The organism is Capnocytophaga granulosa ATCC 51502 (assembly GCF_000411115.1).
GTDB lineage: Bacteria > Bacteroidota > Bacteroidia > Flavobacteriales > Flavobacteriaceae > Capnocytophaga > Capnocytophaga granulosa.
Window position 1 is genome coordinate 1 of sequence record NZ_KE150255.1, and the last position, 115,343, is coordinate 115,343.

General features: G+C 43.2%; 107 protein-coding genes, 2 tRNA genes and 1 pseudogene (1 of these 110 running past the window's edge). 48 read left to right on the top strand and 62 right to left on the bottom strand.

Annotation, left to right across the window (positions count from 1 at the left end; translation table 11 throughout):
• The 6 genes from HMPREF9331_RS07515 to HMPREF9331_RS07540 form a co-directional block, all read right to left on the bottom strand.
• A partial coding sequence (locus HMPREF9331_RS07515) for a hypothetical protein (RefSeq protein WP_016420390.1) occupies positions 1 to 4,179 on the bottom strand: 4,179 nt, incomplete at its 3' end.
• Positions 4,180 to 4,504: 325 nt separating this feature from the next.
• Entirely contained in the window at positions 4,505 to 4,810 is a 306-nt protein-coding gene (locus HMPREF9331_RS07520; protein WP_016420391.1) for a DUF3467 domain-containing protein, read from the bottom strand.
• A gap of 4 nt (positions 4,811 to 4,814) precedes the next feature.
• Positions 4,815 to 9,098: a DNA-directed RNA polymerase subunit beta' gene (rpoC, locus tag HMPREF9331_RS07525; RefSeq protein WP_016420392.1), complete on the bottom strand. Its 4,284-nt coding sequence runs from the start codon at positions 9,096 to 9,098 to the stop codon at positions 4,815 to 4,817.
• A 263-nt stretch (positions 9,099 to 9,361) separates the two neighbouring features.
• A complete protein-coding gene (locus tag HMPREF9331_RS07530; RefSeq protein WP_016420393.1) occupies positions 9,362 to 9,685 on the bottom strand; it encodes a barstar family protein in 324 nt (107 codons plus the stop codon).
• A gap of 58 nt (positions 9,686 to 9,743) precedes the next feature.
• The gene (locus tag HMPREF9331_RS07535) at positions 9,744 to 11,372 is read right to left on the bottom strand and encodes an acyl-CoA carboxylase subunit beta (protein ID WP_009641103.1); all 1,629 of its coding nucleotides are present in this window, start codon (positions 11,370 to 11,372) and stop codon (positions 9,744 to 9,746) included.
• A gap of 144 nt (positions 11,373 to 11,516) precedes the next feature.
• Complete coding sequence (locus tag HMPREF9331_RS07540) at positions 11,517 to 11,990, bottom strand: DUF2271 domain-containing protein (protein ID WP_016420394.1); 474 nt, start codon at positions 11,988 to 11,990, stop codon at positions 11,517 to 11,519.
• A 119-nt stretch (positions 11,991 to 12,109) separates the two neighbouring features.
• Here HMPREF9331_RS07540 and HMPREF9331_RS07545 point away from each other — a divergent pair, with 119 nt between their 5' ends.
• From HMPREF9331_RS07545 to HMPREF9331_RS07565, 5 genes are all read left to right on the top strand, one after another.
• Positions 12,110 to 12,343 (top strand): hypothetical protein, encoded by a 234-nt coding sequence (locus HMPREF9331_RS07545; RefSeq protein WP_016420395.1) that lies wholly within the window; start codon positions 12,110 to 12,112, stop codon positions 12,341 to 12,343.
• Positions 12,344 to 12,386: 43 nt separating this feature from the next.
• Positions 12,387 to 12,713, top strand: coding sequence for a PIN domain-containing protein (locus tag HMPREF9331_RS07550; RefSeq protein WP_234945868.1), 327 nt, complete (start codon positions 12,387 to 12,389; stop codon positions 12,711 to 12,713).
• Positions 12,714 to 12,971: 258 nt separating this feature from the next.
• Positions 12,972 to 13,607 (top strand): peroxiredoxin, encoded by a 636-nt coding sequence (locus HMPREF9331_RS07555; RefSeq protein WP_009641169.1) that lies wholly within the window; start codon positions 12,972 to 12,974, stop codon positions 13,605 to 13,607.
• Between the two features lie 59 nt (positions 13,608 to 13,666).
• Positions 13,667 to 13,981, top strand: coding sequence for a thioredoxin family protein (locus HMPREF9331_RS07560; RefSeq protein WP_009641125.1), 315 nt, complete (start codon positions 13,667 to 13,669; stop codon positions 13,979 to 13,981).
• Positions 13,962 to 14,219 carry a DUF6952 family protein gene (locus HMPREF9331_RS07565; protein WP_016420397.1) on the top strand — a complete coding sequence of 86 codons (258 nt, stop codon included), beginning with the start codon at positions 13,962 to 13,964 and terminating at the stop codon, positions 14,217 to 14,219. Before HMPREF9331_RS07560 ends, HMPREF9331_RS07565 begins: the two co-directional genes overlap by 20 nt.
• A 151-nt stretch (positions 14,220 to 14,370) precedes the next feature.
• Here HMPREF9331_RS07565 and folP read toward each other — a convergent pair whose 3' ends face one another.
• A complete protein-coding gene (gene folP, locus HMPREF9331_RS07570; protein ID WP_016420398.1) occupies positions 14,371 to 15,198 on the bottom strand; it encodes a dihydropteroate synthase in 828 nt (275 codons plus the stop codon).
• Entirely contained in the window at positions 15,195 to 16,310 is a 1,116-nt protein-coding gene (locus HMPREF9331_RS07575) for a CapA family protein (protein ID WP_016420399.1), read from the bottom strand. Before HMPREF9331_RS07575 ends, folP begins: the two co-directional genes overlap by 4 nt.
• A 122-nt stretch (positions 16,311 to 16,432) precedes the next feature.
• Here HMPREF9331_RS07575 and HMPREF9331_RS07580 point away from each other — a divergent pair, with 122 nt between their 5' ends.
• The 7 genes from HMPREF9331_RS07580 (at position 16,433) to HMPREF9331_RS07610 (ending at position 22,340) form a co-directional block, all read left to right on the top strand.
• Positions 16,433 to 18,172: a peptide MFS transporter gene (locus HMPREF9331_RS07580; RefSeq protein ID WP_009641096.1), complete on the top strand. Its 1,740-nt coding sequence runs from the start codon at positions 16,433 to 16,435 to the stop codon at positions 18,170 to 18,172.
• Between the two features lie 108 nt (positions 18,173 to 18,280).
• On the top strand, positions 18,281 to 19,033 hold the full coding sequence (gene tpiA, locus HMPREF9331_RS07585; RefSeq protein WP_016420400.1) for a triose-phosphate isomerase: 753 nt from the start codon (positions 18,281 to 18,283) through the stop codon (positions 19,031 to 19,033).
• 188 nt (positions 19,034 to 19,221) lie between these two features.
• On the top strand, positions 19,222 to 20,151 hold the full coding sequence (locus HMPREF9331_RS07590) for a transcription antitermination protein NusB (protein WP_016420401.1): 930 nt from the start codon (positions 19,222 to 19,224) through the stop codon (positions 20,149 to 20,151).
• 110 nt (positions 20,152 to 20,261) lie between these two features.
• The gene (locus HMPREF9331_RS07595) at positions 20,262 to 20,702 is read left to right on the top strand and encodes a DUF1573 domain-containing protein (RefSeq protein WP_009641145.1); all 441 of its coding nucleotides are present in this window, start codon (positions 20,262 to 20,264) and stop codon (positions 20,700 to 20,702) included.
• 9 nt (positions 20,703 to 20,711) lie between these two features.
• Entirely contained in the window at positions 20,712 to 21,011 is a 300-nt protein-coding gene (gene yajC / locus HMPREF9331_RS07600; protein ID WP_009641139.1) for a preprotein translocase subunit YajC, read from the top strand.
• A 69-nt stretch (positions 21,012 to 21,080) separates the two neighbouring features.
• Complete coding sequence (locus tag HMPREF9331_RS07605; protein ID WP_016420402.1) at positions 21,081 to 21,683, top strand: 7-carboxy-7-deazaguanine synthase QueE; 603 nt, start codon at positions 21,081 to 21,083, stop codon at positions 21,681 to 21,683.
• Positions 21,684 to 21,686: 3 nt separating this feature from the next.
• Positions 21,687 to 22,340 (top strand): spermidine synthase, encoded by a 654-nt coding sequence (locus tag HMPREF9331_RS07610; protein ID WP_016420403.1) that lies wholly within the window; start codon positions 21,687 to 21,689, stop codon positions 22,338 to 22,340.
• Here the strand turns inward: HMPREF9331_RS07610 and HMPREF9331_RS13125 are convergent.
• Positions 22,340 to 22,492 (bottom strand): annotated as a pseudogene (locus HMPREF9331_RS13125) (DUF4280 domain-containing protein); the annotation flags it as partial. The gene HMPREF9331_RS07610 and the pseudogene HMPREF9331_RS13125 overlap by 1 nt on opposite strands.
• Positions 22,493 to 22,794: 302 nt before the next feature.
• Entirely contained in the window at positions 22,795 to 23,496 is a 702-nt protein-coding gene (locus tag HMPREF9331_RS07615) for a hypothetical protein (protein ID WP_016420405.1), read from the bottom strand.
• Between the two features lie 123 nt (positions 23,497 to 23,619).
• On the opposite strand from HMPREF9331_RS07615, the gene ggt reads away from it, so the two are divergent.
• Both ggt and HMPREF9331_RS07625 read left to right on the top strand, forming a co-directional pair.
• A complete protein-coding gene (gene ggt, locus HMPREF9331_RS07620; RefSeq protein WP_016420406.1) occupies positions 23,620 to 25,332 on the top strand; it encodes a gamma-glutamyltransferase in 1,713 nt (570 codons plus the stop codon).
• Positions 25,333 to 25,733: 401 nt separating this feature from the next.
• A complete protein-coding gene (locus HMPREF9331_RS07625; RefSeq protein ID WP_016420407.1) occupies positions 25,734 to 28,679 on the top strand; it encodes a TonB-dependent receptor in 2,946 nt (981 codons plus the stop codon).
• 206 nt (positions 28,680 to 28,885) lie between these two features.
• Here the strand turns inward: HMPREF9331_RS07625 and HMPREF9331_RS07630 are convergent, their stop codons facing one another.
• The gene (locus tag HMPREF9331_RS07630; RefSeq protein ID WP_016420408.1) at positions 28,886 to 29,620 is read right to left on the bottom strand and encodes a hypothetical protein; all 735 of its coding nucleotides are present in this window, start codon (positions 29,618 to 29,620) and stop codon (positions 28,886 to 28,888) included.
• A 151-nt stretch (positions 29,621 to 29,771) separates the two neighbouring features.
• Here HMPREF9331_RS07630 and HMPREF9331_RS13130 point away from each other — a divergent pair, with 151 nt between their 5' ends.
• From HMPREF9331_RS13130 to HMPREF9331_RS07635, 3 genes are all read left to right on the top strand, one after another.
• The gene (locus HMPREF9331_RS13130) at positions 29,772 to 29,921 is read left to right on the top strand and encodes a hypothetical protein (RefSeq protein ID WP_009641099.1); all 150 of its coding nucleotides are present in this window, start codon (positions 29,772 to 29,774) and stop codon (positions 29,919 to 29,921) included.
• A gap of 70 nt (positions 29,922 to 29,991) precedes the next feature.
• A complete protein-coding gene (locus HMPREF9331_RS13430) occupies positions 29,992 to 30,123 on the top strand; it encodes a hypothetical protein (RefSeq protein ID WP_016420409.1) in 132 nt (43 codons plus the stop codon).
• Positions 30,124 to 30,259: 136 nt separating this feature from the next.
• Positions 30,260 to 31,075 carry a carboxypeptidase-like regulatory domain-containing protein gene (locus tag HMPREF9331_RS07635; RefSeq protein WP_016420410.1) on the top strand — a complete coding sequence of 272 codons (816 nt, stop codon included), beginning with the start codon at positions 30,260 to 30,262 and terminating at the stop codon, positions 31,073 to 31,075.
• 61 nt (positions 31,076 to 31,136) lie between these two features.
• On the opposite strand, the gene recA is transcribed toward HMPREF9331_RS07635, so the two are convergent.
• Both recA and HMPREF9331_RS07645 read right to left on the bottom strand, forming a co-directional pair.
• Positions 31,137 to 32,297: a recombinase RecA gene (gene recA, locus HMPREF9331_RS07640; RefSeq protein ID WP_016420411.1), complete on the bottom strand. Its 1,161-nt coding sequence runs from the start codon at positions 32,295 to 32,297 to the stop codon at positions 31,137 to 31,139.
• Between the two features lie 101 nt (positions 32,298 to 32,398).
• Entirely contained in the window at positions 32,399 to 32,911 is a 513-nt protein-coding gene (locus HMPREF9331_RS07645) for an inorganic diphosphatase (protein ID WP_009641157.1), read from the bottom strand.
• 127 nt (positions 32,912 to 33,038) lie between these two features.
• Here HMPREF9331_RS07645 and HMPREF9331_RS07650 point away from each other — a divergent pair, with 127 nt between their 5' ends.
• On the top strand, positions 33,039 to 33,992 hold the full coding sequence (locus HMPREF9331_RS07650; protein WP_016420412.1) for a DUF438 domain-containing protein: 954 nt from the start codon (positions 33,039 to 33,041) through the stop codon (positions 33,990 to 33,992).
• 64 nt (positions 33,993 to 34,056) lie between these two features.
• Positions 34,057 to 34,995 carry a polyprenyl synthetase family protein gene (locus tag HMPREF9331_RS07655; protein ID WP_050999696.1) on the top strand — a complete coding sequence of 313 codons (939 nt, stop codon included), beginning with the start codon at positions 34,057 to 34,059 and terminating at the stop codon, positions 34,993 to 34,995.
• Between the two features lie 67 nt (positions 34,996 to 35,062).
• On the opposite strand, the gene HMPREF9331_RS07660 is transcribed toward HMPREF9331_RS07655, so the two are convergent.
• Entirely contained in the window at positions 35,063 to 35,659 is a 597-nt protein-coding gene (locus tag HMPREF9331_RS07660) for a 50S ribosomal protein L25/general stress protein Ctc (RefSeq protein WP_016420413.1), read from the bottom strand.
• 22 nt (positions 35,660 to 35,681) lie between these two features.
• Entirely contained in the window at positions 35,682 to 36,623 is a 942-nt protein-coding gene (locus HMPREF9331_RS07665) for a ribose-phosphate pyrophosphokinase (RefSeq protein WP_016420414.1), read from the bottom strand.
• Positions 36,624 to 36,792: 169 nt separating this feature from the next.
• Between HMPREF9331_RS07665 and HMPREF9331_RS07670 the strand changes: the two genes are divergently transcribed.
• From HMPREF9331_RS07670 to HMPREF9331_RS07680, 3 genes are all read left to right on the top strand, one after another.
• Positions 36,793 to 36,872, top strand: a tRNA-Leu gene (locus tag HMPREF9331_RS07670).
• A 73-nt stretch (positions 36,873 to 36,945) separates the two neighbouring features.
• Positions 36,946 to 38,223 (top strand): sodium/glutamate symporter, encoded by a 1,278-nt coding sequence (gene gltS, locus HMPREF9331_RS07675; protein ID WP_016420415.1) that lies wholly within the window; start codon positions 36,946 to 36,948, stop codon positions 38,221 to 38,223.
• Positions 38,224 to 38,354: 131 nt separating this feature from the next.
• Entirely contained in the window at positions 38,355 to 38,924 is a 570-nt protein-coding gene (locus HMPREF9331_RS07680) for a Maf family nucleotide pyrophosphatase (RefSeq protein ID WP_016420416.1), read from the top strand.
• 46 nt (positions 38,925 to 38,970) lie between these two features.
• Here HMPREF9331_RS07680 and HMPREF9331_RS07685 read toward each other — a convergent pair whose 3' ends face one another.
• The 6 genes from HMPREF9331_RS07685 to HMPREF9331_RS07710 form a co-directional block, all read right to left on the bottom strand.
• Positions 38,971 to 39,312: a DUF2149 domain-containing protein gene (locus tag HMPREF9331_RS07685; protein WP_009641108.1), complete on the bottom strand. Its 342-nt coding sequence runs from the start codon at positions 39,310 to 39,312 to the stop codon at positions 38,971 to 38,973.
• Positions 39,309 to 39,911, bottom strand: coding sequence for a MotA/TolQ/ExbB proton channel family protein (locus HMPREF9331_RS07690; protein WP_016420417.1), 603 nt, complete (start codon positions 39,909 to 39,911; stop codon positions 39,309 to 39,311). Before HMPREF9331_RS07690 ends, HMPREF9331_RS07685 begins: the two co-directional genes overlap by 4 nt.
• Positions 39,912 to 40,053: 142 nt before the next feature.
• Positions 40,054 to 41,400, bottom strand: coding sequence for a DUF4302 domain-containing protein (locus HMPREF9331_RS07695; RefSeq protein WP_016420418.1), 1,347 nt, complete (start codon positions 41,398 to 41,400; stop codon positions 40,054 to 40,056).
• 18 nt (positions 41,401 to 41,418) lie between these two features.
• Entirely contained in the window at positions 41,419 to 42,285 is an 867-nt protein-coding gene (locus HMPREF9331_RS07700) for a substrate import-associated zinc metallohydrolase lipoprotein (RefSeq protein WP_016420419.1), read from the bottom strand.
• Positions 42,286 to 42,305: 20 nt separating this feature from the next.
• Positions 42,306 to 43,847, bottom strand: coding sequence for a RagB/SusD family nutrient uptake outer membrane protein (locus HMPREF9331_RS07705; protein ID WP_009641161.1), 1,542 nt, complete (start codon positions 43,845 to 43,847; stop codon positions 42,306 to 42,308).
• Positions 43,848 to 43,861: 14 nt separating this feature from the next.
• Positions 43,862 to 47,230, bottom strand: a complete 3,369-nt coding sequence (locus tag HMPREF9331_RS07710) for a SusC/RagA family TonB-linked outer membrane protein (protein WP_016420420.1) — start codon at positions 47,228 to 47,230, stop codon at positions 43,862 to 43,864.
• 498 nt (positions 47,231 to 47,728) lie between these two features.
• Between HMPREF9331_RS07710 and HMPREF9331_RS07715 the strand changes: the two genes are divergently transcribed.
• Together HMPREF9331_RS07715 and HMPREF9331_RS07720 are read left to right on the top strand one after the other, a co-directional pair.
• Positions 47,729 to 48,466 (top strand): MlaE family ABC transporter permease, encoded by a 738-nt coding sequence (locus HMPREF9331_RS07715; protein WP_016420421.1) that lies wholly within the window; start codon positions 47,729 to 47,731, stop codon positions 48,464 to 48,466.
• Position 48,467: 1 nt separating this feature from the next.
• Positions 48,468 to 49,232: an ABC transporter ATP-binding protein gene (locus tag HMPREF9331_RS07720; protein WP_016420422.1), complete on the top strand. Its 765-nt coding sequence runs from the start codon at positions 48,468 to 48,470 to the stop codon at positions 49,230 to 49,232.
• An 88-nt stretch (positions 49,233 to 49,320) separates the two neighbouring features.
• Here the strand turns inward: HMPREF9331_RS07720 and HMPREF9331_RS07725 are convergent, their stop codons facing one another.
• The 9 genes from HMPREF9331_RS07725 to HMPREF9331_RS07765 form a co-directional block, all read right to left on the bottom strand.
• Positions 49,321 to 49,689 (bottom strand): glycine cleavage system protein H, encoded by a 369-nt coding sequence (locus HMPREF9331_RS07725; RefSeq protein ID WP_016420423.1) that lies wholly within the window; start codon positions 49,687 to 49,689, stop codon positions 49,321 to 49,323.
• A gap of 72 nt (positions 49,690 to 49,761) precedes the next feature.
• Positions 49,762 to 50,175: a hypothetical protein gene (locus tag HMPREF9331_RS07730; RefSeq protein WP_016420424.1), complete on the bottom strand. Its 414-nt coding sequence runs from the start codon at positions 50,173 to 50,175 to the stop codon at positions 49,762 to 49,764.
• Between the two features lie 15 nt (positions 50,176 to 50,190).
• The gene (locus HMPREF9331_RS07735; RefSeq protein ID WP_016420425.1) at positions 50,191 to 50,652 is read right to left on the bottom strand and encodes a hypothetical protein; all 462 of its coding nucleotides are present in this window, start codon (positions 50,650 to 50,652) and stop codon (positions 50,191 to 50,193) included.
• Between the two features lie 21 nt (positions 50,653 to 50,673).
• The gene (locus HMPREF9331_RS07740) at positions 50,674 to 51,690 is read right to left on the bottom strand and encodes a hypothetical protein (RefSeq protein WP_234945869.1); all 1,017 of its coding nucleotides are present in this window, start codon (positions 51,688 to 51,690) and stop codon (positions 50,674 to 50,676) included.
• A 99-nt stretch (positions 51,691 to 51,789) separates the two neighbouring features.
• A complete protein-coding gene (gene dld / locus HMPREF9331_RS07745) occupies positions 51,790 to 53,481 on the bottom strand; it encodes a D-lactate dehydrogenase (RefSeq protein ID WP_016420427.1) in 1,692 nt (563 codons plus the stop codon).
• A gap of 109 nt (positions 53,482 to 53,590) precedes the next feature.
• The gene (locus tag HMPREF9331_RS07750) at positions 53,591 to 55,552 is read right to left on the bottom strand and encodes a protein-disulfide reductase DsbD family protein (protein ID WP_016420428.1); all 1,962 of its coding nucleotides are present in this window, start codon (positions 55,550 to 55,552) and stop codon (positions 53,591 to 53,593) included.
• A 9-nt stretch (positions 55,553 to 55,561) separates the two neighbouring features.
• Positions 55,562 to 56,254, bottom strand: a complete 693-nt coding sequence (gene porT, locus HMPREF9331_RS07755) for a type IX secretion/gliding motility protein PorT/SprT (protein WP_016420429.1) — start codon at positions 56,252 to 56,254, stop codon at positions 55,562 to 55,564.
• Between the two features lie 6 nt (positions 56,255 to 56,260).
• Positions 56,261 to 56,995: a bifunctional demethylmenaquinone methyltransferase/2-methoxy-6-polyprenyl-1,4-benzoquinol methylase UbiE gene (gene ubiE, locus HMPREF9331_RS07760; RefSeq protein WP_016420430.1), complete on the bottom strand. Its 735-nt coding sequence runs from the start codon at positions 56,993 to 56,995 to the stop codon at positions 56,261 to 56,263.
• 143 nt (positions 56,996 to 57,138) lie between these two features.
• Positions 57,139 to 58,482, bottom strand: a complete 1,344-nt coding sequence (locus tag HMPREF9331_RS07765) for a DUF5723 family protein (RefSeq protein WP_016420431.1) — start codon at positions 58,480 to 58,482, stop codon at positions 57,139 to 57,141.
• Between the two features lie 207 nt (positions 58,483 to 58,689).
• On the opposite strand from HMPREF9331_RS07765, the gene HMPREF9331_RS07770 reads away from it, so the two are divergent.
• From HMPREF9331_RS07770 to HMPREF9331_RS07815, 10 genes are all read left to right on the top strand, one after another.
• Positions 58,690 to 59,283: an NAD(P)H-dependent oxidoreductase gene (locus HMPREF9331_RS07770; RefSeq protein WP_016420432.1), complete on the top strand. Its 594-nt coding sequence runs from the start codon at positions 58,690 to 58,692 to the stop codon at positions 59,281 to 59,283.
• Between the two features lie 93 nt (positions 59,284 to 59,376).
• Positions 59,377 to 61,269 carry an ABC-F family ATP-binding cassette domain-containing protein gene (locus tag HMPREF9331_RS07775; RefSeq protein WP_016420433.1) on the top strand — a complete coding sequence of 631 codons (1,893 nt, stop codon included), beginning with the start codon at positions 59,377 to 59,379 and terminating at the stop codon, positions 61,267 to 61,269.
• Positions 61,266 to 62,351: a DNA polymerase III subunit gamma/tau gene (dnaX, locus tag HMPREF9331_RS07780; protein ID WP_009641133.1), complete on the top strand. Its 1,086-nt coding sequence runs from the start codon at positions 61,266 to 61,268 to the stop codon at positions 62,349 to 62,351. The genes HMPREF9331_RS07775 and dnaX overlap by 4 nt, the downstream gene beginning before the upstream one ends.
• 173 nt (positions 62,352 to 62,524) lie before the next feature.
• Positions 62,525 to 62,929 carry a hypothetical protein gene (locus HMPREF9331_RS07785; RefSeq protein WP_009641131.1) on the top strand — a complete coding sequence of 135 codons (405 nt, stop codon included), beginning with the start codon at positions 62,525 to 62,527 and terminating at the stop codon, positions 62,927 to 62,929.
• Positions 62,930 to 63,143: 214 nt separating this feature from the next.
• A complete protein-coding gene (locus HMPREF9331_RS07790) occupies positions 63,144 to 63,725 on the top strand; it encodes a hypothetical protein (RefSeq protein ID WP_016420434.1) in 582 nt (193 codons plus the stop codon).
• 68 nt (positions 63,726 to 63,793) lie between these two features.
• A complete protein-coding gene (locus HMPREF9331_RS07795; RefSeq protein WP_009641106.1) occupies positions 63,794 to 64,753 on the top strand; it encodes a ribonucleotide-diphosphate reductase subunit beta in 960 nt (319 codons plus the stop codon).
• A gap of 78 nt (positions 64,754 to 64,831) precedes the next feature.
• Positions 64,832 to 65,092, top strand: a complete 261-nt coding sequence (locus tag HMPREF9331_RS07800) for a hypothetical protein (protein WP_009641155.1) — start codon at positions 64,832 to 64,834, stop codon at positions 65,090 to 65,092.
• A 154-nt stretch (positions 65,093 to 65,246) separates the two neighbouring features.
• Positions 65,247 to 65,858, top strand: coding sequence for a 50S ribosomal protein L21 (gene rplU / locus HMPREF9331_RS07805; RefSeq protein ID WP_009641097.1), 612 nt, complete (start codon positions 65,247 to 65,249; stop codon positions 65,856 to 65,858).
• Between the two features lie 43 nt (positions 65,859 to 65,901).
• Positions 65,902 to 66,165: a 50S ribosomal protein L27 gene (gene rpmA, locus HMPREF9331_RS07810; RefSeq protein ID WP_009641095.1), complete on the top strand. Its 264-nt coding sequence runs from the start codon at positions 65,902 to 65,904 to the stop codon at positions 66,163 to 66,165.
• 113 nt (positions 66,166 to 66,278) lie between these two features.
• A complete protein-coding gene (locus tag HMPREF9331_RS07815) occupies positions 66,279 to 68,462 on the top strand; it encodes a S9 family peptidase (protein ID WP_016420435.1) in 2,184 nt (727 codons plus the stop codon).
• Positions 68,463 to 68,767: 305 nt separating this feature from the next.
• Here the strand turns inward: HMPREF9331_RS07815 and HMPREF9331_RS07820 are convergent, their stop codons facing one another.
• Both HMPREF9331_RS07820 and HMPREF9331_RS07825 read right to left on the bottom strand, forming a co-directional pair.
• Positions 68,768 to 70,036 (bottom strand): O-acetylhomoserine aminocarboxypropyltransferase/cysteine synthase family protein, encoded by a 1,269-nt coding sequence (locus HMPREF9331_RS07820; protein ID WP_016420436.1) that lies wholly within the window; start codon positions 70,034 to 70,036, stop codon positions 68,768 to 68,770.
• 204 nt (positions 70,037 to 70,240) lie between these two features.
• Complete coding sequence (locus HMPREF9331_RS07825; RefSeq protein WP_016420437.1) at positions 70,241 to 72,523, bottom strand: TonB-dependent receptor; 2,283 nt, start codon at positions 72,521 to 72,523, stop codon at positions 70,241 to 70,243.
• A gap of 505 nt (positions 72,524 to 73,028) precedes the next feature.
• Here HMPREF9331_RS07825 and HMPREF9331_RS07830 point away from each other — a divergent pair.
• The 5 genes from HMPREF9331_RS07830 to HMPREF9331_RS07855 all read left to right on the top strand — a co-directional run bounded on the left by HMPREF9331_RS07830 (position 73,029) and on the right by HMPREF9331_RS07855 (position 76,320).
• On the top strand, positions 73,029 to 74,117 hold the full coding sequence (locus HMPREF9331_RS07830; RefSeq protein ID WP_016420438.1) for a YARHG domain-containing protein: 1,089 nt from the start codon (positions 73,029 to 73,031) through the stop codon (positions 74,115 to 74,117).
• Positions 74,118 to 74,122: 5 nt separating this feature from the next.
• Positions 74,123 to 74,347, top strand: coding sequence for a hypothetical protein (locus tag HMPREF9331_RS07835; protein WP_016420439.1), 225 nt, complete (start codon positions 74,123 to 74,125; stop codon positions 74,345 to 74,347).
• A gap of 168 nt (positions 74,348 to 74,515) precedes the next feature.
• Entirely contained in the window at positions 74,516 to 74,743 is a 228-nt protein-coding gene (locus HMPREF9331_RS07840; protein ID WP_009641153.1) for an Imm74 family immunity protein, read from the top strand.
• Positions 74,744 to 74,996: 253 nt separating this feature from the next.
• The gene (locus HMPREF9331_RS07850) at positions 74,997 to 75,323 is read left to right on the top strand and encodes a DMT family transporter (RefSeq protein WP_016420440.1); all 327 of its coding nucleotides are present in this window, start codon (positions 74,997 to 74,999) and stop codon (positions 75,321 to 75,323) included.
• 142 nt (positions 75,324 to 75,465) lie between these two features.
• The gene (locus HMPREF9331_RS07855) at positions 75,466 to 76,320 is read left to right on the top strand and encodes a DUF2911 domain-containing protein (RefSeq protein WP_016420441.1); all 855 of its coding nucleotides are present in this window, start codon (positions 75,466 to 75,468) and stop codon (positions 76,318 to 76,320) included.
• Positions 76,321 to 76,390: 70 nt separating this feature from the next.
• Here the strand turns inward: HMPREF9331_RS07855 and HMPREF9331_RS07860 are convergent, their stop codons facing one another.
• From HMPREF9331_RS07860 to HMPREF9331_RS07950, 20 genes are all read right to left on the bottom strand, one after another.
• Complete coding sequence (locus HMPREF9331_RS07860) at positions 76,391 to 76,792, bottom strand: DUF4279 domain-containing protein (RefSeq protein WP_016420442.1); 402 nt, start codon at positions 76,790 to 76,792, stop codon at positions 76,391 to 76,393.
• A 7-nt stretch (positions 76,793 to 76,799) separates the two neighbouring features.
• Positions 76,800 to 77,603, bottom strand: coding sequence for a hypothetical protein (locus tag HMPREF9331_RS07865; protein WP_016420443.1), 804 nt, complete (start codon positions 77,601 to 77,603; stop codon positions 76,800 to 76,802).
• Between the two features lie 29 nt (positions 77,604 to 77,632).
• The gene (locus HMPREF9331_RS07870; protein WP_009641121.1) at positions 77,633 to 78,607 is read right to left on the bottom strand and encodes a hypothetical protein; all 975 of its coding nucleotides are present in this window, start codon (positions 78,605 to 78,607) and stop codon (positions 77,633 to 77,635) included.
• A gap of 287 nt (positions 78,608 to 78,894) precedes the next feature.
• Positions 78,895 to 79,803 carry an IS256 family transposase, variant Zn-binding type gene (locus HMPREF9331_RS07875; RefSeq protein ID WP_428829138.1) on the bottom strand — a complete coding sequence of 303 codons (909 nt, stop codon included), beginning with the start codon at positions 79,801 to 79,803 and terminating at the stop codon, positions 78,895 to 78,897.
• Positions 79,804 to 79,959: 156 nt separating this feature from the next.
• On the bottom strand, positions 79,960 to 82,131 hold the full coding sequence (feoB, locus tag HMPREF9331_RS07880; protein WP_009642048.1) for a ferrous iron transport protein B: 2,172 nt from the start codon (positions 82,129 to 82,131) through the stop codon (positions 79,960 to 79,962).
• A complete protein-coding gene (locus HMPREF9331_RS07885; RefSeq protein WP_009642050.1) occupies positions 82,128 to 82,367 on the bottom strand; it encodes a FeoA family protein in 240 nt (79 codons plus the stop codon). Before HMPREF9331_RS07885 ends, feoB begins: the two co-directional genes overlap by 4 nt.
• Before the next feature lie 119 nt (positions 82,368 to 82,486).
• Entirely contained in the window at positions 82,487 to 83,527 is a 1,041-nt protein-coding gene (locus tag HMPREF9331_RS07890; protein WP_016420444.1) for an IS630 family transposase, read from the bottom strand.
• An 83-nt stretch (positions 83,528 to 83,610) separates the two neighbouring features.
• Positions 83,611 to 83,862, bottom strand: coding sequence for a hypothetical protein (locus HMPREF9331_RS07895; RefSeq protein WP_016420445.1), 252 nt, complete (start codon positions 83,860 to 83,862; stop codon positions 83,611 to 83,613).
• Positions 83,863 to 84,121: 259 nt separating this feature from the next.
• Positions 84,122 to 84,520 (bottom strand): hypothetical protein, encoded by a 399-nt coding sequence (locus HMPREF9331_RS07900; RefSeq protein WP_016420446.1) that lies wholly within the window; start codon positions 84,518 to 84,520, stop codon positions 84,122 to 84,124.
• Positions 84,498 to 84,986, bottom strand: coding sequence for an Imm9 family immunity protein (imm9, locus tag HMPREF9331_RS07905; protein WP_016420447.1), 489 nt, complete (start codon positions 84,984 to 84,986; stop codon positions 84,498 to 84,500). The genes HMPREF9331_RS07900 and imm9 overlap by 23 nt, the downstream gene beginning before the upstream one ends.
• 332 nt (positions 84,987 to 85,318) lie before the next feature.
• Entirely contained in the window at positions 85,319 to 85,798 is a 480-nt protein-coding gene (locus HMPREF9331_RS07910; RefSeq protein WP_016420448.1) for a DUF6756 family protein, read from the bottom strand.
• 356 nt (positions 85,799 to 86,154) lie between these two features.
• The gene (locus tag HMPREF9331_RS07915; protein WP_016420449.1) at positions 86,155 to 88,728 is read right to left on the bottom strand and encodes a DNA gyrase/topoisomerase IV subunit A; all 2,574 of its coding nucleotides are present in this window, start codon (positions 88,726 to 88,728) and stop codon (positions 86,155 to 86,157) included.
• Positions 88,729 to 88,820: 92 nt separating this feature from the next.
• Positions 88,821 to 91,439: a BamA/OMP85 family outer membrane protein gene (locus HMPREF9331_RS07920; protein ID WP_009642041.1), complete on the bottom strand. Its 2,619-nt coding sequence runs from the start codon at positions 91,437 to 91,439 to the stop codon at positions 88,821 to 88,823.
• A 1-nt stretch (position 91,440) separates the two neighbouring features.
• Positions 91,441 to 92,166 carry an undecaprenyl pyrophosphate synthase gene (uppS, locus tag HMPREF9331_RS07925; RefSeq protein ID WP_016420451.1) on the bottom strand — a complete coding sequence of 242 codons (726 nt, stop codon included), beginning with the start codon at positions 92,164 to 92,166 and terminating at the stop codon, positions 91,441 to 91,443.
• Between the two features lie 73 nt (positions 92,167 to 92,239).
• Entirely contained in the window at positions 92,240 to 92,950 is a 711-nt protein-coding gene (porG, locus tag HMPREF9331_RS07930) for a type IX secretion system protein PorG (RefSeq protein ID WP_009642045.1), read from the bottom strand.
• A 420-nt stretch (positions 92,951 to 93,370) separates the two neighbouring features.
• Positions 93,371 to 93,706, bottom strand: a complete 336-nt coding sequence (locus tag HMPREF9331_RS07935; RefSeq protein ID WP_009642037.1) for a phage holin family protein — start codon at positions 93,704 to 93,706, stop codon at positions 93,371 to 93,373.
• A gap of 6 nt (positions 93,707 to 93,712) precedes the next feature.
• Positions 93,713 to 94,483 (bottom strand): alpha/beta fold hydrolase, encoded by a 771-nt coding sequence (locus HMPREF9331_RS07940; protein ID WP_009642043.1) that lies wholly within the window; start codon positions 94,481 to 94,483, stop codon positions 93,713 to 93,715.
• Between the two features lie 6 nt (positions 94,484 to 94,489).
• Positions 94,490 to 95,203: a pyridoxine 5'-phosphate synthase gene (locus HMPREF9331_RS07945; RefSeq protein WP_009642054.1), complete on the bottom strand. Its 714-nt coding sequence runs from the start codon at positions 95,201 to 95,203 to the stop codon at positions 94,490 to 94,492.
• Between the two features lie 36 nt (positions 95,204 to 95,239).
• Entirely contained in the window at positions 95,240 to 95,362 is a 123-nt protein-coding gene (locus HMPREF9331_RS12810; protein ID WP_009642058.1) for a FeoB-associated Cys-rich membrane protein, read from the bottom strand.
• Positions 95,363 to 95,588: 226 nt separating this feature from the next.
• Positions 95,589 to 95,948, bottom strand: coding sequence for a helix-turn-helix transcriptional regulator (locus HMPREF9331_RS07950; RefSeq protein WP_016420452.1), 360 nt, complete (start codon positions 95,946 to 95,948; stop codon positions 95,589 to 95,591).
• Positions 95,949 to 96,082: 134 nt separating this feature from the next.
• Here HMPREF9331_RS07950 and HMPREF9331_RS12955 point away from each other — a divergent pair, with 134 nt between their 5' ends.
• Positions 96,083 to 96,220: a hypothetical protein gene (locus HMPREF9331_RS12955; protein WP_016420453.1), complete on the top strand. Its 138-nt coding sequence runs from the start codon at positions 96,083 to 96,085 to the stop codon at positions 96,218 to 96,220.
• Positions 96,221 to 96,410: 190 nt separating this feature from the next.
• Here the strand turns inward: HMPREF9331_RS12955 and HMPREF9331_RS07955 are convergent, their stop codons facing one another.
• A complete protein-coding gene (locus HMPREF9331_RS07955; RefSeq protein ID WP_016420454.1) occupies positions 96,411 to 96,629 on the bottom strand; it encodes a hypothetical protein in 219 nt (72 codons plus the stop codon).
• Positions 96,630 to 96,956: 327 nt separating this feature from the next.
• Here HMPREF9331_RS07955 and clpB point away from each other — a divergent pair, with 327 nt between their 5' ends.
• Both clpB and HMPREF9331_RS07965 read left to right on the top strand, forming a co-directional pair.
• Positions 96,957 to 99,542: an ATP-dependent chaperone ClpB gene (gene clpB, locus HMPREF9331_RS07960; protein WP_016420455.1), complete on the top strand. Its 2,586-nt coding sequence runs from the start codon at positions 96,957 to 96,959 to the stop codon at positions 99,540 to 99,542.
• Positions 99,543 to 99,688: 146 nt separating this feature from the next.
• Positions 99,689 to 100,426, top strand: a complete 738-nt coding sequence (locus HMPREF9331_RS07965) for a Bax inhibitor-1/YccA family protein (RefSeq protein WP_016420456.1) — start codon at positions 99,689 to 99,691, stop codon at positions 100,424 to 100,426.
• 76 nt (positions 100,427 to 100,502) lie between these two features.
• Here HMPREF9331_RS07965 and HMPREF9331_RS07970 read toward each other — a convergent pair whose 3' ends face one another.
• From HMPREF9331_RS07970 to HMPREF9331_RS07990, 5 genes are all read right to left on the bottom strand, one after another.
• Entirely contained in the window at positions 100,503 to 101,060 is a 558-nt protein-coding gene (locus HMPREF9331_RS07970) for an outer membrane beta-barrel protein (protein WP_016420457.1), read from the bottom strand.
• A 106-nt stretch (positions 101,061 to 101,166) separates the two neighbouring features.
• Positions 101,167 to 101,240 (bottom strand) — tRNA-Ile (locus tag HMPREF9331_RS07975).
• Positions 101,241 to 101,348: 108 nt separating this feature from the next.
• On the bottom strand, positions 101,349 to 101,582 hold the full coding sequence (locus tag HMPREF9331_RS07980) for a hypothetical protein (protein WP_016420458.1): 234 nt from the start codon (positions 101,580 to 101,582) through the stop codon (positions 101,349 to 101,351).
• A 4-nt stretch (positions 101,583 to 101,586) separates the two neighbouring features.
• On the bottom strand, positions 101,587 to 101,937 hold the full coding sequence (locus tag HMPREF9331_RS07985; protein ID WP_016420459.1) for a hypothetical protein: 351 nt from the start codon (positions 101,935 to 101,937) through the stop codon (positions 101,587 to 101,589).
• 19 nt (positions 101,938 to 101,956) lie between these two features.
• Positions 101,957 to 102,283: a YtxH domain-containing protein gene (locus HMPREF9331_RS07990; protein ID WP_009642056.1), complete on the bottom strand. Its 327-nt coding sequence runs from the start codon at positions 102,281 to 102,283 to the stop codon at positions 101,957 to 101,959.
• Between the two features lie 396 nt (positions 102,284 to 102,679).
• On the opposite strand from HMPREF9331_RS07990, the gene accD reads away from it, so the two are divergent.
• Positions 102,680 to 103,534: an acetyl-CoA carboxylase, carboxyltransferase subunit beta gene (accD, locus tag HMPREF9331_RS07995; RefSeq protein WP_009642026.1), complete on the top strand. Its 855-nt coding sequence runs from the start codon at positions 102,680 to 102,682 to the stop codon at positions 103,532 to 103,534.
• A 62-nt stretch (positions 103,535 to 103,596) separates the two neighbouring features.
• On the opposite strand, the gene dtd is transcribed toward accD, so the two are convergent.
• The 3 genes from dtd to epsC all read right to left on the bottom strand — a co-directional run bounded on the left by dtd (position 103,597) and on the right by epsC (position 106,041).
• Positions 103,597 to 104,052, bottom strand: a complete 456-nt coding sequence (dtd, locus tag HMPREF9331_RS08000) for a D-aminoacyl-tRNA deacylase (RefSeq protein WP_016420460.1) — start codon at positions 104,050 to 104,052, stop codon at positions 103,597 to 103,599.
• A gap of 203 nt (positions 104,053 to 104,255) precedes the next feature.
• Complete coding sequence (gene cysK, locus HMPREF9331_RS08005; protein ID WP_009642034.1) at positions 104,256 to 105,182, bottom strand: cysteine synthase A; 927 nt, start codon at positions 105,180 to 105,182, stop codon at positions 104,256 to 104,258.
• Positions 105,183 to 105,216: 34 nt separating this feature from the next.
• Positions 105,217 to 106,041, bottom strand: coding sequence for a serine O-acetyltransferase EpsC (epsC, locus tag HMPREF9331_RS08010; RefSeq protein WP_016420461.1), 825 nt, complete (start codon positions 106,039 to 106,041; stop codon positions 105,217 to 105,219).
• Positions 106,042 to 106,084: 43 nt separating this feature from the next.
• On the opposite strand from epsC, the gene HMPREF9331_RS12960 reads away from it, so the two are divergent.
• From HMPREF9331_RS12960 to HMPREF9331_RS08030, 5 genes are all read left to right on the top strand, one after another.
• On the top strand, positions 106,085 to 106,330 hold the full coding sequence (locus tag HMPREF9331_RS12960) for a hypothetical protein (protein WP_144267031.1): 246 nt from the start codon (positions 106,085 to 106,087) through the stop codon (positions 106,328 to 106,330).
• A 224-nt stretch (positions 106,331 to 106,554) separates the two neighbouring features.
• Positions 106,555 to 108,513: a phage terminase large subunit gene (terL, locus tag HMPREF9331_RS08015; protein ID WP_016420462.1), complete on the top strand. Its 1,959-nt coding sequence runs from the start codon at positions 106,555 to 106,557 to the stop codon at positions 108,511 to 108,513.
• A gap of 82 nt (positions 108,514 to 108,595) precedes the next feature.
• Positions 108,596 to 108,955, top strand: coding sequence for a DUF6660 family protein (locus tag HMPREF9331_RS08020; RefSeq protein WP_248641632.1), 360 nt, complete (start codon positions 108,596 to 108,598; stop codon positions 108,953 to 108,955).
• A 271-nt stretch (positions 108,956 to 109,226) separates the two neighbouring features.
• Positions 109,227 to 113,561: a CusA/CzcA family heavy metal efflux RND transporter gene (locus tag HMPREF9331_RS08025; protein WP_016420464.1), complete on the top strand. Its 4,335-nt coding sequence runs from the start codon at positions 109,227 to 109,229 to the stop codon at positions 113,559 to 113,561.
• A 5-nt stretch (positions 113,562 to 113,566) separates the two neighbouring features.
• On the top strand, positions 113,567 to 114,751 hold the full coding sequence (locus HMPREF9331_RS08030; protein WP_016420465.1) for an efflux RND transporter periplasmic adaptor subunit: 1,185 nt from the start codon (positions 113,567 to 113,569) through the stop codon (positions 114,749 to 114,751).
• Here HMPREF9331_RS08030 and HMPREF9331_RS08035 read toward each other — a convergent pair.
• On the bottom strand, positions 114,748 to 115,343 hold the 3' portion of the coding sequence (locus HMPREF9331_RS08035) for an ADP-ribosylglycohydrolase family protein (protein ID WP_016420466.1). Its footprint extends 187 nt past the window's final position; the window shows 596 of its 783 coding nt (coding positions 188-783); its start codon lies off the right edge, out of view — the gene reads right to left on this strand; its stop codon occupies positions 114,748 to 114,750. The two genes, HMPREF9331_RS08030 and HMPREF9331_RS08035, sit on opposite strands and share 4 nt — an antisense overlap.

The window sequence follows — 115,343 nt, forward strand, 5'->3', positions numbered from 1 at the left end:
AATCTTATCTACCTTATAGTAGCCCGCCGCCGTAACTGCTTGTGTGGCTGTCGTAGCTGCTGAAATCTCAGAATAAGAGGCTCCATCATCTGAGCTGCTATACCACTTATATGAGGTATAACCTGTGCCTCTGGCTGTAAGGTTCAAGTTGCTTCCACAGAAGAGTTCCACTCGTGTACAATCTCCATCATTCTTTATCTGTGCATAGGCTCCCTCTCCTTCCTTGGTCATCTCTCCCGCTGCACTACAGTTCTTTAAGGTGAAGACAAAGGCTGGCTTGCCCGTAAGTATCGCTGCACAGGCATTCTCATAAGCGGTACAATCCGCATTGTTCTTTATCTTAATAGGTATGTATACCGATACCTTAGTGCCTTGTGAAAATAACATGCCATCTATGCCTTCAAATTGTAAGACTCTCGGACTTTCATAAGAAACCGTTATACCTGAACCTAACTCGCTCTTGATGATACCGCTATCGGTAGCCGCTGGCAACTCATAGTTGCCATTGGTGTTATCCGGCAAGGTTACCTTCAAGACGCCTCCGCCCAAGGCTTGTGTCGTCTTGTTCTCTATCGTGGCCTTATAATATATGGTATGTCCCTTGGCTATGGTGGTAATCTGAGTATCACTGCCTATGGCACCTACAAACTTGCCCGTTACCGCCACATCTATATTCGAAGCCGTTACCGTTACCTTAAAACGCTTCTTGCCTTCTGTTCCTCCATCAGCCTTGCCCTTGACTGTATACTCTACATAGCTCTCCCCTACTGGAAAACCATCCCATGTAAGCGCTGGCGTGTTGCCATCTGCATCTGGGGTAGGTACATACAACTCCGTGCCATCCGCCTTAACTACTCTCCACGTTAGCCTGTAACCACAGCCCTCCGTATCCGTAATCGCAGGCGCTGTCCATGTCACTGTGCCTGTACACTTGTTTAACGGTAAGGTTGTCGTAAGATCTGGTAGCGTGCCTATCGCTGCGTCGGTGAAGTTGATAACCTTAAGCTTTACTTCTTTACGAGGTGTGTTTTTCTCACTTGGCGTACAGCCAAAGCCCGTTTTCATCTTATAAGTAGCCCAATACTCAGCCTCCATTGTTGGGTTAAAAGTAATTGAAGACTTCTTTAGATCCGCCGCAGAGACCCCATCCAAAGCATTGGCAGGATCAGATTTCCACTGTATATCATACATTGTATCTGGGAGATCTACACTAAGGGTTAGCGGAGCACCAAAACAAGCCTGTGCAACATTAACATGTACATTAGGTGATGACAAGCTACCAAAATCAGGTACAGGTACCCAACGATCCAAACAGCCTGATTCAAACTTCACCTCATAGGTATCTCCTCCTGTAAGCTTAGGAATATTGTTAAAGGTTGCAAACGCATCTGAAAAAGATGCTGGTGCCACTGGGGGGGCTGCTACTGTCTTTTTCACAGGATTTCCACCTTGTTCTACTACGGTTTTATTACCTCCTGACACCTTATAGAGGGTATAGGTGATTGGATACTCTGGTTCTGATCCTGCAGGCATCTCTACACGTACCACTCCTGACGAAGGATTGGCAGGATCACACATACCTATAGCTGTAATAGGTGTTATATCTGTAATTTTCTTTATTGTAAAAGCCTTATATATTTTTGTTCCTGATGGAGTTGGCAGATCTGGATACATATAACCATTAGCCCTTGCTTTGGTTTTCTCTACTATAGAATACAAACCAGCACCTGTAGTAAGTGCCAAGAGATAGTGACCTGGTGGAAGATTTGTTATTCTTCCTTGATAATCATACTTGTTAGTATCTAAAAGATTATCTGTTCGAACAATTGTAGTTGATGCCACAGGAGCCCCTTCTCGAAGATGAAACTTACGACCATCCTGACCATTGTCTAAATCTTTATAGACAATCATTGTACTCCCTATACCTGCAGTAACATTCTTTGTTGTAGATCCGTTAAATACTATAGATCCCTTACTATCCCCTCCTCCTGATGCACAATCGGTTGTCTCTATTGTATTTAAGGTATAAGAAGGAGAGGAAACCTGATCCACTGTAATGGTTTGGGTTACAGCAGGTCTTCCTGGACATTGGTCGGATAGGGTTACTTTATATTGCCCTACAGGAATATCTATAAATTGGTATATGTATTGTGGATTACCATCCTCTGGTAGTTGTATGGTATAAGGGAATTTTACCTCATATTCCCCTTTTAAATTCCAAGGACCTGTGGCGTTAAATTTTACTGATTTTTTACCATCTATACGTTCTAACTTTATGGTAAGTTTATTATTACCCTTAAAGAAATCTAACTGACCACTATCTGGGTCTGAGTTTCCAAGGTATACTTTGTTCCCTTTGACAGCCTCTTCCAAAGTTTGTGCAGGAGTACCCCCTACATTAACCTGTATATTATTCAAAGGGTTTATTGCTGCCACTTGCGATTGGGTAAATGTATTTGATAAGTAGTGCTTACAATCCTTGGTGGAAGAGCCATTGAGTATTCCTGTGGCTCCTGCATATTCTATCTGGTAGGTATTGGCTGCACTATTTTGTATGATTGCTATATGCTCATTGTTATTTACTTCATTAAAATACCTAAACAATTTTCCTTTTAGGGTTACTCCCGCAGAAGGAGCTGCAACCCAACTCCCATTAACCTTTACACGTGTCTGTAAGCCTGCGGTATTACAAAAAGTATTATAATAAGCACCATTACTATAGCTTTGCAAATAAGTTTTGAGTAGTACTGTTTTGTCACAAGGCCCACCTGAACTCTTAGCGCCTATGGCCAAATCAGTTGTTGGCTTATCATTAGGAGGGGCTACTGTATGCTGTATTTGTTGATTTACATTATTACTATCTGTATAGGTTACTGTTATCTTATCTCCTGGTTTAAGCTGATAATTACGTATCTTATAGATCATAGGATCCCACCAGTTCCAATAACCAAACTCGTCGCCTGCATCTCCATACACATGATATTTACCATCTTCTCTCATAGGCAAGGCTTCTTCATTGGTAAATTCATACACTGCATCTGGATTTCCTATACGCTGTATCCTTACGGTAAGTAGGAAAGGATAGTAAGTAGGCCTTCGTCCTAAGTGTGTATAGTCGGCCGCTACTGCAAGGTCAAAGAGATTACAATTGGTACACGATGAGGAAGGTACCAAGAACATTCTGAGTCCCTTAGTAGAATAACCAAAGGCATTCGCTACTTGTTTTCCCCATGAGCAAGCTCCATCGGTAACTGTTAACAAATAACGCTTTCCAGGTAAGAATTTCTTTGAAGCATCTGGTACTATATAGGCAGTAGTGGTAGCACCTGCTCCTTTGGTAATTGGAGTACCTGATACCAATACTTCCGCTGTATCAAAGTCCTTCACTGTTACATTAAAAGGACCTGGCCCAGCGGCTGCATTATCTATTTCTATGGTAAAAAAGCCTGTTGCCACTCGTGCAAGATCTGTACTTTTCTTAGGACGCCAAGTAGTATAATCATAATTCTTAATAAAATGCCCTGCAGCACCATCCGTTACCACTCTACGCACATTCCTAGGTTCGGTAAGGGAACAGCTTCCTCCTCCTACCTGATCTGTTACTTCTACATAATATTGTACAGAAGGAGGAACTCCTGATATAGTAACGGTAGTTTCACTCCCACTCTTATTTGTTGGTACAGAAGAGAATCTAGGTGTTGTCTCAGTGAGTGTGCCATAGAGCTTTACGACAAAGGGGCCTGCCCCATTCTTTATCTTAAAAGAAATGGAGCCGTCTGAGCTACAAGGGCCTGTGGCCTTGACCTGAGTGGTCTTGGACATATCCACACTAAAACGCTGGTAAGTAGAGGTTACTGTCTGTGTAAGCTGCAAAGGGTGGGTTTGATTACCATCTTTCCTAACAACCTTTATTTTATAGGTATCAGAGGGATAATTGGTAAATTCCGCTTTCCCTGCGCTATCAAAATCCTGCTGTGCCTGTCTTGCTCCATTACTATCATACAGCTCAGCTTTCCACTGGGTTACAGGAACACTTGCCGCTACCGCAGCCGACCAGTCTACCTTTATATTTCCTCCACATACTGTGTTCTCCCCCGTAAGGGTATAGGCAGGAAGACTCTGTGCCAATGTAAAGATAGGCAGCAGTAGCGCTACTACATACAGCCAGTACTTCTTCATATTCAAATCGAATTTATTGATTTTCATCATCTTATAATTTTACAGCTCTTCACGAGATATTTTATGCGCAAATTTATTAATTATTATCAATATACCAAGTATTTTTTCAAAGTTTTTTTTGCAAAAACGAAAATTTAACGTTTTTGAAAGATATTTTATTCTATAAGTGATTGATAATTAATCAATTATGATTTATATAGAGAAAGGAGAAGTTTTTAACAAGGCCCCATAACCAATGACTAATGACAAGTGACTAATGACTAATAACAAATATAGTACTTGTCATTAGTCATTAGTCACTTGTCATTTGTCACTTGTCATTATTCTACGCTTCGCCTGATCCTGAGAAGTGGGCTTGCTTGCCGAAGACCTCTTCGTCGGTAGGGAGTTCTTTATCGTGTTCGTACTGATAAAGATTGGTGCTGAGATTCTGCATCAGTTGCTTGGCTTGAGAGGGGGTCATAATGACCCTACTCTGTACGCGCGCCTTGGGCATCCCTGGCATGATAGAGATAAAGTCCAACACGAACTCGGTATCGGAATGGTTCACTACCACCATATTGGAGTAGATCCCCGCGGCTACTTTATCATCTATCTCTATGTTAATTTCCCTTTTGGTTACCTTTTCCATAAGGCTATAGGTTGATGTTCTGTTTTGCTAATTCCTTACGTGAATCTACTATAATGTTCTCGTAGCGCTTCATACCTGTACCTGCTGGGATACGGTGTCCTACGATCACATTTTCCTTGAGGCCGTCTAAGTTATCCACCTTACCTTGTACGGCGGCTTCGTTGAGTACCTTGGTTGTCTCTTGGAAGGAGGCAGCCGAGATAAAGGACTTGGTCTGCAAGGAGGCTCGTGTAATACCTTGTAACACAGGTACGGCTGTAGCAGGAATAATGTCTCGGGCTATAACCAAACGCTTGTCTTGGCGCTTGAGTAGGGAGTTCTCGTCGCGTAGCTGTCGCATAGTTACGATCTGTCCTGGCTTAAGATTCTGAGAATCACCAGCATCCTCTACTACTTTCTTTCCGAAGAGCTTATCATTTTCCTCAATAAAGTCGTCCTTATGTACCATTTGTTCTTCAAGGAAGAGGGTATCACCTGGATCTTGGATTTCTACCTTACGCATCATCTGGCGTACCACTACCTCAAAGTGTTTGTCATTGATCTTCACCCCTTGTAAGCGGTATACCTCTTGCACTTCATTTACCAAATATTGTTGTACGGCCGATGGGCCTTTGATACGTAGGATATCCTCTGGTGTTACGGAACCATCGGAGAGTGGCATACCTGCACGTACGTAGTCGTTCTCCTGTACAAGCACTTGAGAGGAGAGTTTCACAAGGTAAGTACGCTTTTCTCCTGTCTTGGATTCTATATAGATCTCACGGTTACCGCGTTTTACTTTTCCGAAGGACACTACCCCGTCTATTTCGGCCACTATGGCAGGGTTAGAAGGATTACGTGCTTCAAAAAGCTCTGTTACACGTGGTAGACCCCCTGTGATATCCCCAGACTTAGCGGACTTACGTGGTATCTTCACGAGAATTCGGCCTTCCTTGATCTTTTCCTTGTCATCCACCATGATGTGGGCACCCAGTGGTAGGGTGTACGAACGCAAGATATTGCCTTCCTTATCCTGAATATGCATAGTAGGAATGAGTCGCTTGTTACGAGACTCGGAGATTACTTTCTCTTGGAAGCCTGTTTGCTCGTCTATCTCTACTTGGAAGGTTACCCCTTGTTCTATATTTTCATAAACAATCTGTCCTGAGAACTCGGAGATAATCACCGCGTTATATGGATCCCATTGGTTGATTACATCCCCTTTCTTTACGCTATCGCCATTTTTCTTGAAGATGAACGAACCGTAAGGAATGTTGGAGGTGCTTAGTACCATACGGGTATGAGGTTCTAGGATCTTCACCTCGGAAGTACGAGAGATCACCACCTCTACAGGATTGCCATCGTAGTCCTCGCCCTTAACGGTTTTGAGGTCATCGATTTCGAGAATACCATCAAAGTGCGCGATGATCTTGTTCTCTTCGGAGATGTTCCCCGCAGTACCCCCCATGTGGAAGGTACGCAAGGTAAGCTGTGTACCAGGTTCTCCAATGGATTGGGCTGCTACAACTCCTACGGCCTCGCCTATCTGTACCATCTTACCTGTGGAGAGGTTGCGTCCATAGCACTTAGCACAGATACCATGCTTGGCCTCGCAGGTAAGGGCAGAGCGTACCTCAATAGATTCTATAGGTAACTGGTTGATTTTCTCTACGGCATCCTCACGGATTTCCTCTCCTGAGGATACAATAACCTCTTCATTGAGCGGATTGATCACATCATTGAGCGCTACACGACCCAATACACGTTCACCAAGGGTTTCAATAACTTCCTCATTCTTCTTAAGGGCATGTATCTCAATGCCACGAAGGGTACCACAGTCTTCGGTATTGATGATCACATCCTGAGATACATCCACCAAACGACGGGTAAGGTAACCTGCGTCGGCTGTCTTAAGCGCCGTATCGGCCAATCCTTTACGAGCACCGTGGGTAGAGATGAAGTACTCCAAGATAGAAAGCCCCTCTTTGAAGTTGGAAAGAATCGGGTTTTCAATAATTTCACCCCCGCCTGCGGTGGATTTCTTAGGCTTAGCCATAAGGCCTCGCATACCGGTAAGCTGGCGAATCTGTTCCTTAGAACCACGTGCTCCTGAGTCAAGCATCATATATACGGAGTTGAACCCTTGTCTGTCCTCACTGATGCGCTTCATAGCCAAGTCCGTTAGGCGGGCATTGGTGGAAGTCCACACATCAATCACCTGATTATAACGCTCGTTGTTGGTGATAAGCCCCATATTATAGTTACCGATGATGCCTTGTACTTGCTCATTGGCATCGGCAATCATCTCTTGTTTTTCCTTAGGAATGATAATGTCGCCCAAGGAGAAGGAAAGTCCTCCCTGGAAAGCAAACTTATATCCCATGGCCTTGATGTCGTCCAAGAACTCAGCGGTACGTGGGATACTTGTTTTTTTCAATACATGTCCGATGATATCGCGAAGGGATTTCTTGGTCAATATGGTGTTGATATACCCAGCCTCAGGGGGTACTACCTCATTGAAGAGGACGCGCCCTACGGTGGTATCTATCAGTTTGGTCACTATGTTGCCATGCTCATCGAGGTCGTGAGTACGTACCTTGATAGAGGCATTGAGGTGTACCTTATGTTCGTTGTAGGCAATATTCACCTCCTCTGGGGAGTAGAACACGGAGCCTTCGCCTGCAATGGGTTCCTCTGGAGTGCTTTTGCGCATCTTGGTGATGTAGTAAAGCCCCAAGACCATGTCCTGCGAAGGTACGGTAATAGGTGCCCCATTGGCAGGGTTCAAGATATTATTGGAAGCCAACATGAGCATCTGTGCCTCAAGGATCGCCTCAGGCCCAAGGGGCAAGTGTACAGCCATCTGGTCACCGTCAAAGTCGGCGTTAAACGCAGTACATACCAGCGGGTGTAGGCGGATTGCCTTTCCTTCTATCAGCTTAGGCTGGAAGGCCTGAATACCCAAACGGTGCAAGGTAGGGGCACGGTTCAGTAGCACAGGGTGTCCCTTGATCACGTTCTCCAAGATATCCCATACTACAGGCTCCTTCTTATCTATGATACGCTTGGCCGATTTGACTGTCTTGACAATCCCGCGCTCTATGAGCTTGCGAATGACAAAAGGCTTGTAAAGCTCAGCGGCCATATTCTTAGGCAAACCACATTCGAAGAGTTTAAGCTCTGGCCCTACGACAATCACCGAACGAGCGGAGTAATCCACACGCTTACCAAGGAGGTTCTGACGGAAGCGTCCTTGTTTACCTTTGAGAGAGTCAGAAAGGGACTTGAGCGGACGATTGGCGTCGGTCTTTACAGCAGAGGATTTGCGGGTATTATCAAAGAGGGAATCTACGGATTCCTGCAACATACGTTTTTCGTTGCGCAAAATCACATCAGGCGCTTTGATTTCTATCAAGCGCTTGAGACGATTGTTGCGAATGATCACACGGCGATAGAGGTCATTGAGGTCGGAGGTAGCAAAACGCCCTCCGTCCAAAGGCACAAGCGGACGCAATTCCGGAGGGATCACAGGAATGACCTTCATGATCATCCATTCGGGGAGGTTCTCCCTGTTCTTCTGAGAATCACGGAAAGCCTCCACTACCTGTAAGCGCTTGAGCGCCTCGGTCTTGCGCTGCTTAGAGGTTTCAGTATTAGCTCTATGGCGCAAGTCGTAAGAAAGTGCATCAAGGTCTATCTCATGCAAGAGGTCATAAAGTGCCTCAGCCCCCATCTTGGCGACAAACTTGTTGGGATCGGTATCCTCCAAGTATTGGTTTTCCACTGGTAGAGTTTCCATGATATCGAGGTATTCCTCCTCGGTCAATAGTTCCATTTTCTCCAATGGCTCTCCAGAGAGAGATTTGGCAATCCCTGGCTGAATAACGATATAGCGTTCGTAATAGATAATCATGTCCAACTTCTTGGAAGGAAGTCCGAGCAAATAACCTATCTTATTAGGCAAGGAACGAAAATACCAAATATGGGCTATAGGCACCACCAAGTTGATGTGCCCTACACGCTCGCGACGTACTTTCTTTTCGGTTACTTCCACCCCACAACGGTCGCACACGATCCCCTTATAGCGGATGCGCTTATACTTTCCACAAGCACACTCATAGTCCTTCACAGGGCCAAAGATACGCTCACAGAATAGTCCATCGCGCTCAGGCTTATGGGTGCGATAGTTGATGGTCTCAGGCTTAGCTACCTCACCACGAGAGACTGCTAAGATACTCTCAGGAGAAGCCAATCCAATAGAGATTTTGTCAAATCTCACAGTTGCATTTTTCTCTTTTACTCTTGCCATAGCATTTTTTAATAACAAAATTTGTTCCTATTTGGACAAATACACGAAAAGAGGAGGCGACATAACCCCTTGTGGTTATGTTACCTTCTCTACCTTTGCCCTTACCCTAAGAGGGTGAAAGACAAGTACTTATATGCTCTACGAAAGTCAAAATAACTTCTATAAAAACACTTAACCAAACTGAGGGCAAAGATACAATAAAAATTTAAAAGTAAAAAGTAAAAAAGATTTATTTTTTTACTTTTTACTTTTCACCTTGAAAATTAGTATTCAAACTGTACTTTCTTATTTGGGTCTGGGTTACCTGCCCAATAAGCCCTATAGAGATCTAAGCTCTTGCGTATCTCCCCATAGAGCGCTTCGTTATGCTGGCGAAGGTCGTCCAAGTGGTAGAACTTAGCCAATACATGCTGGTGCTCTATCCAATCCAAGGATTGCATACAGTCATCTAAGCCATCAAGGGTGTATCCAAAGTAATCAGGCAAGGAGAAAGTCTCCTTCATCGTACTGAGGAAGGCTCGTTCGTTTTGGACATTTCTCAAATCTACGTGAAACTCCAAAGCGTTTTTTCTGATATACGTACTCATTTCTATTAGTAAATATTTAGAATAGTGTTTTTCAATTATTTACCAACAGTCTTGCCCCCTATACCTGAATGACTCCTAAGTTAAAAGGCTTCTCTATAGGCGCCCCATTGGCCGCTTCTATCCCTTGTGAGATCCATAGGCGGGTATCCAGTGGGTCTATGATCGCATCTGTCCATAGGCGTGCTGCGGCATAATAAGGGGTTGTTTGTTGGTTATATTTCTCTTGAATATTTTCTAATAGTTCGCGCTCTCTTTCCTCGGATAGTGTCTCGCCCTTACGCTTAAGGGTAGCCGTTTCTATCTGTAAGAGCACCTTGGCTGCTTGGGCGCCCCCCATCACGGCCAGGTTGGCCGAAGGGTAAGCTACAATCAGGCGCGGGTCGTAAGCCTTGCCACACATGGCATAGTTACCTGCTCCATAGGAATTACCTACTATAATGGTAAACTTGGGCACTACCGAGTTGGCTACCGCATTGACCAGTTTGGCTCCGTCCTTGATAATCCCTCCATGTTCGGACTTGCTACCAACCATAAAGCCTGTAACGTCCTGCAAGAAGACTAGCGGAATACGCTTTTGGTTACAGTTGGCTATAAAGCGGGTCGCTTTATCTGCGCTATCGGAATAGATCACCCCGCCTATCTGCATCTCCCCTTTTCGGGTCTTGACTACCTTGCGCTGATTGGCCACAATTCCTACTGCCCAGCCATCTATACGTGCATAGCCTGTGAGGATCGTCTGTCCATAACCTTCCTTGTATTCCTCCCACTCGGAGTTATCCACTAGGCGAAGGATTAGCTCCTTCATATCATACGGTTGGGTACGGCTAATGGGCAGTATACCATATATATCATTAGGATCCAGCTTAGGAGCCGCGCTGGCTATCCTACTGAAGCCCGCTTTGGGTGCCTCGGCCAGCTTATCCACAAGGTTTTTAATCACATCCAAGGCATCTTGGTCATTCTCACATTGGTAATCTGTTACCCCACTAATCTGGCAATGGGTAGTAGCACCGCCTAAAGTCTCATTGTCTATGTCCTCCCCTATGGCTGCTTTCACTAAGTAACTCCCTGCTAAGAAGATACTTCCCGTTTTATTAACGATAAGCGCCTCATCGCTCATAATCGGCAGATAAGCACCTCCTGCTACACAGCTACCCATCACGGCGGCTATCTGAACGATGCCTTGGCTACTCATCTGGGCATTGTTGCGGAAGATACGCCCGAAGTGCTCCTTGTCAGGGAATACCTCGTCCTGCAAAGGCAGGAATACGCCCGCACTATCCACAAGGTAGATGATCGGTAAGCGGTTTTCCATAGCAATTTCCTGAGCACGAAGGTTCTTCTTACAAGTCATGGGAAACCAAGCCCCTGCCTTCACTGTAGCATCATTGGCCACTACTATTACCTGGCGGCCACGTACATAGCCTATTTCCACTACGACCCCTGCCGAGGGACAACCTCCATACTCCTGATACATACCATCGGCAGCAAAAGCCCCAATCTCCAAGCGAGGTTTGTCCTTATCCAATAAGTAATCTATACGTTCGCGAGCCGAGAGCTTTCCCTGTTGGTGCAGCTTCTCAAGGGCTTTGTCTCCCCCTCCTCGCTTAATCTGTTCCCAGCGCTGGCGCACCTCGTCTCGTGCGAGCTTGTTATGATCTTCGTTCTTATTAAAAGCTAAATCCATACGGGACATTTTCAAGTTGCAAAGTTAAGAATTTTTATTATTTAAACAAGTTTTTCCGACGATTTTTTTCAAAAAAAATGCTTTTAACTGTTAATAAAATATTACTTTAATCATTATCAGTTAGTTGCGAGCGGAAAAAACATATTATTTAGGTTCGCTCAGGCGTACGTAGCGCACATAACCAGTACCTTCGGTTTTCCCCTTGAGGGATTCGGTTGTGAAAGGCACTTGAGCATCGGTAGTGTAGTAGTATTGGTCTTCCACAGCCGACTCAAAGCGAATCTTATACCCCTTGTCCAAGAGGTTTTTGTCCAAGTCCAAGACGATATTCTTACGATCGCCCTGAGTGATTGAAGCGCCTGTGATGGCGTCTATCTTTTCCTTTTTCTCACTATAGAAGCCGAACCACTTCTTAAGCGAGTCATAGTACTTGCCATTATCACCAAAGACATAGAGCGTCTTGACGTATTTGTCCTCTGGGTCTATGAGCGATACTACCATATAGGCACCCTCGCCAGTATAGTTGGCCATCTGTACCATACACTTAAATTTGTCCTGCGCCTGAGCCGTAGCAAAGGCCAAAAATGCCACTAAAGCAAATACAACTTTCTTTGTCATAATTTTGATTGTTTTAAAAAGAAAGCGCAAAGATACGTTTTTTTGGTGAAAAGCAAATAGTGAAAAGTGAGGGGTATTTGGTATATTTTTTGTACATTTGCACTTTAAAAGAATACCTTATGTCTACAGCTGTATTAACCAAACCAAAAAGAGCCACAGATAGCACTACCACAGGGCTTAGTGAAGTAGCTGCTAAGGAGAAAACAGCTACTGCAAAGAAAACTATTGTCTCCTCTAAAAAGGAAGAAACAGAGGAAGTTTCTTGGGAAGAGTTGCAAAATATCACTAAAAAATTAATAGAAGAAGGAAAATTAAAGCCTTTTGATAAGAAATACATATATGGTGATTTGTGATACAAATATAATCAGCAAATATCTTGAAGGAGTTCCTTTGGTTGTGAAAAACATTAATGCTATAGGAACTGATAATATAGCCATAACACCTGTAATTCTCATTGAGCTAAACAAGTGGTTAAGTGTGTTTAAAGGAATTGACAAACCTACAAGGCAAAAATACAAGAAAAAATTTGATACCATAAAGATGTTACATCTTAACAAGAGTATTTCCGAACTTTCTATTGAAATCTCTAAAAAAGACAACAGTCTTGAACCTGCTGATATTCTTATAGGAGCTACAGGAGCATATTATGATGTCCCTGTATATACTCACAATGTGAAACATTTTAAACTGATAAAAGGCATTACCTTATATCAGGAACTATAGAACATCCTAGCTCAACAAACTCACATCTCTACACAAACATCGGCTAAGACAATTCCTTGCTTAGTTTGGTCTTTCGCAAGATACGTGAGTTTGTTGTATCTTACTTCTTATGCCTAACTTCTGACTACTGACTACTGACCACTTCCCACTATAACACTATAGAAAAAAACAATAGAACTCCGCCTCTTTTGATAGATTTTATTTATACTTTTGCACCGTAAAACAAAGATATTCTATAACATTTAAATAATCATAATCATGTCTTTAGTAGGAAAAAAATTCCCAAACATCACCGTTGACGCCATTTCAAAAATGGGCGATAACCTTCGTATCAACATCTTTGAAGAGGCTACCAAGAAAAACAAAAAAGTAGTTCTTTTCTGGTATCCAAAGGACTTTACTTTCGTATGTCCTACCGAACTACACGCTTTCGAAGAACTCAAAGGAGAATTCGAAAAACGCAATACCATTATTATAGGTGCTTCAGTAGATACCTGCGAAGTACACTTTGCTTGGCTTAATACACCTAAAGATCAAGGAGGTATAGAAGGGGTAAGCTACCCTATCTTGGCCGACACAACCCGTAATCTTTCCAACGCCTTAGGCATCTTGGAAGCAGATCATATATATAACGAAGAGCTGGAAAACTACCTTATCGAGGGTTCCAATGTTGCTTTCCGTGCCACTTTCCTTATCGATGAAAACGGAAAAGTATTCCACGAAAGTGTCAATGATATGCCTCTTGGACGTAATGTAAAGGAATACCTTCGCCTAATTGATGCCTATACACACGTACAAAAATACGGAGAAGTATGCCCTGCCAACTGGGAAGAAGGTAAAGAGGCTATGCATGCCGATAGAAAAAGTACTGCTGATTACTTAGCTAAGCACTAATTAATCATATTCTCTTACTGTCTTCATAAAACGCAAACTTTAATTATTAATCTTGACTTATGTTAGTAGAACTTACCAGTGATAACTTAGCAGAACTTATACAAGCCAACCCTAAAGTGGTTGTACAGTTCTCTGCTTCTTGGTGCGGAAATTGCCGTATCATGAAACCTAAATTCAAAAAACTTGCTGAAGAGAGAGCGGATCTTACCTTTGTCATCGCCGATGCAGAGCAATTCCCTGAATCTCGTAAGCTCGCCAATGTAACTAACTTACCTACCTTCGCTGCTTTTGTAAACGGAGAACTCCTAAAGGACGTACAGACCAATAAGCAGGAGGTACTAAATGAATTGATCGATGAAATTACCAATAATTAAGCACATTACCCAATTCATTGAAGCCAATGACGAGGATTATGTGATAGAGACGATAGAGGTACTGGAAAACCTAACCGAGCTTTCCTCCCTCAAGGACGAAGAATTGGATATTATAGGAGAACTCCTCTCCAATATGTATGGTGCCTTGGAGGTACAAAAGCTCATCAAAGCAGGTACCCCACAGAAAGAAGCGCTGAACACCTTTATGCAAAGAGTACTTGGTGCTATTGACAAATAAAGTGTCATTATCTCATCTTTATTAAATTATGTTAGTTATTCCCGATTTATCTCTTGTAACTCAGCTTAAGAGTTACAAGAATACTAAGGGAGATTCATGGTAAAATGTCTGAACAACAATATAGGCGGCACCCGCGGTGCCGCCTATTTTTTTATTTCCTACACAATTCCCCCACTATCTTTACACACTCTACCGCTTCTTTTACATCATGGACACGGAGGATATCCGCCCCATGAAGTAGCGCAAAGGTATTAAGCACCGTCGTTCCATTGAGAGCTGCCTCTGGAGTGGTGTCCAAGAGCTTATATATCATGGATTTACGGGAGATCCCTACCAAGATAGGACACTCCAAGGCCTTGAAAAGGGCAAGCTGCTGCATCAGCTCATAGTTCTGGGCGAGGGTCTTGGAGAAACCAAAACCTGGGTCTACGATAAGGTCATTGATTCTCAATTGTCTTGCCTTGTCCTTTATCTGGGAGAAATAGTACAGTATATCCTTGGTGAGCTTATCATACTCGGTGTAGGTCTGCTTGGTCTGTGGGGTGCCACGCATGTGCATCGCTATATAAGGGACTTGGTAGTGGGCAACCACTTCCCAAATGGCGGGGTCTATCTGCCCTGCGGAAATATCATTGATGATACAGGCTCCTGCCTCAAGGCTCTCTCGGGCAACTTCTGCACGGAAGGTGTCTACCGAGATGCGGATATCGGGAAAGTGCTTTACCAAGGCTTCCACTACCGGCACTACGCGCTGTAGTTCCTCCTGCGGGGATACCTCTTGGGCATTGGGGCGGGAACTATAGCCTCCTATATCTACAAACGTGGCTCCCTCCTCAAGCATCTGTTCTGCCTTGCGGAGCACTTCAGCAGGTGTGGTACGGCTCTGCGCATAGAAAGAATCAGGGGTGATATTGAGTATGCCCATGACTTTGGGGGTATCAAAACAGATAAGCTCCCCTTTACAGTTGATTTGTGTCATTTTTTCTCTATAATAGTTCCTTTATTGTGTTTTTTAAAGAGTTTTTGTGTATCTTCCACAAATATTTTCATCTGTTTGACCGCCTCTGGACTCATATTGGGGTAGTCTTGGGCAGCTGTCTGCGCACAAGGGAGAATCTCATAGTGTTTTTTCCCATCTTTATCATACAAATGTACCCAAGTGAGGTAATAGGCAGGGGTGAGCAAGCGGGTTTGCTTATCTGTTCCTTTGACAAGGGTAAGGTTGAGCATCAGTCCACCATCGGTATGGCGCTTGCGTTGGTTGGAGATAAAGTTGCCCAAGGAGTAGAGCACAAACTGCTGTTGGGAGGGTCGGTTGCCTCTAAGCTCCATGGGTTGCAACACATGTGGGTGTCCGCCAATGATGTAATCCACCCCATGGCGAAAGAGGAAGTCTGCCATTTTCTTCTGCGCCTCATTGGGGGTTGTGGCATACTCTATCCCCCAGTGTACCACCGCTATAAGTTTGTCAAGTTTGCGGCTTCGGGCACTAAGGATATCTTTTTGGATCTGTAGGGTATCTAAGCGATTCACTTGGGTTGGGTTGGGCACTGGTAGCCCATTGGTGCCATAGGTATAGTTGAGTACCCCCACACGTAGCCCGTTCTTTTCCAAGATAAGCAGATTGCGCATTGCCCTATCTATCAGGTCATGGAAAGTACCTGTATGCTTGATTCCTAAGGAATCCAATTGATAGAGAGTATTGGTAATCCCTATTTTCCCTCGGTCGCAGGAATGATTATTGGCCGTTACCATGACATTGATACCACTGTGCAGGCAGTCTGCTACCAGCTCCTTAGGCGAAGAGAACGTTGGATAGCCTGTAAAGGGCTTGCCCCCAAGGGTAACCTCTAGGTTAGCCACCACGTAGTCGTGTTGTTTAAAGATGGGAGCTACTTTGGCAAAGACAGGCTTATAGTTATAGTGGCCTGTTTGCTTATCATAAGCCGAATGAATTTGGGGGGTATGTCCCATGATGTCCCCTACGAAAAGTAGAGATAGGGTATCCTGTGTTTGCTGCCTATCCAAGCGCTCTTGTCCTTGTGTGGCAAGGCTTAGCAGTAGCCCCAGAAGTATGAAATAGTTTTTCATCACAATGTGTTAAACATAGGCGCAAAAATACGATTTTAAAGCCAATATAAAAAGTTTTGTAAAGAAATTAGGTCTATTCAGAAAAAAAAACTATCTTTGAGCCGAATTAACTCATTAACCTTATGAACGACAAAAAGACACATTATTTTGACACCAAAGTATTGGGACAGCCTTCGGGGCTTTTCTTTCTCTTTTTTACCGAGATGTGGGAGCGTTTTTCCTTCTATGGGATGCGGGTGCTCCTGGTACAATTCCTCACCGCTGAAATTCTCTTAGGCGACCCTAAGGGGGGCTGGGGCTGGACTTCCGAGCAAGCCACCGCCCTCTATGGTACTTATGCGATGCTCTTGTACCTCACCCCTGTCTTGGGAGGAATCATAGCCGACAAATACTTAGGTACACGACGTGCGGTCATCATAGGCTCTATCATCATGACTATAGGACAGTTGTGCTTATTCTTGCACTCCACCACTATGTTCTTTGTGGGGCTTACCTGCTTAGTGGTTGGGGTCGGATTGTTCAAGCCCAATGTGCCTTCTATCCTTGGGGAGATGTTCAAAGATCATCCCGACAAGAAAGATAGCGCCTATACGATCTTCTATATGGGGGTCAATGCAGGAGCGTTCTTAGGTATGATGCTCTGTGGTTACTTGGCTGCTACCAAGGGCTGGAGCTGGGGCTTTGGGCTAGCGGGTATCTTTATGGGCTTAGGCACCCTACAGTTTGTCTTTGCCAAACCGCTTATGGGGGATTTGGGTATGCTCAAGAAGGAGGTGCACCACGAGCAATCAACCGATACGGACAAGCGCAACCCTTTCACCTTAGTGGATAATGTACTTATTGTCGTGGTATCCGTACTGGGACTGCTCTATGCCTTCAATGATCCTTTGTCCAAGAACCACATCTACGACCTATTTGCTTGGGTAGATACCTCCCTTATGCGTGGGCAGAACCTTGTGGCGCTTGTAGCCCTATTGTTATTTGTTTATTTATTAGTATCGCGTATTCTGCGTTATGACAGGATTGTCCGCAACCGTATGTTTGCTGTGATGAGTTTGGCTTTCTTTATTATTTTCTTCTTTATTACCTTCGAGCAAGCCCCTTCGTCACTGATCATCGTAGCACGTGATTATGTGGATAGAAGCCTTAGCGGTGAGGGACTGTTGGTGTTCAATATCATCAATGCCCTGCTGATGCTCATTCCCTTGCTGATTATCTCATTTGTATTGATTCGTTTGGCGATGGTCACTTGGAAACTTATTCCGCTGACCAATATAGTGCTTTTTGTCTGCTTCCTGCTCATCTGGGGGGTAGCCATCTATGCCATTAGGAGTGAGTTCCTTAAGAAGACTTCCGAGATTGCAGTATCATGGTTCTCGGTACTCAATGCTTTCTTTGTCATCACTTTAGCCTCTTCCGTATCCAAGATATGGTCGTCCAAATACAACCCTTCAGTAGCCTTCAAGTATGGCTTTGGATTGTTCTTCGTCGCCCTTGGTTATTTGGTAGTGTGGTTTGGTGCCAAAGGATTAAGTGAGGATATGAAGATTTCCATGGCCTATATCATACTCATCTATTTTTTCCATACCATAGGCGAACTCTTTATCTCTCCTGTGGGGCTTTCCTATGTCTCCAAGCTCGTCCCTCACCGAATGCTGGCTTTCATGTTTGGTACTTGGTACTTAGGGATTGCCATCGCCCAGAAAGTAGCCGCTACCTTAGGCGGACAGGTAGTGTCCATCACTAAGGAATATGGGCTAAGTACTTTCTTCCTTATCTTTGCGGGTATTGCCGCTGGTGCGGGTATCTTGGTGATGCTATACAACCCTGTGCTCAAAAAGCTCATGCACGAAGTAAAGTAACCAACAAAATAAAGCAAAAATCCTTTTGTTTTCAGATTAAATTTCGTATTTTTGCTTGCCGAATCTAACCACTAACCACTGACAACTAATAACTCAAATCATATACTTATGAGAAAAAAAGTAATTGCAGGTAACTGGAAAATGAATAATGATGCGACCCAGTCCGCTCAACTTATTGCCGCCCTGCTCGAAAAACTTCCACAAACACAGGCGGAGGTAGTGATTGCCCCCTCTTTTGTAAATCTTGCCTTGGCTGTAGAGAAAACCAAAGGTAGCCCTATGATCGTAGCGGCTCAGAACATGCACTTTGCTGAAAAAGGCGCCTTCACTGGTGAGGTGTCCGCCTCCATGCTTGAGGCTATCGGAGTGAAAACCACTATCTTAGGACACTCCGAACGCCGTGAGTACTTCAACGAAACCGATGAGAGTCTCGCCAAAAAAGTGGATACTGCCCTCGCCCATGGCTTTCGTATTATCTTCTGTATAGGAGAGAAACTCGCTGAGCGCAAGGCGGCTAAGCACTTTGAGGTAGTAAAATCACAAATACAAAACGCCCTATTCCACTTGCCTCAAGAGGCTTGGAAACACATCGTTCTGGCTTACGAACCTGTATGGGCTATTGGTACAGGCGAGACTGCTACCCCTGAGCAAGCACAGGAGATACACGCCTTTATTCGTAAGACTGTGGCCGACAAATACGGAAAAACCGTAGCCGATGACCTCACTATCCTCTACGGAGGTAGCTGCAACGCTAAGAACGCTGCCGCCCTCTTTGCCAACCCCGATGTAGATGGGGGGCTTATAGGAGGAGCCGCTCTAGTGGCTGACGACTTTATCACCATTATCAAGGCTATAGGCTAACAAACCAAGGGACAAGGGCAACTTTGTCCCTTTTTTCTCTTCCTAAAATGGACACATGCCCGCATGTTGCCCAAGTGTCGTTATGTGCTTGTGAGAGTCAAAAAATAATTTTTCAAAAATATAGAGGCTATATAAAAATAAATATGTACTTTTGCCGATAAATTTTTGCAACTAACTAAAAGTTCTTTATGCTCACTCGTAGGCACATTCGTGTAAAGGTAATGCAGACCATTTATGCACTACATCAGGAGGAAAATTATAATCTGCAAAGAGGGGAAAACTTCCTTGTGGCAAGTATGGACAATACCCACAGCTTGTACATAGTCCTTATGGGCTTGTGGGCAGCCTTGGAAAAACGCTCCCAGCAGATGGAGGCCGTCTATAAAAACAAGTTTATTCGTGATGAGAATATCTCTCATACATTGTTCTTGGAGAATGAAGCCTTACAGCTGATCACCCGCGATGAGGCACTCTGCGAGGCTATAGAAAAGGAAACCCTCTTGTGGCGAACCCATGATGAGTATATCAACATATTGTATAACAAAATTTTAGAAAGCGAAGTCTATCAGCTGGCTAAGGGGCGCCCCAGAAGCTTTGAAGGCGACAGACAGTTCTTAGCCGACCTATATATGGAGGTTATCGCCCCCGATGAGGAACTTTTTGACTTCTTAGCCGATACAGAAATCACTTGGACTGATGACTTCCCTCTGGTCAATACCCTGATTGTCAAGCTCCTCAAAGGACTACGCAAAGACAAAGAGAACGAGCTTGTCCCTCCCTTATTCAAGGATATAGCCGACAGAGAGTTCGGTATAGAGCTCTTAAAAAAAGCGGTGCTTAACGATGAGAAGTTCCAACAATATTTGGTAGAGAAGACCCCCCAGTGGGACACTGAACGCATAGCAGAGATTGATGCCATCCTTATCAAAATGGGTATCACCGAGCTACTCAAGTGCCCCAGTATCCCAGTAAAGGTTACTCTGAACGAATATGTGGAGATTGCCAAAGAGTACTCCACCCCCAAGAGTAGTGTGTTTATCAATGGTATCCTTGATACCCTCTCTAAGGACTTCACCCAAGACGGCACTCTTAAGAAGATTGGAAGAGGACTTTTATAGTGACTAATGACAAGTGACTAGTGACTAACCACTGACAACTAATCACTAACAACTAACCACTAACCACTGACAACTAACAACTAACCACTGACGACTAAAAACTAAAAATCATGAAAAGAATATTTTTACTTGTAGGAGTAGCACTCCTTGCCGCTTGCAACAACAATGGCACTGATGCGGCTAACAAAATCAAACAAAGTAACTTAGAAGCTGCTGAGAAATTAGCTGAACAAGCTACACAATTCCCTCAAATAAAATTTGAGGAAACCACTCATGACTTTGGAGAAATTAAGCAAAACGTGGAGGTACAGACCTCTTTCAACTTCAAAAATACAGGCAAGGTGCCCTTGGTGATTACCAACGCCACCAGTAGCTGCGGCTGTACCGTCCCTGAATATCCTAAAGAGGCAATCGCCCCAGGGGAAAGTGGTGCTATCAAAGTGGTATATAACGGCTCAGGCAAAGATGCCATCTCCAAGACCGTAACCCTAACGACCAACACAGAACAAGGTACAGAACTGCTTACTATCAAAGCCTTTGTAAAAGAATAATACCGTCTTATGAATATACTATTACAAGCAGCCCCACAGGGGGGCGGAGGTAACTTCCTCTTTATCATAATCATGTTCGTGATTATGTTTGTTTTTATGATCTTCCCTTCCATGAGAAGACAAAAACAAGAAAAGAAATTCTATAATGCTCTTAAGAAAGGCGACAAAGTCATCATGAAAAGTGGCTTACATGGGCGTATCTCTGAAATCACTGATACTACTATCGTGATAGAGACCCTCTCTGGCAAACTCAAGTTTGAGCGCTCTGCCGTTTCTATGGATTATAGCCGCAAACTAACAAATGAATAACAAAGAGTGAAAAGTGAAGAGTGAGAGCATTCTTCACTTTTCACTATTCACTTTTCACTATTCACTATTATGTCTGGAGAACTGCTTCCCCTTATGGAGGCCTTCTATACCATACAAGGAGAGGGCTATTACAAGGGTACCGCTGCTTATTTTATTCGCCTAGCAGGCTGCGATGTGGGCTGCCACTGGTGCGATGTCAAGGAGAGTTGGGACGCTACGGCGCACCCCTTAGTACCTATTGAGCAAATTGCCGAGCAGGCTCTCACCCATTCCAAAACAATCATCATCACAGGGGGAGAACCCCTTATGTACAACCTACTTCCCCTCACCCAGCTGCTCAGGAGCCATGGGGCACGTACCCATATAGAGACCTCTGGGGCACACCCACTCTCTGGTGAGTGGGACTGGATCTGTCTCTCCCCTAAGAAAAACAAGCGTCCGCTCTCACCTATCCACCAAGTAGCCAATGAGCTAAAGATGGTCATCTACAACCATCATGACTTTCTTTTTGCCGAGGAGATGTCCGCCCTGACCCATGCCGACTGTATCCGCTACCTCCAACCCGAATGGAGTCGCCGCGAGAAGATGATTCCCCTTATGGTAGATTATGTCATGGAATACCCCCAGTGGAAAATCTCCTTACAGATGCACAAATACTTGGATATCCCCTAAGCCATGCTAAAGCGTATTCTCAGCTATATCTTCCCTATCACCCTCTCAAGGCAATCCTCCCCTATCAGTGGACAGCTCACCGTAACCCTACTCAGTGGCAAGCGATTGCTGAACACCCCTAATACCGACTATTCCTTTGGGAGCCTACAACGTATCTTGCGTTTTGGCTTACAGAAAATCGGCTTTGAGCGGATTCAAAAACAGAAAAACGTACTCGTATTGGGTTTAGCCGCAGGCAGTGTGGTAGAGACCCTCGTGGAGGAAGTTCAGTTCCGCGGGCAGATACATGGGGTAGATATTGATCCAGAAGTCATCGCTATAGGCCGCCAGTATTTCCATTTGGACAAGATCAAAAACCTACAGATCTTTCTCTGCGATGCCCAAGACTACATAAAAAACACCCATGTAAAGTATGATTTGGTCATTGTAGACATCTTTCAAGATGATCAGATGCCCGCTTTCCTTTTTGCACCTGCCTTTTTCTCTCAGTTAAAGAAAATTCTCAGCCAAAAAGGAGTGATTCTCTTCAATACCATTGTAAAAACGAAAGCCGAGGCACAAAGAAACCAAAATTTTATCCAATTCTTCTCCGACCAATTCCATATAGACCGCTTTCCCAAGGTAGAGGGAGAAAACGAAATACTTGTTTTGAGCTAAAAGTAAAAAATTCTTTCATACATTTGTTTGTTTCCTTCAGTAGCGATAGGCTTGTCCTCAATAGTTACAAAATCCTGACTTGTCACAGTAAGTTTGCTTTTGGTAGTACCTTGATTGCAACTGAGTTCTGCGGTATTGGTGATGATATCCATAGTGTAATGCTTTTATATGAATTCCAAATGATTTATAATTAATTTAAGTTTCGCAAACTTTATAACTTACTGATTCTCAAAACATCCCCCCTACCCCCCTCAAGGGGGGAGTTAGTAAGTAGTAGAGGTTCAATAAGTTATAGAAAGAAAATTTTCCAATTAGATAAACAAATTAGACCATTTCAACGCCCTTAAAGCTCCCCCTTTGGAGGGGGGTTGGGGGGAGGTTTTTACAAATAATTGTTTATCAGTTACTTGCAATTTCAATAGCAACCTAAAAACAACTTGCGAAACTTAAATAATTAACATCTAAAACCATCATATTTATTATAAGAAAGCACTTCTCCTGTTTGTAAGTCTAAACGGTACCAATCAAGGTGTGTTTCTCTTTTATAAACTATTTCCCAGCAATTATAGCTAGCTCCAGGTCGATATACTCTTTCAATACGTGCACCTGTATAGACTCTACCATCATTATAACCTCTACGTAATTTCATTCCTTTTGACAGACAAAAATCCTCTACCTGCTCGAAAGTAAACTTAGAAACCTCGTCATAATTGATAGTCTTTTCTAATTTCCCCTCTTTATTAAAATAATACCATCGCCCTTTTTCCCAGAAACGAGGCTCTCCTAAAAGTCCTTTTTCTGTAATATATCCTCGTCTATCATAGGACTTTGCTACTGCAAAATAGGAATAAGGGGGAAATTCCTTTATATAATAATAATCCTTTGTTTTTGAGGAATCATCTATATAAAAATAAGTGCCATCAGGAAGAACTACTGATACATAATCATTCCCTTCTGCTAAGTTTTTTTGATAATCCTTATCTAATTTCTTTAACTTCTCAAAGAGTTCAAAGTCAAAGGTCTCAAAGCGATCATCTACAGGGGGATATATGACTTGTTGATATCCTCTTGTAAAAGAAAAAACTTCAAAAGAGGAAAGCAACGGCAGTCCCACTGCTACCAATCCTGTTTTCTTGATAAATTCCAAACGTTTCATAAGTGCTTAGTTTATTTCTGCAAGTCGTTTTTCGTTTGGACAAATGTATAAAATATTACTTAAACGAACAAACTTTGCAAAAAAATTCTTATATTTGCCACTACTAAATAAATATACAAAAACATGATCGTAAGAAAGACCCTTTCACTATTAGGAGTATTTGTCCTCCTACTAGTAAGTGCTTGTTCAGCACCCAAGAAAACCGCTTACGGCCATACCAAAGGCGTACTTGCTAAGCATGGTATGGTGGTGAGCGCCAAGGAAGAAGCCTCTAAGATAGGCCTCTCTATCCTTAAAAAAGGTGGTAATGCCTTTGACGCTATGGTGGCTACCGAATTGGCCTTGGCCGTAGCTTATCCCAATGCGGGTAACATAGGCGGAGGCGGCTTCATGGTCTATCGCTTGGCCAATGGCGAAAAAGGTGCCTTGGACTACCGCGAAAAAGCCCCCAGCAAGGCGCACCGCGATATGTACTTGGACGCCAACGGCAAAGTGATTCCCGATAAAAGCACCCTCGGCGCCTTGGCTATAGGGGTACCTGGCACCATCGATGCACTCTTTGAGGTACATAAGAAATTCGGCAAACTCCCTATAACTGACCTCTTCCAGCCTGCTATTGACCTAGCTCGCAATGGGGTGGTCATCACTCCCCTACAAGCCGACTTCTATATGGGGAAAAATCTTGCCGAAATTAAAAAGGCTAACAACTATACTACCATCTTCGAAAACGGCTGGAAAGCTGGCGAACGCTTTAAGTATGAGGAGTTGGCACAGACACTCGAACGTATCCGCGACAATGGCCGTAAAGAGTTTTACGAAGGTGAAACAGCCAAGCGTATCGTGAATTATGTACAGGAATTGGGCGGTATCCTCTCTCTTGAGGACCTAAAAAACTACCACTCACAGTGGCGCACCCCTATTACCTTCAATTATAAGAACTATACTATTTCCTCCATGCCACTCCCTTCCAGTGGTGGAATCTGTATCGGTCAGATACTCAAATCGGTAGAACCCTATAAGATAGGGCAATACGCTCACAATGGCGAGCAATATGTGCAGCTACTGGTGGAGGCTGAGCGCCGTGCTTATGCCGATAGGGCTTATTTCTTAGGCGATCCTGATTTTGTAAAAGTTCCTACTGAAACCCTCCTCTCCCCTGACTATCTAAAGGAGCGTATGCGTTCTTTCTCTTGGGATAGAGCAAGCAAGTCCAGCGAGATTGCCCATGGCAAGGTGGTGGGCTACGAGAGCGATGAGACCACCCACTACTCTATCGTGGATAGCGAAGGCAATGCGGTGGCCGTGACCACTACCCTCAATACCAATTATGGTTCTAAAGTATATGTTAAGGGCGGGGGCTTCTTCCTCAATAACCAAATGGACGACTTCAGTATCAAGCCAGGCGAACCCAACACTTACGGACTGGTAGGCTCTGAAAAGAATGCCATTGCACCGAACAAACGTATGCTTAGCTCCATGTCACCTACCATAGTAGAGGAAAACGGCAAGCTCCGTATGGTCATCGGCACCCCTGGGGGCTCTACTATTATCACCTCTGTACTCCAATGTATGCTCAATGTCTTCGAATATGGTATGACCATGCAGGAGTCCGTAAGCCAGCCGCGTTTCCACCACCAGTGGCTCCCCGATGATGTGATGTTCGAACCCAAAGGCTTTGACCCTGCCGTCATTGCCAAGCTCAAGGCCAAAGGCTATGTCCCCAAGGAAGAAAACTTTGTTATCATCGGCCGTGTAGATGCCATTTTGGTAGAGAAAGACGGCACCTTAGAAGGGGGTGCTGACCCCCGTGGCGACGATGTGGCTGAAGGTTACTAAACTGCAAAAAGGAAGAAATGTAAAAAAAAATATGTTTTTTGTTTGGTAATTAAAAAATTTTTTCTAACTTTGCCCCTGAATTAGTGAAGAGTGAAAAGTATAGCCAGCGAATACATGGAGCTGGGTATGTGGGTGAAGAGTGAAAAGAGAAGAGTGAAAAGTGATTAACAATTAATAATTAATAATTAACAATTAAAAAAGATGTTTTTTACGCAAAGAAATATGATGATGTGTTGTCTCATGCCTTACCCAACGTAAGACATCATAATTTCTTTTGCCCATAGTTTAAGAAAGCAATGATGTTATATCATTGCTTTTTTGTTTTCTATGGTCAAATAAACAGACAGCAATCAGTCATAATAGCAACAACAATTAACCATTAACAATTAAAAATTAAAAAAATGAAACTAAAACCCTTCCTTAGCCTCCTTGCCTTTCTTGTGGCAAGTATTACAAGCGCACAAACCCTCAAAGGTAAAGTCTTTGACGACCAGAATGAACCCCTCTTGGGCGTTACCATCTTGGTCAAAGAGGTGCCTAACAAAGGCGTCACTACCAACGAACGCGGTGAGTTCAGCATTCATGTAGAACCTCACCAAACGCTTGTCTTTTCCTATATCGGCTTCAAAAACCAAGAAATCAAGGTTGGTAAGCAGAAAAACCTCGTGGTAACCCTTGTAAGCGAAGCCGAAGAACTCCCTGAATTATTGGTTGTAGGCTCCCGTGCAGGAGGTCGCACCAAGATTGATAGCCCCGTCCCTGTAGATGTCTTTGATGTGGCCAAAACCAGCAAAACCCAACCTCAGGTGAACCTCAACCAGATACTCAACAGCATTGCTCCCTCTTTCACCTCCACCACCCAAGTAGTTTCCGATGGTTCTGACCACCTTGACCCTGCCCAATTGCGCGGCTTAGGCCCTGACCAGACCCTCGTACTACTGAACGGAAAACGCCGACACACCTCCGCCTTTATCAATGTCAATGGTACGCCTGGGCGTGGTACCGTTGGGACTGACCTTAATACTATTCCCTCCTTCGCCCTTTCCAAAATAGAGGTGTTGCGCGATGGGGCTTCCGCCCAATATGGTTCCGATGCTATTGCTGGGGTGATGAACCTTGAGCTTAAGAAAGACAAAGGCCTCTCTGCCCAAGTAAGTTATGGCGGACACCTTACCCCTACGGCTAATGACCACCGCGGTGGCTTTGACGGAGCACAAGGTCAGTTGGACATCAACTACGGTACCGAATTGGGTAAAAAAGGTGGTTTCCTAAACTTTACCTTCTCCGCTCAGTTCCGCGACAAAACCCACCGTGCAGGTACTTTTGACGGAGAGATATTCAACGCCTACAACGCCATAGAACGCCGTGCCCTTAACCATGGGGACAACCTATCTGGCTACTTTTCCAATATCAATGTAGATGCCGACCCTCGCCTATTAGGCCTTATCAAAGGCTATGCAGGGGAAGTAGGCTATTTTGATAGCAGTTACCTCGCCCAAATACAAGGAGCCAACTCCATCGGAGAGTTACAACCCTTGCTCAAAAAGGACTTTACCGAGCAGGAACTCGCCTATCGTGGTCTTGACCGCAAGGACTACAACATGCATGTAGGCCAATCCAGCCTCTTGGGTACTCAATTCTTTGTCAATGCAGCCTTTCCTGTCTCTGACAACTGGGAACTCTATGTCTTTGGCGGACAGAGCTACCGCTATGGAGAGGCTGGAGGGTTCTTCCGCCGCCCTAACCAAGCCCGTACCTTCACTGGCCTACACCCCAACGGCTACTTGCCTCAGATTACCACCGACATACAGGACTCTTCTATCTCGGCTGGAATCCGTGGCGAGGCTGGCAAGTGGCACCTTGACCTAAGTAATACCTTCGGCCGCAATGAGTTTGCCTATACAATCAAGAACACTGGCAATACCAGCTTGCGCTTTGCTACTCCTGATTATTTTGATGCTGGTAAATTGCGTTTTGCACAGAACACAATCAATTTGGATCTCTCTCGCCCCATTGAGCTATTCTACAAGTCCAACATCTCTTTTGGGGTAGAGCAACGCCATGAGTCCTATAGCACTGTAGCAGGCGCTGAAAACTCTTATGCTACCTATGATATCACAGGAGGCGTACTCCCCTTGAGTGCTCCTGCCTCACAGAAGGTTACCGACTTCTTTGGCAATGCCCTCCCTGGAGGTGCTCAGGTACTCCCTGGCTTTAGAGAAGAAAGTGCCCTTACCAAAACCCGTAATGTCTTGGCTGGCTATGGAGAATTTGAAACCGATATTACCAAGTGGCTATTGGCCAATGCGGCAGTACGTTACGAACATTATTCTGACTTTGGTAATACCTTTAACTATAAGCTCGCCTCACGCGTGAAACTCTTGCCCAATGTGAATCTCCGAGCAGCTGCCTCCACTGGCTTCCGCGCGCCCTCTATCCACCAGTTGTATTATACCAATATCAACACCTTGCAGATCAATGGGGTATTACAAGAAACTGGTACTTTCAACAATATCTCCCGTGCTGCAGAACTCTTTGGTATAGAGAAGTTACAAGAAGAAAAATCCAAATCACTCAGTGCTGGTTTTGCTGTTAAGATTCCCAAGGCTGGCCTTTCCCTTAGTGCCGATGCCTACTTTATCCGTGTAGATGACCGTATTATCCTCACCGAGGCCTTTACCCGCCCCGCTGGAAACAGCCCTGCACAGAATGAACTCAAACAGATTTTTGACCAAGCCAATGTAAATACCGTACAATTCTTTGCCAATGCAGTAGATGTAGAGACCAAAGGAATAGATGTGGTTGTGAGTCACTCTCTACAGGCGGATAAGTTCACCCTTAACAATGACTTTGCTTTCAACCTTACCCAAACCCGCAAGGTAGGTGAGATACACACCCCAAGAGCTATTAAAGCGGCTGGCTTAGAAGACAAATTCTTCTCCGAACGCTCTCGCGTACTCTTGGAAGAGGTAATCCCTCGCTTCAAGGCTACCCTTTCCCACAACCTCACCATAGGCAAGTGGAATGCTTACTTGCGTAACACCTATTATGGCAAAGCCACTAGCCCTGACATCGTGGCTGCTGACAAGCGTATAGGCGATTTTGAGTTTGATGAGCGCGGACACCAAGTTATTCGTGGCAAGGTCATCACCGACCTCTCTGTAGCGTACAACTTTACCCCTAAGACCTCTTTGACCTTGGGTGTAAATAACCTCCTTGATCTCTACCCTGAGAAAAACGTCAAGGCCAATAGCAACAATGACCAATTTGTCTATTCACGTGCCACCTCACAATTTGGATTGAATGGTCGCTATGTATTCCTCCGCGCCACCTTCAACCTGTTTTAAGTGAAAAGTGAAAAACGAAAAGTGAATAATACATTTTGTAGGGGCAAAGTTGCGTAAGCAAGTATGTGAAGCAATTCGCCCTCTATAAAGAAGAAAGAGACTACCCCAAAAGGTAGCCTCTTTTTTATTTGGTTACTTATAGTAAGTTCATTTTTCACTTTTCACTCTTCACTTTTCACTCTTCATTCTTCACTTTTCACTCTTCACTATTTCTTGTACTTCTCGATAATCTTTCTAGCTCTTTCCAAGGCCTCTTCGTTAGAGATATTGGCAGCATCTTGGTGAAGGGAAGTACTGATAGGAGTCTGATAAGTAGGAGTTGGTTCCTTTTGGTAGGTTGGCTCTTCAGCTGTTTTAGTAATAGTATGAGGCACTAAGGGGCTGGTTGTCAAAGGTTCCGTAGTGGAGAAAGTATGGGTACTCTCCTGAGGGGAAGCCACGGCAGGCGCTGCTACAGGCGGAGGTGTAGTCACAGGTGTAGAGGTAAAAGCCATAGGGCTTTGAGTCACAGGCGTTACTTGAGGTTCAGGGATATGTGCCACAGGCGTAGAAGTAAAGGCCATAGTAGGCGCCTGTGTAGGTGTAGAGGTTGCAGAAGCCACAGGTCGCTCAACTAGTTTTTCCTTTAGCGTGCGATTGAGTGTCTCCAGCTCCTCAATCCTGATAAGCAGCTTGTTATAGGTATCTTTGGTAATGACGATCATCTCTCCCCCCTTCTTATCAGCAAGAAAGAGCGGCTCTGCCAAAGGTAGCTCTATTTTAAAAAGCTGTTCGTTTTCTTTCAGTGGCATTTCCTTGAGTTCTTTTTCTTTCAAGGAAGCCGCATAAGCATCCACATTCGTAGGAATATCTATCTCTATTCCTATTTTTGCCAAAGCATTGATAACCAACTGATATTGTTGAAAATCTAACTTCTCTTTTAACGGAATCGTGTTACTCATAATCGTTATATTTTGGGCAAAGGTATAATAAAAAATTTAAAAAAACAAACAATTGTTATGATATTTTTTTTGTTGATAAAATTAAGTAATCATTTGTTTTATTTTGATTTTTTTTCTTATCTTTGCACAGAATTATAAAACACTTCATAACATGAAAAAACCTACTATAAATATAGAGAAATTCTACGACCTTATGCTTACCAACAAGTGGTGGGGCACTATAGCTGTGATCCTTTCCACCCTGATTATCTACCTATTTGGAAAAATTACAGGAGAAGCTATTTATTCTCTAACACACTAAGACAAGGTAGCGGCCTGTATAGTAATCTAAAAACAACTTACAAAACTTGATAACCCCAAATAAATAATCTATGAAAACAAGCACTAAACGAAACTTCCTAATAATTATAACTGCTGCGCTACTGAGTGTCCTCTTACGTCAAGACTTACAGCGCTTAGTAGATGCTTTTTTAGAAGGCTATTATAAAGGAAAAGGCTTGTAAACTACTCATGCAACTTTCCCTATACCTATCCTATATCTATTACCGAAAGCTCTTTGCCAAAGGAGACTTGCCGAGCATCGTTGTACTATAAAACAATTGCTAATGGTCAGTTGGCATACTTAAACTCAAAACTATCATGAAGTTTTTTCTCTTTTTATGTTGTTGCTCCCTGAGTGGGTTTGCACAAAAAGTGGTAGTACAAGACAGCCAAGGTCGTCCTATTGAATATGTGAATATAGGCGTCAAAGGTACTTCCAATGGTCTTATCAGCGATGAGCAGGGAGGCTTTTCCTTGGATGCCCTCCATGCCAAGGATACCGATAGCATCTATTTTGGGCATCTGAGCTATAAACATAAGGTACTCATAAAGAAGGATATTACCGACAAAGTGTCCTTGGAGGCCGCCGAGATTGTACTTCCTGAAGCTACCTTTACCGCTAAGCAGCCTAAGGAGCGCACACTCAAGGGAAAGGGCTTACCTACTATTGTTACTATGAGCATTCCCGCCCCTGCTGAGGAGGAAATAGCTGAAAATGAGAAAAAAGGTGAGGAGGAATTGGGCGACTTTATCTCTCTAAACAAGGATACTTTCCTTACAAAGTTTGAGATGAATATTGTAGCCAACACCCTTGATCGTTGTGTGCTGCGTGTGGTAGTCTATGAGAGTAATAAGGAGCATACCCTCTTTAAGCCCTTGATAGAAAGGCCTATTTATATACAGGTGCCCGCCAGCCGTAAACGACAGATTTTCTCTAAGGAGTTATCCGTGTTTGCCCCCAAGGGAGTTGTTTGGGTAGCCTTGCAGGCTGTTGAGCTAAAGGGAAGTAAGGACAGCGAACTTAGAATCCGCTGCCGTGCCAATGGTGGCTGGTCTCGTACCACTATTGATAATATTTTAGAGAAAACCCCCTTGGGATTGGGGATTCCTTTCTCTGTTAAGGGAAGACAATAAAGTGAAAAATGAAAAGTGAAAAGTGAATAATTTTTCACTCTTCACTTTTCACTCTTCACTACTAATCGTCTTCTTCCTCCTCTGGAAAATCGTCGTCCTCTTCAGGTTCGTCGTATTCCTCATCTTCATCAGGTTCAGCGGCTTTGTCTTTGGAGGCTGTTTTCTTACCTTTTTTCTTCACCACTACCTTTCCTTCTTTGACGGCTTCTTTGATTTTACCTTCTATCTCTTCAGCCATTTCAGGATTGTCATGGAGTAAGGCCTTCATCGCATCACGACCATTGGCCAAGCGGGTACCGCCGTAGCTGTACCAAGCCCCACTCTTGGAGAGTATGTCAAAGTCGGTTCCCCAATCTACTATTTCGGACACCTTGGAGATACCTTCCCCATAGATGATTTCAAACTCTGTTCTTTGGAAAGGTGGTGCTACTTTGTTTTTCACTACCTTCACCTTCGTAAGGCTACCATAGGCCTCTCCTTCTTTGTTTTTCAGAGGAGCTGCTTGTCGGCGCACATCTACACGTACAGAAGAATAAAACTTCAGTGCATTACCCCCTGTGGTAGTCTCAGGATTTCCGAAAGACACCCCTATTTTGTCACGCAACTGGTTGATAAACATCACCACACAGTTGGCCTTACTGATGCTCCCTGTGATTTTGCGCAAGGCTTGGGACATCAAGCGGGCATGTACGCCCATTTTGGAGTCACCCATCTCGCCATCTATCTCAGTTTTAGGAGTAAGGGCAGCCACGGAATCCACTACAATAATATCCACGGCTCCAGAGCGTACCAGCCCATCTACGATTTCAAGGGCTTGCTCCCCGTTATCAGGTTGGGAGATAATCAGGTTGTCCACATCTATCCCTATTTTCTTGGCATAACTGGGGTCAAAGGCATGTTCCGCATCTATAAAAGCGGCAGAGCCTCCCAGCTTCTGTGCCTCGGCAATGGCATGCAGTGTAAGGGTAGTCTTACCTGAAGACTCCTGACCAAAGATCTCAATCACCCTACCGCGTGGGTACCCCCCTACACCTAAGGCAATATCCAAGCCCAAAGAACCCGAAGGAATCACCTCTACCTTCTCGGCTACCTTGTCTCCAAGACGCATCACCGTTCCTTTCCCAAAGGACTTTTCCAAGCGCTGCAAAGCCAATTTCAGGGCTTGTGCTTTGGCTTCCTTGTCCTTAATCTCTTCTACTTTTTCTTTTTCTTTCTTTGCCATCTTTTTTTAATGATTAATGGTTAATGATCAATGATTAATGGTCAATGATTAATGATTAATAGGCATTGGTATTAATCATTAATCATTGTTGGCATTAATCATTAAAGAACAAATTTCTTTGCACTTTGTCCCTTGTAGCGTGCGATACATTCCTCATATACCTTGAGGGCTTCTTGGACATCTCCCCAACCACGTACATCTACTTTTTTGTTTTCCAAATCTTTATACACTTTGAAGAAATGTTCTATCTCCTTGGTAAGGTGTGGATTTACCTCATTGAGCTGACTAAGGGATTTAACCATAGGATCGGCCTCAGGCACACAAAGGACTTTCTCATCACCACCTTTTTCATCGGACATATAGAGGATACCTACAGGCTTTACTTTCACTACACAACCAGGAAAGAAAGGAATGGTAGAGATTACAAGCACATCCAAGGGATCTCCATCATCGGCCAAGGTTTCAGGAATGAACCCATAGTCAGTTGGATATACCATGGAGGTATGTAGCATGCGATCAAAGCGCATTTTACCTAAGTCAAAATCATATTCGTACTTATTTCTGCTTCCTCTTGGAATCTCAATGAGTACATCAAAAGTTGTTTCTTTTGCCATTTTTACTATTTTTGAAAATTAGAGAGCAAAGATAACGTTTTTTTCCCAATCATCAAAGCAAATATTTATCTTTCTTTCTTCAAAAAAAAGTTGTACTTTTGCCACTGATTTAATACCCTTACAAATTATGTATTCAGAATTACCCGAAGGGCACCCTATACGCACCTATCTGCAAGAGGCTGAACTTATTCAGAACCTATTAGAGGAGATTATGCAGACAGATCCCCAAGTGGACTACCAGAAGTTCTATAACCTCTTCAACCATCTCTCCACCGTGGAGAAACGCTTCCAGAGAAAAGAGAATCAGCTCTTTCCTTTCTTGGAACAAAAAGGCTGGACTAACCCCTCTCAGAACATGTGGTCTTTCCACGATACCATACGCGATATGTTCCGCTTGGTCAGAAAGAACTTAGAGGATAAGCAGCTGGCCAAAGCAGCGGAGAACATGACCTATATAGAGGAAAACCTCCTACGCCTGCTCTCTGTAGAGTATAACATTCTTTTTGCGCGTTCCTTGGAGATTCTCTCCGATGAGGATTGGATCAAGATGCGCCAAGGAGAAGAGGAAATCGGCTGGATGCTCCCCACGCCTCCCCCTGCTTACCCCTCCGAAGAGGGCTACATACACCCTTCACAAGATACCACCCTACGTACCGATGTGGTTTTTGATGAGAAAGCACAACACTTTGACGAAGGTTATATGACTGTAGAACAAGTGAACCTGCTGCTCAAGACCCTCCCTATCGATATTACTTTTGTAGATGAGCATGACAAGGTGATTTTCTACAATCGCGGTGAGGAACGTGTTTTCCCACGTAGTGCAGGAATTATCGGCCGTGAAGTGAAGTTCTGCCACCCGCCCAAGAGCGTGGGTACAGTGCTAAAAATCGTGGAGGCTTTCCGCAATGGCACTCAGAACGAAGCCAACTTCTGGCTGAACTTCCGCGGACGCCTGATCTATGTGCGCTACTTTGCCGTACGTGATGCCCAGAAAAACTATAAGGGCGTGATCGAAATGTCACAGGACATCACCGACATCAAGACCATAGAAGGAGAAAGACGCTTGCTCGAATGGGAATAACCCTAAACAACGAATTACCTTGGCTAAGATTACCGAACAAATAAAAGAGCCTATAGCAGCGGAGATGGCTGCCTTTGAGGACAAGTTCAGAGACTCCATGTCCTCACGGGTAGCACTGCTTAACCGCATCACCCACTATATCGTAAACCGCAAGGGCAAGCAGATGCGCCCTATGTTCGTCTTTTTAGTGGCTAAGCTCGCCAGCGGAGGCACCATCAGCGAACGCACTTACAGGGGGGCTTCCGTTATTGAACTGATTCATACGGCTACCCTTGTGCATGACGATGTGGTAGATGATAGCAATAAGCGACGTGGGTTCTTTTCTATCAATGCCTTGTGGAAGAACAAAATCGCGGTCTTGGTTGGGGACTACCTCCTTTCCAAAGGGCTACTACTCTCTATAGACCATGGGGATTTTGACTTGTTGCGCATCATCTCGGTAGCCGTCCGTGAGATGAGCGAGGGCGAACTCCTACAAATGGAGAAAGCACGCCGCTTGGACATCACCGAGGAGGTCTATTACGAGATTATCCGCCAGAAGACCGCCACCCTTATCGCTGCCTGCTGTGCCATGGGCGCTTGCTCGGTTTGCCCCGACAATGCCCCGCTGATAGAGAAGATGCGCTGCTTTGGCGAATATGTAGGTATGGCCTTCCAGATCAAGGACGACCTTTTTGACTATACCGAAGAGGCTATAGGGAAGCCTACAGGCATCGACATCAAGGAACAAAAGATGACCCTGCCGCTGATCTATGCCCTCAACCAGGCCAGCGAAGAAGACCGCAAATGGCTGATTAACAGTGTCAAAAACCACAATACAGACAAAAAGCGCGTCAAGGAAGTCATCGCTTATGTCAAGGCTCACGGCGGTATAGAGCGTACCGAAGCCAAAATGAGGGAATACCAAGCAAAAGCCTTAGCTATACTATCGGATTTTCCCGATTCTCCTTATAAGAAATCCCTACTCCAGATTGTGGATTATGTCATAGAACGAACTGTATAACAGATAACATAAGAGCCTGCTCCCCTTGCGGTGAGCAGGCTCTCTTATCATGAGTTACAGACAAAAATTATTTCTTCTTCTTAGTATCTGCTTTAGCCGCATCTTGAGCAGCCTTAAGTGCAGCACGAGATACACGTACTTGACATACTACGGTGTTATCTGGGTGCATGATCTTGTAGTTATCCTGAGCGATTTTGGTAACATAGAAACGATTACCCATTTCCATCCAAGAAATATCTACAGGAACGAAGTCAGGCAAGTTATCAGGCAAGGCTTTTACCTTTAGCTTACGGTTTACGATACGGAGTGTACCACCGGCCATTACCCCAGGGGCTGTTCCCACGATTTGGATAGGCACCTCAAGGGTGATTTCCTTATCCTTGTGTAACTGGTAGAAATCCACGTGAAGGATTTTGTCGGTTACAGGGTCAAACTGAATGTCCTGAAGGATAGCTGTATAAGTCTTTCCTCCTAATTCAATCGTTGCTGTATATACATTAGGAGTATATACCAATTTTTTGAACGCTAAGCTGTCCGCTGAAAAGTGAATGGTATTCTCCCCTCCGTATAATACGCAAGGAACCTTTCCAGCATTACGTAAGGCCTTGCTCGCTGCTTTGCCCACGCTTTCTCTTTGAGATCCTACGATTGTAATTGATTGCATAAAATATATATTAATTAAAAATTTACATTATAAATTTGTCGCTGATAGAGGCATGCTCATGTACCGAACGCATCACATCGGCAAAGAGCTTATCACAACTCAGTACGTGTATTTTCTTTGGCAAAGAGTTATGCGGAATGGAGTCGGTTACAATCAGCTCCTCCATAGGTGAGTTTTCTATCTTCTCCACCGCATTGCCACTTAGTATAGCATGAGTACAAATGGCTCTTACGCTCACAGCTCCTTTCTCTTTCATAATTTCGGAGGCTTTCACCAGTGTACCTGCTGTATCCACCATATCATCTACAAGGACTACATTCTTACCCTCTACATCGCCAATAAGCTCCATTTTCTCAATCACATTGGCCTTTTTGCGCTGCTTATAGCAGATTACCACATCACTATTGAGGAACTTAGCATAGGAGTGTGCCCTTTTAGATCCTCCCATATCAGGAGAGGCTACGCAAAGGTTGTCCAAGTTCAAGGACTTGATATAAGGGACAAATATGGTAGAGGCATAGAGGTGATCTACAGGAATTTCAAAGAAGCCCTGAATCTGGTCAGCATGTAAGTCCATAGTAATCACTCGAGTAGCTCCGGCTGTTTCCAATAAGTTGGCCACCAATTTGGCTGCTATTGGCACACGAGGCTTATCTTTTCTATCTTGGCGCGCCCACCCAAAGTAAGGCATAACCGCCGTGATATGCTTAGCAGAGGCACGCTTAGCCGCATCAATCATCAGCAGCATCTCCATAAGGTTTTCCGAAGTAGGATGCGTAGAACCAATGATAAAAACACGAGCACCTCGTACTGATTCTTCAAAGGAAGGCTGAAATTCTCCATCACTAAAACGAGAGAAAATCACATTTCCAAGCTCAATCCCATAGGCTCGAGCAATTTTGCCTGCCAATTCAGTGCTTTGTGTACAAGCAAAAATCTTTACAGCTGGCATAGAATATTCCATAAAATCAACTAATTATAAGTAATTTGCGTTTTTTGTAAAGCCCCCAAGGACTCTCTTGTTTCCGAGTGCAAAGATATAAATTAAAAATGATTCTGAAAAAAAAAGAATGATTTTTTTGCACAATTAAAAAATTAGTTGTAATTTTGCCCCCGAATTCATAACAATAATTGCCTGAGTGGCGGAATTGGTAGACGCGCACGACTCAAACTCGTGTTCTTCGGAGTGAGGGTTCGATTCCCTCCTCAGGTACTATAATCCTCTTACATCTTAGAAAATGATAAGAGGATTTTTTATTAACTTCAAATCAAACTTTCATTTTGTTATGAATACAATCATTGTAAACCCCTACTACACCCTTATTGCTGCTACTTTAGTACTGCTCATTGGGCGACTGTTGGTCTCCAAGATCAAACTCCTTCAAAACTTCAACATCCCAGAACCTGTAGCTGGAGGGCTACTTATGTCCTTCCTTGTCTACCTTTTATATATTGTAACGGGGCTTTCCTTCGAAAACGGACTTACGTTTGGGGAAGGGATCTCCTTGAATTTTGACAAGGGGCTTCAGGACTCCTTCATGTTATTTTTCTTCACCTCTATCGGGCTGAGTGCTGATTTCTCTCGCTTGAAGTCAGGCGGTATAGGACTATTTATCTTCTTAGGGGTTGTTGCCCTCTTTATTGTGGTACAAAACATCGTAGGGGTAGGCTTGGCCTCTGCCTTTGGACTGAAACCTATTATAGGACTTGTCACAGGTTCCATTACCCTCACTGGCGGACATGGTACCGCTGGGGCTTGGGGTAAGACACTCGAACAAGATTATCATATACAAGGCGCTACTGCCTTAGGGATGGCATCCGCTACCTTTGGCTTGGTATTAGGAGGACTCATCGGAGGACCTGTTGCACGCCGCTTGGTCAATAAAATGGGCAGAAAACCACTCTCCGAGGAGGCTCAGAAGAACAACAATGATAACGATAACGATACAGAAGTAAGCGTATTCGAACAACCTGAAAAACAACGCCTTATTACCTCCAAGTCCGCTATTGAGACCATGGCGCTCTTTGCTGCCTGCCTGTCCTTCTCTGCCCTGATGGACTCCGATACGGTAAAGGCTTTCTTCCCTGAAAAGTTCACCTTACCTCAATTCGTTTGGGCATTGTTCTTTGGCGTATTCTTACGCAATATACTCACCTACGTCTTCAAAATCAAAATGTTCGATCGTGCTATCGATGTCTTCGGCAATGCTTCCCTAAGTCTCTTCTTAGGTATTGCGCTACTAAACCTCAAGTTATGGCAGCTTTTGGACTTAGCACTTCCAATGCTCGTAATTTTGGCTGCACAGACCTTTGTAATGAGCACCTATGCCTATTTTGTCACCTACCGCCTAATGGGCAAGGACTACGATGCTGCCGTACTGGCAGGCGGACACTGTGGTTTCGGCTTAGGAGCTACCCCTACGGCTGTGGCCAATATGCAGTCTATTACCGATAAGTTTGGCCCCTCACACAAGGCCTTCCTTATTGTTCCTATGGTCGGTGCCTTCTTTGTGGATTTCGTCAATGCCTTTATCCTCTCAGGCTTCGTATACTTTTTAAGCTAACAGTTAAGTGAATAATTAAAAGTGAATAGTGAAAAGCAACTACCCTGTTTTTCACTATTCACTTTTTACTATAACCTGAGTTGTATAAATCATTAACTCAAAACTCAAAATTAAAAACTCAAAACTTTTAGATGAAATACATTCTCGCTTCTGCTTCGGCGCGTCGCCAACAATTCCTCAAGGATTTAGGAATTGACTTTGAGTTGCGCCTCTCCCCCACCAATGAATCCTACCCTCCTGAACTACAAGGAGCAGAAATTCCCATGTATATAGCTCAGCAAAAGGCTATACCACTGCTCCCTACTCTCAAGAAAGAGGAAGTACTTATCACAGCCGATACGCTTATTTGGTTTGAAGGCGAGGCGATAGGAAAGCCCAAAGATTATACAGATGCTTTCCAAACACTCAGTCGCTTCTCAGGTCATAGCCATGAGGTAATCACGGCTGTGTGCCTGGCTACCACTGAAAAGCAAGTAGCCTTTTACGACACCACTTTAGTTACTTTCGCAACCCTCACCCCAGAGATGATTGACTACTACCTCACCCATTACCAACCTTATGACAAGGCAGGCAGCTATGGCATCCAAGAATGGATCGGAGCCGTAGGTATTCGCTCTATACAAGGCTCTTATAACAATGTTGTAGGCTTCCCCACGCAACTATTTTGGGAACAACTAAAATTAGTGAAAAGTGAAAAGTAAAGAGTGAAAAGCGACTCTTCACTTTTCACTCTTCATTTTTCACTTATTAGTCTGGTACGAAAATATTCTCCCCATCTTGATTTTCGTAGAGGGTACCCAGGCGTTTGCCTTTTTCCTTAGAAGAAGTATTCGAAGAAGAGGCGCCTTTGGCTGTTTTATATTTGGTGATTTTCTCTCCTTTTTTCTGGATAATCTCCATATCATCCCCATTTTTATTGACAATGGTAAAGTCTCCCCCAGTGAAGAAAGCCGAGAGGTTCAGGTTCATGACCATGGACACCATCAGAGCGACGGAGAAGACCATAGCCACATCAAAGAGATTGACTACCACGCTTAGCGGGTCGGCATCATCGTCCTTAAAAGGCGTTGTTCTACGGTTGTTTCTCATTTTTGGGTATTTTGTTGGTTACGGATACGAGTAATATAATCCAATTGGTTCACCTCCTTGGCATACCAGCGTTGCTTGAACTGTAGGGTTACCAATCCCACCAAACTCACTACCAGTCCCACTACGGTAGTGGCAAAAACCACCTGCATATTGGAAGCCATTTTGGAAATATCGCCTTGGGAAAGCCCTGTAAGTGCAGGACTCATTGCAATCAGTGTACCTATAAGCCCCAACACAGGACCTACCTTAGCCAAGAGCTTTGAGGTTACCACATCTTTTTCCGCCTCATTCTCAAAGTTGGTAATCATATAATCGGCATAGGTATCATCGGCAGGGCGGGCAAGTATAGCACGCAAATATTTTATATACAGCGAATTATCTTTTTCAGGAAGTGCCGCCTGCAACTCTTGCATTCGCTCAGGGGTTAGCTGATTAAGGATAGGGCGCAATTGGCGCTCGTTCTTATACTTAGTGATATACTGGTTGTAGAAGCTCCCCACCAAGAACAAAGCCCTAACGAAGAGTACCAATAGTACGATAATATCTGGTATCAGTAAGCTATCAGATACTAAGAAGAGAATCTGTGAGATATTGTCCATTTATAATTAGATTATTTCTAAGGGCAAAGATACGAATAAAATAAGAAATGACCAATGAGAAATATATAATAATTCAATAATGGTTAATGATTCATCCTCGTATGGGATGAATCATTAACCATTACTCATTAATAAATATCTCTTATTCTTCCACGGCTTGGTTTACTGTACCTGGGAAGTAATAGTTAGGTTCTGAGATACTTCTCATATAGTATACTGGCCCCAAGGTTGCCGATAAGCTGGACTTCCAAAGATAGATACCTTGGGAACTGATTTGAATAAAATGAGTCAATCGCTCCTGTGCCATCTGTAGAATTTCTTCATTATCAGGATCTATCCAGAACTCATCCATATCCTCATGCTCGCCTATGAAGGTGATGTATATCTTCTTATCACGGATTTCATAGTTACATTTGTATGCGTAATACACTCTATCATTTTGGTCTCCTGTAGGGGTATAGCCTACCCGCAAGAGAGGAGTATCTGCATCAGATTGGAAGAGTAACTCATAGGAGAAGAATTTCCCTTCACCTACCTCTGTATAGAAGTCTCTTTTGAAGTCCGCACTCATATAAGGCAAGTTAAGATGTGCTTGATCGCCTAAGAGTACTATAAAGTCACTAACAACATCCCCTTGGGATTCGAACTCATCCATAGGATTATTGAAGTGTCTTAGCTCAATAGTCACTCCATTGCTTTGTGCTCTATAGTTCAGCGGAGGAGTTCCTGGCTCTGCTGTCATATGAGTGAATTTTTCTCCTGCTATCTCCAGAGAAGGTGTGAAAGTCAGTCCATTAGAATTCACTGCAATACCTGCTCGGCTTGCTTTGTGACTATCCTGCATGGAGGTAAAAAGGAACATACGGAAGGCACTTCTTACAAAGTAGTTCTCCACTCCTTGAGCAGAAGTCACCTTCAAGTAATAGGTATGATCAATACCATCAAGCTGTTCACCTTGAGTACCTATAGTTGTCCAATCCTCTTCTGTGGCCTTCTCGAAATAAAGGAATTGTTCGGTCGCCTTTCGTTGGGTTTTGAACTTAAGTTTATCACCCTCCTGCCCTATATAGACAAACTGAAATTCTCCTTCAAGACCTTTACCAATATGCTCACGAGGGTCTGAGCTATAGGTAAGGGGTTCAAGCAGGGTATGAATGTAGTTTCGGGTAGTAAAGACCAAAAGGGGACCTTGTCCTTCCTGAATTTGGTAACCACTCTCCTGAGGAGTTGTCCCACTACCGAAATCGGCTACCATTGTTACACGTCCTGCGAGGGTGAACTTCATTAGAAAGGTATAGCCTCCGAAGGTATTCTTTTTAGGAAAATAGCTCAATTTCCATCCATAAGGCGCCTCCGAGAGCGTTTTTTTGAGATTTTCCTTGTTCTGCTGTATACGTTCGGAGGCGTTTTTACCCAGCAGCAAATCGGGTTCGTTCTTTTGACATCCGGTTACAGCTATGATAGCGAGTAGGTATAATATTTTTCTCATTTTAGTATCCGTTTTGGTTTACAAATAGTTCTGCATTCTTTGGTAAGCAACCCTTTGAAGCTGATAGAAGTCGATACCCCATTCGGCTCTGAAGTACTCCACGATAAAGGCTTCCTTCTTCTTAAGAGCTACCTTTCCTTTCTCAGGCATCGCATTAAGGGCGGCATCCCATTGTGCCTTGGACTTCATGAGCATATGAGAGGTCATTTCGGCAAAGTCCTCAAAGGGATTTGCTGCTGCATAGTTAGTAATAAAGCCTAAGGCATTGGCCTGAGCCGTTGTCTTACCATGCCAAGAAGAGCTGTAATCATCGGGGGTTATTTTCCCAAATTCAGGTGCAAAAGGCTTATGCTGATTGACGATATGGCAGTACTCATGCTGAATGGTATGGATAATGTGTCTGATATTGTCCTCATCTGGATGGGCCGGATCATAATAGTCAACGCGAGCGATGGTGATCTTAGCCCCATTGTCAGCCTGACCGAGAGTTTCCTCGAAGAGGTAAGTCTCAGGATTGCGCTGAGGATCTAAGTTACGCCCTCCGATAAGGCTTATCTGTCGAGGGGCTACTTGGCTAACAAAGGTCGTACCAGCTACCTGCTGATAGGCTCCTAACCAAACGTACTTGATCATCTCCAAGAAAGGCTGTACCTTACTTTCAGTCGGCGGATATAGGTAGCGCCCCAGCTCGTAGTTGATATCCACATATTTGTAATTGACCTCTATATTATAGGGATTGATATATTCGTTTTGGATATAGGTATCCAGAGCTGTGCGGGGATCCGTATCGTCATGGATCACACTTTGGGGATCGAGTGTCTCTTTCTTATTGCAGCTGGAAAAGACAACAGAAAGGGCAATACATATATAGGTTATTTTTTTCATACTTCAAAGAATTAAAAAGATTAACGAGGGTTGGGTGCCATACCAAATTCAAGGGCGCTATTAGGAATTTGAAGCTCTCGACGAGGGTCGTCCTTGGTGAGTTCTATTTGGCCATCACCCACCTTATGCACGACCTTCATCCCTAAGCGCTTGTTATCAAACCAGCGCAAACCCTCTTGTACAAACTCCACTCGTCGGATATCCACCACAGCTTGAAGCCATTCTCTCTGTCGGGTTGTGAGGGGATAGGAAGGATCGAAATCAACTCCTCTACCCTGATAACGCCTATCAAGTGCCGCCTGAGTCATATAGCGCTCGAAAGTCATACGAGGGAAGGGATAAGCCTCATTGGGTCGGGAGCTATTATGGGTCTTAGGAATGAGATAGGTAAAGAGATCTCGACGGAACTGATCTAAGTTGCCAGACATTAGGTAGGCTTCCAAGCGGTTGAGGTAAACCTCGTCATAAGAGAACAAAACCGCTGCACTATAATAAACCCTAGTACCTGCCGAACGATTTACATACTTATAGTAGTAGTTAGACTTAGGAAAAACGATATTACCTGCACCATCTCCCAAAGCCGAATTAACTGCTTCCCAACTGATATTGGAAAAGTTCAAAGGATGGGTATTACGAGGAGAACAGATCTCCGCCATCTTTTGCAAAGTTAGGCTATACTTATGAGTCTGGAAACGATAGGCCAAGGCAGAGCGAGCCGTCCCCACAAGTATATTCGATGGATTAGTGGATTCTGTATAGTAAGCACTTCTGGACTCAAGAGCTACCGCATTGAGGGTTTTTATGTTCCTGAGCTTAGTTTCTGCATTGGCTCCCAAAACGGCATCGGCATGTTCAATTACCTTATCCCACTGGGCTTTCATTAGGTAAAAGCGCGTAGCAAAGGCATGAGCTGCCGCTGTGGTAAAGTGAAAACGAGGTTGCTTATATTTGCTATCATCGAGCAAGGGAAGCCCTTGAGTGAGGTCTCGCTCTATGGCATCATAATATTCCTTAAGTGGGATACGAGTGTATCGCCCAAAGACATGCTTTTCAGGCTCAGTAACATAGGCCAATCCCAAATCTGTGGTAGCGGTAGCCTCATTATAAGGCTTACACCAAAGGTAAGCCAACATAAAATGGGCATAGGCTCGTGCTACCAAGGCTTCTCCTTTAATATAGTTATATTGGGCTGTCTCGCCTAATTCAGCATAGGATTCCAAGGCCTGATTAGCTGCCCCAATGGCTGCATAGCAGGCTATCCAATAGTCGGTTGGGGTATTGTCCTCTCCATCTATCTCATTGTTATCTCTCCAGAAATACATATCTGTATTAAGGGTTGAGATGCCTAAGAAGGAGGTTTTCTCGCTTACATTATCACTCATCATCTCTGCGATGTAGGTAGGAAAGCGATTAGGATACGCACCGACCAAGAGTTCCTCTATTTTTTCAGTACTATCTATTTCTGTACGGCTATCAGGTAGGTCGTCTAATATTTTGTTACAGGCGCTCAGCACCAAGGTAAGGGCTAAGGCCAAGAGGGACAAGTATTTGTTTCTTTTCATGAGTTGCTGTTTTGTTAGATTCCAAGATTAATAGTAAAGGTATATTGAGGTGTGATTGGGTAGGCTACTCCTCCAGAGCGGAAGAATTCTGGATCCTGTCCGTTCAAGTCCTTATGAGCATAGATTAGGAAGGGGTTGGAGGCTTGTAAGCGTAGGGTCAGGTTCCCTATGTTCAGATTTTCCAAAACTTCCTTATCAAAGGTATAGGAGAGAGAGATGCTCTTCATTCGTACAAAAGAGCCATCGACTACACGAGCGGTAGAGTGGTTATAAGCGCTATAAGCTCTTGAGATATAGGCCTTGTTTTCCTCATTGAGTGTTCGCTGAGAGACAATGCCTGGGATTTGAGTTAAGGCCTCATCTCCAGGGGCTACCCAGCGATTCTTGAACTCTCTTGGGAAGACACTTAAGTCATCATAGCCAGCTCCTTTGTATAGGGGTGCCTTGCGAATCTTATTGCCTGCTTGCATGGTAATGAGGAAGTTTAGCTCCCAATTTTTGTAACGGAAAGTATTGCTAAGTCCTCCTGTGATGTTGGGATCGACCGCTCCTTCTTTCTTGAGATAGGAGAGGATATTATCACGGTCTTGGAAATCAATATCTTTATAATCAGTACTTCCGTTCTTGAGGTTCAATAGCGGCATTCCTTGGCTATTAAGACCAGCAAAATCATAGGAATAAAGGGTGTTACGTGGATTACCCAATACATTGCCCCCTGTCTCACGTACTAAGTTGAAAACACTGTTGGAGGCATTGGCTAAGGAGGTAATCTCTTGGTTAAAATAAGCAAAGTTCACACTAGTACTCCAAGTGAAATCCTCAGTCTTGAAGTTACGAGTATCTAGTACTAGCTCAACCCCACGAGTGGTCATGGAGGCATCATTAGCATACTTATTCATTTCCCCTCCCATACCGGAAGTACGCACGATGTCTAATAAGTCCTTGGAGTTCTTCTGGTAGAGGTCTACCGAGAGGGAGATCGCATTGGAAAGGAAGCCTATGTCGGTACCAAAGTTAGTCTCATATACCTTCTCCCAAGTAAGGTCTGAGTTCTGGAGAGAAAGGATACGGATTAGGCGTTCATTATCCTGGTTGCGGAAGCGGGGGGTGATGGTACTGACCATGATAGGTAAGGCATTTCCTATATTGTTCAGTCCTGCAATCAGTCCATAGCTAAGACGGAAAGAGAGGTTAGAAAGGGCATGGGTCGTCGGCAAGAAATGTTCGTTGGTTACATTCCAGCGACCACTAATATTCCAAGTAGGGAGCCAACGAGCCTTACGGCTTCTACCTAGCTGGTTAGAACCCTCATAGTTCAGTGTACCAGAGAGGATATAGCGGTTGCGGAAGCCATAGGATGCTTGAGAGAAGAAAGCTACCCCTCGTTCACGACCGGTAGAGCGATCAAAGTATTGGGCGTTATCGGCAATCACCTTCTCTATGATTCGAGGATCGGTGAAGACTACTCCACCACGATTGAACTGATAGCCATAACCATCGAAGGATTGGTTATCCCTATCGGTATAACGAAATTCTTGTCCTAAGAAGAGCTTAAGAGTATGCTTATCCTGCTCATCTTGGTCTTTGAAAGCCTTATTGTACTCCAAGGCATTGCGTAAGTAGTAGCTTTGGAGGTTATTTTGTTCCAGCTTATAGATACCTCCGTTGGGAAGAACCACCTGTGGGAGGGCTGAAGGATCATCAGGGTTGCGGTATAAGAATGGGTTACGCTCCCCTATAATCATATTATCGTTGGCTCGGTAAGCTCCTACCACATTGGAACCTTCGGTGATAGTGTGCTCTTGGGTACTTTGGGCATAACGTACCGAACCTAAGAACTTATATTTGAGTTCAGGAGTAAACTTGATCTCTAAGTCGCTTTGGAGCTTGTACTCCATCATCTTCAGATCTATATAGTTATTCTTTAGCTCCTTAAGAATATTCATAGGGGCATAGTTCATACGATAATAATCGTAGTTGCCTTCATCATCATAGGGGCGTAGTGCACGAGTGGTATTAAGTGCATAGCTGAAGGGGTTGATATCGAAATCACGTTCGTACTCCCCTGTCACCTGATTGCTCGAACGGGAGAAGGTACCCGGTGCTTTTTGGTTACGGATGGCTCCTTGTGCTAGGATACCTATCTTCACCTTAGAAGAGAGGTCATAAGTGGTCTTGATATTTCCGGTAATACGGTGTACCCTATCGGCTATAGTCCATCCTGGGTCTACAAAGAAGCCCAAGGAACTATAGATAGTCGTATTCTCTCCTCCTCCACTAAGGCTCAAGGTATGATTTTGAGTTAAGGAAGGTCGGAAGAGAGTTTTGAACCAGTCCGTATTGGCATACTCATATTTGCGCAAGAAGGCATTACGTGCTTCAGGGCTGTTCTGTAATAGAAAACGACCAGTGGCAGGGTTATAGGTATCGGTATTTCGGTACATGATGTAGTAAGCCCCACCTTGCTGAGCAGCCATATAAGTAGCTCGGTCTAAATAGCCCTTTTGCTCCAACTCACGATAGACACTCATGGTCTCTTGGGAGTTCATCAGGTCGAATTGTGCATAATTAGGAATCATACGTACAGACTCCTCCAACTGGTAGCTCAGTTGTGTCTTCACATTGCGTTTTCCGCTTTTGGTAGTAATGATTACGGCTCCATTAAGCGCACGTGCTCCATATAGGGAAAGTGCAGAGGCATCCTTAAGGATTTCTATACTCTCAATATCATTGGCATTTAGCCCTGAGATTGCTGAGCTAATTAGGGTTGAGGCATCTCCAGAGGCTAACTGTTCGAAGGAAAGGTTCACCACCTCCTCTTGTACAGCTCCATCCACTACCCAGAGGGGTTTGGTATCTCCAAAGATAGAAGAACCTCCACGTATGGTAATCTTAGGAGAAGTACCAAAAGTACCTGAGAGGTTCTGTACATTGACCCCTGCTGAACGCCCCTCAAGCATACGACCCACATCTACAACTCCATCTTGCTTGATGTTGTCTATCTTAAGTGTTTGCGAATTACCCGTAAAGAGTTTTTTATCTATCTCTTGGTAACCTGTGAAGACAAGGCCTGTAAGCTCTGTTACTTCTTCTTTAAGAACCACATTCAACACTTTGTTATTCCCCACCATTCGCTCCACTGGAGTACTACCTACCATAGAGAAAACAAGTACGGATTTATCACCCGCCACCTTGATGGAGAACTTCCCTTCCAAATCGGTATCCACTCCATGAGTGGTTCCCTTCTCCACTACAGAGACACCTAACAAAGGCCGCCCATCTTGGTCCTTGACCACACCTGTTACGGTCTGCTCCTGAGCATATAACCCCGAGAATGTGAGCCATAAAAACCCCAGTAGCACATACAACCATTTTCTTTTCATGTTCTTGATACGTTTAAGCAATTAGTTTTGCAAATATTCAGAAAAAAATCTGAGAAAAACAAATTTTTACGTGACTATTTCCGCAGCCAACATTTTATTAAGTAAAACATCCCCAATTTACACAGAAAACTATACAAAACATAGTGTTAATTATTAACAAAACTAATTAATATTACGCAATTAACCGTTTTTATTAAAAACACAAAATCAAAACACTAAAAACAATACTTATTTTTAATTCTCAACAAAAATATATTAACAGCCTTATAATGAACATTATAGCTATTTTTCCTCCATAGATTATTATCTTATAAATAGAATATATCACTGTCTCTTAATTGATAATTTAACCGTTTTAACAAATTAAGTTTTTATAACAATTCATCATTATTGGCATTAATCATTATTGGCATTAATCATTAATCATCATTGTATTAATCACTAATAATTATTGCATTAATCATTATTTTTGTATCTTTGCCCTCTCAAACTATTACAATGAAACATATAGAAGCAATCGGGAGGTATTTCCTGATGTTATACGAGATATTCCGCAAACGTACCAAGTGGTCTATTACTAAAAAACTCATTCTCAAAGAGATAGACGACCTTATGTACGGCTCGCTGGGAATCATTGCCTTTATCTCCCTCTTCGTGGGGGCGGTAATTGCTATACAAATGGCACTGAATATTGACAACCCACTGATTCCTAAAAGCCTTATTGGTTTCGCTACCCGACAGACGTTTATTCTGGAGTTTGCTCCTACCTTTACCTCTATCATCGTAGCGGGTAAAGTGGGGTCATTTATCACCTCCAGTATAGGTACCATGCGGGTAACCGAACAGATTGACGCGCTGGATATCATGGGAGTTAATTCGCTTAACTACCTGATATTCCCGAAGATAGTCGCCCTTATGCTCTATCCTTTTGCGATCTGTATGTCCATGGCCTTAGGGATATATGGGGGATATATCGCCGCCACTGTAGGGCACTATGCTACCTCGGCCGAGTTCTTAGAGGGTATCAGGCTTCAGTTCCGCCCCTTTGACATCACCTATGCGCTGATCAAGAGTGTGATCTTCGCCTTTGTCTTAGCCACTATCCCTGCCTATCATGGGTATTATATGAAGGGGGGCGCCTTAGACGTAGGAAAGGCCAGCACCATCTCTTTTGTATGGACGAGTGTGGCCATCATTGTCATTGATTTTATCATTACCCAAATTCTGCTTACGTAATATGATTGAAGTTCAAGATATTAAAAAATCCTTTGACGGAGTAGAGGTACTCAAAGGTATTTCCGCTACTTTTCACAAGGGAAAAACCAACCTGATTATCGGACAAAGTGGTTCAGGAAAGACGGTCTTCCTCAAGACCCTTTTGGGCTTATTTGTACCCGATAGCGGACACATCATCTACGATGGGGTCAGGTATAACGACATGAACAAGGAGCAACGCCGTAAGCTCCGCCAAGAAATGGGTATGGTCTTTCAGGGCAGTGCCCTCTTTGACTCCATGACGGTGGAGGAGAACGTGATGTTCCCCCTTGAGATGTTCTCCAAGCTCTCGCCTGCGGAAATGAAAGATCGGGTGGATTTTGTACTAGAGAAAGTCAATCTGGTCGATGCCCATCACAAGAAACCCTCAGAGATCTCTGGGGGTATGCAGAAACGTGTAGCTATTGCCCGCGCGGTGGTCAACGAACCTAAATACCTCTTTTGTGACGAACCCAACTCTGGTCTTGACCCTAAAACAGCTATAGTCATTGACAACCTAATTCACACCGTAACTGAGGAGTTCAACATCACCACTATTATCAACACCCATGATATGAACTCCGTAATGGAGATAGGCGAACAGATTATCTTCCTCAAAAATGGCTACAAAGAGTGGGAAGGTAGCAAAGATACTATCTTCAAGACAGATAATAAAGCCGTTACCGACTTCGTATACTCCTCCGAGTTGTTTAAAAAAGTAAGGAAGATGTACTTAGATAATGATTAATGACAAGTGACTAATGACAAGTGACTAATGACAAGTGACAAATAACTAATCCATAGGTCATTAGTCACTAGCCACTTGTCATTAGTCATTAGTCATTAGTCATTAATTTATAGGCTTCCTCGCTCATCAGTTCGTCCCACTGCTCAGGGTGAGTAGGTTTTATCTGAAGAATCCAAGCCTCATAAGGTGCCTTATTGATTTGTTCGGGCTTACGGATAAGTTCCTTGTTAAAGGCTACAATCTCCCCAGAAATAGGCATATAGAGGTCTGATAGGGTTTTGACAGCCTCTATAGTGCCAAAGATTTGCTCTTTTTCGAGGGTCTGCCCCTCAGTTTCTACCTCTACATATACAATATCACTGAGTTGCTGCTGTGCAAAATCAGTAATACCTGCATAAAACACCTCTCCTTCTTTTCGCACCCATAAGTGCTCTGGCGTAAAACGATAATCTTCCATAATTTAGTGAATAATTAAAAGTGAATAGTGAATAATGAATAGCAAATAATAAGTCTCTTTTCACTCTTCACTTCATTTGTTGTTTATATATTTTTTCAGCATCGCATAGGACGCTACAATGATCATACAAAAGTAACTGGAGCGCGTAAGCCCGACAGACAGCATGGTCTTTAGCTCATAATGGGGCTGCTCCTTCTGATAATAATGACACCCCATATCGCTTACAGTGGCTAAAAAGATAAAACAGCCATAGAATAGAAAGTAAAAAGCATAAGTATCTTTCTTTATCGTCCTAAAAAGCAGTAGCAGCAGGAAAAATATAACCCCTAAAGACACAAAAATAAATTGGTATTCTACAAATCGTACCATAGCTTCCTGCCTTTGGGTCATCGCCAAAGAGGAACAAAACATCATCAGCTCAAAAGCCAACAAAAATTGGAGGCTATAGGTGAGGTACTTTTTTAGATAAAATCTATTGTTGCTCATAATGTTTATTCTAAATTATAGCTTGCCACTTACATACCTCTTTAGTATAAAGAAGGACGAGACTATATAAACAGAAAGAATACCTGCATTAAGACTTCTTCTGAGAAATAACTGTATCATATCTTCTTTATACGAGAGAAAATTGTTCCAAATATGGATCTCTTCCTCCTCTGCCATTACCAAAGATAATTTCATATACTGATAGATGACAAAAATCATAGCCGACAGAAGGTGAAAACAAACATAGAATAAGGTGTAAAACCCATAACTATCCCTCTTTTTTTGCTCTAATAATAACAGCAAGACAAAGAATACAACACATGAAATCACATCGGTGCTTTCGCATGGTATCTTTTCTCGAAAATTCTCTATGGTCAAAAGATAGAAAATAGGAATAGAGAAAATAAACTTGCTAATGACGACAAACAAGATACTATAAAGAAAGTATCTCACTACTCTATAGGCTATGTTTTTCATATTTATATAACAAAGTGTTTGTTACTTCATACGACGGCTTATTTTCTTTACTATCTCCAATATAGGCCAATACACCACGCACATCAGTGGCAGAAAAAGGAACAACCATATATTATCCTGCCCTGCACAAGGAGGGTGATCGCCTATAAAGTCTCTTATAAAGCGCTCCATCCAATTACACAATACACAGAATAGGAAAGGTATTCCCACTATATCCCAGAAGGTATAGTTACGCTGGCGTAGGTAATACAGATGTACAACGATCACTATACAGATAAGAACAAGTCCTAACCCTATAGGCCCTATATCTAACAGAAATTGCTCAGTGGGAGTAAGTCGCTTATTAAAATACCAATAAAACCCTTGCTCCTTATCCTTACGAGTAGCCTGCCAAAGATAGGTATCTTCTCCCTTGTCTAAGCATTTCTTCATAGAGGTATGAATAAGCTGTAGCCCATTGGCACGCTTCATGGTTACTGTTATACGGGGATAATTGTTAGCCTCTTTAGGTTCAGGTATATGATAGTGTAAGGAAAAATCATTCAAAAACCCTCTACCACTTCTGTCCATTGCTGCCTCATACTGGGTTTCTATACTATTCTCTCCCTTTTTAAGGTCTGCCTGAAAATACACCACATCGTTCAGCTCTCTGATAGGGACGGTATAGTGCTCGGCAAACTTGACTCTATAATACACATAGGAAGAGTCTATACTACTCCCCTCTCGCAAAAGGAAAGAATAGTCCTTGGCTGGATCTAAGGGCGTAGGAGTTATTAGCGCCCCATTGACTCTTATCTGTACCTTCTGTTGCGCACTATCGGAAGCCATAAAGAAGAATACCGCACGTCCAGCCTGCTCCGCCTGCACTTTATAGCGAGCCGAAAGCTCTGCATATTGGTTATAAGGATAGTCCTCCTCTTGCTTATCAAAAGGCTGTATCTGCAGTTCTTCCTCCTTTATCTGATAGCCCTCCTGCTCCTGAGGCATACTCAAAGCACTAAAATTACCATACTCTAATAGCCGATAACAAAGCGGCATGGAAGTACAACTCACCAACAACAGACACAATAGGAGTTTTAAGTTTAGAATTTTGAGTTTTGAGTTCCTCATTAGTCACTCGTCACTAGTCACTTGTCACTATTTCCAGTCTTTCTTCTTTGAGGTCTTCCCAATACCTGAGTTAAAACTATTGGTTGGGTCAAGCTCTTTATAGAAGTTCTTTAGAGAATCCTTGGCGTGGTATAAGTGACCGACATTGTGTTCAGCTGGGTATTCTGCGCCACGCTTGTCAAGTATCTTGAGCATCTCTTCCTCTATTTCCTCACAGTTATAGCCCTTCTTAATCACATAATCTTGGTGAAATACATGGCACATAAAGTGTCCGTAATAGAGTTTATGGAGGATTTTGTTGTCTATCTCTGGGGGAAGCTGTTCGAACCAGTCTTCTTCATTACGCTTAAGGGCAATGTCCAAGGCTACGATGTCCTCTACTTCCTTCTCATGCACCGAGCGGTAACGAATCGCTGCTGAAGCCACTGCAAAGCGCAAGAGCATAGCCGCTTGGGCAAGTTTTGGATCACATTCGAAATAAGCCCCTTTGCTCTTGTCAGCAAAATATTCTTTGAGGTATTCGCGGGCTTCTTCTACTCCCTTGCCGCCCATCTTGAGAATGAGGTGATGCTCATATTGGTTGCGGTAATCCCACATGATTTGGGGTAGGTGTTGAGGCATGAGTTTGGAGGTACCTTGAAGGAACTTTTCGCTAAAGTGGTGAGGCATAAAAGGAATCTTCTTAGCCACACGATCAGCCCATGCCTTCAAAGCAAAGAGCTTTGGCAGGTATTCTGTACCTACATGCTTGATATACCAGAAAGTATCCTTACCATACTTTGCGGCAATATCAAAAGCAGTACGATGGATATATTCGCCTGAGATAGGAATCTGCTCGAAGGAGCCGAGCATGTGTCGGCGTAGTTCAGTGAGTACTTTCGTGTCATTGGTACCTATGTAGAATACAGCTGTCTGTTTCTCTGCTGGGAAGGTATCCACACGTACGGCAAAGACGGCGAGGCGTCCTGCACTTCCTGAAGCCTCATATAAGCGGGCAGGGTCAGCATTGAAGCGGGCAGGGGTATCGGCATCTATCTGGCGTACATGGTTGCAGTAGTCATGGTCATGCCCCTTCTTGTCTGTCTGTTGTATATCTTTCTTCTGATACTTGCCTTCCTGTAGGTTGGTGAGTATCTCCTGTGGGGTAGTACCTAGATCTATCCCTAAGTGATTGACTAGTTCCAACTTACCCTCGGCATTGCGCTGTGCATAGAGTGCCATCTCGGTATAGGCAGGGCCACGCTGTACGAGCGAACCGCCTGAGTTGTTACACACCCCTCCAATCACTGAGGCACCGATACAAGAGGAACCAATCACTGAGTGTGGTTCACGTCCGTAAGGCTTGAGTTCTTCTTCCAAGTGGTTCAGGGTAGAACCTGGTAGGCAAACCGCCTGAGCTCCATCGAGGATCAGCTGGATATTGTCATTGCGCATAGTGTTGATAATCACCACATCGCGGTCGTAGTCATTTCCAAAGGGGTTGGAACCACCTGTGATTCCTGTGTTAGCGGCTTGGGAGATCACTATCACATCGGCCTCCACACAAGCCTCCAAGACCTGCCATTGCTCCCAAAGGGTAGCAGGGCGTACTACGGCCAAGGCATTCCCTGTCCCAAAGCGGTAACCTGTACGATAGCGTTCGGTCTGTCCTGGGTCAGTCATTACATATTTTGCACCCACTATCTGGCGCAGTTTTTCCAATAAATTTTGTGTATTCACGATATCAGTTTTTAGTTTTGAGTTCCCCCCATCCCCCGAAGGGGGAGAAATACTTAATTTCTTTGACAACTATAGCAATCAATTTTTCCTCCTTCGGGGGAAAGGGGGATTATTTTTTCACTCCTTTTTTAAGCCACTCTTTATAAGTTTCCACATCCACATATTGTACAGGGGTAGAGAGCAGTTCGGTATCAGGGGAGAGTAGCACATAATAAGGCTGGGAGGCCGAAGAGAAATTCACCTCTTGGAAGGTCGCCCACTTATCACCTATGGTCTTAATGTATTCTACACGGCCATTGCGGTGTTTGAAATCAAATTGTTTATCCTTGGGTAGCTCCTCTTTGTCATCTACATAGAGGGAGATGAGCACATAACGCTGCATGAGCTTTTTCACCTCAGGATCTGTCCATACATGCTCTTCCATTTTGCGGCAATTCACACATGCCCAACCTGTAAAGTCCAGCATCACAGGCATATTATGTGCCTTGGCATAGGCCATACCCTCATAATAGTCTTTGAAAACCACCTGCTCACTCTTTTGCTCTTTATGGAAAAATGCATAGGACTCTGGGGGCGGGAATCCGCTAAGTAGTCTTAGATTATTCTTTCCGAAAAGTCCTAAGAGCAGATATACAGAAAAAGCAGCTGAAAGTACCCCTATAAGCAAACGCCCTTTGGAATATTGCTTGAGTGGCTTGCGTGGCTCATCGTGTGGAAAACGGATAAATCCGAACAGATATAGGGTAAGGAAGGCAAAAAGCAAGAGCCATAGCCCTACGAATACCTCACGCTTGAGCAGTCCCCAGTGTTGTACCAGATCGGCATTGGAAAGGAACTTAAGCGCAAAGGCCAGCTCCAAGAAGCCCAAAAATACCTTGGCTGTGGTCATCCAACCTCCTGATTTTGGCAAAGAGTTGAGCCAAGAAGGGAAAAGGGCAAAGAGTACAAAAGGCAAGGCCAATGAGAGTCCAAAACCTGCCATACCTAAGGTAAGTTGCATAGCTCCTCCCGAAGAGAGTGAACCTGCTAAGAGCGACCCCAAGATAGGCCCTGTACAAGAGAACGATACGATGGCCAAGGTCAACGCCATAAAGAAGATGCCTATGATTCCCCCCACACTGGAGGCATTGTCCATCTTATTTCCCCATGAGGCAGGTAAGGTGATTTCGTAAAAACCAAAGAATGAAAAGGCAAAAATAACGAAAATCACAAAGAAAACCACATTAAGCCATACATTGGTAGAAATGGTATTGAGTATCTCTGGGTCTATATTGTCTAAGAAGTGGAAAGGTATGCTCAAAAGAACATAGATGAGCAATATAAAGAAGCCGTACAAGATCGCATTAAAGACACCTTTCTTACGCGTTTTGCTTTGCTTGGTAAAGAAAGACACCGTAAGCGGAATCATCGGGAATACACAAGGGGTAAGCAGCGCGATGAAGCCTCCCAAAAAGCCTAAAACAAAGACCATCCAGCTGGATTCTTGTTCTGGCTTGCCTATGAGTTCTTTGTTCTTAAGGGGAATCTCCAATTGCTTGGCCATATCCTCACTGCGGGCATCTACCTGCTTTTGTTCCACTTGGGCTACAGAACCGTCAAGGGAGAAAACGAAATCTTCCTTGAGGTTGATACACACATCTATACATGCTTGGCAGAAGATATTCCCTTTGATATGTTTTACATTGGGATCAGTAAGTTTTACCTTTTGGGTAATCTTTATCTCTTTCTCAAAAAAGAGTTCATCTACCCCAAAGACATCATTGAAGGCCTTGTGTAGGCCTTCTTCCTCAGAAGCGCCTACCAGCTCTATCCCTTCAGTTGTATAGGTGATAACCATCGGCAGGGCACCTCCCTTAGGGTTATTCTGCGAATATACATGCCACTTAGGGGCTATTTTCCCCTTGAAGGTCAGTAGGTATTCCCCCTCGGAGAGCCTCTCTTGAGAGAATGTCCATACCACTGGATTCTCATCCTGCTGCCCTCCACCGAAGGACGGCTGAAAGTTGATTTGCGCACCAGCAAAAGCCACTGCCCATAGTGCTATAAAGAATGTAAGTATTTTTTTGTTCATATCTTGAGTTTATTCAAACGTTAAGTTGATCATCACTGCTCTGGTGTAGATACTTCTTAGGTTACCTGTCCAAGGGCTATTGGGATCATTATCATGTATGAGCTCGTTATTGATAGAAAACAGCCCGCGTATGGAGGGAGTAAAGCGAAAATGGGGCGTATAGAGGTCTATCCCAAAACCGAGTTCGTAAAAGAATATAGTGGGGTTTACCCTGAACTTCCCTTCTACATTGTCCTCTCTGGATTTGTTATTGGCACTCAGGTTCAGTGTCATAGAAGCCCCTGCTGTTACATAAGGCTTGAAGTTATCCCAGCGCTTAGATCCATACTTGAGCAGCACAGGGATATAGATATAAGTGGAGACTACTTCCCTATAGCGCGAACGCTCTTGTACAAACCCTGGAAAGTCCAGCTGACGTTTGTTATAAATCAGCCCTGGTTCAAAACGTGCACTAAGGTGATCTACCAATCGCAAATCTCCCGTCAGCCCTACATTGAACCCGTAAGATTTTTGGGTCTGTATGTCTGTTTTACTCGCGTCATTGTAGTCAAACTTCTCATAGTCCATACGGAAATCCATGGTGTTTAGCCCAAAATAGTAGCCCCATTGGAATTTCTGATAATCAAAATCTTCCAAGTTTATAATCGGCTGGGCTGCCATCAGAGAAGGTAATAATAATATAAATAGTAGTATTCTCTTCATAATCTCTTACTTATCAGCTACATATATGGTAGCTACTCCTAAGAATTGTGGATAGAACTTAACTCGAGAGAAGCCTATTTCGCTCTCTAATATATTGGCCAACTGCTTCCCAAAAGGAAACTTTGCCGCTGATTCCGACAAGTAGGCATAAGCATTCTGGTTCTTGGCCAGCAGCTTGCCCATTAGGGGTACGACAAACTTGGTATAGAACTTATACCCCTGCTTATAGGGAAAGCGGGTAGGTACCGAGGTTTCCAGAATGACCAATCTGCCTCCTGGGCGCAACACACGTCTAAGTTCGGAAAGTCCCTTCTGGAGGTTCTCAAAATTACGTACTCCAAAGGATACTGTTACTGCGTCAAAACTGCCATCGGCAAAGGGTAGATGCTCGCTATCGGCCAATTGCATGGTGATACGCTCCGATAGTCCCAATGTCTTGACCTTCTGTTCCCCTACCGAGAGCATACCTTGGGATATATCCACTGCTGTGATATGTGCGTTTGCGATCTTAGAGAGTTCTATAGCCAAATCACCTGTTCCTGTAGCCACATCAAGAATTGTGCCAGCCTTCACCTCTGCCACTTTTTCTCTGACACGCCTGCGCCAAGTGATGTCCATTCGTAGGGTCATCACACGATTCAGCCCATCGTAGGAGGGAGAGATGGTGTCAAACATCTCTTGTACTTGTTCTTTCTTCCCCTTATCTGAATGCTTATCAGGGGTTACTATCTCTGCTTGCATGCGTTCTATTTGAGGTGCAAAGATACAAATAAATAATGACAAGTGACTAATGACTAGTGACAAATATCATTCAAAAATGATTCGTCACTTATCATTAGTCACTTGTCACTAGCCGTTAGTCACTAGTCACTCGTCATTAGTCACTATTGATAGATATTTCCAAATCGGAGACCTACAAAAGCATTGAGTTCTTTAGAGGAGCCTATGAGGTTACCAAAGACACTACGAGAACCAAAGATTAGTGGGCCTACATGAAGTGCTACCCCTGTATTGAAGCCTGATACTTCGTTATAGCTAATAGGCAAGAATGCTCCGAATACACCACCACCCCAGTGTGTTTCATAGCGTGGAGTAAGTACAAAGTCATTAGCATAACGTGCATTATACTCGTTCTTTGACACCATATTGAGTTGGCTGGAAAGATTAACATAGAAGCCATCTACGAAACGGTAATCTAAATTGATATTCAAGGTAGTAGGCAAGGAAGAATCGAAAGAAGTACCTCCAAGTTCTTCAGGTCGTGGAATTAGATCCAATGACTTTTGAATATCGTTGAGGTTAATATCTTTATTTACCAAGTTATAACGGTAGGACTTGTTATTTGTTGTATAGTTAAGCTTTCCTAAATCAAGCAAAGCAACTCCTACTTTAAAGCGGTAAGGAATATGTCCGTCACAGTTAGGACAGCCATCTTCGCTATATTCGTAGATTACTCCTAAGTCAGCTGCTACGGTAGAGGCAGAAGTAGCAAAGATGTCAGGTGAGCCAAGCACATCCAAGCCGCCACTTCTCACTTCAGCCTTAGCATCATTTACGTGGAGTATAGGATCTCCATTGGCATCTTTACCCAATGAAAAGCTATTAGCATTCGCCCCCTTGAAGCCCATATAGAAGCTACCAGTACCCTGTACAAATTTCACACCTGCACCCAAGCGGATAATATTGTAACCATCGTTCATGAGAGTATAGCTCCATACTGCCCCTATTTCCCTAAAGGCATTGGCCAACACATTCATATCGGAGATACCATTTAGGTGCTTGTAGCTACTTAGATTGCTAGAGAGATTCATATCCTTGCTATCTACAAGTGCTTGTAGTACATTGGCATCAATACCGGTAGTGTTTGCCATGAGGCGCAAGCGGGAAACAAGCCCTACCGCATTCCTTTTATTGACACGCACAATGAAAGAAGGTCCTAACACATCCACTTTCAACCCTGCATCAATTGCTTTTGAGTTAGCAAGGTTATCCGTAAATTTCTTGAAAGAGTTTTCCAAGTCAAAGGAAAAGCCCATCTCATTGTTGCCTAAATTGACATCTAGAGCCAAGAGGTTCACGTCCCAAGGGCGCGCCCATAGTGCATGTGCTGGGTTAGAAATAGTGGAGAGTGCTCCCCCGTAGGTACTCGTTCTAAGCCCTGCAAAGGACTGTTGCGCCATACCCTCATAGGCTATCAAGCCCAACAAAGATAGAAGAATTTTTTTCATAACAATTTATCCATTTTTTTCAAGGGACAAAAGTACAAAAATAATATTTAATTATCTATAATTAGTCATTATTTAACTTTTAACAATTTCCAAAAGCCAGCAGTCAGACATCAGTATATATGTGGTTAATCCAAACAATTAACAATTAACAATTGATAATTAACAATTAAAATTCGTATCTTTGTGCATACCTAAAAATCATATCCTATGAATTTTTTATCCATTGCACAAAATCGCTATACCACTAAAATGTATAACGGGAAGCGTATCCCTGAAGATACCCTTAACCAACTCAAGGAAATCCTCCGCCTATCACCTTCCTCCATTAACAGCCAACCTTGGCAGTTTGTTTTCGTGGGTAATGAGCGTAAGAATGAGGTTTTTGCGCCTCTTTCCTTGATAAATCAGGAGCGTGTGAAACTCGCCAGCCATATTGTCATCTTTAGAGTGTTAGACAGTGTTGCCCGTTTCGAACAAGAAGCACCCTCTTATATCTCAGAAGGCGGCTTTGCTTTCTATAAGCAGTATATCAAAAGCCAAGGCGATGCTCATGTGGAGGCTTGGATGGGACACCAAGTATATGTGGCCTTGGGCTACTTCCTCTCCGCTTGTGCCTCTATGGGAATCGACTCTACTCCTATGGAGGGCATCCTTCCTGCCGAGTACGACAAGCACCTACCCAAGGACGGCTATCGCACCCTCTTTGCTGTGGCTATTGGCTACCGTGACCCCGATGACGCCAACCAACCCGACCATACTGCTAAAAAGAGAAAAACAGATGTAGTGAAAAGTGAAGAATGAAAAGTGAAGAGTGAATAGAGTTTTTCTCTATTCACTTTTCACTATTCACTTATTTTTTGTATTTTTGCCCCCTCTCTTATACATCATACAACTATGCTGAATGTTAGTGGCTTATCCATTTCTTTCCAAGGGGAAACCCTCTTCTCCGATGTGGCTTTTATGCTCGTCGGCGGCGATCGCGTGGGGATTATTGGCAAAAATGGCGCTGGAAAATCCACTTTGCTCAAGATGCTCTCAGGGGAATTACCTCCCGATACGGGTACTATTGCCCTGGAGCGAAACGCAAAGATTGGTTACCTAAAACAAGATATCGACTTTGTTGCAGGCCGTACAGTGCTTGAGGAGGCTTATCAGGCCTTCACTACGCTTATGCGCCTTGAAGAGGAATTGGATAGCATCCACCATGAGATAGCAACTCGCACCGATTACGAAAGTGAGAGCTATAACGACCTACTTATCCGCTTGCACGATGTGACCCATGAGTACGAAATTCATGGAGGCTATACTTATAAAGGTGACACCGAGCGCATCCTCTCTGGACTGGGCTTCTCGCAGGAGGACTTCTCTCGCCTGACCGATAGCTTCTCAGGGGGCTGGCGTATGCGTATAGAGTTGGCCAAGCTCCTCTTGGAAAAGAATGACATTCTCCTTTTGGACGAGCCGACCAACCACCTCGATATTGAATCTATCATCTGGTTCGAGGGCTTCCTCAAGTCCTTCCCTGGCGCCGTGGTGATTATCTCGCATGACAAAATGTTCTTGGACAATGTCACCAACCGTACCATTGAGATTGTCGCTGGTCGTATCTACGACTATCCCAAGCCGTATTCGGCTTTCTTGGAGCTACGTAAGGAAATGATTACCCAGCAGCTCGCCGCTCAGAAGAATCAGGAGAAGATGATCCAGCAAACGGAGAAACTCATCGATAAGTTTCGTGCCAAGGCTTCCAAAGCCTCTATGGCACAGTCTTTGATAAAGAAATTAGACCGTATTGAGCGCATTGAGGTCGATGAGCAGGAAACAGCGGTTATGTCCGTTCGCTTCCCCCTCTCTCAACAACCTGGCAAAGTGGTTTTGGAGATTGACCATGTCAGCAAGAGTTATGATGACAAGCTGATACTCAAGGACGTAAGTCTACTGGTAGAACGTGGCTCCAAGATAGCTTTCGTCGGACAAAACGGACAGGGGAAAACAACCTTGGCCAAGATGATTATAGGAGAGATTCCCTATGAGGGTTCTATCCGCTTGGGGCACAATGTAGAAATAGGCTACTTCGCTCAAAACCAAGCCCATTACTTGGACGGCGAACTCACCCTCTTGGATACCATGCTCAATGCAGCCAATGACTCCAACCGTATCAAAGTACGTGATATACTCGGTGCTTTCCTCTTCCGTGGCGATGAGGTAGAAAAGAAAGTAAAAGTACTCTCAGGGGGCGAACGCAATCGCTTGGCTTTGGCCAAAATGCTCCTCTCCTCCTTTAACGTACTGGTGATGGACGAGCCTACCAACCACCTGGACATCGCCTCCAAGAACGTTCTCAAGCAGGCACTCCAGCGCTTCGAAGGAACACTCATCATCGTATCCCACGACCGTGACTTCCTCACTGGCCTTACCGACAAGGTCTATGAGTTCAAGAACCATACAATCAAGGAGTATCTCGGCGATATTGATTTCTATTTGGAACAAAGAGCCGTCTCCTCCTTCCGAGAGATAGAAAAGGGTGAAGAGGTCAAAAAAGAGGTAGTAGTAGAAAAGGAAAAGACCCTTTCCTATGAAGAACAAAAAGAGCGTAAGAAGCTCACTAACCAGCTCAGCAAAGTAGAGCGACAAATTGCTGACCTTGAAACCGAGATCGCCCAAATGGACAAACAAATACAAGCCAACCCCTCCCCCGCTCTTATGGAGCAGTACGGCCAGAAAAAAAACCAGCTAGATGCCCTTATGGAGGAATGGGAGAAAATTTCATTAATCATTAACAATTGAATTTCATCGTTTCCGCCCGCAAATACCGCCCACAGACCTTCCGTGATGTTGTGGGACAAAAGGCTATCACCGATACCCTGGAGAATGCCATTGCCAATGACCACCTCGCACAGGCCTTACTCTTTACTGGCCCTCGTGGGGTAGGTAAGACCACTTGCGCCCGTATTCTAGCCAAGAAAATCAATGAGAAAACCACCCCTACCGAAGGGGATAATGACTTTGCTTTCAATATCTTTGAGCTGGACGCGGCTTCTAACAACAGTGTGGAGGGCATCCGCTCCCTCATCGAGCAAGTGCGTATCCCTCCCCAAGTAGGTAAGTATAAGGTATATATCATTGACGAGGTGCACATGCTCTCCAATGCGGCCTTCAACGCCTTCCTCAAGACGCTGGAGGAACCACCCGCTCATGCCATTTTTATCTTGGCCACCACCGAGAAACATAAGGTGATTCCTACCATTCTTTCTCGCTGTCAGATCTTTGACTTCAAGCGCATCACCATTAGTGATGCCCGCGAGTACCTCAAGTATATCGCTGGCGAACAAGGCCTCAAGGCCGAGGACGAAGCCCTACAGATCATCGCCCAAAAAGCCGACGGCGCCATGCGCGACGCCCTCTCTATCTTTGACCGCGTGGTGAGCTTCTGCGGAGATACCATTACCCGACAAGCCGTATCCGAGATTCTCAACGTCTTGGACTACGATACTTATTTCAAAATTACCGACCTGATTGTCGCCAACAATATCCCACAACTCTTGGTAGAGTTCAACAGCATTCTTGCACATGGCTTTGACGGACAACACTTTATATCTGGCCTAGCAGGACACTTCCGCGACCTGATGGTTTGTAAGAACAACAAGACCATCGCCCTTATGGAAGTGGGTGAGGAAACCCAAAAGAAGTACGCCGAACAAACGGCCAAGTGCGATTTTCCTTTCTTGGTACGCGCCTTGGAGATTGCCTCCGACTGCGACCTTAAGTATAAGACAAGTCGCACCCCGCGCCTCTTGGTTGAGCTCGCCCTTATGCAATTAGCCTCATTGACCTTTGAAGGGGATAAAAAAAAAATGATGGATATATAATCCCTGTCTGTGTTTTCCACAAGGACACCCCTAAGGAAAACAAGACAGAAGCTACTCAACCTCAACAAGTTACCACTACCACAGTCACACCCACCCCTGTAACCACTCCGCCTGCCCATAGTGTTTCGGCCACTTCCCTTAAGAGTATCCAGCTCAAGCGCGAAGCTGCCAAGGTGCGCGATGACCACAACCTATCCTCCCAAGACCTCCCTGCCGAGAACTATACCAAGGAGGATTTCGATCGTGTATGGCAGAACATGCTCACCATCTTGGACAAGCGGGGCGAACACCTACTCATTAGCTATTTAGGCAAGACCACTCCTGCTATTGATAAGGACATCATTCACATAGAAGTCAGCAGCAACATAGCCGATATAGACATCCGCTCTCACCAGCAGCGCCTGCTCACCTATATTCACAAGCAGCTCAAGAACCACCATATCACCATGGAGATCACCCTCAACCGAGCCGCCGCTGTCGCTGCCACTCCCTACACCCTCGAAGAGAAGTACAACGCCCTCAAGGAGCAAAACCCTTTCCTCGAGACCTTCGTCCAAGAATTAGGACTACAATTCTAAAGAGCGAATAACGAATAGTGAAGAGTGAAAAGCATTCTTCACTATTCCTCCGTTGGCGAGAGCTTGCAGCTCGTGCCCCTACAACTACTGACTACTTATCAACAATTCTCTGTTGAAAAAATAACTCTTTTGTTTATAAGCCTTTAGCACCTTGTCTCTTTTTTCTCTTGGAAAACCTTATCAAATACCCTAACTTTGCACATAATTTTTCACTATGACACAAACCGATATTGACCAAATCCACTCCCTCGTCCATGAGGGCAACAAGCTCGCCGCAGTAAAGCTCCTGAAGGACACCACTCATATAGGTCTCAAAGAAGCCAAGGACATCATTGATGACTTTTTCTTAGGCAAGCTAACCGACCTTGAAGCTGCTGTCGCTCAGGCCAAAACCCGCTATAGCGACACTTATGAGAGCATCAGTGCCTCCTCTGACCCCGACGGCTCCAATGTACATTTCTTTTACCAAAAAGGCAATCACAGGGAAGAGGTTACCCCAGGTCACCCTATGTGGGAGCGCGTCAGAAACCAATATACCTGCGTTTGGGAAAATGCACCCGAAGAGGTCAAAAAGGTACGTGAGGCTTTCCGTAAGGCCGTTTTGGAGATGGAAGCCAAAGCAGGTTACACCCCTAAGAAAAACGCACAAACCACCAACAGAAAAGAACAAGCCTCCAGCGACAAAAGAGATACGCTGTTTATCAAAAAAAGTCCCTTTGACTTTCTCAAATGGTATTTCTATCTCTTTATCGCTGCTGCTATAGTCTATATGATATATTTATTTATCAATCACTAATCATTGATCATTGGTCACTAGTCATTAGTCACTAGTCATTGGTCATTGGTCATTAATCATTAAAAAACATGGGAATATTTGACAAAAGGGAAAATTACAAACCCTTTGAGTATCCAGAAGTCATGAAATTCGTGGATATGATGCACCAAACATTCTGGGTGCACTCCGAAGTAGAATTTACCGCTGACATACAGGACTTTAAGTCCAACCTCAGTTTGGTAGAAAAAGAAGCCGTTAAGCGCGCCCTCTTGGGGATTGCCCAAGTGGAAGTTGCAGTAAAAACTTTTTGGGGAGACCTCTATGACATCTTCCCCAAACCTGAGTTCAACGGCTTAGGCGCTACCTTTGCCGAATGTGAGTTCCGCCACTCCGAGGCCTATTCACGTCTTTTGGAGGTTTTGGGCTACAACAATGAGTTCGAAACACTCTTGGAAGTGCCTATCTTCAAGGAAAGAAATGCAATTCTCAAGGAATATCTAGCCAAAAACAGGGAAAACGCCATGGAGCGTATCCTTTTCTTTACCTTAATTATAGAGAACGCTTCTCTATTTAGCCAGTTTGCTACCATTCTCTCCTTCACTCGTTTCAAAGGGTACATGAAGAATGTGGCCAATATCATCGCTTGGACGTCTATTGACGAGCAGGTACATGCCAATGCGGGTATCTACATCCTCAAAACCATATTCGAGGAAAATCCTGACTTCCGTGCCAAAGCCAAGGAAGAAGCTACCCAGTTTATTCGCGACTATATCCTATTGGAAGACAAGATGTTGGACTGGATTTTTGAAGAAGGCGAACTCTCTTTCTTCACCAAGAAAGATTTGGCCAACTATATGCGTTACCGCCTTGATGATGCCTTGACCCAATTGGATCTCGGCAAGCCTTTCGGTATCACCGCTCAGGAGGCCGCCCCTATGTTGTGGTTTGAGGAAGAAGTATTCGTCAACGAACTCGATGACTTCTTCGCCAAGCGACCCACCGCTTACACCAAGCACGACAAGAGCATCACCGCTAACGACCTATTCTAAAAAATAAAAAGCGAATAGTGAAAAATGAAGAGTGAATAATCACTTTTCATTTTTCACTATTCTCTAATCACTTAATATATGAATTACAGTAAAGAAATCACCCAAGAAATTCAGCTCATTGACACCGATTATTTCACCCTTGGCGAATACATCTATATGGCTATGGGCTTAGTCGGCAACCATCGTGTATGTATAGCCGTTGCCTACAAGATAGACTATTGTATCAAGAAAGCACTCCAGTTTGTCGAAGCTGACCCTTTTGTAACTTTCACTCATATTAATAAGGTAAAGGTAGGCGAAACCACCGCCGAGCGCCGTTTTCTTTGGAAAAATGAATAACGAAAAGTGAATAGTGAAAAACTCCCCCTAACCAACACTTTTCACTCTTCACTTTTCATTTTTCACTTAATTTTTTCTTCGAAAAAATTTTGCCCTTTCCAAAAAAAGTATTACTTTTGCACCCAATTATTGTTTAATTAAAAAGCAAACGAATATGTATGCAATTGTAGAGATGGCAGGGCAACAATTCAAAGTTAGCAAAGACCAGAAAGTATTTGTTCACCGCTTAGACGACGCTGAAGGAAGCGAAGTAATCTTCGACAAAGTTCTTCTTTTAGACCAAAACGGTGCAATTACCATCGGCGCCCCAACCATAGACGGAGCTTCTGTGCAAGCCAAAGTACTACGCCACGTAAAGGGTGACAAAGTAATCGTTTTCAAAAAGAAAAGACGCAAAGGGTACAAAGTAAAAAATGGACACCGTCAATTCTTTACTGAAATCCAGATTAGCGAAATCCTTGCCACTGGCGGAAAGAAAGCGCCTGCTAAAGAAAGTAAACCTAAAAAATCTAAAGACGACCTCACTAAAGTAGAAGGTATTGGCCCTAAAGCTGCTGAAGCACTCTCTAAAGCAGGAGTAAATACTTTTGAGAAATTGTCTAAGAAATCCGTAGAAGAGATTCGCACCATCCTAGTAGAAGCTAGCAAAACCTTAGCTCACCTTGACCCACAGACTTGGGCGCAACAAGCTAAGCTCGCTGCTGAAGGAAAATGGGACGAACTCAAAAAATGGCAAGACGAACTCAACGGAGGTATCGTAAAATAATTGTATAACCGCTTGACGATCAAGCATTAATAATTCAGATAACATGGCTCACAAGAAAGGTGTCGGTAGTTCTAAGAACGGTAGAGAATCTCACTCTAAACGACTTGGCGTAAAGATATATGGAGGTCAGCTCGCTGTAGCTGGTAACATCATCGTTCGCCAAAGAGGTACAGTACATGCCGCTGGAGAAAATGTATATATGGGAAAAGACCATACACTCCATGCTGCTGTAAGCGGAATCGTTAGATTCCAAAAGAAAAAGAACAACAAATCCTTTGTTTCTATTGAACCACTCGCAGAAGCATAAGGAGCAGAAAAGAATAACTTCTTTTTATTAATCTAAAAAAAGCAATAAGTTTAAACCTTATTGCTTTTTTTTTCGCTTAAAAAAACGTATATTTGTGCTCCAAATCAAAAAAGATGAGACGAATAACACTTTTACTCGCCTTGTGCTTGTCTTTTGTTGCGCTCGCCCAAAAGCAAACCATCGCAACTGATAAGGCTACCTACGACGGAGCCTTATGGACTAAGCGCCTGTACTACCTACAATGGATACAAGGCACCGACACTTACACTTATTTCAAGGACGGCAACCTAGCGATCTTTGACACCAAAGGCGCCCAAGTGGGGGCGATTAACCTACAAAAACTATCCGATACGTATAAGATTGAGGGCTTCCCCAACATCACTTATATTGACGGCAATCAGGTAGTAGTGGAAACCTCCGATCACTTCTACATCTATGATTATCTGATCGAGCGACCTATCTTCTCTATCACTATTCCTGAAAAAGCAGAAAATAGGGTCTATAACCACCAGCAGAAAGCCATCGCCTATACCATGGACAATAACTTGTTCTTGGCTACCGAGAGCGACCCTCGCTTCCCTATCGCTGTTTCTAAAGACGAAAATATCATCTCTGGCCAATTTATCCACCGTAATGAGTTCGGTATTCAGGGGGGGATCTTCTGGTCTCCCAAGGGCAATTACATCGCTTTCTATGTCAAGGACGTGAGCCAAGTGCAGGACTATCCCTTGGTAGATATCAACACTACTCCCGCTACACTGAAGAATATCAAATACCCTATGGCGGGATCCAAAAACGAAATCGCTAAAATCGGGGTTTTTAACCTAAGACTCAAAACCACCTTTTACCTCAAGGTAGATAACCAAGACGCCCACTACCTGACCAATTTGGCTTGGACGCCCGACGAAAAACAAATCCTCTTAGCCGAAGTAAAGCGTAGCCAAGACCACTACAACCTCAATACTTATAGCCGAGAAACAGGAGAAAAGATACAAACCCTTTGGAAGGAAAGCAACCCCAAGTGGGTAGAACCAGAAACCCCTGCCCTTTTTATCCCTAACCGCAACAATGAGTTTGTTTGGCTAAGCGAAAAAGATGGCTTTATGAACCTTTACCTAGGCAATACTAGCTCCACTAAGTTCCGCCAACTCACTGCCTTCAAGTGGGTCGTACAGGAGGTTTTAGGCTTTGACGAAAATGGAGAAAATGTCTTTATCCAAGGAACAGGCGAAGACCCTCGTGACCGACATATCTATAGTGTCAATATCCAAAAAGGTACCGTAAGAAGCCTTACCCCTAAGGCTGGCTCGCACTCTGCGCTCCTTAGCAGCAATGGCCGTTACCTCTTAGACATCCACAGTGCTCTAAAGACCCCTTACAATGTCTCCATGGTAGAGGTAGCCTCAGGAGCTTCCAAAACTTTCTACCAAGCACCTAACCCCTTGGAAAATTATGATGTAGGTACTGTAGAGTTTGTAACTCTCAAGGCCGACAACGGCACTCCGCTCTATGGAAAAATCGTAAAACCACGCGACTTTGACCCCAAAAAGAAATACCCTGTATTGGTGTATGTGTATGGAGGCCCACATGACCAATTGGTAATTAACCAATGGAATGGTGCTACCTACCCTTGGATGCTCGCCATGGCTCAGAATGAGCAGTACCTTATCTTTACGCTAGACAACCGTGGCTCCGAGAATCGCGGCTTCGCCTTCGAAAGTGTGATACACCGCGACTTAGCCAAATATGCCATGAAAGACCAAATGAAGGGTGTAGAATACCTCAAGTCTCTCCCTTATGTAGATAGCAAGCGTATGGTAGTCTATGGCTGGAGCTTCGGAGGCTTCCTCGCCTCTTCCCTTATGTACCGCCAGCCTGGCACCTTCACTACCGCAATAGCAGGAGGCGCAGTGATTGACTGGAAATTCTATGAGGTTATGTATGGCGAACGCTATATGGATACCCCTGAGGAAAACCCTGAAGGCTACAAGGACAACCTTGTAACCAACTATATTAAGAACCTACAAGGCAATATCCTCTATATCCATGGTTATATAGACCCAATTGTGGTACCTCAGCACATGCTCACCATTTCACAAGCGGCTATTAACGAAGGCAAAGTGATTCACTCCTTCTTATACCCTAATCAGGAACATAACGTCCTCGGCAATGAATCTATCCACTTGACCAAAATCATCGTAGATTTCATTCTCAAAAACAATGTAGAGCAACCTGAGAATACAGAGCCTCAACCCACTCAAGAAAATGCTGACACTACAGCTGGTGCAAGTCTGTAGCACTTATTAGAGATGCTCTTTATTGCATCTTACAATACTCATGCTGGCGCGAGCTTGCAGCTCATGCCTACCCATAGAGTTTATAGCTCATACATCGCCTCATGCTGGCGCGAGCTTGCAGCTCGTGCCCACATTCATAGAGCTTGTAGCTCTTACATCACAAAACTTTGAAAATCAATTTTCTTCATAATTTAATACGAATAAGGGGTGACTCCATAGGAGCACCCCTTATTTAATGAAAAGTGAAGAGTGAACAGCGTTTTTCACTTTTCACTCTTCATTTTTCACTTTTCACTCTTCACTTTTCACTTAAATGCTTGTTTAAGATCATGTTGCAAGTCCTCTATATCCTCCAATCCTACTGAAAGTCGGATAAGGTCTGGGGTTACCCCGGTGAGTACTTGTGCCTCTTCGCTAAGCTGTTGATGGGTTGTACTAGCAGGGTGTATGATAAGCGATTTAGTATCACCCAAGTTAGCCAACAGAGAGAAGATCTTTACATTATTAACCGTCTTTTTGGCTGCCTCAAAGCCTCCTTTGAGACCAAAGGTAACCAAACCACTCTGTCCTCCTTGTAGATATTTGTCTGCCAAGGCCTTATAGGGGCTATCTTCCAACCCTGGGTAATTCACCCAAGCCACCTCAGGCTGTGCTTTAAGCCACTTGGCAAGAGCCAATGCATTTTCGCTATGTTTCTTCACACGAATAGGAAGAGTTTCAAGGCTTTGCAAAATCTGGAAGGCATTGAATGGACTCAGAGCAGTTCCCAAATCGCGCAAGCCCTCTATACGTAGCTTTGCCACAAAAGCTAGGTTACCCAAAGCCTCGTGTAGCACCAGCCCATGATACCCCGCAGAAGGCTCGGTAAATTCAGGGAACTTACCACTACTCCAGTCAAAGTTTCCTCCGTCTATAATCGCTCCTCCAAGGCTGGTACCATTGCCTCCTATATATTTGGTAAGGGAATGTACCACTATATTAGCCCCATGTTTGATAGGATTCAGCAGCACAGGGGTAGCCACTGTATTATCTACAATCAAAGGAATTTTGTGCTTATGAGCCACTTTGGCAATCGCCTCTATATCCAGCACATCCAACTTAGGATTACCCAATGTCTCTATAAAAATAGCACGGGTGTTTTCTTTCACCGCCTTGTCAAAGTTGGCTACCTCCTTAGGATCTACAAAGGTTGTGGTAATCCCAAGGCGTGGCAAGGTTACATTGAGCAAGTTATAAGTACCTCCATAGAGACTGTTGGACGATACGATATGATCCCCCGTGCGCAAGAGCGTAAGGAAAGTTGTCGTAAGTGCAGCCGCTCCTGAGGAGGTTACCACAGCTCCTACCCCTCCCTCTATAGCCGCTAAGCGTTGTTCCAATACATCATTGGTAGGGTTGTTTAGTCTTGTATAGATGTATCCAGGAACTGAAAGGTTAAATCTCCCTGCTGCATCATCCGCATTCTTAAATACATAAGATGTTGTCTGATAGATAGGCACCGCCTGAGCGCCTTGGTTGGCTTGCGCATCATAGCCCGCATGTAGCGCATTGGTTGATTGTTTGAAAGTCGTCATACTTTTATATTTTGTTCTATTACAATGATTAAATTCTGTTTCTAAATACGGTTGTATTTTTTTATTCGTAATTAAAGCGCAAAGTTAGAAAATATTTTTGATACTACCAAAATAAAAAAGAATTTTTTTATAACAAACAAATTTGCCAATATGCTAATTGACAAATCAGCACATTGGCAAATTAAAAATCAGCTAATTAGCCTATTAAAACTGGTAACCCACTCCAGCTAATATACTGATAGTAGCCGCAGGCATAATTCCTCCCCAAGCACTGTGGCGGGTAGTGAAGTACTTGCGGTTGAGTAGGTTTAGTGCATTGAGGTTCACATTCCATTGCTTGATACTATAGTTGGCTGTAGCATTAAGCAAGAAGAACTTAGGAATAAGCCCTACATTACCATTGGCAGAACCTTCGAAGGTGTTTTTCTGATCCGAGAACTGAGAACTTACAAAGTTTCCATATCCGTTGAGGGTAAGGATACCTCCTGCACAATCCATTTGGTATTTTGCTCCTGCAGTAGCTGTATAGCGAGGGGCATAAGGTATACGGTTACCCTTGTACATACCATATTCTATAGTTGCTTTCTGGATAGCACCACTTCCATAGAGTTTCAACCCTTCTATAGGATAGATGGCACCACTCATTTCTATTCCTTGGTGTAGTGCTTTACCTCCGTTGTTAAGCAAGCCTCCCTCACGGAATATCTTGTGATCGAAATCCAAGATATAAGCAGCCAATTCCACTTCCAACCAATCGGTAGGAGTAGTACGCAAGCCCAATTCATAGTTGTTAGAGGTTTCTGCATCCAAATCACCATTGGTTTCAAAGGCAATACGGATTTGTGGCATCTTATACCCCTTGGAATAGGTCAAATAAGCACGATAGTCATCAGAGAATTTATAGAATAATCCTAAAGAGTAGATAAAGGCATCTTCATTGGTGTTATCCCACTGATTACGGAAGTAATCCTCTTTGTCGTAATTGACAAAGGTATAGCGTACTGCTGGATTGATATTGAACTTATCAGTGATATGGAACTCATCAAACACATAACCTTCCACTACAGCAACGGTATTGGCTGAATTGGCAGTGGTTTTCCCTTCTTTTACGCCCATTTTATCACCTGCCACAGATATATCATGGGTAATATCGGTATGTAGGCGTATCCCTGCCAAGAGCTTGTTCTCCTTACCAAAGAGTGTATTGGTACGTTCATAGTCGGAGAAGAGTCCCAAAGAAGGAATATCTCGCAAAGCAGAGGTAAATTTGCGCTTAGCAGGGTCTGCATTGCGGTTGTCAAGCCACCAATCACGCTTGAGATAACTTCCATAAATAGAAGTAGTAAGCGAATTCTGCTCATCAAATAGGCGTTTGTAAGAGATAGCTGTGCTAAAGCGTCTCGCCTCAAAGAAATCATGCGGATTCACCGATTGTTCTGGGTCAGCATCCCATTGTGCTTGGCTAAGCCCTCCTGGGGTATCTGAGTATTCGGTAAAGCCATTGACGAAGAAGCGCCATTCGTTCTTCTCCCCTATCTTAGTGGTAACATTGCCTGTAAAGTCATTCACAGCGTAGTAGCTACGTGATTTCCTAAAGCCATCTCCCTGACGACGATGAAAACCAGCATAGTAATTCATAGCACCTTCATTGGTATTACCTACGGTTTCTACCCCTATATTTAGTGCATTATGGTTACCATATTGTAAGTTAAGATTTGTATGAGGCTGAGCAGCACCTTTCTTGGTGATGATATTCACCACACCGCCTATACTACCACTTCCATAGAGCGCAGGAGAGGCGCCTTTAATCACTTCTACACTTTCAATGGCTCCTACAGGCATCATATAATACCCTCCCATATCGGAATAGCTCTGGCCGATAGGAATTTTCCCATCAATGACAACCAAAGTATTGCTATTACGAGCAGGGTCTATCCCTCTGAGTCCTATTCCTGGACGCAAGCCTCGTCCATCTTCATCTATATAATTGACCCCTGGCATAAAGCGTACGGCATCTCCTACAGCAGGAATTGCCAATTCTTTGATCTGTGCAGCCGAAACCACATTTACCGTACCAGCAAAATCCTTGATTTGTCGCTTAATTCCAGTGGAGGTTACTGTCACTTCAGAGAGTTCCTCTTGGGAGACCTTCATTTGTACATTGAGCAAAGTACGCCCTTGTACCCCTACCTCTTGAGTGTGATAGCCTAAGGATCTGAATATAAGGACATCATTCTCATCTACACGGATAGTGTAGTAGCCGTCCTTATCAGTGGCAACCCCGCGTTGGGAGCCTTTTACAAGAACATTCACCCCAAGTAGTGGTACGCCATGGGCATCTACTACGTGCCCTTCTACTTGGATTTCTCTCTCCTGTTCCATAGTACTATTGGAAGCTGCAAAGTCAGCAGCATTCACCTGAGGAACTGTAAGTGCTATCATCGCTGTCAGTAGCCACTTACCCATCATTTGTGTTTTCTTTTTCATAAAGAACACTTTTATATAACTAAAAACGGCGCAAAAGTAGTCATTTATATTTAATCCAAATAATTATTTATATTTGTTTTAAGTTAAATATTATACTAACTCCTGAAACCTCTGCTGTTTGTCTTTTGTTCTCTGCTATTAATACAAATCAATTGCCAATTGTTAATTGATTTAAGTTTCGTAAGTTCTGTAACTTATTGATATTCAAAACCTCCCCCTACCCCCCTCCAAAGGGGGAATGAGATAGTTCATGATTCTCAAGGAGTTATAGAAAGGGCATTTTCCAGATTTATAGACAATTTTTATCTTTTTCAACGAATTTATTCCCCCTCTCGGAGGGGGCAAGGGGGAGGTTATCTTTGTAATATATTGATTATTAATCAATTATAAGTCTAATTATAATCTAAAAATGACTTGCGAAACTTAAATTAATTGACTATTTACCAAATTATCCTTACCTTTGTCCCTATCCAACTCAAAACTTAAAACTCAAAACTCAAAACTTATGAAGTGGTTTTTACTCTTATTAAGCACAGCTCTTTACGCCAATGACGGGGCTTTCTTCGGTTCGGGCAATCACTTAGTCCCTATCATGGAAACGGATATTTCCGTACAGAAAGAAATTCTATATCTCAAAAAGATACAGAACAAATACATAGAAGTATCCGTCTATTACGAGTTCTTCAACCCCAAGGAGGACAAGGAAATCACCGTAGGCTTCGAAGCCGAAAGCCCCAGCGGCGATGTAGATGGTGCCCCTAAGAACGGACATCACCCTTATATGTTTGATTTTACAGTAAATCTCAACAATGCCTTCCTCTCCTACCAAATCGCCTACGTAACCGATTCCCTCTATGCCAAAGGCGGGAAGATACAGAGCATAGACCTCAACACTTTCAACGGTAATAAGGACGGCAATTATATTGATTTCAGGTATGTCTATCACTTCAAAGCCAAGTTCAAAAAGGGTGTGAATATCCTCAAGCATACCTACAAATACAACATCTCTGGCGGCATCGCCTACAACTACCACTTTGACTATATCCTCACCGCTGCCAACCGCTGGGCAAACAAGCGCATAGACGACTTTACCCTTATCATAGACATGGGTGCTTTCCAAACCGCCTCCATAGAACGCACCTTTTTCAAAAGCGGCAGAGAATGGCTTCTCAGCGGTGTAGGCAAAATCACCGAAACAGCCCACAAAGGACCAGGAGACGGTACTGATCTGAATACTACCAACTTCTATGTACAGCAGGGATTACTCCTTTTCCAAAAGAAAAACTTTACCCCCAAGGGCGAACTGCATATCTGTGATTGGGCACTATGGGTACATCAGGATGCGGGCTTCCCTATTGACTACCCCTTCACCATTGACCTACCCAATTTCAAATACGAAACAGACCCCAAAACAGAAGAAGAGAAGCGCCGCCTACGCAACCTCCCCTTTGCCCGCCGCGGCTATATCTTCAAGGACAAGACACTACAAGCCTTCTATAACAAACAAGATTGGTACCAGCCTAACCCCAGCTATATCCCTGAAGTAGAACATCTTAGCCAAAAAGAAAAAGAGCTGATCAATAGCCTAAAATAAAACCAATGAAGAAAGAAATACTCATAAGTAGTGATGGTAATTATGACAATTTAGTCGCTGAAATCTACATTGATGGCAAATATATCGCGCTTGTTAGCTACGATGAGGAGCATAATTTTTTCGTAGAAACGCCTACTATAAATCGAAGCAATGAGGAAATAATAACCCATAAGGTAGAATACAATACCTTTATCGAACTATTAGAAGAAGCTAAAAATAGTTTAAAATAACATAGGACAATCCGTTTCTTGCAGCTCGTGCCCATTATAAGCAGTCCCTATGGCTCTTTATTGAGAGTTATAAGTCTGGGATAAGACCAAAGGCCTTATTATAATCCGTGGGAGATTTTGTTATATTGAACTCACGTTAGTTTAGGAAACAATTCATCAAAATATGTAATGGTCAAAATAGAAAAAATCACAAGAGGACAGATCACCATATCTTACAAAGGTCAGTATTACAATATCTTAGGAGAGGGTCTTTTACTAACAAAAGATAATACCTATAGTTACATTATCTATCGTAATTCCATAGATAATACACTTTCCTATGTGGAACAAGAGACTATATTACAGGCTATTATAGAACATTTTTGGAGCAAAGGACAAAAGGTAATCATTGAATAGTTTGTTTCTCAACTCTTAATTTTTAAAGATGAACCATCATTTAGATAACTATTATTCAGGCGATTCGGCTTGGAATCAGTTTGTAAGTCTTTATGCAGCCCCTCTGTCATCACAAAGCCTGTACCTGCTTTAGACAATCTAAGCATTGCCGACTGTATCGCAGCTCCAAATCTCCTACAAAGATTAAAAGAATGTCTCATAAGAATGAAATAGCCCCCCATAGCTCAAAATTAAAAACTCAAAACTCAAAATTATGTATTGGCTTTTACTTATCATAGCAGGCCTTTTCGAGGTCGCTTTTACTTTCTGTCTTGGCAAAGGAAAAGAAACACAAGGTACCACTATGTACCTATGGTACGGAGGCTTTTTGCTCTGCACTTTTATCAGTATGTCCCTACTGATGAAGGTTTCCCAACACCTTCCCTTAGGCACGGCCTATGCCGTATGGACAGGTATAGGCGCCGTGGGTACCGCCTTAGTTGGAATTTTAGTCTTCAAGGAACCCGCTTCCTTCTGGCGCCTCTTCTTCCTCACTACCCTCATAGGCTCGGTAGTAGGACTCAAAGCCTTTAGTCAGTAGTCAGTTGTTAGTTGTCAGAAATCAGTTTCTGACCGCTGTCCTCTGCCTTCTGACTACTGCCCTCTGTCTTCTGACCACTGACAACTAACCACTGACTTTGGCATACTTTTTGCTGCAAACCCTCCCTGAAAAAACAATCCCAATGAGAAAGATATTTATTATCGCCAGTATGCTATGCTTCTTTTCGGAAGCCATGGCACAGATTAAGCTACCCCAACCCAGCGTAAAGGGTAGCATAGAACAAATGGTCGGACTTACCGAAGTGGAAGTAAGCTACACACGCCCAGCTAAGCGTGGTAGAAAAATCTTCGGAGAACTGGTACCATACAGCCGTGTATGGCGTACAGGCGCCAATGAAAACACCACTATCTCTTTCAGTGAAGACGTATCTATCGCAGGCAAAGTACTCCCTAAGGGGAAATATGCCCTCTATACCAAACCTGAAGCCGACAAATGGACTTTCTACTTCTATAAGAAAAATGACAACTGGGGTGTTCCTCAACAATGGGACGAAAACCAAATCGCCCTACAAGCCGAGGCTAAACCTATCCCCTATTCCATGGAAACAGAATACCTTACCATTGAGCTGAATCCTATCAACTATAACGATGGGAAAATAGCGGTACGTTGGGATAAAACTTTAGTAGAACTGCCTTTCCACACCCAAACCCAAGAGCAGTCCATGGAGAATATAGCCGACAAAATCACACCTAACTCCTCTGCTCGTGATTACTACGAAGCAGCCAACTACCTGCTTACCTCCAACGGAGACCTCAACAAGGCCAATGAGTTCATCACCAAGTCTCTGAGCATGCAAACCGATGCTCCTTACTATATGTATCGCGCGCAAGCTGTGATTCTCTCCCGATTAGGGAAAACCAAAGAAGCTATCAAAGCCGCTGAAACCTCCCTACAAAAAGCCAAAAAAGAAGGCAACGAGGACTATGTAAAAATGAATCAAGACTCCATTTCCCAGTGGAAGAAAAAACGAAAATAGTGACAAGTGACTAATGACAAGTGACTAATATTCAGCGTGATATTAGTCACTTGTCATTTGTAATTAGTCACTATTTATACATATCAATATCTATCCAAGCATTAAGCCTATGGAGTATATCAAGTATTTTGTTATCAAAAACTATAGCAGGGCAGCTCTCCTCAGGACTCATTTCTACACAAAAAAGTAATTTTGAGGTAAGAGCAAACGCTTTGATAAAAGAGGATAACGCCGGCAAACAAGGTATTATCTGAGCAGCAAACACTTGCAAATTATCTTCTATAAGAAGTGTTTCAAGAGGAGCAAAGTTATATTCCCAGAAAGTCTCTTCACTGACACGATATTTCAGTTGGTCTCCCTTATAAGCGGTCTCAGTAGGCGAAAGCCCTATTATATCTGTAACCTTATCCACTTCAAAATAATCTCCATATATACAAAAGGAAAGGCGAATAGTGGTTGATTTGTGTTTCATTTGTTGGTTATTGGTTATCTACTGACGACTGATTTTTGATTCCTATCCTAACATAGGTGCGCTTATCAATATCTTCCGAGAAGTATCTGCATATAGTAGGCATATACAGATACCCATCATTACTAAAAAACTCAGGTTCTTTTTCATCATAATCAAGTAGCCAATAACGAGGCTCCAGAGTAATCAGTTTTTTAAAAGTAAAAGAACGCTTCTTTTCTACTTTATAGAGCGTTAGGATTATTGAAAAATAATCGCTATATACATCCACTACATACTTGCCATCAGGTGTGGGGAGAGGATTGCGCCCCATTTCCGCCTCTGCTCCTGTTTGCTTATCTATAAAAAGAGCTTCCCTGCTTCTGTAGACAACACGCGACACTACATATTGCTCTAAGTCAGGTATTTCACCTAAATAGAGATAAAATGTAACTTGTGTATCTTCTGTAGGCCCTTCATCTACCAATGTTACTATTTGCTTTTTACAAGGAAGGGTCATTACTCCTGATTCTTGCTTAATGGCCAAGCTATCTTTCTTGAGAAAATTATAACGATGCTTGAGTGCTTGCTGATACACCTGCCGAGGTATCCTTTCTATCGTAAAAAATTTACCAAAAGTAGTAGTATCTGATATTTCACCTCTTCCATCGTTGATAGCCTCCAAAAGCTTCTTTTCTGTAATATCAAGTAAATCTTCTACAAGTGGCCATTCTGGTTCTTTTACAAGTATATCCTCTTCTACCTTTTGTTGCCTTTGAAAGAGGTTACAGCTGGTAATACTTAGTATTAAAATAAGAGAGATAAAATATTTCATAGATTAGTTATAATACTGTTTACGGATTTCTAATTCTTAATTCCTATCTTGATATACATTCGTTGTTTATTGGGGTTATTATGCTCGTCAAAGAAATTACTCACCACGTTCATAGGCGCATACAAATAGTCATTTTTACTAAAGAAAATAGGTTCTTTATCAAGATCATAGACATCCCAACTCTTTGTATATCCTTCTACTAAGGTGTCTATTTTCAGCGGTTTTATATGTTCTATACGATACAAAGAAATAAGCCTATCCCTATCATAGTAGTCCCTACCTATATTGATGATATACCTCTTATCAGCAGAGAGAAAGGGAAACTTCTCAAATCTTCTTTTCTCCCCCGTGGTCTTATCTATCAAGATATAAGCCAATGATCTTTCAGTATCTTCCAATACCACATACTGATCAATAGCAGGTATATTGCCTAAATAGGTATAGATCATATCAAAATGCTTGTCCGCAAGTTCAGATATATCATCTTTTAGATAAACCGTCCTCTGTTTGCACACAAAAGTAAGTTTGCCTTTCTTTTTTACAATCGCAAGTGTATCTCTTTGAAGGAAATCTACTTTATTTTTCAAGGCTTTTTGATATTCTTCAGAAGAGACTTGATTTATATTCAGATACTTAGAGATAGTATCAGAAATATCTCCATAGATACTCTCTACAAGTACCTCCCCTGTCATTTTGGACTTCAGGGCTTCCCAATCTCCCATGTCTTCTTTTTCCACATAGCCTCTTTCCGTTTTATAAAGTTCCTTTCCTTCGGCTATAATCTCCAACTTATCCCCCATTATGAAAAAAAGGGATGGTATAGAGTCTGTCAAACTAGCATATCTCGTTGTTACATCTTTAATCACATACAACTCCTTCTCCACAGGCACAAACACTTCATCTTTCCAGAAACTCGCCACACTTTCCCCTGCCGACTGTTGTTTTTGGAAAAGGTTACAGCCAGCAAGCAATAGTGTTAAAATAAAAGAGATAAAGTATTTCATAGATGAGTTATAATGCTATTTACTAATTTCTAATACCTATTTTAAGGTATAATGGACAAAAATGTTGCTTTTTTTGGGTATATAGCTTCTAATGGACAAAAGTGTTGCTCTTTTTTAGACAGGTATTTGGATAATACAAAAAACTACCTTACCTTTGCCCTATCTGTATAAACGGAAATAGGCTCTGCTGGGGAGCAACCTATCAGGGATAATACAGATGCTATACAAAATGTTAATATGAGGGAGCTTGTAATAAGGCTCCCTATTTTTTTAATATTTTGGCAGCCCTATGCCTTTAAAAACCCATCAATAAATTTCTTTTTCCTTTCCAAAGACAAACCATTATGATTCCTTAGTTTATTCTTTAAGTCCGCAAAATGACCATCTATTGCATTCGTTGTATTGGGAATATTTAGTTCTATTTTATTATACCAAGTAAAGAGCCATGATAAGTTGTTTTTCAAACTTCTATAGGCGCTTCTTAGCTTTTTATGTGTATAATGTGTTCTGCCTGTCAATGGATTAATACTTCTCTCTTTGAGAAAATCTCCCCATTTTTCATGCCATAATCCCAAAATTCCTTCAAATGATTCTTTGTCTGTATTAGTCAATAAATTCACTACTTTTATTAGTTCTTGCGCAGCAGGGAGTTTAGGATTCTTGGTTAAATATCTGACAATAATTGCCTTTTGATGGAATTGACACATTTGAACAGGAATATCATTAAAAGACTGTAATAGTCCTTTTCTTCCATCGCAAACAATTGCTATAACTTCAAAACCTTTGCTTATAAGTTCTTGAATTCCTTTTATATACAAAGCATTCGTTTCATTTTTCACATAGTACTTTAGAAGGTTCTCTTTAGTTATTGCATCTTTAAAAAGCATAACGCCAAACTCTCTTCCCCAATAAGTTGTATCCATCAGAACGATCACCTTTCGGGCTGTTTTAAGCTGTTTCTTGACAGAATAATTATCTAACTTTCTTTGGATTGTTCTTATAGAACACCTATATTTTTCAGCTAATTGAGCATAAGTCTGTTTACCTTTGACATACTCTTCCCAAAGTAAATCTTCATCTATATTCAATTGCCTCTTGGCTAAAAAAGTCTTTCCACAGGCATAACACTTGTATCGTTGAACACCCTCTTTAGTGCCATTTTTCTTAGTTATTTTGCTGCCACAGTAAAAGCAAATTTTTTATTCATCTTTTCAAATAGCTGCAAAGGTAGATAAAATAAGGGATTGAAGAACTTTCGAGCAACATTTTTGTCCATTAAGCCAAAAAATAGTATATTATTAATGAGAGCACTAAAAATATCCACTTTTTTATCAAAAAAGGAAAACGAGTTCTTAAAAGGCTATTTTCCACACTCTGCTTAGTAAAAAACACACCAATACCCCATATAGTACAGGTAAAAAGGTAGCAATGAGCGTCCATTTTTTACTATTAGTCTCCTTATAAATCGTATAGATAGTAGTACTACAAGGGTTGTGTAATAAGCTGAATAGCATCAGATTAATAGCAGTTAATAGGCTCCAGCCCCCCGCATGTAGTAAGGTGTCTATTTCGGAGGTGCTAGCCTCCACCAGTACACCTGCTTCGCCTGCGGTAGCTTGACCTAATAGCATTGTGGTAAGCATTAGTATAGTGGGGATAACGATCTCATTGGCAGGAATGGCTACTATGTATGCCAAGAGAATCACTCCGTTAAGTCCTATGAATATACCTATAGGATCTAAGCCATGTATAAGCCATAAGGCTATGGGTTGACTGCCTATTTGTATATTACAAATGAGCCATATTATGGCTCCTGCAGGAGCTGCAAATACGATAGCACGCCACAGTACAATGAGGGTACGGTCAATAAGAGAGGTATAAAGAGTTTGAAAGAAACGTGGAGGACGATAAGGAGGGAGTTCTAATACAAAGAAAGAGGACTCTCCTTTGAGCAAAGTTCTGCTCAGTAACCACGATGTGAAAAATGAAAAGATAATTCCTAATATTGCAATTCCTATTACAGCGAGCATGGATACAGTACCGGACCATTGTTTGGGTACCAATGCTCCAATGAACAGGGTAGCAATGAGTATTTGGGTAGGCCATCTGCCATTACAGAGAGAAAAATTATTAGTAATAATAGCAATAAGTTTCTCTCGTGGACTATTAATAATACGTGTTGCCACGACTCCTGCAGCATTACAGCCAAATCCCATACTCATCGTAAGGGCTTGCTTGCCATGTGCTCCTGCCCGGCGAAAGAGCTTATCTAAGTTGAAAGCTACACGTGGTAGGTAGCCAAAATCCTCCAAAAGGGTAAATAAAGGGAAGAAAATAGCCATAGGAGGTAACATCACTGAAATAACCCAAGTAGTAGCCAGATAGATGCCATCAATAAGGAAACCGCTAAGCCACCATGGAAAATGCAAAGTCTCAGCGCCACTCTTCAGCAGAGGATATAACCAACCTACAAAAAAATCGGAAAGTAGTTCTGATGGGTAGTTAGCACCTGTAATAGTAATCCATAATACTATAGCCAATAGAAGGAACATAATAGGAAATCCCCAAAACTTATGAGTTACTATCCTATCAATGGCACGATCTATGCGGAAAGAGCGAGCAGAGAGGTCTGTACTCACTGAAGCATTTGTCAGGGCAGAGGCTTGTGCATAAATAGCTTCTACTAAATCATTACGGTAGTTGTCGCCTAATAGTTGATGGTACTTCTGAGCGATGTGTAGTAGATGCTTTTGTTCTTCAGGATTGTTTTTTTCCGAAAAAGAACCTTCGGCTATTCCTTTTTTTATACTTTGGTCACCTTCAATAAGGCGCATAGCTAACCAATGTGTATTAGGGAGTGTAGGGTTCAGTTTGTTAAGTATTTGCTCTAATTGTGCAATAGCTTCAATGTGCTGTTTAGGGAGTTCTATAAATGTTTTTTTCTTAGTTTGGAACTTACCACTTACTACCTCCTCAATGGCAAGAAGTAAATCATCAATACCTTCTCTGGTACGGGCGCTGGTAGCTACTACAGGAATACCCAGATCCCGTGAAAGAGTACGTGTATCTATGCTAATATGATGTCGGGAAGCCTCATCCATTAGGTTTAGGCAAAGCACTGCTTTATCTGTAATTTCTAATATTTGAAGGGTAAGACTTAGGTTTCGCTCTAAGCGACTTGCATCTACCACTATCACGGTTACATCAGGCTTACCAAAGAGAATAAAATCCCGTGCTACTTCCTCATCTTCAGAGGTAGAAAGTAGCGAATATGTGCCAGGGAGATCAATTATTTTGTAACGTAAGTCATGGAATAGAAAACTTCCCTCAGCACGGGTAACTGTTTTTCCCGGCCAATTGCCCGTGTGTTGGCGCAGACCGGTAAGAGCATTGAACACAGTACTCTTCCCAGTATTAGGATTACCAGCCAAAGCAATAGTATAATCAAAAGTTCCTGTCTCCTCTCCTAAGGGTTTTAGGGAAGCTGAAGGGTTTAGGGCACAAGTATCACAAGTATTTTTCATAGGGATAAGCTAATTAATATACAAAGGGCATCCTCTTTGCGGAGGGCAATTTGGGTATTATGAATATTATATGCTACGGGGTCAGCCAAAGGGCTTATATTCTCCACAAATATTTTGGAACCACGTACAAAGCCTAAGTCCAACAAGCGTTGTCGTACCTCTTGTCGACATTCAGGGGTAAATCCTTCAATAATAGCGACTTGTCCTGTTTTTAGAGAAGCTAAAGTAAGTAACATAAGTATATTATTTATATAATATAAAATATATTTTTAGACGAGCAAAATTACAATTTTATATTGTAACAACAAAATAATTTACCAAAATCTAAAAAATGTAATAAGGTTGGGTTTTATAGTCAAAAAGAAATGGTTTGCGAATTTATCAAACGGAAATTGAGAGTTAGAAGTGACTCTAACTCCTTTTTATAAGTATATATATTATCAAAGAAATTCCTTATAGCATCTCGGAATTCTGTCTTGTTCCGATAGAAACCCGTATTGATTACTTTTTTTCGTAAGAATTTCCACAAGCGCTCTATTAAATTGAGGTTCGGAGAGTATGGAGGCAAGAAGATTTGCTTGATTCTATTATCTTCTACCCTGTTTTGAAGCTCTTTATTGTGATAATAGAGAGCATTATCGGATATAATATAAATATTTTTAGCGTTTGGATGCTTTTTAAGAGCTAATTCGTAAAGTTCTTTTGTTGATTCTGCATTAACGCATTCACAATCAAGAGCTATTACATCTGTAACATCATAAGCATTAAGTAAACCATTGATATTCACTCTATCACGCCCACTAACTGTTGGTTGTTGAAACTCTTTACCTTTCTCTATCCAAGCATAAGTGGAACGGCTGTTGTGCGTAGGATGAACACCATCGGCAAAATACACCACATCCCCTTCTTCCTTTTCTTGAAGAATTTTAGAGAGTGCTTCAGCAAATAGTTTTTGTTTTAAAGGATCCGCCTCACAAGGTACTTCGGTTGTTTTCTTGTAGGAAAAACCAATTCTGTTAAGTAAATCAGCCATTCCTTGTGGAGTATAGGTAACTTCAAAAGTGTCTTTAACCCATTGAGATACTTGTTTTGCATCTGTATAAAGATGTGTTCGTAACTCTTGTTTTAAGGATTCTATTTGAAAAATATTAAGCAGACCTTGATAACCTCTATAACGATTCTCAAGGAGTTTATCTAGTCCTCCTTCAAGATATAAGGAACGATAACGATAAACAGTAGAAATATCTATACCCAAGCAATCAGCAACAAAAATAGGAGTATTGCCCATAGAAAGCATCAAAATACAGGTAACTCGGGCATAATCCGAGCGACCTTGCAAGTTGCGTTGGAGCTTTCTAAGTTCCTCTATTTCTGTTGGTGATAATGTTAGTTCCATAGATGGTACAAAAATAACAAATCTTTTATTTATTCGCAATCTAAATTTGTTTGACTATATCTCTTTTAAGAAGATAAATAGCTTCAATTTCCTTCAACTTCATTCATTTTCTTTATTAAAGGGCTATAATAATGTACTATTTTATCCATTACAGAAAGGCGTGCCATATCATCAGTACCATATAGCATTTTTTCTTCTTTTAGGTACATCTGAATTTTTTGCTCAAGAGCCTCTTTCTCCATAAAATCAGTCAGGGCTGATTTTTCCTTAATAGCCCTTACTTTTAAGGAGCCTACAATCTGTAAGGCGGTATCTAAACTAATGGGTTCTTTCATAATTCTGGTTTTTAACAAATATGGTTTATTCTTCTTTGTCATTAAAAAGCCAAACGCTATTTTTTATAATTAGGTACAAGCCAAATGCTCACACCAGCGAGGACTTTTATTTCTCTGCAAATATACAAAATTAATACCTAAATAGGCGAATTACTTCACCTACTTCTTGATCAGAGTATTCCGATATTTTTGGGGAATGTATTAAAGCCCTACCACACCCTTGATTCCTTACCAACTTGTAATAGGTCTTTTATGTGAATCACTCTTTTGAATATGCTTTTATTGCAATAGTGAGCTCCTCTATGGTACTACAAATTTGTTTTTCACTAAATAGTTCCTCTACTTTTAGCAAATTTGCTGCTACCTCCTCTTGGTAAGAAAGTTCTTTTATTTCTTCAAATTTTTTCTCTGGATATAGAACTTTTAAAATATAGAAAAAGTCAAAGAAAATCTTTTTCTCTAATAGTTTTTTTGTTGTAACTGCTATTGATAAAACGCCTTTCTCTATTGTAAAATTAAAGATAAGCCCTATTTCTGAATGGATACAGGTCAAAGAGGAAAACAACAAACCTCCATCTTCGACAAGTTCATTTCTATACCCTTTATCATATAATAGGCTATATTCTTTACCTATTTTATCTCTTATATGTAACATCATTCAAAAATATAATCTTTTTCCCATTACACCTAATACCTTTTGTAAAAGCCAAATAAATAGCAAACTTACTACTCTCCAATATATATTCGTACAGATTGCTATAATTTTCAAAATTAGGTTCTAATACATAAAAGTTCTTATCATTCAGTGGCACATAAAAAGCCTCTTCTACTTTTTTAGAAATCCCATACGAAGCCTCCTTCTCATTAGGTATGGCAACAGAAATAGAAAACTCAAATTCTTTATCCGAAGGGTAACGCATTGCCCGTTTAAAGACGCCTATTCCATTAGTGGCGCGTAAAGTTACCCTTATTAAAAGCCTCCAATCCTCTAAATCTGCAACATTAATCTCTGAAATAACAGATTTTACATACTCATTTAATTCCTCTCGCACAGAGTCTATATCCACATCCTCACTCAAACGAGGGATTTCAATCTGTAAACAAACTTTAACTTCTTCATCCATAACTACTTTTTATAACAGAGATTTATTAGGAATTATTGATTTAAGTTTCGCAAGCTTTGTAATTTAACATGAGTTCGATATAACAAAAGCTCCCACTGATTTTCGCGGATTTCACAGATTTTCTATGTTTGTGTAATTGTGCTGTTGCGATTTACACAGATTTGTATAAGACCTTTGGTCTTATTTATCCGTGAAAATCCGTGGAATCCGTGGGAGAAAAAATATAATTTTGCTTACGTCGAACTCACGTTAGTTGTTAGCTATCAGCATTTTACAATTCATCACCAGCGTGGTGATGAATTGAGGTTCCTAATTGGGGCTGGTTTATTTCTTTATGAGATAATACTTTTCAAGGCCTCTGTTTTACTGCCTGTAGCAATAAGAGCATCATGATGATTAATAGCTATAAGCCATTCGTATTTCTTAGAAACAAAATAAAACTCATCATAATGGTGAAGTTCTCCTATAAGTGGAAGTACAGGGGGTATCCTCCCTTCATAAAACCAAAACTTATCATTCTGAGATTCCGCAAAAATAAAGAATATCTCTTCTTGTGCATCAATAAGTTCAGTAAGATAATTTTCAGGATTATGAGGCGGAACAAAAGCAACCGCTTCTTGAGAGAAATCCTCCCAAAGCCAATAGTACCTACCTCTTTGATGCTTACAGAATATCTTATAAATCTGAGTCTCTACAGTTTTCCATTCATCTATCCCTAATGGGCGAAAATCCTCTGAAGAAATCTGCAATTGAACCACTAATTGTGCTATTTCTGTTCTAAGACTTGTCCAGGTTCGTTTTTTCTTTGCCATTTGTTATTTCTTTTGTTTGTCTCTGAATAAGTTGAATTATATAACTTAAGTTTCGCAAGCTCTGTAATCAACTGATTCTCAAAACATCCCCCCTACCCCCCCTCAAGGGGGGAGTTAGTAAGTAGTAGAGGTTCAATAAGTTATAGAAGGAAAATTTTCTAATTTAATAAACAAATTAGACTATTTCAACGCCCTTAAAGACACATACTCCGCTCTCGCGGACTTTCCCTTTGGAGGGGGGTTGGGGGGAGTTTTTTACAAATAATTGTTTATCAGTTACTTGCAATTTCAATAGCAACCTAAAAACAACTTGTGAAACTTAAATTATATAATAGCCACTGACTTCTGACCACTGACTACTGATCCAAACCGCTAAAAAGGTCTGGTTGTGTCGCCTCTGGTGCTGCGGTTTCCTCTTCTTCGTTGGCTTCTTCTACTGTTTGAGGTTCTTCGTATGGAAGTGGCTCCAAAGGAATAATCTCCTTGATACGTTCGGTAGAGAGTTGGTTACCAATGGCCTTGATACCCTTGATAGCGATAAACTCTTCTATATTGACCATTTGATTTTCAGCACGCTCTCTGCCTGTCTTGGTAAATACGACCTCGGCCATAGGACGCCACTGGGTAGAGACAAAGAGCAACTGAGACTTAGGGTGATCGGAGATGACAAGTTCCTCACGGTTAGGGTTTTCCACTAAGAAGCGTTTGACAAAATAGCGTTCCTTCTCTCCTTCGTAGTGAATGACTGAAATCGGCTTTTCAGGGTTCCACTTTTCTATAATCAGTAGGTTCGGGTCAAAGTGTAGGGAGAGATCAGGGATTACTGTCTTCACTACGGCATCCTTGCCAATGAGCAGCAACCTATCTTCCCCCTTGAAGGAGCCAAGTAGCTCGCCACGGCCTTCGGTATTGAGACGGTGTACAATAGGGTCGTACCATATCTTGCGTGGCTTGAGGGTGGAAATACCTTTTTCCTTGAGTTCTATACGCTTAATGGCGTACTTTGTCACGATATTTCCGCGAGAGGCTCTTCCTTTGATAAGAATATCAGCAAAATTGATATCCCATTTGAGTTTCTTTACGCTACCTGCCTGACGGAGTATGATGGTTATCACCTCCGCCTCTCCGTTGGGATTGGCTGAAAAGTATAGGATTTGAGAATCCTTATGTGGTTCTATCACATCATATTCCTTATCACGAATAATTCCCGTCACGGTAAAGCGCTTGATATAAGAGATTTTGTCATTCCCGTTGCGATACACTAGGTTGTACACCGTACGGGTGTCATTCTTTTTAAACACCCCTACATGAACAATATTCTTGCCTATATAGCTCTTTTCGGTTACCTTGGTGATAATCATTTTCCCATCGGCGGTAAAGACGATCAAATCATCTATATCACTACAATCGGCCACATATTCATCTTTCTTGAGAGAAGTACCTACGAATCCCTCTTCCCTATTGACATAGAGTTTAAGGTTACGTACCACTACCTTAGTAGCCTCAATGGTATCGAAAGGTCGTATTTCCGTTTTGCGCTCCTTACCTTTGCCATATTTCTTTTGCAGATTCCTAAAATAGTCAATGGTGAAAGCAATTAAATTGGCTAAGTGATTTTTGACCACTTCTATATCGGCTTCTATCTTTAGGAGATTTTCCTCGGCCTTGTAGGTATCATAGCGAGTGATACGAATCATGGGGATTTGGGTAAGGCGGTCTATATCCTCATCGGTGATAGGGCGTAAGAGTTGTTCCTTGAAGGGTTCAAAGCACTCGTATAGGTAGGCAAAAAGGCTTTCCTTGTCATTATATTTCTTGAAGTCAATATACATCTCCTCACGGATAAATATTTTCTCCAAGGAGGCGTTGTGCCATTTTTGTTCTAGATCATCAAGCTTTACCTCCAATTCCTTTTTGAGAATCTCCACAGTGCGGTCGGTGCTCTTGCGCAGTATATCGCTCACCCCTATAAAGTGAGGCTTGTTATCCTCAATCACACAGCAGAGCGGGGAGATAGAGAGTTCACAATCGGTAAAGGCATAGAGGGCATCTATGGTCTTATCGGGGGAAATTCCTTTGGGTAGGTGTACCAATATCTCCACATCCTTGGCTGTATTGTCATCTACCTTTAGGATTTTTATCTTTCCTTTTTCATTGGCTTTAAGGATAGAATCAATCAGCGAAGAAGTGGTTGTTCCAAAGGGTATTTCGGTGATGACTAAGGTCGATTTGTCCCTCTGGGCAATACGGGCACGCACTCTAATACGGCCTCCTCGCATACCATCGTTATAGGTAGCGGCATCCATGATACCTGCTGTAGGAAAATCGGGGTATAGCTCAAAGGGCTTGCCTTCTAAATACAGCACAGAGGCATCAATGAGTTCGTTAAAGTTATGGGGCAATATTTTGGTAGAAAGCCCCACGGCAATTCCTTCCGCTCCTTGGGCTAAGAGTAGAGGAAACTTTACCGGCAGGTGTACAGGCTCATCGTTGCGGCCGTCGTAGCTCTTTTGCCACTCGGTTACCTTGGGACTAAATAGCACATCAAGGGCAAACTTAGATAGACGTGCCTCTATATATCGGGGAGCCGCAGCATCATCGCCTGTGAGGATATTCCCCCAGCTTCCTTGGGTGTCAATGAGCAGCTGTTTTTGTCCCAACTGGATAATAGCATCGCCAATAGAAGCGTCTCCATGGGGGTGATATTTCATGGTATTACCCACGATATTGGCAACCTTGTTATAGCGGCCGTCCTCCAACTCGTCCATGGAGTGCATGATACGGCGCTGCACAGGCTTAAAACCGTCCTCCAAAGCGGGAACAGCTCGTTCTAAGATAACATAAGAGGCGTAGTCCAAGAACCAATTCTGATACATGCCACTGAGGCGCAATATGGTCTCTTGGCCTTCTGCTTGAGGGAAATCTTCCATAAGAATTTAGTTGTTAGTGACTAATGACAAGTGACAAGTGACTAATTCTCCTGTGAGTATTTGTCACTTGTCACTTGTCACTTGTCATTATATTAAAATTGTTGTCCTAAGATAAAGTGGGTTTCCCAGCCATGTGGGGTAGTGCGGCCATTGATACCATCATACCCATAACCGAAGTCAAAGCCAAGGATACCGAGCATAGGCATAAAGATACGTATCCCGAAACCTGCCGAACGCTTGATATCAAAGGGATTGTACTGAGAGAAACTACCAAAAGAGTTGGCTCCCTCGGCAAACACCAATCCATAGATAGAAGCCATAGGCTTGAGGGTGATCGGATAGCGTAGCTCCAAAGAGAACTTGTTATAAATCACATCACCATCACGTGATGAGAGAGACTGGTTAGGGTAGCCTCGCATCTGTATGTATTCGCGTCCTTCCAAAGAATTGTAAGACATCCCATCGCCCCCTACCATAAAGCGCTCAAATGGTACGGTACCTCTGTCCCTATTATAATAACCTAAGTAACCGAAATCCACTGAGGGACGCAAGACGAGCTTATCTACTAAGTTCAAGTACCAGTTTCCTTGTAGGCGTAGCTTATAGTATTCGAGCCAATTGAAACGCTCTTGGTCAATCTCGGAGATACGGTTGGTATTGCTATTGGCCTCTGCCACTGCGCGCTGCTCCATAAGCGACTTGTAATCTACCCCATTAAGCAACGAGTAAGGAGGCGTGAGCTTGGCCGTAATGGTAAAATCACTACCTCCCAGCGGGAAAATAGGGTTAGGCCCACTGGAGCGTCGGCTTAGGGAGACGGTATAAGCCAAGGCATTGGAATGTCCGTTCCCGAAGGTAAAGAGCGTAGTGTTATAGTTTCTCAGGTCATAATAGTTATAACTGATGTTCTGAGAGAGTTGGAAATAGTCATCGGGCACCTGTAGGCGCTTGGCCAATCCCAAGTATACCCCTGTGATATAGAAGCGCTTACTCTTATCTACATCATAGGTATAGTAGTTATAATCATAGCTCACCGAATAGTTAAACCCAACGGAGAACTGTACAGGTCGCTCCCCTCCCCACCAAGGTTCCATAAAGGAGAAGCTACCCACTCTGTAGGCACGCCCTACACTGATGTTCAAGGCAAGCTTCTGGGCATCTCCCATAGGCAGCGGACGGTAAGACTTCTTGTCAAATATATTCTGTATGGAGAAGTTGTTAAAGTTCAACCCCAAGGTACCCATGAAGCCTCCACCTCCATAGCCCCCTTGTAGCTGTATCTGGCTAGAAGAGCCGTTGTCGGTCAATCCATATTCCAAATCCACTGTACCAGAGTTAGGATCAGGGTTCTTGATCTGAGGGTTGATACTCTGTGCATCAAAGATTCCCATTTGGGAAAGCTCACGTACGGTACGGATTACATCTTCCTTGGAATAAAGATAGCCAGGGCGGGTACGTAGTTCACGGTAGATCACCCTATCGTTGGTGATACTGTTACCTGTTACTGTTATATTATTAAAATGTGCTTGCTTACCCTCATGGATACGTACCTCAAAGTTGATAGTGTCATTGACCACCGAAGTCTCTACAGGGTTGATCTGAGAGAAGAGGTAACCTGTATTCTGGTAGAGGTTGGAGATGCTATTGGCATCGGGGTCTTTAGGGTCATTGATACGGTTGCGCAATTGTACCCCGTTATAGACTTCCCCTTTCTTAAGCCCTAAGATGTGGCTAAGCATCTGGTTGCTATAGATGGTATTTCCTAAGAACTTGATATCCCCAAAGTAGTATTTGCGTCCTTCTTCCAAGGAGATTTTAAGGTCAATATTTTCCTTACCGTCATAGAGTGTATCGCGGGTTACACGAGCATCGCGGTATCCGTTTTCCTTATAGAAGTCAATAAGCGAAGCCAAATCCTCGTTGTACTTATCTTGTACATACTTAGAGCGCTTCCAAAAACGACCGAAGAAACGCTGTTTGGTTTTTTTCATCTGCCTACGCAGCTTGCTATCTGCGAATTTCTCATTCCCTTCGAAGGTAATATGGTTAATCTTCACCTTATAACCTCTATCTATACGAATGAGCATACGTTCCTTGGTGCCCAAGGAATCCACGGGCTGTGTGGTGATATGTACTTTAGTATTGAGGAAACCTTCCTTGCGATACTTATCGGTGATATAAGACTTGGTTTTAGCGATAAGGCTCTCGTTGATCTTCTTGGTCGTTTTGAGTTTATCCTTGTCCAATTCTATTTTCTTGAGCAGTTCTTCGCCTTTTCTCTTGCGAATCCCTTCAATCTTCACCTCGGTCAGTTCAGGCATTTCCTGAATGACAAACTCCAAAAACACTTTGTTGCCCTCTGTTTTGGCTATATAGATATCAATATCGTTGAACACCTGATAGTTCCACAACTTGTGAATGATACGGGTAAAGCGTTCGCTAGGGATCGTAATCTTATCCCCTACCTTAAGGCCAGAAGCCACAATGATCGTCTGTGCGTTGTAGTGCTTTGCCCCCTTGACTTCTATACCACCTATGACAAACTCACGCCCTCTTTCCAAGGCTGTGAGGGTAGTCTCCTGTGGAAGGCTGTCCTTTACAGCTACGCTCTGTAGTGTATCCTTGGCAATTGCCTCAGGCAGGGTTTGTTCCTCTTGGCCATAAGAGGTATTGAGAAAGAGTATCCCGAAAATATATAGAAAATTTCTCATACTAAAGTTGTTCACTGGTTTTTCCAAATCTGCGTTCTCTATTTTGATAGTTTAAAAGGGCTTTGTGTAGCTGCTCAGGGGTGAAGTCAGGCCAAAGTACATCGGTAAAGTACAGTTCGGCATAGGCTATTTGCCAAAGCAGGAAGTTGCTGATACGGCACTCTCCGCTGGTACGAATAAGCAAGTCCACAGGGGGGATTTCTTGGGTGTAGAGTGTTTTCTGTATCTCTTGGTAGGTAATCTGTTCGGGGGTAAGCAGCCCTTGTTGCACCTTACGGGCAAGCTGTTGGGTCATCTGCAGGAGTTCCTGCTGTCCCCCATAGGCCAAGGCAAGGCTTACGGTAGTGCTGGTATTGCCTTTGGTCTGTTCCATAGCCTTGTGGAGTTCTTTTCTCACTTTAGAGGGTAGGCTCTCAAGGTCTCCTATGGCATTCAGGCGGATATTATTTTGCTGCATAATAGCCACCTCCTTGTTCAAATAGCGTGATAATAAGTGCATCAGTGCCTCCACTTCTAACTTAGGACGCTTCCAATTCTCTGTTGAAAAAGCATAAAGTGTCAGGTAAGGAATACCCAACTGGGAGACTTCTTGTATAATCTCCCTGACTGTTTTCGCTCCTTTTTCATGGCCGAAGATACGCTGTTTTCCTTGTTGTTTCGCCCAGCGACCATTGCCATCCATGATGATGGCCAAATGCTTGGGGAGCATTTCTTTTTCTATATTCATTGGCTTATCTGCAAAATTACTATCAAGTGGCAAAGATATGATTTTTTCAGCATTCCCAAAAAATTTTTATATCTTATTTGGCAAATTCAAAACAGTTGCACTTCTTAGCACCAAAAGTATAAGTCAGGTAAGCTCCTGAGATCATATACCAGTCGGGGGTATTGAGATTTCCGAACCATTTTCCTTTGCCCGACTTACTGCCATCAATATTATTGGTAAAGGTATAACGCATACTCACCTCCGCCCCGATAAGGAAACGCGATCCCCATAGGCGGGTCTTGACCCCAAAGGTAAAAGGAATTGCCCAAGACTCATCGCGCTCAGGATAGGTCTGGTACTTGGCCGACGCTCCATTGGCCAAATTGTCAAAATAGAGCCTATCCATCTTAAAAAAGTAAAAACCTGTATGCACATAAGGGGTAAAGAGCAATTTGAAAGGGTCATGGGTATCAAAATGGAGAAAATCATACTCCACTCCTGCCCCCATCTCCACCATACGGTTTAGGAAAGAGAAATCGCGCTGCTTACGTGCTTCGGTAGTGGCGCGGGCGTCCTTATCCCATAGCTCAAACCACTTAATATCAGCGCGCAAAGAGAGCTGTTTACGCAGGTTACGCTTATAGATCAGCCCAAAAGCAGGCTTTGTCGGATATACATAGTAAGTGGCGCCAATATCCGAAATAGGATTGGCACCCCCGAAATAGAAGCCTATCTCATTATATTGGGCTGTGGCCTTCGTTAGCGTAAAGAAACCTATGAGCAGCCAGAGAAAATATCTATCCATCTATTATAATTGTTAATGGTTAATTGTTAATGGTTAATTCTTTGGTTACCTGAACTTCAACCGCTTAAAGCTACTTAATAAGTCATCAGGTTACTTATCATTGATTTAAGTTTCGCAAGTTCTATAACTTGCTGATTATCAAAACATCCCCCCTACCCCCCCCTCAAGGGGGGAGTTAGTAAGTAGTAGAGGTTCAATAAGTTATAGAAAGAATATTTTCCAATTAGACAAACAAATTAGGCTATTTCAACGCCCTTAAAGACACATACTCCGCTCTCGCGGACTTTCCCTTTGGAGGGGGGTGAGGGGGAGGTTTTTACAAACAATTGATTATTAGCTGTTTATAATTTCAATAATAGCTTAAAAACGACTTGCAAAACTTAAATCATTGATAATTGACAATTAACAATTAACAATTGATTATTGATTTTCATTATTTAAGAGTGATTGCACAGCGGAGAGGCAGAGGCTAAAGAGTACAGCGTACCAAAAACCCTGTATCTCGATGCCATCAATAAGGCGATCGGCTAAGATGATAATAATTGTGTTGATTACAATCAAAAACAGCCCAAAGGTAACCACCGTAATAGGCAAGGAAAGCACAATCAATATAGGTCTTAGGAATATATTGAGCAGGCTCACCACCAAGGAAAACCATAAGGCATCGGTGAAATCTCTTACATTGATATGTGGCAATACCTTACTGAGTCCCAAGATGAGTAAGCTGGTAATAATAAGGTTTAGAATATATTTCATTTTGGTTTATTTTTGTAGGAACTGGGAGGCAATCTCAAAAAATTCCTTAGGTTTTTCCACCTGTACCCAGTGGCCTGCCCCCTCTACAATAACTTCAGTAGCTTTGGGAAAATGTTGCTTGATCAGTGCCATGTCCTCCGCAAGGACATAATTGGACTTGGCTCCTACCATAAAGAGTGCTTCTCCATAATAGATGGTACCTGTGGGCAAGGCTGTACCTATCTCGGCCACACGGTCGCGTAGTACAGGCAAGTTGATACGCAAGCCCAGTTGGTCAGGGGTGACCCTATAGACATTCTTGAGCAGGAACTGGCGTATGGGAACATCTATGATGAATTTGCCCAATTGCTGGTCGGCCTCCTCACGGGTTTTTATCTGGGAGAAGTCCAAGGTAGAGAGTGCATCAAGGATTACTTTGTGATGCACAGGGTAATACTTAGGAGCCATATCCACCACCAAAATACGCTCGGCACGCTCAGGGTGTGTGACCGCCAATAGCATAGTGGTCTTGCCGCCCATGGAGTGACCAATAAGCGGTGCGGAGGCTATCTGGTGATAATCCATATAGCGAATGAGGTCTTCCACCATAAGGGCATAAGAGAACTCAGGCGAGTGGAAACTATGTCCGTGGTTGCGTGCATCAATCACATGCACTTGGTAGCCCTCTTGGGCAAAATGAAGGGAGTGGGTACGCCAGTTATCGGCCATACCTAAGAAGCCGTGTAGGATAATCAGTGGCTTGCCCTCCCCTACTATCTGAGAGTTGATAAGTTCCATAATACGTTATTTAAGGCGATAGAGATACATGCTTACTACATTTTGCAGTCCCAAGTAGAGCGCCTCACTGATAAGTGCATGCCCTATGGAGACTTCCAAGAGGCCAGGTATCTGTTCTTTGAAATATTTGAGATTGTCCAAACTCAAGTCATGACCTGCATTGAGTCCTAAGCCGACACTTTGGGCAACTTTAGCCGCTGTCACATAAGGCAGAATACCGTCTTTGTTACCACGGGCATACTCGCGTGCATACCCCTCAGTATAGAGTTCCACGCGATCGGTGCCTGTCTTGGCTGCTGCTTCTACCATTTTCTCTACAGGATCTACAAAAAGAGAAGTACGGATACCATGTCGCTTGAACTCGGCTACGATCTCCGTTAGGTAAGCGGCATGGGTGAGGGTGTCCCAACCTGCATTGGAGGTAATAGCATCTTCTGCATCGGGGACTAGGGTTACTTGGGTAGGCTTCACCTCAAGCACCAAATCAATAAACTTAGGGATAGGGTTGCCCTCAATATTGTATTCTGTATGGACTATTTTTTTCAGATCTCGCGCATCTTGGTAGCGGATATGTCGCTCATCGGGACGCGGGTGAATGGTGATACCCTCGGCGCCAAACTCTTGTATATCAGTAGCCACTTGTAACAAATCAGGCACATTGCCCCCACGGGAATTGCGCAAAGTGGCGATTTTGTTGATATTTACACTTAGCTTTGTCATTTCAAAAAGTTTTTTAACAGAGGGCAAAGTTACAAATTATCCGCCACATTTACAATCGGGACCGCCCCCACATTTTTTCTTCTTGGTGAAAAAGAATTTTTTTACTAAGAAAAAAACAGCCAAAGCCACTAGGGCATAAGTGATTATATCTTGGATCATAGTAGTTAAGAGTTAAATTCTAATTGTTCCTTGTCTTTTGAACAGACAAACCTGATATGCTTGCCTTCAAGCACTCTCATTTGTGCTACAGTTGGGACAGCTTACAATTGTTTTTTTAAAGGTATATAGTCACCTACCAAATTATGAATGCAAAAATAACTCATATTTTTGAAGAAAGCAAATGATAAGCTATGTTTTTTAGTATAATATAGTTCTAGAAGAATAATTAGCTTAGTTTTCCTCTGAGAAAGTTTATTTCTTCTTCTTTTGTTTGAATAATACGCTCATAGAGTTTGCGTTGTTCCTCAAAATCATCTTTCTTAAAGATAAAATCACCTCCTTTGTTGTGAGTAGCTCCATTATTGAAGTTGTTATTATAGGAGGTAGTAATCTCAAGTTCTAAGATTTCTATAACTGTAACATTCAGTATTTTAGCTATTTCAAATAATCTGTCTACTGTTAGTTGCGTTTTTCCGTTTTCTATACTGCTATAAGAACGTTGTGTAATATTCAGGTTTTCAGCCATATACTCTTGAGTATAATTTCTAAGCTCCCTAAATTTCTTGATTTTCTCGTGGTAATTCATAGACGAAATTTTTCTGCAAATATACGAATTATTTCTAAATTAGAAGTATTTTGTATCTTATTTTTGGATTTTTCTTTGTATTTTTGCAAAAGAAATTTAAAGTTAATTTATTGTTTAATTAAAACGTATTAATTATGAGTGAGACTCAAAACAATGGGACAGAAAATTCAGCTAATGGCACTAATATTACCAAGATAGTCCTTACAGCTTTATCTGTTGCAATTCCTGCTGTAATTTCAGTGATTGTCAAGGCATTAGATGAGAAGAAGTAAAATGTTATCTAGTGTGTTAAAAAAACATTGGTCTTGTAAGATTACAGTAAATAGAAAAAGAGATTATCTATATTTTTAGATGATCTCTTTTTGTTAGGATAAGACACTATTTTTTTCTGATTAGGATTAAGTATCCCTACCAATTACCCTGAATTCGGGGTAATTAAGACTACTTTTTTAAGAGGAAAATCTACACTAAAACAGCCTCTAAGGTTTCTTTGGCCTTTATTTCTTCTTTAAGAGCCTTGGCTTCTTCAGCAGTTTCTTTAGCATTCTCTACCATTGCCCGTGCCCATGCTTCAGGGTCTTCTGCCCTTAGCCTATCCAAGGCCTGTTGTATAGCTTGTTCTTCTGCCTCACTTTGGGCTTCTCTGTATTGCAGGCGTAGTGCTTTTACTTTTTCAAACATAATATTCATTTTACTTACCTAAGATAAGATGTTTGTCCCAATTTTAGCTCCACAAAGATAGTACCATTTTACTAAACAAACAAGCCTTTAAAAGCATTTTTTACTTGAACAGTGAAAATATTATATTTTCCTGCCATTTTTACAAAACATAACACACTAAAAATCAATACTTATTTCTGAAAACAACTTAAAACCCAATTCAAAACCTGACAATTTGTCATATTTTTACCTTTGGAACAGTTATTGACTAAATGAAGAATGAAAAGTGATTAGTCACTAGTCATTTGTCATTAATCATTAATCATTAATCATTAACCATTAAAGAAAATGAATTTCAACAATTATACCATTAAATCCCAAGAGGCCATTCAGAGAGCGCAGCAACTCGCTCAGGGTCTCGGGCAGCAAGATATCCAAGTGGAACATATCTTCAAGGGAATACAAGAGGTAGATAACAATGTGCTGCCTTTTATCCTTAAAAAGTTGCAAGTCAATACCACTACCCTCAATCAGGCGGTAGAAAAGACTTTAGCTTCTTACCCTAAAGTACAGGGCGGACAGATGTCCCTCTCCCGCACCGCTGGCGAGGTACTCACCGAAGCAAGCAATATCGCTAAGAAGATGAATGATGAGTATGTCTCTGTAGAACATTTGCTCTTGGCGATCTTCAAAATCAAAAACCAAGTAGGCCAAGCCCTTAAGGAACAGGGCGTTACCGAAAAAGAATTTGAAAAGGTCATCGCTGAACTCCGTAAGGGCGAACGTGTAACCTCTGCTTCGGCTGAGGATACTTATAACTCGCTCAATAAGTATGCGAAAAACTTGACCCAACTCGCCCATAGTGGCAAATTGGATCCAGTCATCGGCCGTGACGACGAAATCCGCCGTGTGCTCCAGATTCTTTCCCGCCGTACCAAAAATAACCCTATGCTGGTAGGGGAACCTGGGGTTGGTAAGACTGCTATTGCCGAAGGTTTGGCGCACCGTATCGTCAATGGGGACGTGCCTGAAAACCTGAAAGATAAGACAATTTACTCCCTTGATATGGGTGCCCTTATCGCTGGGGCAAAGTACAAAGGGGAGTTCGAGGAACGACTCAAATCGGTAGTGAAAGAAGTTACTTCCTCCGACGGGAATATTATCTTGTTTATTGATGAGATCCATACCCTCGTAGGAGCCGGGGGAGGCGAAGGGGCTATGGACGCTGCCAACATCCTCAAACCTGCCTTGGCACGTGGCGAACTCCGTGCCATTGGTGCCACTACCTTGGACGAGTACCAAAAGTATTTTGAAAAGGACAAGGCGCTTGAGCGTCGTTTCCAAAAAGTAATGGTAGAAGAACCTGATACCGAGAGTGCTATCTCCATCCTCCGTGGTATCAAGGAAAAATATGAGGCACACCACAAGGTACGTATCAAGGACGAAGCCATTATCGCTGCTGTGGAACTCTCCCAGCGCTATATACCTAATCGTTACTTGCCTGATAAGGCTATTGACCTTATGGACGAGGCCGCTGCCAAACTACGTATGGAAATCAACTCTAAGCCAGAGGAATTGGACGTACTGGATCGTAAGATCATGCAGTTGGAGATTGAGATTGAGGCCATTAAGCGTGAAAATGACGATGAAAAACTCCGCTTACTCAATGCCGATTTGGCCAACCTCAAGGAGGAACGCAATGCGCTCTTTACCAAGTGGCAAGGTGAAAAGACCTTAGTAGATGAAATTCAGGCGGTTAAGAACAATATAGAACAATATAAACTCGATGCCGAACGTGCTGAGCGTGAAGGTAACTATGGTAAGGTAGCCGAACTTCGTTATGGTAAGATCAAGCAAGAAGAAGCTAAATTGGCCGACCTTCAGAAGGAAGTAGATACCCACGAGATGTCCATGATCAAGGAAGAGGTAACCCGTGAGGATATAGCCGAGGTAATCGCCAAGTGGACAGGAGTGCCTGTTACTAAAATGATGCAGGGCGAACGCGAAAAACTCCTTCACTTGGAAGAAGAACTACACAAACGTGTGGTAGGACAAGAGGAGGCCATCGCAGCCGTATCCGATGCGATTCGCCGTAGCCGTGCGGGCTTGCAGGATCCTAAAAAACCGATTGGTTCCTTCCTTTTCTTGGGAACCACTGGGGTCGGAAAGACAGAATTGGCCAAGGCCTTGGCCGAATACCTCTTTGACGATGAGAATGCCATGACCCGTATTGATATGAGTGAATATCAAGAGAAACATGCCGTAAGCCGACTCGTGGGAGCGCCTCCAGGATATGTGGGCTATGACGAAGGAGGTCAGCTTACCGAGGCCGTACGTCGCCGCCCTTACTCTGTGGTCTTGCTCGATGAGATTGAAAAGGCACACCCCGATACTTTCAACATTCTTTTACAGGTCTTGGACGAAGGCCGATTGACTGATAACAAAGGTCGTACAGCCGATTTCAAGAATACGATTATCATCATGACCTCCAACATAGGTAGTCACCTTATTCAGGAAAGTTTTGAGAAAATCAAGAATGTAGAAGAAGCCACTGAAAAGGCCAAAGAAGAGGTACTACAGCTGCTCAAGCAGACCGTACGTCCTGAGTTTATCAACCGTATTGACGACATTGTCATGTTTGCCCCTCTTACCAAGGCCGACATCAAGCAAATCGTCCGCTTGCAGTTGGGCGGTATCATCAAGTTGGTAGCTCGTGAGAACATTGTTTTGGAAGCCACTCCAGAGGCTATAGATTACTTAGCAGAGCGTGGTTACGATCCACAATTCGGTGCCCGTCCTGTAAAGCGTGTCCTCCAGAAAGAGGTTATGAACGCCCTCTCCAAGGAGATCCTCAAAGGAAACATCAAGGCAGGTAGTCTTATCTTGATAGACTCCTTTGACAATGGCCTTGTCTTTAGAAACAAAACAGAGTAGTCTTAATAAGTTTTGAGTTTTGAGTTCTGAATTTTAAGTTTTGAGTTACTGATAAAAGTCAATTGATTTACATTAGTAACTCAAAACTAAGAACTCAAAATTCAAAACTTTTTTGTATTTTTGCCCATTATAAAACCTTATTAAAAATGAATTCCTACAATTCCAGCTACAACAAAGGTAGCTACAACAACTCCTACAACTCAGCCCCTGAGTTGGTAGCTTATTCTACAGACTCAGAACGAGCTATTTTTTATAGGAAAACTTACACCCATGTAGCCTTAGCGCTTTTGGCTTTTATCTTGGTAGAGACAGCTTTGCTCCGCTGGGTGCCTGAAGAGCTTATTTTGGCTATGTTTGGCGGCAAGTTTATATGGCTCTTTATCATAGGCGGCTTTTGGTTAGGCTCTATGTTGGCCAACAAATGGGCGCACTCTCTTAGCCGCACTACCCAATACGTAGGGCTAGGGCTTTATGTGCTTTTGGAGGCAGTGATTTTCTTGCCTTTGATTTACATTGCTCTAGCTTATACAGGTACTGAGGTACTCTCACAAGCAGCTATTGTTACCCTATCCTTGTTTGGAGGGCTTACAGCAGTGGTTTTTATGACACGATTGGATTTTTCTTTTCTAAGAAGTGTATTGGTTATAGGTGGTTTTCTCTCCCTAGGACTGATTGTGGCAGGAGCTCTTTTCGGATTTGAGTTAGGCCTATGGTTCTCTGTGGGTATGGTAGTTCTTGCTGCTGGAGGTATTCTTTACCAAACGTACAATGTGAAGAATGAATACACCACTGACCAATATGTAGGCGCTGCCCTACAACTCTTCTCCTCAGTGATGTTGCTCTTCTGGTATATATTGAGAATCCTTCTTTCAAGAAGAAACTAAAAGAAGTTGAAAATAAAAATAAGAGGTAAAAAGTATCTATATACTTTTTACCTCTTGCTTTTACCTTTTAGCTAAATTAAAACTTGTATGTAATTCCTGCTTTAAGTCCGCTGGTGAGTACTCCTCCAGAGAGTTCCAAATTCACCCCAAAGTTATCCGTAAAGAAGTAGCGGGCACCGGTCTGTAATGCAGCGCTAAATCCTGAGTAATCATCTCCAGTGTATTTTATGTTTCCTTCAGAGCTAGTAACAGAACCAAAGAAGAACCCTAAGCTAGCACCTGCATAGAGATCTAACTGACGAGGAAGTCTTAGTAAACGGTTAAAGTGGTAGTTCCCATTAGTAAAAACACCAAAAGTATGGTGTCTGTAAGTGATTTTATCACTTCGGTATTCCCCGAAACGACCAAAATTAGCACGAATTGCATAAGAGCTAGTATCATAGCGATAAGATAGTTCGCCTCCTACAGTAATCTCATCTGTAACGCCATAATCAAGCCCTACATACACTGGGATTCCCCAGCCAGAAATACCTGTACCAGCATTGAGCTGTAGATTACCTTTCCCTAAGTCTGCTTGTGCAGAGGCGGTGGCTGCAGTCATGAAAAGCCCTGCTAAGAATAGAAATTTTTTCATCTAATTACGTTTTTAAAAATCTCGGCAAAGGTAGTTATTTTTTTCGATAAAGCAAATTATAGACAATAAAAAAGCACCTACATCTCTGTAAGTGCTTTAGCGAAGGTGGTCCAGCTTGGGCTCGAACCAAGGACCCCCTGATTATGAGTCAGGTGCTCTAACCAGCTGAGCTACAAGACCTCGCTTTTTTCAGGGTGCAAAAGTACAACCTTTTTCCCATATATCAAAATTTTATCCTCATTTTTTTAGGATAAATCTACTAATCTCTTGATTAGAAAAGGGTTACTGTTAGAAAAATTTCCTAAGCAAGAAGCCTGCTACCAGTGATATAAGGCTACGCTGCTTCTCCACTATAGAGGCTCTGAGCTGTGAGATAGCATCGGCAAAGAGTCCGCCTATGGAAAGATGGCGAAGCAGGCTCTGGTAATCACTCCTAAGGCACATAAGGTCTATATCCTTTTTGAGCTTGAGTGCACGCAAGTCATTTTCTATTTCGGTGAGTGAGGTATATTTCCTTTCCATAACGCTATTCTTTAAAATATATTTCAGACAATTTGCTCAATATAGGCTTGTGGATGAAGCTCTTACGATTCCTGTAGAGGATAAGCAATGCCACTACAAAGACCCCGCCCATTATGGCAAAGCCTAAAGCAGTACTATCAAGCCATTCTCCTATAGCAAAAGCCGAGGCACAAGCCAAGAAAAAGGCAATAATCAGCAAAAAGAGAGCTGTCACAAAAAGGCTTACAAAGCCCATAGTGGTCTTGGCTATAATACGGAATATATATAGCTTGTAGTACTCCAAATGTGAATTGACCGTTGATTCCACTTCTGTGGGTAGGGTTCTTGCCGTTTCCTTGAGTTCGTTAAGTGCCATAGGTAAGAGTGCTTAGGGGTTATTTTTGAAATTTAGCATTGGCGGCCTTTAGGTCTTCCAATTTGCGCTCAAGAGCATTGATGATTTCCTCTGCCTTGTAGCTAGACTTGGAAAGTAGACGCTCTACGTTGTCCTCCAAAGTGCCTTTGAGTTTGAGTTTCTTTTCTCTTAGGTTTTCATTCAGATGGGTGAGCTTGTCCTTAAGGTTATCAGACACCCCTTCCAATGATTTGCGAATACGTTTGCGGGTCTTTTTCCCTTCATCAGGAGCAAAAAGAATTCCCACGCTTGCACCTATGGCAGCTCCCACTACCAAGGCGGCTAATGTGCTTCCTATTTTAGACATAATTCAATTTATTTATTATTTATATACACCGCAAAGATAGACTTTTTTGTCTTAAAAAAATCATCTTCGACTGTTATATTTTATTTAAAAGTAGTTAGTCGTTAGTGGTCAGTCTATTGCGACTTGTCACTTATCACTCGTCACTTATCACTCGTCACTTGTCACTTGTCACTTGTCACTCGTCACTTGTCACTCGTCATTAGTCATTTGTCACTCGTCACTTGTCACTCGTCACTTGTCACTCGTCATTATCTAAAAACTTATCAACATTAACACACCTTCCTCTGCTTATATAGAAAAAAAAACGTACCTTTGCCCTGCTAATTTATAGGATAGTCTTTCGGGGTAGGCCTTAGTGTAAAGGAGTGACTATCTTATTGTTAATGAGAAACATATATGTCTTGGTTCAAGAGAAAAACAAAAGGAATACAGACAAGCACTGAGGAGAAAAAGGACATACCACAAGGATTGTGGTATAAGTCTCCTACAGGGAAAATAATTGAAACAGAGGAACTTGCTCAGAACTTCTACATTAGCCCAGAGGATGGCTACCATGTGCGTATTGGCAGCAAGGAATATTTTGAAATCTTATTCGATGGTAAGTTCAGTGAACTGGACAAGACCATGCGCTCGAAAGATCCACTGGACTTTGAGGACACCAAAAAGTACAAGGATAGGCTCAAGGAAGCCCAAAAGAAAACCGACCTATACGATGCTGTACGCTGTGCAGTGGGCAAGTCCAAAGGGCGAGAGCTGGTAGTGGCTTGTATGGATTTTGACTTTATCGGCGGCTCTATGGGAAGCGTTGTAGGAGAAAAGATCGCCCGTGGGATTGATTACGCCATTAATAACCGCTTGCCCTTTATGATGATATCCAAGTCTGGCGGGGCACGTATGATGGAAGCGGCTTTCTCTCTGATGCAGATGGCCAAAACCTCCGCAAAACTTGCGCAGTTGGACGATGCTGGTCTGCCTTATATCTCCCTATGTACCGACCCAACTACAGGGGGCGTAACCGCTTCTTTTGCTATGCTCGGAGATATCAATATAGCCGAACCAGGAGCGCTCATTGGCTTTGCTGGCCCTCGTGTGGTTAAGGATACCACAGGAAAAGAACTTCCCGAAGGCTTCCAAACAGCTGAGTTTGTACAAGAACATGGTTTCTTGGACTTTATCGTCAATCGTAAAGAGCTTAAGGACAAGGTGAATCTCTATATAGACCTTGTGATGAACTTACCCGTAAGGGCTTAAAAGACTAAGTACCAAGCCTAATTAATTCATATATTTACATTTATGAAAAATGCGTGATCTCATCAGAAATCACGCATTTTGCTGTCTATAAATATAGTAACAGGCCCATCGTTACAGAGACTCACCTGCATATCGGCACCAAATACCCCTGTGGCTACAGGCTTTTGGGTGAGCGCTTGTAGCTGCTGGACAAAGGCCTCATATAGGGGAATCGCTTTCTCAGGCCTTGCTGCACGGATATAGGAAGGACGATTGCCCTTCTTAGTATTGGCATAGAGAGTAAATTGACTCACTACCATAAGCGAGCCTTCTACTTCCTGCAAGGAAAGGTTCATCACCCCTTCTTGATCGTTGAAAAGGCGAATCTGGGCGATTTTCTTGCACAAATAGGCTATATCATCCGCTCCATCGGCCTCTTCTATACCTAAGAGCAGGAGAAAACCCGCCCCTATTTCCGAATGTACTGCCCCTGCTATAGCTACTTGGGCGTGACTTACACGCTGTAGGAGAATACGCATAATTAATTGTTAATTATCAATTGTTAATTGTTAATGCCAATAATGATTAATGCCAATAATGATTAATGCCAATAATGATTAATGCCAATAATGATTAATGCCAATAATGATTAATGCCAATAATGATTAATGATTAATGCCAATACATTGAATATTGAACATTAATCATTAATCATTGGTCATTAGTCATTAGTCATTGGTCATTATGAATACGGATTTTCCTCAAACAAGTCTGCTACAGACCAGTAGCGGTCACCTGAGTCGTAATTCACAGTAAGTACTACTTCGTTTTCTTTGATTTCAGGGAGTTTCTTCGCAATAGCTGCCAAGGAAGTTCCTGTGGAGATACCTCCTAAAATACCTTCAACTCTGGCCAAGCGACGGGTATAGTCATAAGCCTCGTCCTTGTCTATAGTGATGATCCCATCATAGATAGAAGTATTAAGCGTTTTAGGAATGAAACCTGTACCAATACCTTGTAGTGGGTGTGGTCCTGGCTTGTTACCGCTAAGCACGGCAGAGGTAGCAGGCTCTATACCAAAGACCTTCGTATGAGGGAACTTCGCCTTGAGTACTTCCCCTATACCAGAGAGGTGCCCGCCTGTTCCGATACCAGAGATAAAGTAATCCACTCCTTGTGGAAAGTCGGCCACAATCTCTTGAGCAGTGGTAAGGCGGTGTATTTCAGGGTTGGCAGGGTTTTCAAACTGTTGAGGAATCCAAGAGTTCGGAATAGAAGCAGCCAATTCTTTGGCTTTCTCTACGGCGCCTCCTGTTCCTTTTTCCTTAGGGGTAAGCACGAAAGATGCCCCATAAGCAGAAACAAGCTTACGGCGCTCCACACTCATGGACTCAGGCATTACAAGTACGAGCTTGTAGCCCTTCACCGCTGCTACCAAGGCAAGTCCAACCCCTGTATTCCCTGAGGTAGGCTCTATAATTACGGTATCTTTGTTGATAAGACCATCCTTCTCTGCCTTCTCAATCATGGCCAAGGCAATACGGTCTTTGATGCTTCCTCCTGGGTTGCTTTTTTCTAATTTGATCCAAACTTGGTTATTAGGGAAAAGTTTGGCAAGACGGATAACTGGAGTATTTCCAATAGCTCCTAAGATGTTGTTATACTTCATAAGATTTGTAAATTATGTTAATTAAAAAGTTCGTTTATATATGAAAAAAGATAGGTTCAGGTGATAGGCTCTTTTGCTTGGTGATCATCTCGCTCTTGTAGTAGATGACCGTATAGGGTTCTATACTTTCGGTAAGCCATACATTTCCCCCTATGGTACTGTCGTGACCTATCTGGCTATTACCCAATATGGTAGCTCCTGAATAGATCACCACATTGTCGCCTATCTTAGGGTGGCGGTCGGTGTTCATCTTATCCTTGGTAACCGAGAGCGCTCCGAGGGTTACCCCTTGGTATATCTTTACATTGTCGCCAATGACGCAGGTCTCCCCGATAACGATTCCTGTACCATGGTCTATACAGAAGTTCCTTCCTATCCGTGCAGCGGGGTGTATGTCAATCCCTGTTCGGCTGTGCGCATATTCTGACCATACACGCGCAAGGAGCTTCAGTCCTTGTAACCACAACTGGTGGGCAAGTCGGTGAATAGCAATGGCATAGAAACCAGGATAGGACATATATACCTCCTCCAAGTTCTGAGCCGCAGGGTCATTCTCAAGTATAGCCCTTGCATCACAGAGCAAGAGTGGGTATATCTGGGTAATAGCTGCAAAAAACTGTTCTGTCTGCCTCTCGGTAGTCTCATGATCATTGAGGTAATCATACACTATGGCCGAGAGTTCCAAGCGCTTACCCCTGAGGCGCTGCTCTATTTCGTAATTACTCTCACAATTGGTGTCGTCCAGATTGAATAACAAGCGGTAAAGTGCATCTACGAAATCCTCTGCCTTTTTCTTAGGGAAGGTGTTTTTCAGATAGCTTCTCTGTTCCAATATCAATTCCGTAAGGGTCTTCTCCATAGCGGTTACTGACTTATAGATTAGGTTTTAAAAAATAATATTCTTGTATAAAAAGAATAGTAAAAAATTCTTTGCAAAGGTACATCTTTTTTCCGAAAAAAAAAATTTAAACGAACTTTTTTCAAGAAAATTTTTTTTATCGTCGCAAATTTCAATACCTAAAAATACCATAGTTAATTGGTTATCAATTTGTTATCATTTTATAAAAACAGAAATTTTTGCAAAAAAATCAGTTATTAGTGGTCAGTGGTTTGTGGTCAGTGGTTTGTGGTCAGTGGTTTGTGGTTAGTGGTCAGTCTATTGCGACTAACCACTGTTAAATACTTAACACCATTTTTTATTGTATAAATTCTTACTTCTCCTCTCTCTTTTCCTTGACTTTGCCCTTTATGATATCGTAACTTTGCGGCACAATCAGTAGTCAGTAGTTAGACTTCAGTCATTAATCATTAATCATTGTTGGCATTAATCATTATTGGCATTAATCATTAATCATTATTGGCATTAATCATTATGAAAGAGGCTTTAGAAATTCTTTGGACATACGCTCGTCGTGAGCCTTTGGATAGCAATGGAGAGACGGTTGTCCCTACCATCAACAATAGTATTGCCGCTATCCGTATCATTATGCGCTTGGAAGGATGGGGAAGTGAAAAGCGAAAAATGAATAGTGAAAAGCGGGCAACGCATAATAAGCCAGCGTCCCATCGTAGGGGCGAATGGCAATTCGCCCAATCACAAAATGCCCAATCGCAATTCGTCCAATCCCAATATGTTCAACACAACACGGATAATAACAATTCCCAATTCACCCAATGTAACATAGACAACAACGATGATTACGACCAATATGAAGACGAATATACAGAGGGCGAATTGCTCAACGAGGGCGAATTGCCATTCGCCCCTACACCTGCTCAACACCAATTCGCTCAACACCAATTTACCCAACCCCAATCCACTCAACACCAATATCCCCAACCCAATACGGCTTACAACAATTACCCCTCCGAAGCCTACGCCTGCTTAGTAGCCCCCTCGCCTTCGGAGAGGGGGTTGGGGGAGAGGAACCTCCTATCCTTCACCCGTCATACACTCCCTGCTTTTGCCCCCGCCCCTTTCCACATCGCTTATTACGAGGTACTAACCCGCTTTGCTATGGGAGAAATCAAAAAGCTAATGATTACCATGCCGCCCCAACACGGCAAGAGCGAAGGAGCGACCCGCCGCTTACCTGCTTTCGTTTTAGGACAAGACCCTGACAAGCGCATTGCTATTGTCTCTTACAATGCTATCAAAGCGCGTAAATTTAATAGGGAATTGCAACGTATCATGGACGATGACCGCTACTATGAGCTGTTTCCACAAACGCTCCTCGCGGGTCAGGCAAGCTACCAAGAACAAGGCCGACGTAGTCGCAACTACGCCCGCAACTCCGATGAGTGCGAAATTGTAGGCTACCAAGGCAGCTTTAAAACGATAGGTGTAGGAGGTTCCCTAACTGGCGAACCTGTGGATATGCTCATCATGGACGACTTATACAAAGATGCTTCGTCGGCTTGGTCGCCAGTTATCAGGCAGAATGTGGCCGACTGGTACGATACGGTAGCCTCTACCCGTTTGCACAACGATAGCCAGCAGTTGTTGGTCTTTACCCGTTGGCACATGGAAGATTTAGCAGGACGCTTGCTCGAACAAGAGGGTGTATATGACCCTATTGAAAACCCGCAAGGTTGGTTATTGGTGAGCTTCCCCGCTATACAGAACAGGCCGCCAAGCGAACAAGACCCCAGAGCAGAAGGCGAACCTTTGTGGCCTGAACGGCATAGCCTAAGTAAGTTACTCGAAATCAAAGGTCGCTCCCCAACCGTTTTTGAAAGTTTGTACCAACAGAATCCACAGCCTTCCCAAGGGTTGATGTATGAGGAATTTACTTGTTACACCGACTTGCCTTCTCGTTCCTACTCAGTAGCGTATATAGATGCGGCCGATAGTGGGGCGGATTACCTATGCGCTCTATTTTATAAGGAGGCGGAGGACGGCAATTACATTACCGATGTACTCTACACCAAAGACCCTATGGAAGTTACCGAAACAACCCTGACTTATATGCTCCAGCAACACCAGGTAGAGCGCTGCCATATCGAGAGTAACAACGGCGGCAACCTCTTTGTCAGCAACCTGCAACAACGTTCGTGGGACACAGGCAACCGACTGACGCGCTTTAATCCGTTTCATCAGAATCAGAACAAGACAGCAAGGATTTTTGCTGCTTCTGCCTCAGTACAAAAACTGATTAAGATGCCTCTGGATTGGAAAAAGCGTTTCCCTAAGTTTGCTCGCGACCTGATGGGTTACCTTCGCGTGGGTACCAACGCCCATGACGATGCCCCCGATGCGCTCACTGGCTCCATAGAGTGTCGCCAGCCCCCCAAGAGGGTCAGCGTGGCGGAGATGTTTGGAAGGATTTAAGCGAATAGTGAAAAGTGAATAGTGAAAAACGCTATTTAGGCGCTCACTCTTCACTAATAACTCTTCACTTTTCACTGGTCATTTGTCATTATTTTTTCGTATTTTTGCCCCCATGAAGTACCTCTCTCTTTTATTAAGCATATACCTATGGGCGCTCACGGCAGTGCCCTGCTCCGATATGCCTAATATAGAGCAAGATAATGTACGCTATTCCACTATAAGCCAAGCAGATACCTCTTCAGAGCACGAACACTCTCATTCGGATATATGTTCGCCTTTCTGTGTATGTGCCTGCTGCCAAGTGCTTATTGTTTTTCCTTTTTCACCTACTTTTACCCTACAAGTCCCTATCACAAACGTAGATATGGACTATAATACTCACTACACCTACAAAAAGGTAATGGCCTATTATGGCGCTATTTGGACACCTCCTAAGGTATAACCCATATCCCTCCTGATAAAAACAATCCATGTAAATCGCACAGGAGAAGTTTTTTAGTATTTGTGTAGATAACCATACTTTGGAGGGACATTTATTACTATTCATTAAGTTTCGCAGGTTCTGTAACCTATTGATATTCAAAACCTCACACACCCAGCTGTGAGGGGAGGTTTGTTTTGTTAAATATTGATTTACAATTAATTACAAAACTAATTATAATCCAAAAATGACTTATGAAACTTAAATCATTAACCATTAATCGTTATTAAAGGTGTTAGATAAAATCATTCTTTTTAGTATCAAAAACAAGATTTTTGTAGCCCTGATGACCCTCGCCCTTATCCTATGGGGCGTATGGAGCGCTACAAAACTCCCTATAGATGCCGTACCCGATATTACCAACAATCAGGTTCAGATTATCACCTCCACCCCTACCTTGGCCTCACAGGAGGTAGAACAACTCGTTACTTTCCCTATTGAGCAGGCCATTGCCAATATCCCTGGACTGGAGGAGACTCGTAGTATTTCCCGCTTTGGTCTCTCGGTCATTACGGCCGTTTTTACGGAGGATATGGACATCTATTTTGCTCGCCAGTTGGTCAGTGAGAAGCTCAAGGAAGCCCAAGAGCAAATTCCCGCTGGCATAGGCACTCCCGAACTCTCCCCTGTGAGTACAGGACTGGGCGAGGTATATCAGTATATTATTCGTCCCACCAAGGAGAGCAAGAACAAATATTCGGCCAAAGACCTCCGCACCATGCAGGACTGGATTGTCGCACGCCAGCTATATGGTACCAAGGGCATAGCCGAAATCAATAGCTTCGGAGGCGAACTCAAGCAGTACGAGGTGGTTATCGACCCCAACCGTCTCCGTGCCATGGGTGTGAGTGTCAGTGATATCTTCACTGCCTTGGAGCAGAATAACCAAAACACGGGTGGTGCTTATATTGACAAGCGCCCCAATGCCTACTTTATCCGTGGAATAGGTGTGGCTACCTCCCTCATGGATGTGGGCAATATTGCCATTGGCAAGCACAACCCTCCACTTTTTATTAAGGATGTTGCCGAACTACGCTTAGGCAGTGCTATTCGCTATGGAGCGCTAACCTACAATGGCGAGGTGGATGCCGTCGGCGGAGTGGTCATGATGCTCAAGGGCGAAAACAGCCACCAGGTAGTTAGCCGTATCAAGGAAAAACTCCCAACCATACAGCAGTCTCTCCCTGAAGATATCGTCATTGAACCTTTCTTAGACCGCACCGACTTGGTACAGCGGGCAATCCATACGGTAGAGAAAAACCTCTTAGAAGGTGCCCTGATTGTCATCTTTGTCTTGGTGCTTTTCTTGGGCAACCTGCGTGCAGGGCTGATTGTGGCCACTGCCATTCCGCTCTCCCTACTCTTTGCCTTGGGCATGATGCAGCTCTTTGGAGTAAGTGCCAACCTGATGAGCTTGGGCGCCATAGACTTCGGTATCATTGTAGATGGTTCGGTCATCGTGGTAGAGGCCGTCATGCATCACCTATCTTTACGTAAAACCACCACAAGGCTCACTCAGGCTCAAATGGACCAGGAGGTCTATCACTCTGCTTCTAAGATACGCAGCGGTGCTGCCTTTGGCGAGATTATTATCCTTATGGTGTATATCCCTATCCTTACCTTGGTCGGAGTAGAGGGCAAGATGTTCCGCCCTATGGCCGAGACGGTGGTTTTTGCTATCTTAGGAGCTTTGCTGCTCTCCCTGACTTATATTCCTGCCATGAGTGCTTGGCTCTTGCCCAAACAGCAGCACCACAAGCGCACTTTCTCTGACAGAATGATCGCCTGGCTTAACAGCCATTACCAACCGCTTTTCTCTCGCTCTATCCGCCTAAGAGGTTGGGTAATAGGCAGTACAGTAGGACTATTTTTGCTTTCAGCTGGTATTTTTAGCCGTATGGGAGGCGAGTTTATTCCTCAGTTGCAGGAAGGTGATTTTGCCTTCCACTGTATCCTGCCACAAGGAACATCGCTCAGCCAGAGCTTGGAGACTTCTATGCAGGCCTCTCGCCTGATTCGTGAGTTTCAGGAAGTCAAAATGGTTATCGGGAAAACGGGCTCTGCCGAAGTGCCTACCGACCCTATGCCCTTAGAAACGTCCGACTTAATAATTGTACTCAAGCCACAGAACGAATGGAAAAGCGGTCGCTCTTTTGACCAGCTGGGCGACGCTATTATTGAGCGCCTTAAGGATATACCTGGGGTCTTCTTTGAGAAAAACCAACCTATTCAGATGCGTTTTAACGAACTAATGACAGGTATCAGACAAGATGTGGCCGTCAAGATCTTCGGGGAGAATATGGATACCCTCGCCCTCTATGCCCAGAAGGTAAGCCAACTGATTCAGAAAGTAGAGGGGGCTACCTCCCCACAAGTGGAAAAGGTAACAGGCCTTCCCCAGATTAGCGTTACTTACGATCGCCTACGCTTGGCCAACTATGGACTTTCCGTCCAGCAGGTCAATGAGGTGCTTAGCACAGCCTTTGCAGGTAAGAGTGCGGGAGTGATCTTCGAGAACGAACGCCGTTTTGACCTAGTGGTACGCCTCGATAGCCTCTACCGTACAGGAATTGACGATGTGCAGAATATGATGGTGGCCACACAGAACGGACAGATTCCCATGAGCCAAATCGCTTCTATTAAGTATGAGTTGGGTCCTGCTCAAATCAGCCGTGAGGCAGGTAAGCGTCGTATCGTCATAGGGTTCAATGTACAAGGCCGAGACGTTCAGAGTGTGGTGGGCGATATACAGCAGAAACTCAAGGAGGTCAAACTTCCCACGGGCTATTACTTTACCTATGGGGGTCAGTTTGAGAACCTCCAACAGGCTACCAATAGGCTCTTGGTGGCCGTTCCTGTGGCCTTGCTGCTCATTTTCTCCCTGCTTTACTTGGCTTTCCACTCGGTGGGACAAGCCTTGCTTATCTTCAGTGCTATTCCTATGAGTGCCATAGGAGGTGTATTGGCCTTGCTCCTTCGGGGAATGCCCTTTAGTATCAGTGCGGGCATTGGCTTTATTGCACTCTTCGGTGTGGCAGTGCTCAACGGGATTGTGCTTATTGGCACTTTTAATTCCCTTAAAAAAGAGGGTATGTCCAACCTGCTACATAGGGTGATTATAGGTACCGAAATGCGTCTGCGTCCAGTGCTAATGACTGCCATGGTAGCCAGCCTTGGCTTCCTACCTATGGCGCTAAGCCAAGGCGCAGGGGCAGAAGTACAACGCCCCTTAGCTACAGTGGTTATCGGTGGCTTGGTATCGGCTACCTTCTTGACACTCTTTGTCTTGCCTTTGCTATATTTGTCCTTTAATAGTACCCTCCTCTTACCTTGGCGTAAGGCGACCAAAGGGCTTGCCTTAGGGGTACTGCTCCTTAGCCCGATTGCCCTGCAAGCTCAAAGGCAATATACCATGGCTGAAATAGAACAAATAGCCCTCAAGAACAATGGAGTGATTAAGGCAGCGCAAGCCAAACTTCAAGAGGCAACAGCCAAAGAACATACCGCATGGGAGCTGCCAAAAACCGACCTGACCGCACAGTATGGCCAGTATAGCAGTCCCGAAAAAGACCTATCTGTGGCCATCTCGCAGTCTATTCCTTTCCCTACCGTATTTGCCGCTCGCAAAAGCCTCTATCAGGCGGAGACACAATTGCAAAAAGGACAATTAGCCCTTGAGCAGAATGAGCTTCTCAGGCAGGTGCGTACCCAGTACCAGCAATTGCAGTACTTAGCCTTTAAGCAACAGCAGCTCTTGCAGCTCGATAGCCTCTTTAGCGATTTTATCCGCATCGCCGAAGTACGCTTCAAGGCAGGCGATACCAAGAAGATTGATATCAATACCGCTCAGGTGAAAAAAGGGGAAATCACCCTATTGCTTAGGCAAAACCAATTGGCACAGCAAGCAGCCTATCGCAACCTATATACCCTTGTTCAAGCCGAAGAAGACTTTCAAGTAGCACAACTGACCGAATACGAACCTTTATTAATAACTGAAGTAGCGAATCCTGAACCCTCTTTGCACCCCTTAGTACATCTGAGCTATTTGCAAGCCATCATCGCCATGCGTGCTCAGTACTTAGAGCGTGCGCAGGCTTGGCCTGACCTTACACTGGGCTATACCAACCAGTCCCTCATCGGTATGCAGACCATAGGCGGGGTAGAGACCTATGCGGATATTCATAAGCGCTTCCACTTTGTCTCCATTGGACTGTCTCTGCCGATCTTTACCGCTACTCGCAGCAAAGCAAAAACCTATGAACACCAGAAGCAGGCAGCTTTAGAAGAAGCCCACCAAGCAGAAAAAGAGCTTAAAACCCGCTGGGTAAATCTTCAGGAGGAATACCAGCTGTATGTGCAAAAGTACCAGTTCTACAAAAACGAAGCCCTCCCCGAAGCCGAGCGTATTGTCAAGGCGAACCAACTGGGCTATAGCGCTGGAGAAATCAGCTATGTGGAGTTTCTTTACACTCTACAGACTGCTGTAGATACACGCCTGTCTTACCTAGAAAGTATCGAGGCGCTCAACCAAAAAGTAATAGAAATACAATCCCTTCTAAACCAGTAAAACAAATGAAAAAATATAGTATAAAAATTGTCTTGACCCTCATAGGCCTTTCCCTATGGAGTTGCCAAAATAATACAACAGCTCATAACCACTCCCACGAGGAAGAAGCCGAAGAACACCACCACGAAGGGGGAAACCTCACCACCCTAACACAGACTCAAATCAAAACCGTGGATATTCGTCTAGGACATATAGAAGAAAAAGCCCTCACCGCCACCCTCAAGGCCAATGGCGTGCTCAGTGTCCCTGCCGACCATCAGGCCAAGGTTTCTACTGTATATGCAGGTATTATCCAGAGTGTAAAAGTGGAAATAGGCGCTTATGTGCATAAGGGGCAGGTAATTGCTACCGTCTCCAATCCTGATTTCTTGCTCCAGCAACAGCGCTTGCTTACTGTCAATAGCCAAATAGAGCTAGCACAGCAGGAATTGGACAGACAAAAGATGCTCTACGAAGGCAATGCAGGTACAGGCAAAAATCTACAAGCTGCCACCACCCAGCTGCGTACCCTACAGACGGAAAAGGCGGCTCTAGAGCAACAAATACGCCTAATGGGGCTGAATCCGAAAACGCTTTCCGATAAGGGTATGCAATCCACCCTTTCGGTAGTAGCGCCCATTAGTGGGAATATCAGCGCTGTCTATGCTGTCAATGGTGCCTATGTAGATGCTTCCACCCCCATAGTGGAGATGATTGATAACAGCTCCCTGCATCTACACCTGCAAGTCTATGAGCGTGACCTGCCGTATATCAAGGTAGGACAACAAGTGCACTTTAACCCTACCAACGACACCTCCCATGAGTACGATGCTCAGGTGTACAACATCGCCGCTTCCTTTGAGAACGAAAGCAAGAGCATCATCGTGCATTGCCATGTGGAGGGCGACAAGCAAGGACTGATCAATGGCATGAACGTAACAGGCGTTATCAGCCTTGACAAGCAGACGGCTCCTGCTGTACCCAATGAGGCTATAGTGGAGGACGCAGGCAAGTCTTATATTTTCTTAGTAACCCATACCTCGGACAAGGAAACTTCTTTTGAAAAAGTAGAAATTGTCAAGGGCGCTTCCGAAAGTGGCTATACAGCCATCGCTCCCGTCAAGCCCCTTGACCCCAAGCAGCTCATCGCTACCCGTGGCGCTTTCTTTATCAACGCCACCTTAGTCAATGCAGGCGAGCACAGCCATTAAGGCAGTTGATTTATAGAAAATGTTTGCTGAAATTTCCTCACTACTGCCTTAAACTCTTCCGTTAGGTAGCTGAGGGCTTTCTGTTCTATCTCTTCAGGTATACCATAATAAGCCTCGGCTATACTACCTGTAATAGCGGCAAGGGTATCACTGTCGCCCCCTATGGAGACAGCCAAGCGTAGAGCACTCTCAAAATCATGGCTTTCTAAAAAACAGATAAAGGCCTGAGGAACGGTGCCTTGGCAGGTTTCGTTGAAGCAATAACTCTCACGTAGGATATCACAATTGGTAGAGAGGTCATAGCCATAGGTATGTGTGGCTATTTGCCTGATTTCACCCTTTCCGCTACCGCTGAGTGCCAAGGCAATCGCATGGGCGACACACTGGGCACCCTTGATACCTTCAGGGTGATTATGAGTACATTCGGCACTCTCCCGAGCAGCCTCTAGCACCTTGTCCAAACTGCCGAGCCAACCACAAGGAGAGACCCGCATGGCCGAGCCATTACCAAAGCTGTTATACGGCTGTGGATCAGCACTACGTATCCACTGAGCAAAGCGCCCTCCGTAAGCCCCCATAGGTGAGGGATATT

Excerpts from the sequence above, each read along its gene's own strand:
- HMPREF9331_RS07520 (WP_016420391.1), bottom strand. The coding sequence starts at position 4,810 with ATGGAAAAGGTAACCAAAAGGGAAATTAACATAGAGATAGATGATAAA.
- rpoC (WP_016420392.1), bottom strand. The coding sequence starts at position 9,098 with ATGGCAAGAGTAAAAGAGAAAAATGCAACTGTGAGATTTGACAAAATC.
- HMPREF9331_RS07530 (WP_016420393.1), bottom strand. The coding sequence starts at position 9,685 with ATGAGTACGTATATCAGAAAAAACGCTTTGGAGTTTCACGTAGATTTG.
- HMPREF9331_RS07535 (WP_009641103.1), bottom strand. The coding sequence starts at position 11,372 with ATGGATTTAGCTTTTAATAAGAACGAAGATCATAACAAGCTCGCACGA.
- HMPREF9331_RS07540 (WP_016420394.1), bottom strand. The coding sequence starts at position 11,990 with ATGACAAAGAAAGTTGTATTTGCTTTAGTGGCATTTTTGGCCTTTGCT.
- HMPREF9331_RS07545 (WP_016420395.1), top strand. The coding sequence starts at position 12,110 with ATGTCTACAGCTGTATTAACCAAACCAAAAAGAGCCACAGATAGCACT.
- HMPREF9331_RS07555 (WP_009641169.1), top strand. The coding sequence starts at position 12,972 with ATGTCTTTAGTAGGAAAAAAATTCCCAAACATCACCGTTGACGCCATT.
- HMPREF9331_RS07560 (WP_009641125.1), top strand. The coding sequence starts at position 13,667 with ATGTTAGTAGAACTTACCAGTGATAACTTAGCAGAACTTATACAAGCC.
- HMPREF9331_RS07565 (WP_016420397.1), top strand. The coding sequence starts at position 13,962 with ATGAAATTACCAATAATTAAGCACATTACCCAATTCATTGAAGCCAAT.
- folP (WP_016420398.1), bottom strand. The coding sequence starts at position 15,198 with ATGACACAAATCAACTGTAAAGGGGAGCTTATCTGTTTTGATACCCCC.
- HMPREF9331_RS07575 (WP_016420399.1), bottom strand. The coding sequence starts at position 16,310 with ATGAAAAACTATTTCATACTTCTGGGGCTACTGCTAAGCCTTGCCACA.
- HMPREF9331_RS07580 (WP_009641096.1), top strand. The coding sequence starts at position 16,433 with ATGAACGACAAAAAGACACATTATTTTGACACCAAAGTATTGGGACAG.
- tpiA (WP_016420400.1), top strand. The coding sequence starts at position 18,281 with ATGAGAAAAAAAGTAATTGCAGGTAACTGGAAAATGAATAATGATGCG.
- HMPREF9331_RS07590 (WP_016420401.1), top strand. The coding sequence starts at position 19,222 with ATGCTCACTCGTAGGCACATTCGTGTAAAGGTAATGCAGACCATTTAT.
- HMPREF9331_RS07595 (WP_009641145.1), top strand. The coding sequence starts at position 20,262 with ATGAAAAGAATATTTTTACTTGTAGGAGTAGCACTCCTTGCCGCTTGC.
- yajC (WP_009641139.1), top strand. The coding sequence starts at position 20,712 with ATGAATATACTATTACAAGCAGCCCCACAGGGGGGCGGAGGTAACTTC.
- HMPREF9331_RS07605 (WP_016420402.1), top strand. The coding sequence starts at position 21,081 with ATGTCTGGAGAACTGCTTCCCCTTATGGAGGCCTTCTATACCATACAA.
- HMPREF9331_RS07610 (WP_016420403.1), top strand. The coding sequence starts at position 21,687 with ATGCTAAAGCGTATTCTCAGCTATATCTTCCCTATCACCCTCTCAAGG.
- HMPREF9331_RS07615 (WP_016420405.1), bottom strand. The coding sequence starts at position 23,496 with ATGAAACGTTTGGAATTTATCAAGAAAACAGGATTGGTAGCAGTGGGA.
- ggt (WP_016420406.1), top strand. The coding sequence starts at position 23,620 with ATGATCGTAAGAAAGACCCTTTCACTATTAGGAGTATTTGTCCTCCTA.
- HMPREF9331_RS07625 (WP_016420407.1), top strand. The coding sequence starts at position 25,734 with ATGAAACTAAAACCCTTCCTTAGCCTCCTTGCCTTTCTTGTGGCAAGT.
- HMPREF9331_RS07630 (WP_016420408.1), bottom strand. The coding sequence starts at position 29,620 with ATGAGTAACACGATTCCGTTAAAAGAGAAGTTAGATTTTCAACAATAT.
- HMPREF9331_RS13130 (WP_009641099.1), top strand. The coding sequence starts at position 29,772 with ATGAAAAAACCTACTATAAATATAGAGAAATTCTACGACCTTATGCTT.
- HMPREF9331_RS13430 (WP_016420409.1), top strand. The coding sequence starts at position 29,992 with ATGAAAACAAGCACTAAACGAAACTTCCTAATAATTATAACTGCTGCG.
- HMPREF9331_RS07635 (WP_016420410.1), top strand. The coding sequence starts at position 30,260 with ATGAAGTTTTTTCTCTTTTTATGTTGTTGCTCCCTGAGTGGGTTTGCA.
- recA (WP_016420411.1), bottom strand. The coding sequence starts at position 32,297 with ATGGCAAAGAAAGAAAAAGAAAAAGTAGAAGAGATTAAGGACAAGGAA.
- HMPREF9331_RS07645 (WP_009641157.1), bottom strand. The coding sequence starts at position 32,911 with ATGGCAAAAGAAACAACTTTTGATGTACTCATTGAGATTCCAAGAGGA.
- HMPREF9331_RS07650 (WP_016420412.1), top strand. The coding sequence starts at position 33,039 with ATGTATTCAGAATTACCCGAAGGGCACCCTATACGCACCTATCTGCAA.
- HMPREF9331_RS07655 (WP_050999696.1), top strand. The coding sequence starts at position 34,057 with ATGGCTGCCTTTGAGGACAAGTTCAGAGACTCCATGTCCTCACGGGTA.
- HMPREF9331_RS07660 (WP_016420413.1), bottom strand. The coding sequence starts at position 35,659 with ATGCAATCAATTACAATCGTAGGATCTCAAAGAGAAAGCGTGGGCAAA.
- HMPREF9331_RS07665 (WP_016420414.1), bottom strand. The coding sequence starts at position 36,623 with ATGGAATATTCTATGCCAGCTGTAAAGATTTTTGCTTGTACACAAAGC.
- gltS (WP_016420415.1), top strand. The coding sequence starts at position 36,946 with ATGAATACAATCATTGTAAACCCCTACTACACCCTTATTGCTGCTACT.
- HMPREF9331_RS07680 (WP_016420416.1), top strand. The coding sequence starts at position 38,355 with ATGAAATACATTCTCGCTTCTGCTTCGGCGCGTCGCCAACAATTCCTC.
- HMPREF9331_RS07685 (WP_009641108.1), bottom strand. The coding sequence starts at position 39,312 with ATGAGAAACAACCGTAGAACAACGCCTTTTAAGGACGATGATGCCGAC.
- HMPREF9331_RS07690 (WP_016420417.1), bottom strand. The coding sequence starts at position 39,911 with ATGGACAATATCTCACAGATTCTCTTCTTAGTATCTGATAGCTTACTG.
- HMPREF9331_RS07695 (WP_016420418.1), bottom strand. The coding sequence starts at position 41,400 with ATGAGAAAAATATTATACCTACTCGCTATCATAGCTGTAACCGGATGT.
- HMPREF9331_RS07700 (WP_016420419.1), bottom strand. The coding sequence starts at position 42,285 with ATGAAAAAAATAACCTATATATGTATTGCCCTTTCTGTTGTCTTTTCC.
- HMPREF9331_RS07705 (WP_009641161.1), bottom strand. The coding sequence starts at position 43,847 with ATGAAAAGAAACAAATACTTGTCCCTCTTGGCCTTAGCCCTTACCTTG.
- HMPREF9331_RS07710 (WP_016420420.1), bottom strand. The coding sequence starts at position 47,230 with ATGAAAAGAAAATGGTTGTATGTGCTACTGGGGTTTTTATGGCTCACA.
- HMPREF9331_RS07715 (WP_016420421.1), top strand. The coding sequence starts at position 47,729 with ATGAAACATATAGAAGCAATCGGGAGGTATTTCCTGATGTTATACGAG.
- HMPREF9331_RS07720 (WP_016420422.1), top strand. The coding sequence starts at position 48,468 with ATGATTGAAGTTCAAGATATTAAAAAATCCTTTGACGGAGTAGAGGTA.
- HMPREF9331_RS07725 (WP_016420423.1), bottom strand. The coding sequence starts at position 49,689 with ATGGAAGATTATCGTTTTACGCCAGAGCACTTATGGGTGCGAAAAGAA.
- HMPREF9331_RS07730 (WP_016420424.1), bottom strand. The coding sequence starts at position 50,175 with ATGAGCAACAATAGATTTTATCTAAAAAAGTACCTCACCTATAGCCTC.
- HMPREF9331_RS07735 (WP_016420425.1), bottom strand. The coding sequence starts at position 50,652 with ATGAAAAACATAGCCTATAGAGTAGTGAGATACTTTCTTTATAGTATC.
- HMPREF9331_RS07740 (WP_234945869.1), bottom strand. The coding sequence starts at position 51,690 with ATGCCGCTTTGTTATCGGCTATTAGAGTATGGTAATTTTAGTGCTTTG.
- HMPREF9331_RS07750 (WP_016420428.1), bottom strand. The coding sequence starts at position 55,552 with ATGAACAAAAAAATACTTACATTCTTTATAGCACTATGGGCAGTGGCT.
- porT (WP_016420429.1), bottom strand. The coding sequence starts at position 56,254 with ATGAAGAGAATACTACTATTTATATTATTATTACCTTCTCTGATGGCA.
- ubiE (WP_016420430.1), bottom strand. The coding sequence starts at position 56,995 with ATGCAAGCAGAGATAGTAACCCCTGATAAGCATTCAGATAAGGGGAAG.
- HMPREF9331_RS07765 (WP_016420431.1), bottom strand. The coding sequence starts at position 58,482 with ATGAAAAAAATTCTTCTATCTTTGTTGGGCTTGATAGCCTATGAGGGT.
- HMPREF9331_RS07770 (WP_016420432.1), top strand. The coding sequence starts at position 58,690 with ATGAATTTTTTATCCATTGCACAAAATCGCTATACCACTAAAATGTAT.
- HMPREF9331_RS07775 (WP_016420433.1), top strand. The coding sequence starts at position 59,377 with ATGCTGAATGTTAGTGGCTTATCCATTTCTTTCCAAGGGGAAACCCTC.
- HMPREF9331_RS07790 (WP_016420434.1), top strand. The coding sequence starts at position 63,144 with ATGACACAAACCGATATTGACCAAATCCACTCCCTCGTCCATGAGGGC.
- HMPREF9331_RS07795 (WP_009641106.1), top strand. The coding sequence starts at position 63,794 with ATGGGAATATTTGACAAAAGGGAAAATTACAAACCCTTTGAGTATCCA.
- HMPREF9331_RS07800 (WP_009641155.1), top strand. The coding sequence starts at position 64,832 with ATGAATTACAGTAAAGAAATCACCCAAGAAATTCAGCTCATTGACACC.
- rplU (WP_009641097.1), top strand. The coding sequence starts at position 65,247 with ATGTATGCAATTGTAGAGATGGCAGGGCAACAATTCAAAGTTAGCAAA.
- rpmA (WP_009641095.1), top strand. The coding sequence starts at position 65,902 with ATGGCTCACAAGAAAGGTGTCGGTAGTTCTAAGAACGGTAGAGAATCT.
- HMPREF9331_RS07815 (WP_016420435.1), top strand. The coding sequence starts at position 66,279 with ATGAGACGAATAACACTTTTACTCGCCTTGTGCTTGTCTTTTGTTGCG.
- HMPREF9331_RS07820 (WP_016420436.1), bottom strand. The coding sequence starts at position 70,036 with ATGACGACTTTCAAACAATCAACCAATGCGCTACATGCGGGCTATGAT.
- HMPREF9331_RS07825 (WP_016420437.1), bottom strand. The coding sequence starts at position 72,523 with ATGAAAAAGAAAACACAAATGATGGGTAAGTGGCTACTGACAGCGATG.
- HMPREF9331_RS07830 (WP_016420438.1), top strand. The coding sequence starts at position 73,029 with ATGAAGTGGTTTTTACTCTTATTAAGCACAGCTCTTTACGCCAATGAC.
- HMPREF9331_RS07835 (WP_016420439.1), top strand. The coding sequence starts at position 74,123 with ATGAAGAAAGAAATACTCATAAGTAGTGATGGTAATTATGACAATTTA.
- HMPREF9331_RS07840 (WP_009641153.1), top strand. The coding sequence starts at position 74,516 with ATGGTCAAAATAGAAAAAATCACAAGAGGACAGATCACCATATCTTAC.
- HMPREF9331_RS07850 (WP_016420440.1), top strand. The coding sequence starts at position 74,997 with ATGTATTGGCTTTTACTTATCATAGCAGGCCTTTTCGAGGTCGCTTTT.
- HMPREF9331_RS07855 (WP_016420441.1), top strand. The coding sequence starts at position 75,466 with ATGAGAAAGATATTTATTATCGCCAGTATGCTATGCTTCTTTTCGGAA.
- HMPREF9331_RS07860 (WP_016420442.1), bottom strand. The coding sequence starts at position 76,792 with ATGAAACACAAATCAACCACTATTCGCCTTTCCTTTTGTATATATGGA.
- HMPREF9331_RS07865 (WP_016420443.1), bottom strand. The coding sequence starts at position 77,603 with ATGAAATATTTTATCTCTCTTATTTTAATACTAAGTATTACCAGCTGT.
- HMPREF9331_RS07870 (WP_009641121.1), bottom strand. The coding sequence starts at position 78,607 with ATGAAATACTTTATCTCTTTTATTTTAACACTATTGCTTGCTGGCTGT.
- feoB (WP_009642048.1), bottom strand. The coding sequence starts at position 82,131 with ATGAAAAATACTTGTGATACTTGTGCCCTAAACCCTTCAGCTTCCCTA.
- HMPREF9331_RS07885 (WP_009642050.1), bottom strand. The coding sequence starts at position 82,367 with ATGTTACTTACTTTAGCTTCTCTAAAAACAGGACAAGTCGCTATTATT.
- HMPREF9331_RS07890 (WP_016420444.1), bottom strand. The coding sequence starts at position 83,527 with ATGGAACTAACATTATCACCAACAGAAATAGAGGAACTTAGAAAGCTC.
- HMPREF9331_RS07895 (WP_016420445.1), bottom strand. The coding sequence starts at position 83,862 with ATGAAAGAACCCATTAGTTTAGATACCGCCTTACAGATTGTAGGCTCC.
- HMPREF9331_RS07900 (WP_016420446.1), bottom strand. The coding sequence starts at position 84,520 with ATGATGTTACATATAAGAGATAAAATAGGTAAAGAATATAGCCTATTA.
- imm9 (WP_016420447.1), bottom strand. The coding sequence starts at position 84,986 with ATGGATGAAGAAGTTAAAGTTTGTTTACAGATTGAAATCCCTCGTTTG.
- HMPREF9331_RS07910 (WP_016420448.1), bottom strand. The coding sequence starts at position 85,798 with ATGGCAAAGAAAAAACGAACCTGGACAAGTCTTAGAACAGAAATAGCA.
- HMPREF9331_RS07915 (WP_016420449.1), bottom strand. The coding sequence starts at position 88,728 with ATGGAAGATTTCCCTCAAGCAGAAGGCCAAGAGACCATATTGCGCCTC.
- HMPREF9331_RS07920 (WP_009642041.1), bottom strand. The coding sequence starts at position 91,439 with ATGAGAAATTTTCTATATATTTTCGGGATACTCTTTCTCAATACCTCT.
- uppS (WP_016420451.1), bottom strand. The coding sequence starts at position 92,166 with ATGAATATAGAAAAAGAAATGCTCCCCAAGCATTTGGCCATCATCATG.
- porG (WP_009642045.1), bottom strand. The coding sequence starts at position 92,950 with ATGGATAGATATTTTCTCTGGCTGCTCATAGGTTTCTTTACGCTAACG.
- HMPREF9331_RS07935 (WP_009642037.1), bottom strand. The coding sequence starts at position 93,706 with ATGAAATATATTCTAAACCTTATTATTACCAGCTTACTCATCTTGGGA.
- HMPREF9331_RS07940 (WP_009642043.1), bottom strand. The coding sequence starts at position 94,483 with ATGGAACTTATCAACTCTCAGATAGTAGGGGAGGGCAAGCCACTGATT.
- HMPREF9331_RS07945 (WP_009642054.1), bottom strand. The coding sequence starts at position 95,203 with ATGACAAAGCTAAGTGTAAATATCAACAAAATCGCCACTTTGCGCAAT.
- HMPREF9331_RS12810 (WP_009642058.1), bottom strand. The coding sequence starts at position 95,362 with ATGATCCAAGATATAATCACTTATGCCCTAGTGGCTTTGGCTGTTTTT.
- HMPREF9331_RS07950 (WP_016420452.1), bottom strand. The coding sequence starts at position 95,948 with ATGAATTACCACGAGAAAATCAAGAAATTTAGGGAGCTTAGAAATTAT.
- HMPREF9331_RS12955 (WP_016420453.1), top strand. The coding sequence starts at position 96,083 with ATGAGTGAGACTCAAAACAATGGGACAGAAAATTCAGCTAATGGCACT.
- HMPREF9331_RS07955 (WP_016420454.1), bottom strand. The coding sequence starts at position 96,629 with ATGTTTGAAAAAGTAAAAGCACTACGCCTGCAATACAGAGAAGCCCAA.
- clpB (WP_016420455.1), top strand. The coding sequence starts at position 96,957 with ATGAATTTCAACAATTATACCATTAAATCCCAAGAGGCCATTCAGAGA.
- HMPREF9331_RS07965 (WP_016420456.1), top strand. The coding sequence starts at position 99,689 with ATGAATTCCTACAATTCCAGCTACAACAAAGGTAGCTACAACAACTCC.
- HMPREF9331_RS07970 (WP_016420457.1), bottom strand. The coding sequence starts at position 101,060 with ATGAAAAAATTTCTATTCTTAGCAGGGCTTTTCATGACTGCAGCCACC.
- HMPREF9331_RS07980 (WP_016420458.1), bottom strand. The coding sequence starts at position 101,582 with ATGGAAAGGAAATATACCTCACTCACCGAAATAGAAAATGACTTGCGT.
- HMPREF9331_RS07985 (WP_016420459.1), bottom strand. The coding sequence starts at position 101,937 with ATGGCACTTAACGAACTCAAGGAAACGGCAAGAACCCTACCCACAGAA.
- HMPREF9331_RS07990 (WP_009642056.1), bottom strand. The coding sequence starts at position 102,283 with ATGTCTAAAATAGGAAGCACATTAGCCGCCTTGGTAGTGGGAGCTGCC.
- accD (WP_009642026.1), top strand. The coding sequence starts at position 102,680 with ATGTCTTGGTTCAAGAGAAAAACAAAAGGAATACAGACAAGCACTGAG.
- dtd (WP_016420460.1), bottom strand. The coding sequence starts at position 104,052 with ATGCGTATTCTCCTACAGCGTGTAAGTCACGCCCAAGTAGCTATAGCA.
- cysK (WP_009642034.1), bottom strand. The coding sequence starts at position 105,182 with ATGAAGTATAACAACATCTTAGGAGCTATTGGAAATACTCCAGTTATC.
- epsC (WP_016420461.1), bottom strand. The coding sequence starts at position 106,041 with ATGGAGAAGACCCTTACGGAATTGATATTGGAACAGAGAAGCTATCTG.
- terL (WP_016420462.1), top strand. The coding sequence starts at position 106,555 with ATGAAAGAGGCTTTAGAAATTCTTTGGACATACGCTCGTCGTGAGCCT.
- HMPREF9331_RS08030 (WP_016420465.1), top strand. The coding sequence starts at position 113,567 with ATGAAAAAATATAGTATAAAAATTGTCTTGACCCTCATAGGCCTTTCC.